Source organism: Pseudomonas sp. URMO17WK12:I12, from assembly GCF_000514395.1.
GTDB lineage: Bacteria > Pseudomonadota > Gammaproteobacteria > Pseudomonadales > Pseudomonadaceae > Aquipseudomonas > Aquipseudomonas mucoides.
Genome location: NZ_KI911392.1, coordinates 487992 through 600172 on the forward strand (window position 1 = coordinate 487992; position 112181 = coordinate 600172).

Consider the following 112181-nt stretch of genomic DNA (forward strand, 5'->3'; position numbering starts at 1 on the left):
CAGGCGGGCGAGGGCGTTCAAGTCTTTCCAGTCGCTGCTGGACAGGCTTGGCGCAGGCGTGGAATGCCCTTTGGCCAGGACGCCTTTGGGCTGCCAGTCGAGGTCGAAGATGTTCAGGTAGTCGGCACCCAATTGATCGCGCACGAACGTCAGCAACGGTTCGGTGCGAAACGCCGCGGCAAAGCTGTACGCCATGTAACCGGCGACGCTGATGCTGTCTTGCGCCGTGAACGGGCGTTTGTGGATGCCCAGCACGTCGAACTCGACAGGCGCTGCATGCGTGTCCTGATATTGATTGATACCGTCCAGATAAGCTTCCAGGGCCTTCCACGCCGGGGACTGCCGATCCAGCGCGGCGACGTAGCTGTCAGCCCGCTCGCGGATGCGCAGGCTGCGGAACAGCTTGTCAGTGTCGATCAGTTTCGGGCCGAAGATTTCGGCCAGTTCACCACGGGCCAGGCGGCGCATGGCTTCCATCTGGAACAAACGGTCCTGGGCCTGCACATAACCGAGGGTACGGTAGAGGTCGGTCTCGTTTTCCGCGCGGATATGCGGAACGCCGCGCTCGTCGTAGCGCACGCTCACCGAACCTTGCAGGTGCTGCAATTCCACTTGACCCTGGCGCGTCGGCTGCTTGCTGTACACATACCCGCCGACCCCGATGGCGAGCGCGACAATCAGCAAGGCAAGTACGGTCAGGACGCGTTTCATGGTGACTCCTTGTTCTTTTTGGATTGCCGCCCGTGTGGGCTGCCAACATGTAGCACAGACCTCCTGTGCCGGGCATCGCGGTCCTGCAAAAGTCAGTAATGCCTTATTTCACTTCAACGGGCCATGGGCAGTAACAACCGATGGCCAGCGTATGCGTTGCATTCACTGCGCGACCTTCGCTCAGCGCTTGCAGGATGGGTTCGATAAAGCTGTTGTTCGAATTGCAGGTCAGGCCTTCGCTGTACGGGCCGAAGTAAGCCAGTTTGCCGGCGCGGTCCCAGATCGCTACGGCCGGGCTGGCAGGTATCTGTTCAGAGCCGGGCAGGACGGTAATGGTTTTCAGGCTGCTCAATGTGGTGGGGAGCTGGCCGTGACTGCCGGGTTTTTGCACGGCATAAAACTCGACACCCTGTGGCACATAGCGCTCAACCAGTTCGCTCAGGTGTTGCTGATTGCCGACGTTGCACGGGCAGGCCGGGTCCCAGAAGTGCACCAGGCGAATGGCGCCCGGGCCGGCGAGGTCATCGGGCAGGCGCAGCGGGTCGCCGGAAAATACCGCGGTGTGTTCGCTGAACGCCCGCAAGTAACGTCCTTGAAACCAGTCATACGCGGCCCACAGGACACCGGCACACACGAGGGCGAGCAGGCTGGCAAGCAGTGTGGTGCGGTAGGCCGGGCGCATGGGTTTCATCCTCGAAGGCCGGCTAGCTTGCCATGCTTGCTGCGACAGATGAATATCGCAGGCCTATAAAGTCTGTTTAACGCTCTGGAATCTTTCATGTCAGCCACGTTTGCCCCCGATCATTTGCGCGCCAGCCTGCGGCCATTGGCTGAAGGGCAGGCGCTGTCCACCGAGGCCATGGCGTATCAGCACTTTTACGGGCTGGATTTTCCAGGACGTACACTGCGAAGCGGGCTAGGGTGTTTCGAGGTCGATGGCTATCAGTTGGTCAGTCAGTTCTGGTGGCCTGAGCGGGCGAAGGCGACGCTGTTCCTGTTCCACGGTTTCTACGATCACACCGGGCTCTACCGTCATGTGATCGAGTGGGCGCTGGATCAGGGTTTTGCCGTGATTGCCTGCGACTTGCCGGGGCACGGTCTGTCCAGCGGCGAGCGGGCGAGCATCAAGGAATTCGCCGAGTATCAGGACACGCTGCAAGGATTGTTCGCCGAGGCGTTGTCCATTGACCTGCCGCAGCCCTGGCACCTGTGCGGGCAGAGCACGGGCGGGGCGATCGTGATCGATCATGTGCTCAACCACGGCGCGAACAGCCCGGCTCAAGGTCAGGTAATCCTGTTGTCACCCCTGGTCCGGCCGCGTGCCTGGGGGTGGTCAAAGCTCAGCTATTACCTGCTCAAACCGTTCGTCAAAGCCATCGCCCGACGTTTCAGCGAGAACTCCAACGACCCTGATTTCCTGCCATTCCTGCAGGCCGATCCGTTGCAGCCGTTGCGTCTGCCCACGGCGTGGGTCGGGGCATTGGCGCGCTGGATCAAGCGGATCGAAGCCGCACCGAACAGCCCGCGCCGGCCGCTGATTGTGCAGGGGCAGGCGGACATGACGGTGGATTGGGAACATAACCTTGGGGTACTGAAGGCCAAGTTCGATCGGCCTCAGGTGTTGATGTTGCCGGAGGCGCGGCATCATCTGGCGAATGAAACGTTGGTGATGCGGGAGGAGTATTTCGGGTTTTTGAGCAAGCGGATCAAGGGCCGGAATCTATAGCGCCGGTGATGGCCTCATCGCGAGCAGGTTCACTCCTACAGTTGATCGCGTTCCCCCTGTAGGCGTGAGCCTGCTCGCGATAGCGATTTCCCAGACACCGAAGTTTACTGGGAAAGGTTCGAAGTGCTTTGCCCCACCGCCAACCCCGCCCGAATCGCCGCCAGCGCCGCCTGGTAATACGCCTGGCCTTCAGTGGACTCGGCAAACGTAGCGAACTCTTCCAGTTCGTTATCCGACAGGTCGCGATAGACATACAGCAGCGTGTTGTTCAGGTCGCTGCCGATCTGGTCCATCAAACGCAGGCGCTGACCGTTCAAGATCCCTTGCGACTGTCCACTGCCGAGCAACCCGGGGATCATCGAACTCAGGCTGTCAGCCGCGACACCGGCAATCGCCAGGCTGACCTCAGCACCCGCCTCGCGAGCGGGCAGGGCCTGGGCCAGGTGGCCGATGATCAGTTGACGGCTGTCGCTGGCCTGCATCTTCGGCAGGCCCTTGGCGTTTTTCGCCAGTTGGTCGCGACGGGTGGCCAGCAACTCGGCAGCCACGACTTTTTTGCCCAAGGGCGATTGGAAGAAGGTCAGTGCCGGTTTTGGGTCGGCCAGGCTTTTGCGTAATTGTGCTTCGGCGCGTTGATCGACCGACTGCGGAGCGAATCGCTGATTGCTGTTGTTGACCAGTGCCTGAAACACCGCCGGTGGCAGGCTGCTTTCGTAGCGTTGTTGCGCGGCTGTCAGGGCATCGTTGAAATGCGCACGTTGGTCTGGCCAGCCGGCGACTTTATACAACTGGTCGTGGCCGTCTGCCCAAGCGGGCAAAACACAGAGCATCAACAGTGAAAAAAGCAACCGGCGCATAGGGACTCCTGTCAGCAGGCGACTATTCTCCGTGTGGCATCCGTACTTGTCGAGAATTCGTATCAACCCGCTGCGTGGCTCTGTCGGATTTTCAGGCACAGGAATACTATGCGCGGCATGCAAATACCCTCTGATCACCCGCTGCTGTTACGTATCGTTGACGACCTGGCTGCAAACGGCTGGTCGCAACAGAACATTTTCCTGCCTGAGGATCTGACCCGGGCGCTGGCGGCTGAGTGCCGTAAACGTGCAGCCGAGGGTGAACTGGCCCCCGCAGCGGTAGGCCGAGGGCCGTCATCGGAGGTTCGCGAAGGGATTCGTGGCGACCATATCCAGTGGATCGATCCCGGTCAGGCGGAGGCGTGCGACAGCTATCTGGCCTTGATGGACAGCCTGCGCGAAGCGATGAATCGCGGTTTGTTTCTGGGCCTGGAGGATTTCGAAAGCCATTTCGCGCTGTACCCGCCGGGCGCGTTTTACCTCCGGCACGTCGACCGTTTCCGCGATGACGACCGGCGCATGGTCTCGGCCGTGGTGTACCTCAATGACGGTTGGCTGCCCGAGCACGGAGGACAGTTGCGCATGTATCTGGAGGAAGACCGGGCCTACGATGTGGAACCTGTCGGCGGATGCCTGGTGGTGTTTCTGTCCGGCGAAGTCCCCCACGAAGTCCTGCCCGCGACCCGGGATCGCCTGTCGTTGACCGGCTGGTTCCGACGCCGGGGTAACGAGCCGTTCTGATCATGCCAAAGATTCTGGTAAGCCGCTGCCTGCTGGGCCACCGCGTACGTTACGACGGCGGGGCGAGCGGGCCATTCGATCAGCTCCAGCAGTGGCTGGATGAAGGCCGGGTCATCCCGTTGTGCCCCGAAGTGGCTGGCGGTTTGCCGACACCGAGGGCGGCGGCGGAAATTCCTGGCGGGCAGGGCGCTGAAGTGCTGGATGGCCACGCCAGCGTGATCACCACCGACGGCGAGGATGTCAGTGCGCAGTTTCTGTCGGGGGCTTATCAGGCGCTGGAACTGGTGCAAAAGCACGGTATCCGCATTGCCGTGCTCAAGGCCAATAGCCCGTCATGCGGGAATTTGCTGACGTATGACGGAAGCTTCAGCGGCGTGAAGGTGGCGGGTGAGGGTGTGACCGCGGCGTTGCTCAAGCGCAATGGTGTGCAGGTTTTCAGTGAGTTGGAGTTGCCGCAAGCGGCTGCCGCCCTGAGCGCTCTCGACTGACACCACCCCCCTGTAGGAGTGAGCCTGCTCGCGATGGCGGACTAACATTCAACAACTCTGCTGACTGATCCAACGCTATCGCGAGCAGGCTCACTCCTACAGGGGTAGTCATTTGCCCTGAGTCAGGGTTTCGGCGCCACGCTCGAATCCGCCCCAAACCACTTCTTCTCCAGCGCCGCCATCCGGCCATCATCCTTGATCCGCTGCAGCGCACTCTCCAGGCTGGCATGAAACGCCGGGTTGCCCTTCTGAAACGGAATCGCCAAACCCACCGGCGGATTGGCCTTGGGCTTCTCTTCGGCAAACGACTGCGCCAGCAGCATCGAGCGCGGCTCTTCTTTCTTCGCGATCAATTGCGCATCGGTTTGAAGGTAAGGTTCGCTGAAATCGAAACGATCCTTCAGATCCGGGGTCATTGCTATGTGGTTGATGGCGACGTCGTACTTGCCGCTTTCTACGCCGGTCAACAGATCGTCCGAATCGGTGACGACGAAGTCGGAGCGGACATCGAGTTCGTCGGCCAGCAGTTGGCCCAGCTCGACTTCGAACCCGCTGAGCTTGCCTTCATCCTTGAAATTGAAAGGCGGTGTATTAGCCTCAAGAGCAATACGCAGTTCGCCACGGTCGTTGATGTCGTCAATCAGTTCGGCATGAGCCAAAGGGCTCAAAAGGGGTAGCAGGCAGATCAGGCCAGGCAAAAAGCGCATGGTCACTCCTTTGAATTCATTATCGCGATGCTCTGGGTCGGGCTCGCTTTGCTATGGTTGTCGAGTGCCTTCGACAACGATTGACCATGAAGTTGTCATGGTCACGCGGATTTTACGAAAAAACTGGAGAAGAGAATGAAAACGTTTATGTCTCGTGCTGCCTTGGCTGGCCTGCTGATGGGTGTCTCACTGCTGGCCAGTGCGGCCACGCCGGCGCCGGCGGGTGCTTCCGTGAGTATCGTTGAGCCTGGCAGTGGTGCCGTCGTGGGTACGAAATTCAAGGTCAAGTTTGAAGTAAAAGGTATTGCGCTGGCGCCGGCAGGCGACGCTACCGCGAACACTGGCCATCATCACCTGTTGGTCGACGCCAAGAGTACGATCCCTGCTGGCTCTTTGATTCCGGCAGATGCCAACCACATCCATTTCGGCAAGGCTCAGACCGAAACCGAGCTGGAGTTGACCCCGGGCAAGCACACTTTGCAGCTGGAGCTGGGTGACAAGAACCACATGGCTTTCGATCCTCCAATCGTTTCGGAAAAGATTACCGTGACAGTGAAATAACGTTTCCGCAGGCATGAAAAAGGAGACCCGAAGGTCTCCTTTTTTTGTCGCTCAAGTCGCTATCAGAACAACACGCGGCAACGAATGGTGCCGTTGATGTGCTGCAGTTTCTCCTGGGCGATTTCCGAGTAGTCGGCGTCGACGTCGATCACGACGTAGCCGACTTTCTCGTTGGTCTGCAGGAACTGACCGGAGATGTTGATGCCGTTTTCGGCGAACACCTTGTTGATCTCGCTCATCACACCCGGAATGTTCTCGTGGATGTGCAGCAGACGGTGCTTGCCAGGGTGAGCCGGCAGGGCCACTTCCGGGAAGTTCACCGACGATACGGACGTACCGTTGTCGCTGTACTTGACCAGTTTTTCTGCCACTTCCAGACCGATGTTGGCTTGCGCTTCAGCGGTGGAACCACCGATGTGCGGGGTCAGGATCACGTTGTCCAGGCCACGCAGCGGGCTTTCGAACTCTTCGTCGTTGGAGCGTGGCTCCACCGGGAACACGTCGATGGCCGCGCCGATCAGGTGCTTGTCCTTGATCGCGTCCGCCAGGGCGTCCAGTTCGACCACGGTGCCGCGAGCGGCGTTGATCAGGATGCCGCCCTTCTTGATGGCGCGGATTTCCTTCTCGCCGATCATCCACTGGGTGGCTGCGGTTTCCGGAACGTGCAGGGTGACGATGTCGGACATGCCCAGCAGCTCGTGCAGGTTGCCGACCTGGGTGGCGTTACCCAGTGGCAGCTTGGTCACGGTGTCGTAGAAGTACACCTGCATGCCCAGGCCTTCAGCCAGGACCGACAGTTGCGTACCGATCGAGCCGTAACCGACGATGCCCAGCTTCTTGCCGCGGATCTCGAAGGAGTTGGCCGCGCTTTTGATCCAGCCGCCACGGTGGCAGGAAGCGTTCTTCTCAGGGATGCCGCGCAGCAGCAGGATCGCTTCCGCCAACACCAGCTCGGCGACGGAACGGGTGTTGGAGTACGGTGCGTTGAACACCGCAATCCCGCGTTCGCGCGCTGCGTTCAGGTCGACCTGGTTGGTGCCGATGCAGAAACAGCCGACCGCGACCAGCTTCTTCGCGTGATCGAAGATCTCTTCGGTCAGTTGAGTGCGGGAGCGAATGCCGATGAAGTGCGCATCAGCGATCTTTTCCTTCAGCTGGGCTTCCGGCAGAGAACCGGTGAGGTACTCGATGCTGGTGTAGCCCGCCGACTTGAGAACGTCGACAGCCGATTGGTGGACGCCTTCGAGAAGAAGGAACTTGATCTTGCTCTTATCGAGAGAAGTCTTGCTCATCTGCGTAAACCTGTATCCCGGAGAAAAATGGCAGGAAATAGCCAGCAGACGCTGACCCGGACGGCAGGAAAGCCGTCGCCGCAGATTGGCCGTTGGGCACTATGCTGCGGGGTCGGTATGCTAGCATACGCACCCCGCTAAACACTCATTCCTGCGACGTGAAGCGTTCTCAGGATGACCATGAATTGTTCGAGAGTTCTGTCGATGACCAATCCTGCGCTGATTGATGAGCTGAAGACCCTGGTTGAGCCTGGCAAGGTCCTGACCGATGCCGACTCCCTGAATGCTTACGGTAAGGATTGGACCAAGCATTTTGCTCCGGCCCCGACCGCCATTGTGTTTCCCAAGACCACCGAACAGGTGCAGGCCATTGTCCGTTGGGCCAATGAACGCAAGGTGGCGCTGGTGCCGTCCGGTGGACGTACCGGGCTTTCCGCCGCAGCGGTGGCAGCCAATGGCGAAGTGGTTGTGTCGTTCGACTACATGAACCAGATTCTCGATGTGAACCTCACTGACCGCACTGCCGTTTGTCAGCCAGGCGTCGTGACCGAGCATTTGCAGAATGTCGCGGAAGAAAAAGGCCTGTACTACCCGGTGGATTTTGCTTCGGCAGGTTCCAGCCAGATTGGCGGCAATATCGGCACCAATGCCGGCGGGATCAAGGTCATTCGCTACGGCATGACCCGTAACTGGGTTGCCGGCATGAAAGTCGTGACCGGCAAGGGTGACCTGCTGGAACTGAACCGCGACCTGATCAAGAACGCCACCGGTTACGACCTGCGTCAGCTGTTCATCGGCGCCGAAGGCACCCTCGGGTTTGTGGTCGAAGCGACCATGCGTCTGGATCGTGCACCGAAAAACCTCACCGCGATGGTCCTCGGCACCACCGATTTCGACTCGATCATGCCGGTATTGCACGCGTTCCAGAGCAAACTCGACCTGACCGCCTTCGAATTCTTCTCCGACAAAGCCCTGGCCAAAGTCATGGCCCGTGGCGATGTTCCGGCACCTTTCGAAACCGATTGCCCGTTCTACGCATTGCTGGAATTCGAAGCGACCACCGAAGAAGTGGCCAACCACGCGCTGGAAACCTTCGAACACTGCGTCGAGCAAGGCTGGGTGCTGGACGGCGTGATGAGCCAGAGCGAAACCCAGCTGCAGAACCTCTGGAAGCTGCGCGAATACATCTCCGAAACCATTTCCCACTGGACGCCGTACAAGAACGACATTTCGGTCACCGTGTCGAAAGTGCCGGCGTTCCTCAAGGAAATCGACGCGATCGTCGGCGAACACTACCCGGATTTCGAAATCGTCTGGTTCGGCCACATCGGCGACGGCAACCTGCACTTGAACATCCTCAAGCCGGAGAACCTGAGCAAGGACGAGTTCTTCGCCAAGTGCGCGACCGTCAACAAGTGGGTGTTCGAAACCGTCGAGAAGTACAACGGTTCGATTTCCGCCGAGCACGGCGTGGGCATGACCAAACGTGATTACTTGACCTACAGCCGTTCGCCGGTCGAGATCGAGTACATGAAAGCGGTTAAAGCGGTGTTCGATCCGAACGGCATCATGAACCCGGGCAAGATCTTTGCTGTTTGATTTTCGAATGTTCAGAGCACGAATCAGGAGTCGGTAATGAGCTATCAGCACCAGTATGTCGACGGTACGCGTATTCATTTCCCGCTGGGGAAAGTGGTGTGCATCGGCCGTAACTACGCCGAACACGCCAAGGAACTGGACAACCCGGTGCCTACCGAGCCGCTGCTGTTCATCAAGCCGGGCAGTTGCGTCGTGCCGCTGGAAGGTGGTTTTGCCATTCCGACCGAGCGCGGTTCGGTGCACTACGAAGCGGAAATCGCTGTGTTGATCGGCAAGCCGTTGTCGACCAAGCCGAGCCGCGAAGAAGTGCTGGACGCCATCTCCGGTTTCGCTCCGGCACTGGACCTGACGCTGCGCGACAAGCAGGCGGAGCTGAAATCCAAGGGCCTGCCGTGGGAAATCGCCAAGTCGTTCGACGGCGCGGCGGTGATCGCGCCGTTCGTGTCTGGTAGCACCTTTGCCGACCTGACCGACATTGGCATTCGCCTGACCATCAACGGCGAAGTGCGCCAGGATGGCAACAGCAGCGCGATGCTCAACCCGATCGTGCCGATGATCCAGCACATGGCCGGCTGCTTCTCGCTGCAGGCCGGTGACGTGATCCTGACCGGCACGCCGGTGGGCGTTGGTCCGTTGAATGTCGGCGATGAGATTGTTCTGGAGTTGCCTGGTGCGAGTAGCTTCACCAGCAACGTGCGCTAACCCCAATACTGCAAAAACCCTGTGGGAGCGAGCAAGCTCGCTCCCACATTGGTATTTAGTGGTTTCAAGTCCTGCGACAGGTAGGGCAATCCCGCCATTTCCCGTTTTTTTCACATTTCGTCTGGATAATTCCGGGGCTTGCGGCGTCTGAGCCGGCCCCAATTGTGCTATTACCCCTAGCCTGAATTTCTGGAATGCATCCCTCAATGGCCACCCCACCGCTGTCGACTCTCAAAACAACCCGCCGCTCGCGCTTCGCGCTGCCTTGGTATGCCTGGCTGTTGCTGGTGGCGGTCATTGCGTACGGCGTTGCCTTTGCAATGCATTGGGATAATCGCGGCGTGCTCTGGGTGAAAGAGCAATTCAAGAGCCCGGCCGAGCGTCAGGCCAGTATCTGGCTTCCGGACTACCGGGCAGTGATCGATGCCAAGGTATTGCCGGGCATGGAAAAGGACGAAGCTTCGGACCTCGCTTACGATCCTCAGACCAAAACGCTGTTTTCGGTCATGGGCAAGAACCCGTTTCTGGTCGAGCTGAATCTTCAAGGCGATGTCCTGCGCAAAATGCCGCTGGTGGGCTGGAGCAACCCGGAAGGTGTCACGGTGCTGGGCAACGGCCTGCTGGCGATTGTCGATGAGCGCGAGCACTTGATCACCGTCGTCAAGGTCGATGCCAACACCCGTGAATTGAACATCGCCGACTTTACGAAGTACGACCTCGGGCCTTCGAAAGACCAGAACAAGGCCTTTGAAGGGGTTACCTGGGATTCGCAAAACCAGCAGCTGCTGCTGGGCGAAGAGCGTCCGCCGGCCTTGTTTGCCTGGAAAGGTGACGGCCGGGTCCTGACCGGTGACAAGCTGAAGCTGGCCAGTCATGCGCTGGACATGCGCAACCTGTCGGCGCTGGCCATTGATCCGCGCACGGGCCACATGCTGGTGCTGTCTGCCGACTCGCACTTGTTGATGGAGCTGGACAAAAAGGGTGAGCAAGTCAGTTTCATCACCCTGTTGCGCGGCTTCAACGGCCTGAAGAACACCATTCCCCGGGCCGAAGGCGTGACCATGGACGAAGCGGGCAACTTGTACATGGTCAGTGAACCCAACCTGTTCTACCGCTTCGAAAAGCAGAAATAGTCGCCACACACCCGCGGTTGTGGTCGCAAGCCACTGACCATTAAGCTTGAATTCATACGGGCGTGATATTTCATCCGCCCGTTTTGTTTTCGAGCTCGCCTGAATGCGCCGACTTGCCCGTCCCAAACCCCTCGTTTTGATCCTGTCAGTGATTGCGCTGATCGCGCTGGTTGCGGTCGGCCAATACATGCGCCTGTTCGAGCGTGCCTGGTTCAACCTGCATACGCTTTGGCAGCCGCAGAGCAGCGTATCCATTGGCCTGGATCAATATCGGGTCGACATCGAGGCACGGGTGATCGACGGGCTGGACGATAACGTCTCGGCGCTGACGTTCGATCCGGTGCGCAAAAGCCTGTTCACGGTCACCAATAAAGATTCCGAGCTGATCGAGCTGTCGCTTGAGGGCAAGATCCTGCGGCGCGTGGCCTTGATTGGTTTCGGTGATCCGGAGGCGGTGGAGTTCATCAGCGCCGACACCTACGTGATCACCGATGAGAGCCAGCAACGGCTGATCAAGATTCGCCTGGAACCGGATACGACGTTCCTTGACGGGGCGGATGCCGAGCAGATGGTTCTCGGCGTGCACATGGGCAGTAACAAGGGGTTTGAAGGGCTGGCTTACGATTCGGTGGGCAAACGGTTGTTCGTCGCCAAGGAGCGCGACCCAATGCTGATCTACGAAGTGCAGGGCTTCCCGCATTACAACCCGGAGAAATCCTACGCCGTGCACGTGGTGAACAACCCCAAGCGCGATGCCGGGATGTTTGTGCGAGACCTGTCGAGCCTGCAATACGACGAACGCAGCGGCCATTTGCTGGCGCTGTCCGACGAGTCGCGGCTGATTATTGAACTGGATGTGGACGGTCGACCGCTGAGTACAATGTCACTGAACAAGGGGCGCCAGGGCCTGCAAAAGACCGTGCCGCAAGCGGAAGGCATCGCCATGGACGACGACGGCACGATGTACCTCGTCAGTGAGCCGAACCTGTTCTACGCCTTCAAAAAACCCGCGCAACCCTAAAACCCCTCCCTAAAAAAGCACTGTGGGAGCCGGACTTGCCCGCGATGAGGTCGTGTCAGTCGATAAATATGTGACTGATATACCGCCATCGCGGGCAAGCCCGGCTCCCACAGGTTGGCGTTGCGGCGGGCTTACTCGGCGCGCAGGGTTTTCACGCCTTCACTGGTGCCCAGCAACAGCAGGTCCGCTGGACGCGCCGCGAACAGGCCGTTGGTGACCACGCCGACAATCGCGTTGATCTGGCGTTCCAGTTCAACCGGATTGGTGATCTGCATGTTGAACACGTCGAGGATGATGTTGCCGTTGTCGGTCAGCACGCCTTCGCGGTAAACCGGGTCGCCGCCCAGTTTCACCAGCTCGCGGGCCACGTGGCTGCGGGCCATCGGGATCACTTCGACCGGCAGCGGGAACTCACCGAGCACCGGCACCAGTTTGCTGGCGTCGGCGATGCAGATGAAAGTCTTGGCCACGGCCGCGACAATCTTCTCGCGGGTCAGGGCAGCGCCACCGCCCTTGATCAGGTTCAGGTGCGCGTCGCTTTCATCGGCGCCGTCGACGTAGAACTCCAGGTCGCTGACCGTGTTTAGCTCATACACCGGAATGCCATGGCCTTTAAGGCGGGCGGCAGTGGCTTCGGAGCTGGCGACCGCGCCGTCGAACGCGCCTTTGTGCTTGGCCAGGGCGTCGATGAAGCAGTTGGCAGTGGAGCCGGTGCCGACCCCGACGATGCTCTTGTCGTCGAGTTTCGGGAGGATGAAGTCGACGGCGGCCTGAGCCACTGCCTGTTTGAGTTGATCCTGGGTCATGCGGGCTCCGAAAGCGGGCAGGGGGAAACGGAAAGGCCGGCATTATAGCCCCATGCGGGGTTAAAACCTCTTGATTCGTGTGGTCGCCCGGCCGAAAGCCGGGTTAGACTCCGAGGGTCTGTTGACGTTTGGTGGTGGGCCGCGTTGTGCGCCAAATTGCGCGAGGCAAGGCGCGGGATGCCGCCCATGGTCGTTCCCTTGGCAAATCCCGCAACGCAGCCTCGCGCAATTTGGCGCACAACCCGAAGGGACGGTGCCAATTTTGCGCAGGGCTGCGTTGCTCGGAACTTATTTGGAACAACCAAACTGCGTTCCTCGCGCCTTGCCCTGCGCAAAATTGGCCTCCGTCGCGGCCCGCCACCAAACGTCAACAGACCCTAACCCTGCCCAACCCGCTCAGTGATGCTTTCCGATGCTCGAACAGTACGTCAAAAAGATCCTCACCTCGCGCGTTTATGACGTTGCCGTAGAAACCCCATTGCAGACTGCCCGCCAGCTCTCCGAGCGGCTGGGCAACAGTGTCTGGCTCAAGCGCGAAGACTTGCAGCCGGTGTTCTCGTTCAAGATTCGTGGCGCTTACAACAAGCTGACCCAGTTGACCGATGAAGAGCGTGCTCGCGGCGTGGTCACGGCGTCGGCGGGCAACCATGCGCAAGGCCTGGCCCTGGCGGCGAAAGTGTTGGGCGTGAAAGCCACCATCGTCATGCCCAAGACCACCCCGGAAATCAAAGTCGAAGGCGTGCGTTCGCGCGGCGGCAAAGTGGTGCTGCACGGGGATTCGTTCCCGGAAGCCCTGGCCTACTCGCTGAAACTGGTCGACGAAAAAGGCTACGTCTACATCCACCCGTACGACGATCCCCACACCATTGCCGGGCAGGGCACCGTGGCGATGGAGATTCTGCGCCAACACCCTGGCCGTCTCGACGCTATTTTCGTTCCGGTCGGTGGCGGCGGCCTGATCGCCGGCATCGCGGCGTACGTGAAATACCTGCGCCCGGAAATCAAGATCATCGGTGTCGAGCCAGACGACTCCAATTGCCTGCAAGCGGCGATGGCGGCCGGCGAGCGCGTGGTATTGCCGACCGTGGGCATCTTCGCCGACGGCGTGGCAGTGGCGCAGATCGGCCAGCACACTTTCGACATCTGCAAAGACTATGTCGATGACGTGATCACGGTCAGTACCGATGAGATCTGCGCGGCGATCAAGGATATCTACGACGATACCCGCTCGATCACCGAGCCGGCCGGCGCGTTGGGTGTGGCGGGAATCAAGAAATACGTCGAGCAGAACGGCGTCACCGGCCACACTTTCGTGGCCATCGACTCCGGCGCCAACGTCAACTTCGACCGTTTGCGCCACGTCGCCGAACGCGCCGAACTGGGCGAGGGCCGTGAAGCGATCATCGCCGTGACCATCCCCGAGAAACCGGGCAGCTTCAAGGCGTTCTGCGAAGCCATCGGCAAGCGCCAGATCACCGAATTCAACTACCGCTACAACACCGGCAGCGAAGCGCACATTTTCGTGGGCGTGCAGACGCACCCGGAAACCGATCCGCGCAGTGCGCTGCTGGCGAGCCTGACCGAGCAGGGCTTCCCGGTGCTGGACCTGACCGACAACGAACTGGCCAAGTTGCACATCCGTCACATGGTCGGTGGTCGTGCGGCGCAGGTGGTCGACGAAGTGATCCTGCGCTTCGAATTTCCGGAGCGTCCGGGTGCGCTGTTCAACTTCCTCAACAAGCTGGGCGGGCGCTGGAACATCTCGATGTTCCACTACCGCAACCACGGCGCGGCGGACGGTCGAGTGGTCGCGGGCCTGCAAGTACCGCACGACGAGCGTCATCTGGTACCGGCGGCGCTGGAAGAAATCGGTTACCCGTACTGGGACGAAAGCGATAACCCGGCCTATAAGCTGTTTCTGGGCTGAGCGGCTACGCTGATGGGCAGGTCATAAGGAAATCGGACAATGGAAACGTTAACTGCCCTGAAAGTGGCGCACATGGTTGCAACGGTGGTGTTGCTGATCAGTGCGCTGGGCTTGGGGATCTGGGTTTTTATCGCGCGACGCAAAGGTGACGCGACGGCCGGCAGCCGCACCCTGCAACGGCCACGGGTGTTCATCTGGTTGTTGATGGGCCTGGCGCTGTTGAGCATGCCGTTCACCGGCTGGGGGATGGTGCATCTGGTGGGCTGGCCGTTGGGGCAGACGTGGTTGTTGGCGTCGAGTGTGCTTTACACCGTGGCGGCGTTGGCGTGGTTTTGGCTGTTGGTGCGGCTTAACAAGCTGCGCAAGACGCCGGGAGGGGTGGGGAGATTTACCTTTGCCTTGGCGTTGTTCAGTTTTGTCTGCTTTGTCGCCATTGCGGGGTTGATGGGTGCCAAGCCTGTTTAAGGGTAGAGACTGAGTCGACCCAATCGCGGGCAAGCCCGCTCCCACAGGGTTCACTGCTGTAAATGCTTTCTATGTCACGCAGCAGAACCTTGTGGGAGCGGGCTTGCCCGCGATGGCGATTTCAATCGCGCAACGAAATCACCGGCCATCCACGCTTCTCGGCCTCGGCGCGCAAATTCGGATCCGGATCCACCGCGACCGGATTCGTTACCTGCTCCAGCAACGATAAATCATTCATCGAGTCGCTATAGAAATAGCTGTCTTCCAACGAATGCCCGGTTTCTTCCAGCCAACGAGTCAACCGCGTCACCTTGCCTTCGCGAAAGCACGGCACATCGGTGCTGCGCCCGGTATAACGGCCATCGACCATCTCGCACTCGGTGGCGATCAGGGTTTCAACCCCCAGGCGCTGGGCGATCGGCCCGGTCACGAAACGGTTGGTCGCGGTGATGATCACCAGTTTGTCCCCGGCCTCGCGGTGTCTGGCCAGCAATTCGATGGCCTGCGGCAACACGATCGGCTCGATGCAATCGCGCATGTAATCGAGGTGCCATTGATCCAGCGTGGCCATTTCGGTGCGCCCGAGCACTTCCAGGCAGAAGTTCAGGTAAGCGTCGTTATCCAGCTTGCCAGCCAGGTAATCCTGATAGAACTCGTCGTTGCGTGCCTTGTAGGCGACGGCGTCGAGAAAGCCGCGCTCGCACAGGTAATCGCCCCAGGCGTGGTCACTGTCGCCGCCCAGCAGGGTGTTGTCCAAGTCGAATAAAGCCAGACGCATTGCAGTTACTCGCTGAAAAGTCTGTAGAAAGGCGCCCAGAATACGGACTTTTCACAAGAGTGCACATAAGGTCGGTCGGCGCGTTGCTGCTTTCACAACCTTTGTGGAACAATGCGGCGACATGCGTTTGCGAGGTTGTTGCCGTGATCGACCCCGATGGTTTCCGCCCCAATGTCGGGATCATTCTCACGAATGATGCCGGACAGGTGCTATGGGCTCGCCGTATCAATCAAGATGCCTGGCAGTTTCCTCAGGGCGGGATCAACCCCCAGGAGACGCCGGAAGACGCCTTGTACCGCGAGTTGAACGAAGAAGTGGGTCTTGAGCGCGAAGATGTTGAAATTCTCGCCTGCACCCGGGGCTGGTTGCGCTATCGTTTGCCGCAACGTCTGGTCCGTACCCACAGCCAACCGCTGTGCATCGGCCAGAAACAGAAGTGGTTTCTCCTGCGCCTGATCTCCAACGAGCAGCGGGTGCGGATGGATTTGACCGGTAAACCGGAATTCGATGGCTGGCGCTGGGTCAGCTATTGGTATCCGTTGGGCCAGGTGGTGACATTCAAGCGCGAGGTGTATCGACGCGCTCTCAAAGAGCTTGCCCCGCGCCTTTTAACGCGCGACTGACGACGGAGTTCGACCCCGAGCCATGCTCAATACGCTGCGCAAGATCGTCCAGGAAGTTAACTCCGCCAAGGATCTCAAGGCGGCGTTGGGCATTATTGTATTGCGCGTCAAAGAGGCCATGGGCAGCCAGGTCTGCTCGGTCTATCTGCTTGACCCCGAGACCAACCGCTTCGTGCTGATGGCGACCGAGGGCTTGAACAAGCGCTCGATCGGCAAAGTCAGCATGGCGCCCAATGAAGGTCTGGTCGGCCTGGTCGGCACGCGTGAAGAACCGCTGAACCTCGAAAACGCCGCGGATCACCCGCGCTACCGCTACTTCGCCGAGACCGGTGAAGAGCGCTACGCCTCTTTCCTCGGGGCGCCGATCATTCACCACCGCCGCGTCGTCGGCGTGTTGGTCATCCAGCAAAAAGAACGCCGCCAGTTCGATGAAGGTGAAGAAGCCTTTCTCGTGACCATGAGCGCGCAGCTTGCCGGCGTTATTGCTCACGCCGAGGCCACCGGTTCGATCCGCGGCCTGGGCCGTCAGGGCAAAGGCATCCAGGAAGCCAAGTTCGTCGGTGTGCCGGGTTCACCGGGTGCAGCGGTCGGTACGGCGGTGGTTATGTTGCCTCCGGCCGATCTGGACGTGGTGCCGGACAAGACCATCACCGACATCGACGCTGAACTGGCGTTGTTCAAGACGGCCATCGAAGGCGTGCGCGCCGACATGCGCGCGTTGTCCGCCAAATTGGCCTCGCAACTGCGCCCCGAAGAACGGGCCTTGTTCGACGTCTACCTGATGATGCTCGCCGACGAGGCGCTGGGCAGCGAAGTGACCACGGTGATCAAGACCGGCCAGTGGGCCCAGGGTGCGTTGCGCCAAGTGGTCACTGAGCACGTCAACCGTTTCGAATTGATGGACGACGCCTACCTGCGTGAGCGCGCCTCGGACGTCAAGGACCTTGGCCGGCGTTTGCTGGCGTATCTGCAGGAAGAGCGTCAGCAGAATCTGGTCTACCCGGAAAAAACCATTCTGGTCAGCGAAGAACTGACGCCGGCGATGCTCGGCGAGGTGCCGGAAGGCACGCTGGTCGGTCTGGTCTCGGTCCTCGGTTCAGGCAACTCCCACGTCGCGATCCTGGCCCGGGCAATGGGCATCCCGACGGTGATGGGCCTGGTCGACCTGCCCTATGCCAAGGTCGACGGCATCGAATTGATCGTCGATGGTAATCGCGGCGAGGTCTACACCAACCCGAGCGACGTGCTACGCAAGCAGTTCGCCGAAGTGGTGGAAGAAGAGAAGCAGCTGGCACTCGGTCTCGACTCCCTGCGCGACTTGCCGTGCGTGACCCTCGACGGTCACCGCATGCCGCTGTGGGTCAACACCGGCCTGCTGGCGGACGTGGCGCGGGCGCAGAAGCGTGGCGCGGAAGGCGTGGGTCTGTACCGCACCGAAGTGCCGTTCATGATCAACCAGAGGTTTCCGAGCGAAAAGGAGCAGTTGGCGATCTACCGCGAGCAGCTCGCCGCGTTCCATCCGCAACCGGTCACCATGCGCAGCCTGGACATTGGCGGCGACAAGGCGTTGTCGTACTTCCCGATCAAGGAGGACAACCCGTTCCTCGGCTGGCGCGGGATTCGCGTCACCCTCGATCACCCGGAAATCTTCCTGGTGCAGACCCGCGCCATGCTCAAGGCCAGCGAAGGCTTGAACAACCTGCGGATTCTGCTGCCGATGATCTCCGGCACCCACGAACTCGAAGAAGCCCTGCACCTGATTCACCGGGCCTGGGGTGAAGTCCGCGACGAAGGCACCGACGTGCCGATGCCGCCGATTGGCGTGATGATCGAGATTCCGGCGGCGGTGTACCAGACCAAGGAACTGGCGCGGCAAGTGGACTTCCTGTCGGTCGGCTCCAACGACCTGACTCAGTACCTGCTGGCCGTGGACCGCAACAACCCACGGGTGGCCGACCTTTACGACTACCTGCACCCGGCGGTGCTTCAGGCGTTGCAGAACGTGGTGCGTGATGCCCATGCCGAAGGCAAGCCGGTAAGCATCTGTGGTGAGATGGCCGGTGATCCGGCAGCAGCGGTGCTGTTGATGGCGATGGGCTTCGACAGCCTGTCGATGAACGCCACCAACTTGCCGAAAGTGAAGTGGATGCTGCGTCAGATCAACCTGAGCAAGGCCAAGGATTTGCTCGCAGAGCTGATGACCATCGACAACCCGCAAGTTATCCACAGCTCCCTGCAACTGGCGCTGAAGAACCTTGGGTTGGCGAAAATGATCAATCCGGCTTCAGTGAAGACCCTCTAAAACTTGGCTGGCTCCATCGCGAGCAGGCTCACTCCTACATTGGAACTGTGACCGACGCACATCCAGTGTAGGAGTGAGCCTGCTCGCGATAGGGGCAGTCCTCACAACACACAACTAAAGCCTGATCTCCACTTCCCCCAGATGCCCCCCATACGGCCCGAAACTCCTTTCGACCATATGTCGCGTCCCATCCGCCTGAACAATCAACGCCGTACTCGCCCGCGTCCCATAACTCTGGCTGGCTATAAATACACTCGACAACAACGTCTCGGTCGCCAGCCCGACCCCGGTGTCCGGCAGTTCGGTAAACGGCGCCGTCTGCGCATCCCCCAACAATGCCAGCAACGCCTGGGGTTGCGGGTCTGCCAAGACTTCTTCCAGTGCCGCCCGGGCCTTGAGCAGTTTTGGCCATGGCGTATCGAGCCCGGCGTTCGACAATCCGTAAACACCCGGGGGCAGCATCACCGCCTCAGATTCCCGCGCATTGAAGTGCCACAGCTCGTTGGTATTGCCGATCAGCAGATTAAACCCGGCATATTCGATGTAACGTCGGACAACATCGCTCAAATAGTCATCAATCGAGCGGTCACCCAACAGAAACCCCGCCACCAGTTCACCGCGGGATTTACGCGATGGCGGCTGATGCGGATCACGAATATTGGTCAGTGCCGCAAAGCGCCCATTGGCGCCAATACCCAGCCAGGTGCCGCCGGCTTCCTGGTCACGGCCGGCGTAAACGTTGGGCGCTTCGGGCCATTGCGCCAGAGGCAGGCTCGGGCGGGCATAGAATTCGTCGCGGTTGGCCGCCACGATCAGCGGCTGGGCGTGGCCAGGCCGCCAGGCGAAGACAATCAGGCACATAAGGTGGTCCTTGTGTGTTTTTTGCTCACTCTACGCAGTCCTCGCCCGTCGTTCCATCGCCTTGCGCAGTGGAGCGTTGCCCCCTCCATCCGTTACCATGCCCCCCTTCTTCGGGGATGCATCCATGGAATTTCTGCTTTACCTGGCGCTGGGCGCCTGCGCAGGCGTGCTGGCCGGGCTGTTCGGGGTCGGCGGCGGGATCATCATCGTCCCCGTGTTGGTCTTCAGTTTCACCTTGCAGGGCTTTGACGCATCGATCCTGACCCACCTGGCGGTCGGCACGTCCCTGGCGACGATTATCTTTACCTCGGTCAACGCCGTACGCGAACACCATCGTCGTGGCGCGGTGCGTTGGCCGATTTTCGTCTGGATGACCGTCGGCATTCTGATGGGCGCCGGTTTCGGCGCGCTGACCGCCGAAGCGATCTCCGGCCCGAACCTGCAGAAGATCATCGGCGTGTTCGCCCTGGTCATCGCCGCGCAACTGGCGCTGGACGTCAAACCCAAGGCCAGCCGAACGGTGCCGGGCAAACTCGGTCTGACCCTGGCCGGTAGCGTGATTGGCTGGGCCTCAGCGATTTTCGGGATTGGCGGCGGCTCCTTGACCGTGCCGTTCCTGACCTGGCGCAGTGTACCGATGCAGCAAGCCGTGGCCACATCGTCGGCCTGTGGTCTGCCGATCGCCTTGGCCAGTGCATTAAGTTTCATGATTCTGGGGTGGCACGATCCATTGCTGCCGGCCCATAGTCTCGGTTTTGTGTACTTGCCGGCGCTGCTGGGGATCGCCCTGACCAGCATGGTGTTCGCCCGTATCGGCGCGCGACTGGCCCACAGGCTGTCGCCGAAGTTGCTGAAAAGACTGTTTGCCGCTTTGCTGTTCTGCGTGGGCCTGAGCTTTCTGCTCTGACACGTTTCGCAATCCTGGCTTAATCCTGAGGTGGCAGCGTCACCCGGGAATTTTGGTTTCAACTCTAACGAGGAGTCGCAATGCTGCCTTACCCGCAGATCGACCCGGTGGCCCTGGCCATCGGTCCGCTGAAAATCCACTGGTACGGCTTGATGTACCTGATCGGCATTGGCGGCGCCTGGCTGCTGGCGTCCCGCCGGTTGAACCGGTTCGACCCGACCTGGACCAAGGAGAAACTCTCCGACATGGTCTTCTGGATGTCGATGGGCGTCATTGTCGGCGGCCGTTTGGGGTATGTGCTGTTCTACGATCTGCACGCCTATCTGGCCAACCCGACGCTGATTTTCGAAGTGTGGAAGGGCGGCATGTCGTTCCATGGCGGTTTCATTGGCGTGATGCTGGCGGCGTTGTGGTTTGGCAAGAAGAACAACAAGTCGTTCTTCCAGCTGATGGACTTCGTTGCACCCATGGTGCCGATCGGCCTGGGCGCCGGGCGTATCGGCAACTTCATCAACGCGGAGTTGTGGGGCAAGCCGACCGACGTGCCATGGGCGATGATCTTCCCGCCGTTCAGCGATCCGTCGCAGTTGCCGCGCCATCCGTCGCAGCTGTACCAGTTCGCGCTGGAAGGCGTCGCGCTGTTCCTGATCCTGTGGCTGTTCTCGCGCAAGCCGCGGCCGACCATGGCGGTATCGGGGATGTTCGCGCTGTTCTACGGCATCTTCCGGTTCATCGTCGAATTCGTCCGCGTACCGGACGCGCAACTGGGCTATCTGGCCTGGAACTGGCTGACCATGGGTCAGGTGCTCTGCGTGCCGATGATCGTCGGTGGTCTGTTCCTGATCTGGTTGGCGTATCACCGCGCCCCGGCGACCCCGGCGACCCCAGCGGCAGCCGTATAAATTCGAACCCCGGGGGCGACGGCCTCCGGGTTCAAGGACACAGGTAACTCATGAAGCAATATCTCGAACTGGTCGCCCACGTCATCAAGAACGGCACCAAGCAAGCCAACCGTACGGGCGTGAACACCATCAGCTTTCCGGGCGCGATGCTGCGTTACGACCTGAAAGAAGGGTTCCCGGCGATCACCACGCGCAAGATGGCCTTCAAATCGGCCATCGGCGAGATGTGCGGTTTCCTGCGTGGCGTGAACAACGCCGCCGAATTCCGTGCACTGGGCTGCAAGGTCTGGGACCAGAACGCCAACGAAAACGCGCAGTGGCTGGCCAATCCGTTCCGCCAGGGCGACGACGACCTCGGCGAGATCTACGGCGTGCAATGGCGTAAATGGCCGGCGTACAAGCAGATCCCGGTCAGCAACCAGGCCGCCATCGAGCAGACTCTGAGTCAGGGCTACCGCCAGATCGCGGAGGGTGAAGAAGACGGCCAGGCCTACGTGGTGCTGTACAAGGCGATCGACCAGATCCGCCAGTGCGTCGACACCATCATCAAGGACCCGGGCAGCCGCCGCATCCTGTTCCACGGCTGGAACGTTGCCCAGCTCGATGAAATGGCCCTGCCGCCGTGCCACCTGTTGTACCAGTTCCACCCGAATGTCGAGACCAGGGAAATCTCCCTGACCCTCTACATCCGCTCCAACGACCTGGGCCTGGGCACACCGTTCAACCTCACCGAGGGCGCCGCGCTGCTGAGCCTGATCGGTCGCCTGACCGGGTATACGCCGCGCTGGTTCACCTATTTCATTGGTGATGCGCACGTCTACGAAAACCACCTGGACATGCTGAATGAACAGCTCAAGCGCGAGCCGTTCCCGATGCCGAAACTGGTGATCAGTGATCGTGTGCCGGAGTTCGCCAAGACCGGTGTTTATCAGCCGGAGTGGCTGGAGTTGATCGAGCCGGGCGATTTCTCGCTTGAGGGGTATCAGCACCACGCGCCAATGACCGCGCCAATGGCGGTCTAAGCCTTAACACATAACCCTGTGGGAGCGGGCTTGCCCGCGAAAGCGGTTTGTCAGTCACATCAACGTTGGATGTGCCGCCGTCATCGCGGGCAAGCCCGCTCCCACAGGTTTTAGGGGGGCTTTAATGCCCGTGGCTTCTCCCGACATGAGAATGCTCAACCTCCGTCGCCACAACCCCGCCACTCACTTCCAACCGCTGCAAAATCCCGCACTGATCAATCTCCGGCCCTTCGCCACAGCGTTGGCGCAGGTCGAGCAGTTGTGTCTGCAATGCCAATAACCCATCAATCCGCGCCTTGACGTGGTGAATGTGCTCATCGATCAGCGCATTCACGCTTTCACACTGATCCTGCGGGCTGTCGCGCAAGGCCAACAGGCTGCGGATCTCTTCGAGGGTCATGTCGAGGGTGCGGCAGTTGCGGATGAAGGTCAGGCGTTCGGCGTGGGCCTGGGTGTAGACGCGGTAGTTGCCGTCGCTGCGGGCCGGTTCCGGCAGCAGGTTTTCGCGCTCGTAATAGCGGATGGTTTCGACGGCGCAGTCGGTGAGTTTGGCCAGTTCTCCGATCTTCATGACGGCAATCTCCAAATGGGTGCTTGACCCTATAGTGGCTACAGGGTCTTTACTTGGCAACAGGCACCTTCATGGACGCGACCCGATGAGCGATTCCCGACACACCCACACACACGAGGCTGGGCACGATCACAGCCACAAACTGCAGCCTGTGCAGAAACATGAGCATGGCGGGCACGGTGATTCCTGCTGTTCCGCCAAAGTGGCGGCGCCATCGCTGATCAAGTTGAGCGAAACGCCAACCGCCGGTGCGCGGCTGAGCAGCTTCCGCATCGACGCCATGGACTGCCCGACCGAGCAGACGCTGATCCAGAACAAACTGGGCAAGCTTGCGGGTGTGCAACAGCTGGAATTCAACCTGATCAACCGCGTGTTGGGCGTGACCCACGACCTGCCGAGCACTGCGCCGATCATCGAGGCAATCAAGTCGCTGGGCATGGTGGCCGAACCGCTGGAGCAGGGTGTCGAAGCGCCAGCGCCGACCCCCGAGAAAAAGCACTGGTGGCCTCTGGCACTGTCCGGCGTGGGGGCGCTGGCGGCAGAAGTGATCCACTTCACTAGCGCCGCGCCGGACTGGGTGGTGGCGATCATCGCGCTGATTTCGATCCTCAGTGGCGGCCTCACCACTTACAAGAAAGGCTGGATCGCGCTCAAGAACCTCAACCTGAACATCAACGCGTTGATGAGCATCGCGGTCACCGGCGCGATCCTGATCGGGCAATGGCCGGAAGCGGCGATGGTGATGTTCCTGTTCACCGTGGCCGAGTTGATCGAAGCCAAATCGCTGGACCGGGCGCGTAACGCCATTGGCGGCTTGATGCAGATGACCCCGGAACAGGCGACGGTGCAGCAAGCCGACGGCAGCTGGGTCACGCAAGAGGTCAAAACCATCGAGCTCGGTGCGCGAGTGCGGGTGCGTCCCGGCGAGCGGATTGGCCTGGACGGCGAAGTCGTGTCGGGCAGTTCGACCATCGATCAGGCGCCGATCACGGGCGAAAGCCTGCCGGTGGAGAAGACCGTCGGCGACAAAGTTTTCGCCGGCACCATCAATCAGGCGGGGTCTCTGGAATATGCGGTGACCGCAGCGGCCAACAACTCGACGCTGGCGCGCATTATCCACGCCGTCGAACAGGCTCAGGGTGCCCGGGCGCCGACCCAGCGTTTCGTCGACCAGTTTTCCAAAATCTACACCCCGGCGGTCTTCATTCTTGCTCTGGCGGTCGCGGTCATTCCGCCGCTGTTCATGGGCGCCGTCTGGTTTGACTGGATCTATCGCGCGCTGGTGTTGCTGGTGGTGGCTTGCCCATGCGCGTTGGTGATTTCCACTCCGGTGACCATCGTCAGCGGCCTCGCGGCGGCGGCGCGCAAAGGGATTCTGGTCAAGGGCGGCGTCTATCTGGAGGGCGGTTACAAGCTCGATTACCTGGCCTTGGACAAGACCGGCACGATTACCCATGGCAAACCGGTGCAGACCGATTATTTGTCGCTTGATCCCACCGCAGACGCCACTGCCCCGGCGATTGCCGCAGCGCTGGCCGGTCGCTCGGATCACCCGGTGTCGCTGGCCATTGCCAACGCGGCTGCCGATAAACAATTTGCGCCGCTGATTGTGGATAACTTCGAAGCGCTGGCCGGTCGCGGTGTGAAGGGGCAAGTCAACGGCCAGACCTACCACTTGGGCAATCATCGTCTGGTCGAAGAGCTGGGCCTGTGCTCGCCGCAACTGGAAGAAAAACTGTTCGCGCTGGAGAAGCAGGGCAAGTCCGTGGTGCTGCTGCTCGACCCGTCCGGTCCGCTGGCGCTGTTCGCCGTGGCCGACACCGTTAAAGAGAGCAGCCGTGAAGCGATCCGCCAGTTGCATGAGCTGGGCGTGAAAACCCTGATGCTCACCGGCGATAACGTCCACACCGCGCAGGCGATTGCCGCACAAGTCGGTATCGACGAGGCCAAGGGCGACCTGCTGCCGACCGATAAACTGCAAGCCATCGAAGCCCTTTATGCACAGGGCCATAACGTCGGCATGGTCGGCGACGGCATCAACGACGCGCCGGCGCTGGCCCGGGCCGAGATCGGCTTTGCCATGGCGGCGGCCGGTACCGATACCGCCATCGAGACCGCTGATGTCGCCTTGATGGACGATGATTTGCGCAAGATTCCGGCGTTCATCCGCTTGTCGCGCCAGACCTCCAGCATCCTGAAACAGAACATCGCCCTCGCTTTGGTCATCAAGGCGATCTTTCTTGGGGTAACCTTCGCCGGGATCGCTACCATGTGGATGGCGGTGTTCGCCGACATGGGCGTGAGCCTGTTGGTGGTGTTCAATGGTTTGCGCCTGTTGCGCAAATAAGCGATGAGGAGCGGGTGTGCTGAGTGCCGAGCTGAAGGCGTTTTACATGGTGGCCCGCCTGGGCAGCATTACCCTGGCGGCGAAGAAGCTTGGCCTGAGCCAGCCCACGGTGACGACGCAGATCCGCCATCTGGAAAGTCAGTACTCGGTTGAACTGTTCTACCGTGGCGGCCGCCGCCTCAGCGTCAGCGAAGAAGGCGCGCGGCTGCTGCCGATGGTCAAGGCATTGTTGCAGCAGGAAGCCGACATCGAGTTTTTCCTGCGCAACAGCGGTCAGGTCCAGGGCACGTTGCGCATCGCGGCCACGGCGCCGTATTACATCCTTGATCTGGTGAAGGCCTTTCGCGAGCGCCTGCCGCAAGTGGAAGTGTCGGTGGAAATCGGCAATTCCCAACAAGTGCTCGAAGCGCTGGAGGACTACCGGGTGGATGTCGCGGCGTCCTCGCAATTGCTCGACGATGCGCGGTTGATTCGCCGGGTGCTGGGCAGCGATCCGTTGGTGTTGGCGGTGCATCGCAATCATCCGCTGGCGGTTCACGACCATGTGCCGCTGAGCGCATTGGCCGGGCATACGTTGTTGATGCGCGAATCGGGCTCGACCACTCGGCGTCTGACGGAAGAGTTACTGGCCAGCGCCGGGGTGAGTTTCGGGCCGCTGCTGGAGATTGGCAGCCGTGAATCGATCCGGGAGGCGGTGCTGCGCAACATCGGCATCAGCATCATTGCCCGGCAGGAAGTGCCGCACGATCCGCAACTGCGGGTGCTGACCATCGAGAATGCGCCGCAGATTCCCGAGTACCTGTATTGCCTCAAGGAGCGCAAAGGCGCGCGGCTGCCAGCGGCGTTTCTCGGGTTGGCGCAGGAAATGGCACCTGCCTGATGATCGTTTCCCACGCAGAGTGTGGGAACGATCGACGGTGAACCAAAATCCCTGAATACCACTATCAGCCATTTTTGCCTCACTGCCACATGACGGACGCATTGCATCCCTAGGATGGCCTTCATCTGCTTGATGAGGCCTGTCCATGAACCACTCGATCGCAACTGCCCTGACCAACCCCGGCGCCCCGATGAAGGTGCGCGGCGTACAGAAACGCTTCGGCGCCTTTACTGCGCTGGATAACGTTTCCCTCGACGTGGCGGCCGGCGAACTGGTGTGTCTGCTGGGCCCGTCGGGTTGTGGCAAAACCACCTTGCTGCGCTGCATCGCCGGCCTGGAAAAACAGGACAGCGGCGAGTTGTACCTCGGTGATCGCGACGTTTCCCACTTGGCCCCCCAGGCGCGGGACTACGGCATTCTGTTCCAGTCCTACGCACTGTTCCCCAATCTCACCGTCGAAGCGAACATTGCCTACGGCCTCGCCGGCAGCGGTCGCGACGAAGTGCGCAAGCGTGTCGGTCAGATGCTGGAACTGGTCGGCCTGATCGGCAGCGAGAAAAAGTACCCCGGCCAATTGTCCGGCGGCCAACAGCAACGCGTCGCCCTGGCTCGGGCCCTGGCGCCGGCGCCTTCGTTATTGCTGTTGGACGAACCGATGTCGGCACTCGACGCCCGGGTTCGCGAGCACCTGTGCACCGAACTGCGCCAATTGCAGCGCAACCTCGGCATCACCACCCTGATGGTCACGCACAATCAGGACGAAGCCATGCTGATGGCCGACCGCATCGCCGTGATGAACAACGGCAAGGTCGAGCAGTACGCCACGCCGCAGGAAATCTACGACCGTCCGGCCACGCCGTTTGTGGCGGAGTTCGTCGGCCAGGGTAACTGGCTGCCGTTTCGCCGCAGCAGTGACAGCCACGCCCAGGTCGGCGGGCTGAACATGCGCCTGGCCGATGGCAGCGCAAAAACTGCGTCGGGCCGTTTGTTCTGCCGCCCGGAGGCGATCAACGTCAACCCGCTGGTGCATGAAGAAAACCTGTTCCCGGCCAAGGTTCGCGAGATTACTTTCCTCGGCAACCGCTGCCGCATGAGCTTCGAACTCGACCAATTGCCGGGCCATCCGTTGCTCGCCGAACTGGCACCGGAAGCCATGCCGCGCCTCGGCGCCCAGCACATCATGGTTGCCTTGCCGCCGCGCAGCCTGCAGGTGTTTGCCTGATGAGCGCGAACATCGCGCTGCCGATACCGCACAAGCAGGTTCGGCAGACCTCCCGTGCCGAAATCGGCGACCGGGTGTTCGTGGTCGGCGGCAAAGTCCTGTTGCTGGTATTGCTCGGCGTCGCGGTGTTGATGCCGTTGCTGGCGATCTTCTGGCGCGGCTTCAGCTCCGAAGCCGGGCAGGGCGGTGGTCTGGTGGCCGCACGGGAGTTGGTCACCAGCGAAAATTTTCACTGGCTGTTGGGTAATAGCCTCAAGGTTTCCCTCAGCGTCGCGGCGATTGTCGTACCGCTGGCCTATCTGTTTGCCTACGCCCTGCAACGCACATTGATTCCCGGCAAAGGCATCTGGCGTGGGATTTCGCTGCTGCCGTTGATGGCGCCGTCGATGCTGCCTGGTATTGCACTGGTCTATCTGTTCGGCAACCAGGGCATGTTGCGTGGTTTGCTCTCGGACAACATCTACGGCTTCTGGGGCATTGTGCTCGGCGAGGTCATCTACACCTTCCCACACGCCTTGATGATCCTGCTGTCGGCGCTGTCCCTGGCGGATGCGCGACTGTTCGATGCTGCCTCCAGCATGGGTGCGAGTCCGGCAAAAGCTTTCCGCAGCATTACCTGGCCGGCGACGCGTCAGGCTGTGTTCGCCGCGTTCTGCCTGGTGTTTACGTTGACCATCACCGACTTCGGCGTGCCTGTGGTGGTCGGTGGCGACTACCAGGTGCTGGCGCTGGAAGCCTATAAAGCGGTGGTCGGCCAGCAGCAGTTCGGTCGCGGCGCGTTGATCGGCATGGTCCTGCTGTTGCCGGCGCTGTTCAGCTTCGGCGTCGATGCGTGGTTGCGTCGACGTCAGGGCGACGCCATGAGCGGGCGTGCGCAAGTCTTCAAACCCGCGCCATCGAAACTGCGCGACGGCTGCTACCTGGGCATCGTGTTGCTGATCAGCGCGGCGTTGCTGTTGGTGTTCGGCATGGCGATCTTCTCTTCGCTGGTCAAATTCTGGCCGTACAACCTGTCGCTCTCGCTCAACCACTACCAGTTCAACGACACGGCGGGTGGCGGCTGGCTGGCGTATAGCAACAGCGTGAAGATGGCGTTGTGCACGGCGTTGATCGGCAGCGTGCTGATCTTCACCGGCGCTTACCTGATGGAAAAAACCAAGGGCCAGCGCGGACTGAATCTCACCTTGCGCATGCTCAGTTTCGTACCGATGGCGGTGCCGGGACTGGTGCTGGGCCTGGGTTACGTCTTCTTCTTCAACCTCACCGGCAACCCGCTGCATGTGCTTTACGGGACCATGACCTTGCTGGTGGTCTGCACCATTGCTCACTATTTGACCACCGCGCAGATGACCGCCACCACCGCACTGCGTCAGCTCGACGCCGAGTTTGAAGCCGCCGCGCTGTCGCTCAAGGCGCCGCTGTATCGACACTACCTGCGCGTCACCGTGCCGATCTGCCTGCCGGCGCTGCTGGACATCGTGCGCTACCTGTTCGTCTCGGCCATGACCACTGTCTCGGCGGCGATCTTCCTCTACAGCCCTGACACCATCCTCGCGGCGGTGGCGGTGCTGAACATGGACGACGCCGGCAACGTCGGCGGCGCGGCGGCGATGTCGACCCTGATTCTGTTCACCTCGGCGGGTGTGTCCCTGCTGCTGGCCTGGGCCTCGCGCGGTTTGCTGCGCCGTTCCCAAGCCTGGCGGCAGACCGCGCCTGGCCACTGATTCTGCCCGTGACTCAACCCTCAAGCCTCAACTCAAAAAACAGGAAAACGATCATGTTCAAGCCCCTGGCCCTGGCCGCTGCTGTTCTCTCCGCTTTTAGCCTGAACGCCTTCGCGGCGAAAACCGAGTTGACGGTGTACACCGCCCTCGAAGCCGAGCAGTTGACCGCTTACAAGGCCGCTTTCGAAAAGACCAACCCGGACGTCGAGATCAAGTGGGTACGTGATTCCACCGGCATCATCACTGCCAAGTTGCTGGCCGAAAAAGCTCGCCCACAAGCCGACGCCGTCTGGGGCCTGGCCGCTTCGAGCCTGGCGATCCTCGACCAGCAAGGCATGCTGCAAAGCTACGCGCCGAAAGACCTGGGCAAAATCGGCGGCAACTACCGCGACGCCGCCAACCCACCCGCCTGGGTCGGCATGGATGTCTGGGCCGCGACCATTTGCTTCAACACCGTCGAAGCCGAGAAGCAGGGCCTGAGCAAACCCGTGAGCTGGCAAGACCTGACCAAGCCTGAGTACAAAGGCAAAATCGTGATGCCTAACCCGGCCTCGTCCGGCACCGGCTTCCTCGACGTCAGCGCCTGGCTGCAAACCTTCGGCGAGAAGCAGGGCTGGCAGTACATGGACGACCTGCACCAGAACATCGGCCAGTACGTTCACTCCGGCTCCAAGCCTTGCAAACTGGCGGCTGCCGGCGAATTCCCGATCGGTATTTCCTTTGAATATCCGGCCGTGCAGCTGAAGCGCCAAGGCGCACCGCTGGACATCATCCTGCCGAAAGAAGGCCTGGGCTGGGAGATCGAGGCAACGGCTGTGATCAAAGGCACGCCGCATGAAGAGGCGGCGAAGAAACTGGCTGACTTCTCGGCAAGCCCTGCGGCGATGGAGCTCTACAAAGAGAACTTCGCGGTACTGGCTCAGCCGGGTATCGCCAAGCCGCAGACTGAATTGCCGGCGGATTATGAGCAGCGTCTGATCAAGAACGACTTTGCCTGGGCTTCCAAGAACCGTGACGAGATCCTGACCGAATGGCGCAAGCGCTATGACGGCAAGTCCGAGAAAGTGGTTGCCAAGTAACCGACTCACATTCTGTGGCGAGGGAGCTTGCTCCCGTTGGACTGCGCAGCAGGCCCATTTTCAGGGCCGCTACGCGCCCCAGCGGGAGCAAGCTCCCTCGCCACAAAAAGCGGGATTACGCCATGACACACCACAACGACCTGCTGATCGTAGGCGCCGGCATCCTCGGCCTGTCCCACGCTTACGCCGCTGCCCGACGCGGTCTGAAAGTCACCGTTTTCGAACGCAGCGAAACGCCCTTGGGCGCCTCGGTGCGCAACTTCGGCCAGGCCCTCGTCACCGGCCAGCCGCCGGGCCCGATGCTTGAACTGGCCAAGGCCAGCCGCGAGATCTGGGGCCAATGGGCACAACTCGCCGGCCTGCAACTCAAGCGCAACGGCTCATACCTGTTCGCCCGCACCGAAGCCGAAGAACACCTGCTGGAAGCGTTCTGCGCCGGTCGCGCCGTGGAGCACAGCTACCGCGTCGAACTGCTGCGCGGCGCTGCCTTGCGTGATCTGTACCGCGGCCAGTTCACCCATCACCGCGCCGCGTTGCACGGGATGGACGATCAGCAGTTGTATTCCCGCGAAGCCATTCCGGCGCTGATCGACTACCTGCGCCGCGAACTCAGCGTGACCTTTCACTTTTCGACCCTGGTCCGCGACATCGAACCGGGCCGCTTGCACAGCACCGCCGGCACTTTCAGCGCCGAGCAGATCATCGTCTGTTCCGGCCACGATTATCAGACGTTGCTGGCCGAACAGATTGCAGCACTCAACCCGCAAATCTGTCGCCTGCAAATGCTTCGCGCCCGCCCGCAGATCAACCTCAACCTGCAACACGCGTTGCTCACCGGTTTGAGTTGCGTGCATTACGGCGCCTTTGCCGATCTGCCGGAAGCGGCGGCGGTGCAGGCGCAAATTCTGCGAGACGAGCCGCACCTGCATGACAACGGCATTCACCTGCTGATCAGCCCGACGCCGTACGGCGAATTGATCATCGGCGACTCCCACCATTACGGCAGCGATCCGTCGCCGTTCAACGCCGAGCAAGTGGACGACTGGATGATCGAACTGGCCGAACAGACGCTGGGCTGCAAGGTGCAAGTGGTCGAACGCTGGCAGGGTGTCTATGGTTCACGGGGGCCGGGGCCGTTTTCGTTCCTGCGTCCGGCACCGGGATTGAGCGTGGCGCTGATGCACACCGGCGTCGGTATGAGTGTCGGGCCCGCATTGGCTGAACGTAATGTGGCGACTTTGTTGGGAGAGCGTTGATGAGCAACCACGAACAGGTGATTGCCGACGTGTTCGGTCTGTACGAGCGTTTTGGCGACAGCGACTACATCGGCGAACCGGTGTCGCAGATCGAGCACATGTCTCAGGCCGCACAATTGGCGATGGCCGAAGGCTTCGATGATGAAGTGGTGTTGGCTGCTTTTTTTCACGACATCGGGCACATCTGCGCCGAAAGCGCCGAGAACATGGGCGGCTTTGGCGTGGTCAGCCACGAACGACTAGGTGCCGATTACCTGCGCCGTGCCGGTTTCGGCGAACGCATGGCGCGACTGGTGGAATACCACGTGCAGGCCAAGCGTTATCTGACGCTCAAAGAGCCGGGGTACTACGAGCGCTTGAGTGAGGCCAGCCGTCGCACGTTGGAGTATCAGGGTGGCGTGATGACACCGGCTGAGGCCGAAGCCTTCGAACAGGACCCTCTGTGCGAGGTCAGTTTGCGCATGCGTCAGTGGGATGAGTTGGCCAAGGGCATGGGCGTACCGGTGATGGATCTTCGTCTCTTGAAAGAAAAGGCGGCGCGACTGTTGGCGGAGTAGAGCCTCATGACCAGGTGGCTGCCATCGCGAGCAGGCTCACTCCTAGAGGGGGAACGCATTCCCATGTGGGCGCGAGCCTGCTCGCGAAGGGGCCGCCCAAACACCCCAGGCATCAAGGCTCACAACTGCTGCGCCAATACCTCTACCTGCTCCTGCCTTTGCGCCTGATTCAACTTCACCTGTGGATTCAGCGACGACCACTGCGGATGCGCCCGCGCCTTGTTCAGTGCCTCGGGTAACTTGCCTTCGCGCCAGGTCTTGTCCTGGGGCGTGGCGACCTGAATGCTGTCCATGGCCGCATGCCCGCGCGCGTTCAGCGCCTGCAACAACTGACGCTGACGCAACGCCAACAACCGCAATACGCTGTCATCGATGGTCAGTTCTCGCTGGCCTTTGATCTTGCCGATTAACCGGCTGCCATAGCTGCGCGCGGTTTGCAGTGCGCCACCGGCAATCGCGCCGGCCAATGCTGCCGCACCCAGGGTCAGGCCGCCCACCAGCAAGTCGACCCCGGCCCCGGCTGCCGCGCCAGCGGCGATCCCGCTGCCGACCCGTACACCCAGCTGTTTCAAGGTTTCCGGGTTAAACAAATCATCGCCCCAACGGCCATCGAGCAGCGGTAAATCACTGGCCGCCGCATCCTGTGGGCGAAAGGCGTAAAGCTTGAGCAGCGCTTCAACGCAGCGTTGTTCGCGCTGGCGCACGGCTTTGTGCAGTTCGCTGATGGCGTGCCGTTCCTGCTCTGCATCGCTGGCGACGCTGCGTCGGCAGGCGGCGCAATCAATCAACAATTCGGCAATCAACCGGACTGCACTCTGATGACGGGCGAGGCGCTGGGCCTGTTGATCGGCGATCAAGCGTTCAAGCTGTTCACGGGAATTTTCCAGCAGCAGCGCGAGGCTTTCATAGAGGCGACGTTCGCCATCCTCCGGCGGTGCGACGCTGTCGAAACGCACCAGTGCATGCAAGCCCAAACGCGCCAACGCTTCACGCCAATCCGGCTCGCGGTGGTTGGCGCTGCTGACAAAATTCAGCACCGGCAGCAGCGGCTTGCCACAACTGGCCAGCACTTCCAGTTCGTCGCGGTACTTGGCCAACACCGGTTCGCGAGCGTCGATCACGTAGAGGCCGGCGTCGCAGGTGAGCAGTTGCCGCAGCACTTTGGCTTCCTGCTCAAAGCGCTGCCGGGCTTCGCTGCCCTCAAGGAATCGCGCCAGGCGCGCCGGGCCGTCGAGGCGTTCGCCGGGACGCTCCAGGCGTTCGAGGTAGTCGAGCAGGGCGATGGCGTCTTCGAGGCCGGGGGTGTCGTAGAGGTCGAGCAGCGGCTCGCCCTCCACCGACAAGCGTGCGCCTTCGACGTGACGCGTGGTGCTGGGACGATGGGACACTTCGCCGAAGCCGACATCGCGGGTCAGGGTGCGCAGCAATGAGGTTTTGCCTACGTTGGTGTGGCCAACCACAGCGAGCTTCAACGGGGCCTTCCAGGCGTTACTCATGACCGGTCTCCAGCCAGTTCATCGGCGCACAATCGGCGAACGGCAACTCCAGTTGCTGCAATGCGACGTGCCAGTCACCCAGCCGTTCGGCGTCCAGCGCTTCGCCGGGTGGCGCTTGCAGCAGCCAGACGCGAGTGGCGGCAGCATTGCGCGCCAGTTCGGCGATCAGCGCCAGGCTGCCGCGGTCCGGCGAGCGCCGCGGGTCGCAAGCGATGAGCAGGCGTGCGGGCGGAAAGCGGCTCAATTGTTCGAGGAGTCGGTGGCGCGATTCACGGCTGTCGAGTATTCCGGCGTTGCCCACGGTCTTCGGCAATTGCGGTGGCCACGGGCGTTGGTCATCGAGTTCGATGGCGACCAGCAGGGCACCGTCGCTTTGCTGGTCGGTGACACCGCTTTCGACGCGATGCAGTTTCTCCGGTGCGGCGTCGCTGATGCCCAGGCGTTCGCTGGTGGGCATCAATCGCTCGCGCAACTGGGCGTAGCCGGGCAGGTTCAGGTCCAGATGCAGTTTTGCCTGGCCGGTTTTCCAGCGCCACCGACAAAACAGCATCAGCAGCAAACGCGGCAGCACACCGTAGATCAACAGGACGCCAACCAGCCAGGCGGCCCAGGCCTGTCGAGCACTTTCGATGTTCAGCGCGGCATCGCCGCTGGCGCGGATCATTTCCACGGTAGGCACGCTGAAGCCGAGCAGGGCCGGGAGCGCGCCGAGGGCCTGAGTCATGGCGACGAAGGTGTCGCCGCTCAGAATGGTGGTTTCCCAGACGAAGCCGTAGCGTCGGGTCGCCATCAGCGTCAGCAGAATCGCCAAGGCGCTGAGCATCGCCAGCAGCCACAAACCGTTGATTAGCGTACCGACCGCCCAGCGATTGAGTTTGTGCCGTTGCAATAACAGCAGGAGGGCCGGGGCCAGTTGCGCGGCTTTGGCGTCGCGGGCGAGTTTTTCGCTGAGCCACAACCATAAGCGCCCGAGGGTGGCGCCGTGTTCACCCGCGAACATCAGGCCCAGCGCCCAGCTCAGTAACAGAATCAGGTTCAGCCCGAGCAGACTGCCCAGGGCCCAGAACACATTCACCGGGGTTTGCCCGTCACCCATCGCGGCGAAAGCCAGACCGGCACCGCTCACCACGGCCAGCACCGCCATCACGATCAGCGCCAGTCGCGCACCTTGCAGCCAGTGTTGCAGGGCGTTGGCCAAACCATCGCGTTCGGCCAGCCACACGGCCCGCCGTTGAATCCGTGTCGGCAAGTCACCACCAGCACTTCGGGCCAGTCGGTTGGCTTCCGTGTCTTCCAGCGGGCCGGCGTGTTCTTCACGCAGGCGCACGGTTTCGGTCAGCCAGAGGTTGTTCAGCTCAGTCACGCGGCATCCCGTCGCTTAGATTGAGTCGTGAGCATAACCGCTGTGGCGCTGGTCGGGGTAAGTTGCGGGATGTTGAGCCTCTGGTATCCTCACTCGAATGAACAATACTCTTCCTTTATGTCTGATCGCGGCACTTGGCGAAAACCGAGTGATTGGCGTCAACAACAGCATGCCCTGGCACTTGCCGGGGGATTTCAAGTATTTCAAAACTACGACCCTCGGTAAGCCGATCATTATGGGGCGCAAGACTTGGGATTCCCTTGGTCGTCCATTACCCGGTCGATTAAACATTGTGGTTAGCCGGCAAGTAGATCTGCGGCTGGAAGGAGCGGAAGTTTATCCATCGCTTGAGGCTGCAGTGGCTCGTGCTGAAGAGTGGGCACTCGAACAAGGGGCGCAGGAACTGATGTTGATTGGTGGTGCGCAACTGTATGAGCAGGCGCTACCGCATGCAGATCGTCTGTATTTGACTCGCGTGGATCTAAATCCTGAAGGGGATGCTTGGTTTCCAGAGATTAGTCCTTACAACTGGGAACAAACTACCTTCGTTCAAAATCCAGCGGAAGGCGACAAGCCTGCTTACCGTTTCGAAGTCTGGGAAAAAGCCTAAAAGCATCACGGGCAAGCCCGGCTCCTACAGGGGTTTGAGGTGAAACACACAATGTGTGAGCACCGCTGATCCCTGTGGGAGCCGGGCTTGCCCGCGATGGGGCCGGTCCTGTTGATGAAGACTTAAGCGTGAGCCAACTCCGAATGCTCATCCGCATCCAGCAATTCTTTATCCGTCTGCTGCATGATCTGGCTGGTAATCGCCCCCGCCGTCATCGATCCACTGACGTTCAGCGCCGTGCGTCCCATGTCAATCAGCGGTTCGACCGAAATCAGCAACGCCACCAGTGACACCGGCAAGCCCATCGCCGGCAACACGATCAACGCGGCGAATGTCGCCCCGCCGCCCACACCCGCCACACCGGCCGAACTCAGCGTCACGATCGCTACCAACGTCGCGATCCATAGCGGGTCCAGCGGGTTGATGCCCACGGTCGGCGCGACCATCACCGCCAACATCGCCGGGTACAGACCGGCACAGCCGTTCTGGCCAATGGTCGCTCCGAACGACGCGGCGAAGCTGGCGATGGATTGCGGAATACCCAAACGGCGGGTCTGTGCTTCGATGCTCAACGGAATCGTCGCCGCGCTCGAGCGGCTGGTGAACGCAAACGTCAGCACCGGCCAGACTTTGCGGAAGAACCGCAACGGGTTGATCCCGGCCGCCGACACCAGCAGACCATGGACCACAAACATCAGACCCAGGCCGATGTAGGACACCACGACAAAACTGCCGAGCTTGATGATGTCTTGCAGGTTGGAACCGGCGACCACTTTGGTCATCAGCGCCAGCACGCCGTACGGGGTCAGTTTCATCACCAGGCGCACCAGACGCATCACCCAGGCTTGCAGGGTGTCGATGGCGTTGATCACTTTCTGACCTTTCTCGACGTCATCCTTGAGCAATTGCAAGGCGGCGACGCCGAGGAAAGCCGCAAAAATCACCACGCTGATGATCGAGGTCGGTTTGGCGCGCGCCAGATCGGCGAACGGGTTTTGCGGGATGAACGAGAGCAACAGCTGCGGCACGTTCAGCTCCGCTACCTTGCCGGCGTAGTCGGTCTGGATGGTTTGCAGGCGCGCCATTTCCTGGGTGCCGGCCACCAGGCCTTCGGCGGTCAGGCCAAACAGGTTGGTCAGACCGATGCCGATCAACGCCGCGATGGCGGTGGTGAACAGCAGCGTGCCAATGGTCAGGAAGCTGATCTTGCCCAATGACGACGCATTGTGCAGACGGGCCACGGCGCTGAGGATCGAGGCGAACACCAGCGGGATCACGATCATTTGCAGCAACTGCACGTAACCGTTACCCACCAGATCGAACCAGCCGATCGAGGCTTTCAGGACCGGATTGCCGGCGCCATAAACGGTGTGCAGCGCCACACCAAACACCACGCCCAACACCAGGGCGAGCAGGACTTTTTTTGCCAGGCTCCAGGTGGTGTGGCGGGTTTGTGCCAGGCCAAAAAGCAGGGCAAGGAACACCAGCAGATTGAGGATCAGCGGCAGATTCATAAAAACTCCGATCAGACATGTGCCAGCTACCTTCCGGGGCAGCCGCGAACCGGAAAGCCTAACAGCTTGATATCTAATGAATTAATACCAAAATCAGAGGTGAACTGTCGTTTTTGGAATAAGCCGGTGTCGCTGTCGGGGATGCAGCTGGCGCGATGGGTACGGTAACGGTCGCTGACAGACGAGGACTGTCACACTTATTTGTTAGCGTCGATGTCTTTCACATTCAGGGAGAGTCGTCGATGAAATTCATACCAAAAATGCTGGCTGCAGCCATTTGCCTGGGCCTTGCGGGCCAGGCATTCGCCACCGATTTGAAACACTGGCCAGCCGATCAGGCCAAGGCGCTGGATGCAATGATTGCCGCCAACGCCAACAAAGGTAACTACGCGGTGTTCGACATGGACAACACCAGTTACCGCTACGACCTCGAAGAGTCGTTGCTGCCCTATATGGAGAACAAGGGCCTGATCACCCGCGACAAACTCGACCCTTCCCTGAAACTGATTCCGTTCAAGGACACTGCTGACCACAAGGAAAGCCTGTTCAGCTACTACTACCGCCTCTGCGAAATTGACGACATGGTGTGCTACCCATGGGTTGCGCAAGTGTTCTCCGGCTTCACCCTTAAAGAACTCAAAGGTTATGTCGACGAGCTGATGGCGTCCGGCAAACCGGTGCCGGCTACTTACTACGACGGTGATGTGGTCAAGAAACTCGACGTCAACCCGCCGAAAGTCTTCACCGGCCAGGCTGAGCTGTACAACAAGCTGATGGAGAACGGCATCGAGGTCTATGTGATGACCGCCGCCTCCGAAGAGCTGGTGCGCATGGTCGCTTCCGATCCGAAGTACGGCTACAACGTCAAACCGCAGAACGTCATCGGCGTGAGCCTGCTGCTGAAGGATCCGAAGTCTGGCGAGCTGACCACCGCGCGCAAGCAGATCACCGCCGGCAAGTATGACGAGAAGGCTAACCTTGGCCTTGAACTGACCCCGTACCTGTGGACCCCTGCGACCTGGATGGCGGGTAAGCAAGCAGCGATCCTGACTTACATCGATGAGTGGAAAAAACCGGTCCTGGTTGGCGGCGACACCCCGAGCAGCGATGGTTACATGCTGTTCCACAGCGTCGACGTGGCCAAGGGTGGCATTCACTTGTGGGTTAACCGCAAGGACAAATACATGACCCAGATTAACGGCATGATGGCCAAGAATGCGGCGGCCCAGGCCAAGGAAGGGCTTGAGGTTACGGCGGACAAGAACTGGGTGATCGTGAAACCGGAAGAGATCCAGTAAAGGTAAACGCACGGTCCATGTGGGAGCTGGCTTGCCTGCGATAGTCTCGACGCGGTTAGTCAGATAGACCGAGTTGTCCGCATCGCAGGCAAGCCAGTTCCCACCGTTGATCTCCAGTGTTTGGGGGGATCGTGGTCAAAAAAATGCCCCGCACTTGGCGGGGCATTTTTATTTCTGCGATTGACGCTTACAGCCCGTCGAGCATCGCCTTGTTACGTACAGCACCCTTGTCGGCGCTGGTCGCCAGCAGGGCGTAGGCTTTCAGTGCGGTGGTCACCTTGCGTGGACGTTTTTCCACAGGCTTCCAGCCTTTCTGATCTTGCTCGGCACGACGCCCGGCCATTTCTTCGTCGCTGATCAACAGGTTGATCGAGCGGTTTGGAATGTCGATCAGCACTTTGTCGCCGTCCTGCACCAGGCCAATCGCACCGCCCGCTGCTGCTTCTGGCGAAGCGTGGCCGATGGACAGGCCCGAGGTGCCGCCGGAGAAGCGGCCGTCGGTGAGCAGGGCGCAGGCTTTGCCCAGGCCTTTGGATTTCAGGTAAGACGTCGGGTACAGCATTTCCTGCATGCCCGGGCCGCCTTTCGGGCCTTCGTAACGAATGATCACGATGTCGCCGGCCTTCACTTCGTCAGCGAGGATGCCGCGTACGGCGCTGTCCTGGCTTTCGAAGATCTTCGCGTTGCCTTCGAAGACGTGGATCGACTCGTCGACGCCCGCGGTTTTCACTACGCAGCCATCCAATGCGATGTTGCCGTAGAGGACGGCCAGGCCGCCTTCTTTCGAGTAAGCGTGCTCGACGCTGCGGATGCAGCCGTTTTCACGGTCGTCGTCGAGGGTTTCCCAACGGGTCGACTGACTGAACGCGGTTTGCGTCGGAATGCCTGCCGGGCCGGCCTTGAAGAAGTGATGCACCGCTTCGTCGTCAGTCTGGGTGATGTCCCACTTGGCAATGCCTTCGGCCAGGGTCTTGCTGTGCACGGTCGGCAGGTCGGTGTGCAACAGGCCGCCACGGGCCAGGGAGCCGAGGATGCTGAAGATCCCGCCGGCACGGTGCACGTCTTCCATGTGGTACTTCTGGATGTTCGGCGCGACTTTGCACAGTTGCGGCACGTGACGGGACAGGCGGTCGATGTCGCGCAGGTCGAAATCGATCTCGGCTTCCTGGGCCGCGGCCAGCAAGTGCAGGATGGTGTTGGTGGAACCGCCCATGGCGATGTCCAGCGTCATGGCATTTTCGAACGCCTTGAAGTTGGCGATGTTGCGCGGCAGTACCGACTCGTCGTTCTCGGTGTAATAACGCTTGCACAGCTCGACGATGGTGCGCCCGGCCTGCAGGAACAATTGCTCACGGTCGCTGTGGGTGGCCAGGGTCGAACCGTTGCCCGGCAACGCCAGGCCCAGGGCTTCGACCAGGCAGTTCATTGAGTTGGCGGTGAACATGCCGGAGCACGAACCGCACGTTGGGCAGGCGCTGCGCTCGTACTCAGCGACTTTCTCGTCAGAAGCGCTGGAGTCGGCGGCGATCACCATGGCGTCGACGAGGTCGAGACCGTGGCTGGCCAGTTTGGTCTTGCCGGCTTCCATCGGGCCGCCGGACACGAAGATCACCGGGATGTTCAGGCGCAGGGACGCCATCAACATGCCAGGGGTGATCTTGTCGCAGTTGGAGATGCAGACGATGGCGTCGGCGCAGTGGGCGTTGACCATGTACTCGACGGAGTCGGCGATGATCTCCCGGCTCGGCAGCGAATACAGCATGCCGTCGTGGCCCATGGCGATGCCGTCATCCACGGCGATGGTGTTGAATTCTTTGGCTACACCGCCGGCGCGTTCGATTTCGCGGGCGACCAGTTGGCCCAGGTCCTTGAGGTGGACGTGGCCCGGTACGAACTGGGTGAAGGAGTTGGCAATGGCGATGATCGGCTTTTTGAAGTCGTCATCTTTCATCCCCGTGGCGCGCCACAGTGCGCGGGCGCCGGCCATGTTGCGACCGTGGGTGGATGTTTTCGAGCGGTAATCAGGCATGAAGCACTCCGGGCGGTTAATCAGTTATCAAAAGGGAAGTGAGCTTCTATTGACGTCTGGAACACTCAGAAATGGCCGTGTGTCCGGAAGTTGCCGATAACTTTGCGGGATCGCCGCGCGCTTCAGCTTGAGCTCATAAACCCGCCGGGGGATGACTGGCGATGAATGTCGCGATTCTACACGGCTGGCGTCAGGAGGGAATGGCTGCCGCTTTGGAGATAGTGCTGACAAGACGTGTGGACAGGGTTGTCGGCATGTTGCCCTGATGCGCAGTTAGCGGCGACTGATCAGGGCGTTCAGGCCGATACCCACCGCACTCAAAATCAAAAAGCACACGGCCAGGGCCGTGGTCAGGTAGGCGCTGGCCAGGTTGATCACGGCGCTGATCAAGCCGCCACACATGAAAATCAGCAGGCTGCCGGCCGAGGTCGCGGTACCCGCGTATTGGGGGTAGAGGCTCATCGCCCTGGAGTTGGCGATGGGGCGGCAAATGGTGGTGCCGGCAGTACAGATCAGCATGGGAATCAGCACCGTGGCGGCGGACAGGCCAAACTGCCAGACCAGCCATGGCATCACCAGGCCCGAGAGGGCAATCAGGCCCAAGCCGATATTGATTTGCCTGTCGCCCTCCATATGGCGATGCAGGAGGCTGGCGATAATTCCGCCGACCACATACGCGACGCCGTACAGCAACAGCGCCCAGGCGAACTGATAGGCGGAAAGCTTCAGGTGCTCCATGAACAGGAGTGGGGAAATGACAATGAACGAGAAATGGCAGGCGAAGGCGAGACCGGATATCAGCCAGTAACCCGTAAAGCGGATGTCGCCAAGCAGCAGCCAATAAGCGCCGAAGATTCGCCGGGGCGATGGAACACTGCTACGGCTTTCTTTCAGCAGGAAGCAGGACCTCAACCAGACAATAATGGCCAGGCCGATGAACACATAAAAACTGCCCTGCCAGCCCACATGCAACTGTAGCCAAGTGCCGATCAGCGGCGAACTGGAAATGAATATCCCGCCGGCGGTTGCCATCCAGATTCGCAGTCGTTCCAGTTCGCGGCCGAAGAACAGGTCCTGGACCAGTGCCTGTGACAAAGCAAACGACCCGCAGCCCATCGCCTGTATAACGCGAAAGAACAGAAACCAGGCGTAATCGCTGACGAGCAGACAACCTGTTGCACCCAGGGCAGCCAGAGCAATTCCCCCTAGCAGCAGTTTTTTGCGGCCGAACCTGTCGGACAGCGGTCCGATCAGCAGCAGTGAAAACGCCAGGCCGATGGCAAAGAGGCTGACGGACAACGCTATATCGACAGGCGTAGTGCGGAAGTGGTCGGAGAGCGCGGGAAAGGAAGGAAGCACGACGTCGAGGGGGAAAACAGCAAGCAGCGTCATGGCCATCAACAGAATGACCATGGCCCGGCTTTCTTTGACCTGGGTTGCGTCGATAACACTATTCATCAAGAAGCCCGGCTTTGGTGAAGAGTTTCCGGTTGTAAGGCAGGTCGAAGAACCCGGCGTTTTTCAGGGCGCTCAGGGTCGCGCTGGCGCCCGAACGGGTCCGTTGCAGAGTGGCATGCGCATCGGACAGTCCTTCAGTGATTTCCAGGCAGACTGTCTCCCTGAGGCCGACACCGCGAAAGCTTGCCCTCAGCCAATGCTCATCGATCTCAAAGAAAACCCGAATGAGCTCCGGGAGCAGACCCGCGCAGAACAGGCGTTGGGCGCTGGTCAGGTGCAGCCACAGATAATGGAACACTTCGCAGAAATAGCGACTGTGTCGCGCCTCGTCGGCGAGGTGGTCCCTGAGCATTTCCTGAACGCCGTCCACCAACGCATCGCGACAGATGTCGAGCAGATCCTTGGCGATGATTGTCTCGGAGACGAAACCGGTGAGGAACCAGGCCAGCGGCTTGTGCTTGTCAGGTGTGCGCTCGAGCAGGGCGTGCAGCCGGGTGATTCGCTGCGGCATGACGGGCCGATCGAACATGCCGTAGAACGCGGCAATCTGCTCGGCGAGGCCATTGGAAAAGAGGGCGTGATAGCCCTCGTCGGTGTAGAGCTGCAGCGCAGCGTTTTTCATCCGCGGGGGAATGCTCACACCGAGTTCTTCATGGACGATGGTTTCGACAGATCGATTAACGATACGGTGTTCGAGCAAGGTGGTGTAGTCGAGGAAATACACCAGATGATTGGCCGACAGTCGATGAGTGATCGCCCGGCCCTCGTCTTTGACGGCCGGGTGGTTCAAATACGGCAGGAAGGCGGGCGGGAACCAATGCCGGGTTTCCAGTTGCTGTTCAATATCGGGCGGCAATAAATAGGTGTGTTTGCTGGTTCGCACCGCGGCGCGGTTATCCCAGTCGCCGAGGGTAAAGCGATCGGCCCAGCCAGTGGGAAGTGTTGCCTGTTCAAGGCGGGTGTCGGTCATGATTGCGGGGCCTTTCGGTTCAGCAACGTTTTCAGTTCCTTGCACAGCACGTCCCCGTCGCTGTTGCCGCAACCGACAAAAAACAAAGGCTGTTCTGCGCTGTCATTGAGGCCGAGCAGCGTCTCGACCTGATCATCGGTCAGGGCGCCGGTCAGCCAGGTGTTAAAGCCGAGCGAGGTGGCCACCAACTGAAAGGTCTGGGAAATATGCCCGGCTTCAACGTAGGCCATTCGATAGGCGCGTGAGTGTTCATATTTCCACCACAGTTTGTCGAATCGACTGGTGATGAACAGGCCCACCGGCAGGTTATTGATGAAGTGTTGCCCGCACAGCAGTTGCCCCAGCGGTCGACCTGGCAGCGGGTTGACGAAGCTCAACGCATGTTCGCTTGGATGGTAGGCATAGAGCCCAGGTTTCAGGCCGCTGACGTTTTGTACGAGCAGGAAGCCTTCACAGGCGTTTAGCCCACCCCCGGAGGGGCTGGTGCGGCGGGCGCCAAGTCCTTCGGCGATGCTTTCGTCGACGTCGTCCTCACGTTCTCGCAAGTAACCGAGGGACAAGTAGAGCAACGTGCTGACCGCTTCGAGTGAGAGGGGCTCGCCGGTGAAGGTTCGGCAGGTTTTTCGGTCAATCAGGGTATTTGCCAGAGTGCTTTGCGGCAGGCATCCAGGTTTCGGCAATGAAATCTTTTCGTCTGCCAGACGTTCCGCCAGACGGGTGTCCGGGGGCGGTGTGGCCAGTACTTCGCTGCAATGGTTCAGATATTCTCTGGACCATTCATGAATATCTTGTGGGGTATGTTGGCAAGGGATGTTCTTGGTGCCGATATGGAATATTTTCGACAGATCATCCCAGCCCCATTCAATATGAGTGGGGGGTGATGTTGTGAGTATTCCTGCTTCGAGAAGTTGGGTGTCTATACTGTTGTTGTGATTGAACTTGTTCGGGTTGTTGGTCAGTTCTGCCAGTCGGGTTGAATAGTCAAGATCCAGTTCGTACTGTTTGTGATTTTTATAATCCCATACTATTTGATCGGGCGTACGCGGAAGTATGAAGAGATAAGGGTTTATCTGCATGATGGGCGGTTCACTCTGGGGTTTTTCTTAGAGAACGCTGGGTAGCCGGCACTCCCCAGCGCTTCATTTACTTAGCGGGCTTTCGGCGCAACCAGAAAAGCCAGGTTGGCGATGGTGTTTGCTTCCAGAGTAATTGCTTTCATGTTTGTAACTCCTTGTCATTGATAATGAGCGTCACTTCAATGTGACAACTCAATCATAGTTGGTAATGAATTCTTATCAAGGAGAGATTGAGTAGGAATGTTCTAGTTATTCTGTCGGATCAATCGAAATGACACCTGAATTTTGTAAGGCATATTCTCCAAAGTGCAAAGCACAGAGAAATGTCCTGCAAGTCGCAAGGATTGCAAGTGTAGGAAGTTGTAGAAATTAATATCGAGTAATAGAACGGGGAGCCGATGGGCTCCCCGTCAAACCGGCGTGATCAGCTGTTTGGCAGCAGGCGGCAGGTGATGCTCTTGATGTAGCGGGTTTCAGCGATGGCCGGGTGAACCGGATGATCCGGGCCCTGAGCGCCGCGCTCCAGCAACTGGATGTTGCGGTCCAGGTGACGCGCGCTGGTCAGCAGGATGTTTTGCAGGTCATCTTCGGGCAGGTGCATCGAGCACGAAGCGCTCACCAGGATGCCGTCTTTGCTGAGCAGGCGCATGGCTTGCTCGTTCAGGCGACGGTAGGCGCCTTCGCCGTTCTTCATGTCTTTCTTGCGTTTGATGAACGCCGGCGGGTCGGCCACGATCACGTCGAAACGTTCTTCGCTGGCTTTCAGCTCTTTGAGGGCTTCGAACACGTCGCCTTCAATGCAGGTCATTTTGTCGGCGAAACCGTTCAGCGCGGCGTTACGCTCGACGCCGTCGAGGGCGAAGGCCGACGCGTCGACGCAGAACACTTCACTGGCGCCGAAGGCGGCCGCTTGTACACCCCAGCCACCGATGTAGCTGTACAGGTCCAGTACGCGTTTGCCTTTGGCATACGGGGCCAGGCGTGCACGGTTCATGCGGTGGTCGTAGAACCAGCCGGTTTTCTGGCCTTGCATGACCGGTGCTTCGAATTTCACGCCGTTTTCTTCCAGCGCTACCCACTCCGGCACCAGGCCGAACACGGTTTCGACGTAGCGGTTGAGGCCTTCGGCATCACGGGCGGCGGAGTCGTTCTTGAACAGAATGCCGCTTGGCTTGAGCACTTGGGTCAACGCGGCGATCACGTCTTCTTTATGGGCTTCCATGGTCGCCGAGGCGATCTGCACCACGAGGATGTCGCCAAAACGGTCGACCACCAGGCCTGGCAGCAGGTCGGAATCGCCGTAGACCAGGCGATAGAACGGCTTGTCAAACAGGCGATCGCGCAGCGACAGGGCGACGTTGATACGGTGGACGAGCAACGACTTGTCCAGCGGCAACTTGATGTCGCGCGACAGCAGGCGGGCGCAGATCAGGTTGTTCGGGCTCATGGCAACAATGCCCAGCGGTTTGCCGCCGGCGGCTTCGAGGATCGCCTGATCACCGGCCTTGAAGCCGTGCAATGGGGTGGCGGCGACATCGATTTCGTTGCTGTAGACCCACAAGTGGCCGTTTCGCAGGCGACGGTCGGCGTTGGCTTTGAGGCGCAGGCTAGGCAGGGACATGACGTCGCTCCGGAAAAAAGAGCGGGAGTATAGCGTGTTGCGCAAGGCCACGGTTTGGTGGATGGACATGCGGTGAAGGTCGCGCCAAAGATGAAACTTCAGCAGATGCGCCCTCCAAGGTGTCGGATCCAACTTTTAGAAGCTAGAATCTGCGCCTGGCCCAGAGTGTGTACTTATGTCCCAAGAGCTGACTACCGAACAGATCCAACAGTCCCTGCAAGGCATCAGCGTGCCCGCCCAGCCGCAAATCATGGTGGATTTGCAGATGGAGCAGTACATGCCCGACCCGGACCTGGAAGTGATCGCGAAGCTGATCTCCCAAGACCCGGGCCTTTCTGGCGCCTTGCTGAAGATCGTCAACTCGCCGTATTACGGCTTGAGCAACAAGATTGCTTCGATCCAGCGGGCGGTGAACCTGCTGGGCAGCCGTTCAATCATCAACCTGATCAACGCCCAGTCGATCAAGGGCGAGATGAATGACGACACCATCGTCACCTTGAACCGCTTCTGGGACACGGCTCAGGATGTGGCAATGACCTGCCTGACGCTGGCCAAGCGCATTGGTGCCCAGGCCGGCGACGAAGCGTACGCGCTGGGCCTGTTCCACGATTGCGGTGTGCCGCTGATGCTGCAGCGTTTCCCCAACTACATGACGGTTCTGGAAGAGGCATATGCCAACGCCAGCGCCGAATGCCGGGTGGTGGACACCGAGAACCGCGTGTTCAACACCAACCACGCCGTGGTCGGTTATTACACCGCCAAATCCTGGCGCCTGCCGGACCACGTAACCGCCGCAATCGCCAATCACCACAACGCGTTGGCGATTTTCAGCGATGAGTCGTCGCGCAATGCCCAGCTGAAGAACCTGCTGGCGATCCTCAAGATGGCCGAACACATTTGTGCGTCCTATCGAGTGCTGGGCAACCAGAACGAAGACCACGAATGGAACAGCATCGGGCCTCTGGTGCTCGACTATGTCGGCCTCTCGGATTACGACTTCGAGACGCTCAAGCAAACCATTCGCGACCTTGGCGCTCATCGCTGAGAGCCGGATAGCCTGATTCGAGTGCACCATGCCTGAACTGCCGGAAGTCGAAACCACCCGCCGCGGAATTGCGCCGCACCTGGAAGGCCAACGGGTCAGCCGGGTGATCGTGCGTGACCGGCGGCTGCGCTGGCCGATTCCCGAAGACCTTGATGTGCGGTTGTCCGGGCAGCGCATCGTGCTGGTGGAACGGCGCGCCAAGTACCTGTTGATCAATGCCGAAGTCGGCACGTTGATCAGCCATTTGGGCATGTCGGGGAATTTGCGGCTGGTGGAAGCCGGCCTGCCGGCGGCCAAGCACGAGCATGTGGACATCGAGCTGGAATCCGGCCTGGCACTGCGTTACACCGATCCGCGACGGTTTGGTGCGATGCTCTGGAGCCTTGACCCGCTCAACCACGAATTACTGATTCGCCTCGGGCCTGAGCCATTGACCGACCTGTTCGATGGCGAGCGCCTGTTCCAGCAGTCTCGCGGACGCTCCATGGCGGTCAAGCCGTTCATCATGGATAACGCCGTGGTGGTGGGCGTTGGCAATATCTATGCGACCGAAGCGCTGTTCGCCGCCGGCATTGATCCGCGCCGCGAAGCCAAGAGCATTTCCCGGGCGCGTTATTTGAAACTGGCGATCGAGATCAAACGCATCCTCGCCGCCGCCATCGAGCGCGGCGGCACCACGTTGCGCGACTTTATCGGCGGTGACGGCCAGCCGGGTTACTTCCAGCAGGAACTGTTCGTGTATGGCCGGGGCCATGAGCCCTGCAAGGTCTGCGGCACGGAGCTGCGGGATGTGAAGCTCGGGCAGCGCGCCAGCGTCTTTTGCCCTCGCTGTCAGAGCTGAAAACTCGCGCGGTCTATAGTCAGTGTTCTCACTGCCTCGCATAAGGACCGTGCCATGAACCTGTTTCGAATCCTTGTCGTTGTCTGCCTGCTGGGCGCCAATGCCGGCGCGTTTGCGGCAGAGAGCGGCAGCGGCGACCCGCTCTACACCCTCCAGAATCCCCCGGCGTACGCCATGATCGGTGATTTGCTGATTGCCCGACCGTTGCTGGTCGTGGCGACGGTGATCGGTGCTGGCGTGTTTGTGGTGTCGTTGCCGTTTACCGCGCTGGGTGGCGGCGTTGGCGATGCGGGGCAGGCGTTGGTGGTTGACCCGGCGAAAGCGGCGTTTGTGCGGTGTCTGGGGTGTGTCGGCGAGGGGGTTGAGCAGCGGAAGTGAAGGTTACGTCTTTGGTGTGGCTGATGGCCTCATCGCGGGCAAGCCCGCTCCACATTGGTTTTGTGTACGACACGAAACACGGTGGGAGCAGGCTTGCCCGCGATGAGGCCCGAACAGGCTCTACAAAACTATCTGACTCAAGCCTTGCCGGTAATCTTCCGGTACTTCTCCATCAACTCGTCTTCAGTCTCCGGATGCGCTTCGTCCAGCGGAATGCAATCCACCGGGCACACTTGCTGGCACTGAGGTTCATCGTAGTGGCCGACACACTGCGTGCACAGGTTCGGGTCGATGACGTAGATCTCTTCGCCTTGGGAAATGGCGGCGTTCGGGCACTCGGGTTCGCAGACGTCGCAGTTGATGCAATCGTCGGTGATGATCAGGGACATGCTAACTCCAGCCAGGGCGACAGGCCCGGGCGCAATAAACCAATGCGCGCAATTGTGCCGCATTGGCGCCCGCAGTGCACGCGGGCGCCGCTTGAGCGGTCTTTACTTCTTGAAGCGCTCGGTGAGAGCGTCCGCCACCGCAGGGTGGACGAACTTGGTGATATCACCGCCCAGCGCCGCGATTTCACGGACCAGCGTTGAGGAAATGAACGAATAACGCTCGGAAGGCGTAAGAAACAGGCTCTCCACATCCGGCGCCAGCTGACGGTTCATGTTGGCCAGCTGGAATTCGTATTCGAAATCCGAGACCGCACGCAAACCACGCAGGAACACGTTGGCGTTCTTCTCTTTGGCGAAATGCGCGAGCAGCGTCGAGAAACCGACGACTTCAACGTTCGGCAGATGTTTAGTGACCTCGCGGGCCAGCTCCACACGCTGTTCCAGAGGAAACAACGGATTTTTCTTGGGGCTGGCGGCGACGGCAATGATCACATGATCGAACAGGCGCGCGGCGCGTTCGACCAAGTCGCCATGGCCCTTGGTAATAGGGTCGAAGGTACCTGGGTACAACACTCGGTTCATCGCGTCGTCCTGGCGGGAGTCCGTTGGGGAGTCGGATGGTATCGCAGCCTTCCCGGTCGGCCAAGTCGCCTGTTGGGTAAGAAAGCACTAAAGACGATACGAATATTCTCCCTTTTCATGGGTTTTTCAAACGTTCGGCCAGGGCAGTGGCCAGTTGTGCTGTCAGCCCGTACACCGACAATTGCGGGTTTGCGCCAATGCTGGTGGGAAACAGCGAGCCGTCATGGATCGACAGATTGCTCAGCTGGTGATGACGGCCGAGGCTGTCGGTCACGGCGTTTTTCGGGTCTTCGCCCATCGCACAACCACCCATCACGTGGGCGCTGCCCAGGCGTGTGCGATACAACTCAAGGCTCAAGCCATCAATCAGCGTGCGCGCTTCAGCCAGGGTTTTCACGTAGCGGGCATCGGCGTGCATCGGCATCACTGCATTGGCCCCCCCGGCAAACTGGATTTCGGCCATGCTGTGGAAGGCTCGGCGCAAACCGTCCCACGCGTAGGGCGAGACCTGATAGTCGAGCACCGGCGTATTGTCGCCGCGCAGTTCGACGCTGCCGCCGGGGCTGTCCGGGTGGAAACCGTCGCGCAACAACGCGAGCATGGCGTGGGTATGGGGCAGGTGCTCCATGTGCTGGGCGTTTTCCTTGCCGAAGCCGCCCAGCAGGGTCGTCGCCAGCGCCGGGTGCAGCGGCGGGACTTCGAGTTTGTAGGCCATCTTGCCGGTGGTGCCGTCTTGCCATTGGAAATGGTCGGAATAGATCGACTGTGGCGCGCCGTAGAACGGGTTGATCACCTCGTCGAACAGCCCGGCGGACATGTTCACCAAATGCAGGAACGTGCGCTTGCCCAGACGTTTGTGCGGATCCGGCGCATCAGAACGCAGGAGCAACGCGGGGCTGTTGATCCCGCCGCCGGCCAGTACGTAATGGCGCGCCTTGACCGTGATCGTGCGCCCGGTCGGCGCGACGCAACGGTCGTCCATCGCCACGCATTGCAGGCCAGTGACTTTGCCATCCTTGATCGACAGTTTTTCGGCGCGAGCCAGGTACAGAAGCTCGCCACCTTTCTCCAGCGTCGCCGGAATGGTCGTGACCAGCATCGATTGCTTGGCGTTGGTCGGACAGCCCATGCCGCAGTAGCCGAGGTTCCAGCAGCCGCGCACGTTGCGCGGGATGACGTGCCAGCTGTAGCCGAGTTTTTCACAGCCTTTGCGGATCACGTCGTTGTTGGCGTTGGGCGGCACCCTCCACGGCGCCACGCCGAGGCGTTGTTCCATTTTCTCGAACCACGGTGCCATGTCGGCAGGCGAGTGACCTTTAACATCGTGTTCGCTGGCCCAGTGTTCGAGTGTCGGAGTAGGCGTGCGAAAGCTCGAAGTCCAGTTGATCAGCGTGGTGCCGCCTACTGCGCGGCCCTGGAGGATGGTGATTGCGCCATCCTTGCTCATGCGCCCGATGCCTTCCTGATAGAGGCTGGTGTAAGCCTGGTCTTCGAGCATCTTGAAGTCGCTGCTGGTCTTGAGCGGGCCTTCTTCGATCAGCAGCACTTTGTAGCCGGCCGCGCTGAGGATTTCCGCCGTGGTGCCGCCGCCGGCACCGCTGCCGATGATCGCGACGTCCGCTTCGAGGGTCAGGTCTTGGGTCAATTGCGCGCCGTTGTAGGTTTTCCAGCCACGGGACAGGCCTTCTCGGAACGGGTCGGGTACAGGCATTCTCAGGTTCTCTTGTTGTTTTTATTGGCGGTGATGAGGCGGCTGACGCCTTCGCGGGTAAGCCCGGCTCCCACAAGGTTTTGGGTTGTTCACAAAAGGATGGCTCGCCTCAAGCCCTGTGGGAGCGTGGCTTGCCCGCGATGGCGTCGACTCGGTCTCAAACCGTAGGCGGCCCGGGATACCCACAATGCACCCAAGACTCCGCCCGGGTGTACCACGCCATCATCACCAGTTGCTGCAGCGAGCTATGGCCCATGCGCAACAGGCTCAACGAACTGTTTTCCCAGCGATCGAGAAAGTGCCGGATCTCATCAGCACTGGCATTTTCCCAACTGCCCCAGATCCCGGTCAGCGGTCCGCGCGTCACGGCCATCCCCAGCACATCGAACAGTTGCTGGGTCAGCTTGAGCATTTCCGGCGACAGGTGATTCAGGCTGTTATCCAGGCTGTGCAAGGTCTGGTCGACCGATGCCGGCATTTTCTCGGCAGCGACCGCACCCTCGAGCATCACCGGAGTCAGTGCGCGCAAAAACAGCAGGTCGCCGCTGCGCAGGATCACGAAGCCGTTCGCTGCGGTGCTCGACGAGCAGCCGCTGAGGCTTGCGCCCAACCCGGCGGTGGCCAGGAAGGCGCTGGCGCCGAGGCTGAATTTCAGCAGGCCGCGCCGTGACAGCGCGGGTGTATCGGACAGGCTTGGGCTCATTATTGTTGTTACCCGGTGGTGGTGAGCGTTAGCGGATGAACAGCTTCTGGATCAGTTTCTGAATGGATTTTCCGTACGGCGGGTAGATCAGCTTCGCAGCATTGAAGCGCTGCTTGATCAACACCCCTTTGGCCTTGCTGAAGGTCAGGAAGCCTTCATGGCCGTGGTAATGGCCCATGCCCGACGCACCGATGCCACCGAATGGCATGTCGTCCTGAGCGACGTGCAGCAGCGTGTCGTTGAGGCAGACACCGCCGGAGTGGGTTTCGTGGAGCACGCGGTTCTGTTCGCGTTTGTCGTAGCCGAAGTAGTACAGCGCCAATGGGCGAGGGCGTTGGTTGATGTAGGCAAAGGCCTCATCCAGATGCTTGTACGGCACGATCGGCAGCAGCGGGCCGAAAATTTCGTCCTGCATCACGGTCATATCGTCGGTGACGTCAAGCAGCAGGCTGTGGCTCATGCGTCGGCCCTGACCCTGGTCGAACAGCGGAATCAACTGTGCCCCTTTGCTCGTGGCATCGCTGATGTAGCCGTTGAGACGCGCCAGTTGCCGCTCGTTGATGATGGCGGTGTAGTCAGGGTTGTCAGCCAGCGTCGGATAAAACCCGCGAACCACCTGACGATAGGCTTCGACGAAACCATCGATACGGTCTTCGGGCACCAACACGTAGTCCGGAGCCACGCAGGTTTGCCCGGCGTTCAGGGTTTTACCGAAGGCGATGCGTTCGGCGGCGTCTTTCAGCGGCACGTCATGGGACACGATGGCTGGGGACTTGCCGCCGAGTTCGAGGGTTACCGGGGTGAGGTTCTCGGCCGCCGCACGCATCACGTGTTTGCCGATGCTGGTGGCGCCGGTGAACAGCAAGTGATCGAAACGCAGGCGGGAGAACGCGACACCGACATCGGATTCGCCCAACACCACGCACACCAGGTCTTCAGGAAAGACCCGGGCGAGCAATTCCTTGAGCAGCAAACCGGTGGCCGGGGTCGATTCGCTGAGTTTGAGCATCACCCGATTGCCGGCCGACAGCGCGCCCACCAATGGACCGATGGCCAGGTACAGCGGGTAGTTCCAAGGCACGATCACGCCGACCACGCCCAACGGTTGGTAAACGACTTTGGCCGCCGCCGGTTGAAAAGCGATGCCCACCTTGCGCCGCGAGGCCTTCATCCAGCCTTTGAGGTGCTGGCTGGCGTAATGAATGCCGTGCAGGCTGGGCATCAGTTCGGCGAGCAGGGTTTCATCGGCGCTGCGGTGACTGAAGTCCTGGCTGATCGCCTCGATCAGTGCCTGGCGCTCGCTGCTCAATAGATCGCGCAAGGCTTTGAGCCATTGCTGGCGCTGGGCGGCCGGCGGCATCGGGTTGGCGGCGTAGGCGGCGCGTTGGGCGTCGAACAGGGCCTGCATTGCTTCCAGAGGCTGATTCAAGTTCTGAAGGTAGGCGATGTCAGCAGTCATTGTCGGCTCCGGATTTATTGTAATGAGTGACTTTTTAGAGTCTATGCTCTAGAAAGTCAAATGGCATCCTGGAACAGCTTTGTTTTATCCACTCGCGGATAGGTCGTAAGATGCCTGTCATCGCACTCTGAATTAAAGCTCAAGCCATGGCCCCTCGGATCAAAACCAGCGAGCGCATCGTGCAGAACAGCCTGGAGCTGTTCAATCAGCAGGGTGAGCGCAGCATCAGCACCAACCACATTGCTGCCCACATGGAAATTTCACCGGGCAACCTGTACTACCACTTCCCCAACAAGCAGGCGATCATCGCCGTGTTGTTCAGTGAGTACGAAAGCCTGGTGGACAGCTTCCTGCGCCCGCCTCAGGGGCGTGCGTCGACGGTGGACGACAAGCGCTTCTACCTTCAGGAGCTGCTGGCGGCGATGTGGCGCTACCGGTTTTTGCATCGCGATCTTGAGCACTTGCTCGACAGCGATCCGGAATTGGCTGCCCGTTACCGACGGTTTTCCCAGCGCTGCCTGATCCATGGCACGCACATCTACGCGGGTTTCGTCGAGGCCGGCATCCTGCAAATGGATAAGGTCCAGATCGAGTCCCTGACGCTGAACGCGTGGATCATCCTGACGTCCTGGGTGCGGTTCCTGTGCACCACGCGGGAAAACTCCAATCACCTGAGTGAACAAGCCATTAAACGAGGTGTGTATCAGGTGTTGGTGCTTGAAGCCGGTTTCGTCACGGATCAGGCGCGTGATGCGGTCAATGCGCTGTACGAAGAGTTTTACGTGCCGTTGGCCCAAGCCCTTGAAGAAGTGCAGTAGGATCGAACACCGACTTAGTCACAGGAGCCCGCTATGCCCATTGCGCAACTGATCAGCCCGCAAGCACTGGACCTGAAAAAGGACCAGCCGGGGTTGGTGATTCTCGATTGTCGTTTTGCCCTCGAAGACCCGGATTACGGCCAGCGTAGTTATGCCGAAGGGCACATCGCCGGTTCGAAGTTTGCCGATCTCGAGCGTGATTTGAGCGGGACGGTGGTCAAGGGCGTGACCGGGCGTCATCCGCTGCCTGAAGCGGATGACTTGATCGAGCGCTTGCAAGCCTGGGGCATCAACGCCGACAGCGAAGTGGTTTTGTACGATGACGGCCCCGGTGCTTTTGCGGCGCGGGCCTGGTGGTTGCTGGCATGGCTGGGCAAGCGTGACGGCGTGTTCATTCTGGATGGCGGGCTCAAGGCCTGGCATGCGGCGGGTTTGCCGCTGAGTCTGGATGCGTGCGACACCAAACGGGGCACCTTCAGCGGGACGCCGGATAACGCGTTGATCCTCAGTGCTGAACAGCTTCAGAAACGCCTCGGTCAACCCGCGCTGACGTTACTGGATGCTCGTGCCTTGCCGCGTTTCAAAGGTGAAGTGGAGCCGATTGATCCGATTGCCGGACACATTCCGGGGGCGCAATGTGCGGCGTTTACCGACAACCTCGGCGGCGATGGGCGATTTTTACCGGCTGATGAGCTCAAGCAGCGTTTTGCCGAGAAACTGGGGGATCGTTCGCCGACCGATCTGGTGGCGTACTGCGGTTCCGGGGTGACGGCTTGCCATAACCTGTTTGCACTGTGCCTGGCGGGTTATCCGTTGGGGGCGTTGTATGCCGGGTCGTGGAGCGAGTGGATCAACGATCCCGCACACGGCATCGCCATCGGCGAATAACCCCGAATCCCTGTGGGAGCAAGCTCGCTCCCACAGGGGTATCAGGCGATTCAAAACAGTCGGGCACTTCGATACGCCCCCGGTCCCACCCCGTAAACCTGCTTGAACTGCCGGCTCAGGTGACTCTGGTCGGCAAACCCCAATTGCGTGGCCACTTCCAGCGGCAAACAACCGTTCTGCAACAGCGCCCGGGCCTGGGCGATGCGTTGTTGCATCAGCCAGGTGTGCGGCGGCATGCCGGTGGCTCGGCGAAACACCCGGGCAAAGTGAAAAGGCGAAAGATTCACCGCCGCCGCCAGCTCTTCAAGAGACGGTGGCGCCGCCAATTGCGCATGCAGCAATTCCTTGGCCCGTGTCACGGCGCGGTGCTCCTTGCCGGGTTGGCCGGCAATCGGCACGGCCGCGTGTCGTTGCAGCAACGACAACATCATTTCCCGCCAGACCGTTTGCTGTTGCAGTGCCGTGGACGGACTTTCCAGCAAACGATGCAGTTGGCAAAAACCCTTCACCAGGTCCGGGTCGCGGTACAGCGTGGCGCCAAACATGGGCAAGTGATGGGTCGGCAATTCCAGTTCGGCCAGCAACGACAGTAACTGCCCGCTGTCGGGATAAAACGCCCGGTACAGCCAACCATCCTCGGTGCCTTTGTGGCCTGTATGCAGTTCATCCGGATTGATCAACACCAAGGTGCCGCTGCCAGCCAGGTGTTCGACGCCGCGATAGCGATAGCGCTGGGCACCGGCCATGATCATGCCGATCACATAACCATCGTGCACATGGGGTGCGAAGCGGTGTTCGATATAGCGCGCGGACAGTAACTCGACCCCGGCCAGCGGCGCGGTTTGCCAGAAGCGGATCGACTCGCCCTGATCGACGTCCATCGGCTACATGCGCCCCACGTCGGCCAGCCACTGCGGGATACGCCGTTCCAGGTAATAACCCGGTTGCCGGAACGAGCCATCGACGAAGCCGACATGCCCGCCCTTGGTTTGTAATTCCAGTTGCGTGCAGGCCGACAATTCGTCGGCCTGCGGCAGGCTGTGGGGGAAGACGAAGGGATCGTCGGCCGCCTGAATGATCAGGGTCGGTGTGCGAATCTCCCCAAGAAAATAACGGCTCGAGGCGCGACGGTAGTAATCCTCGGCATCGATAAAACCATTCAACGGCGCCGTGACCCGGCCATCGAAGTCCCAGAAGGTGCGCATGTTCTCCAGCGAACCCAGTGCCGCCAACGCCGCGAGGCCATCTTCGCGTCCGTCATGCTGGAACTGGCGTTGTTTGTTCTTGATGTAGGCGAGCATCTCGCGCATGAAATGCGCCTGATAGACCCTGGAAAAACCTTGGCCGATACGATCCGCGCACTGGTCGAGGCGAAACGGCACCGACACCGCCACCGCGCCGGTCACGCCGCTGTCACTGCCGGACTCGCCCAAGTGCTTGAGCAAGACGTTGCCGCCCAGGGAATAACCCACCACGTACAGCGGCGCCAACGGACGTTTGGCCCGTAGGTGCCGGATGGTTTCGGCGAGGTCTTCACTGGCGCCGGAATGGTAACTGCGCGCCAACAGATTCGGCTCGCCCGAACAGCCGCGCCAGTTCAACGCGACACTGGCCCAGCCTTGGGTGGCGAGGGCCTTTTGCACGCCGGCCACATACGGTGAATTCGACGAACCGGTCAGCCCGTGCAACACCAGCACCAGAGGCGCTGTCGCGCTGTGTGGGCCGTGCCAGTCGAGGTCGAGAAAGTCGCCGTCTTCGAGCCACAAGCGTTCGCGCTCGCGTTCGATGTGCGTGGTTTTGCGCCAAAGCGGTCCCCACAAGGTTTGCAAGTGCGGATTGCCCAGGCCCAAGGCGGGGGTGAAGCGGTCTGGCGGATGGGACACGATTGCTCTCGATGCAGCGGTGCGCAACGGGTGCGCATCTTTTCAGGCCGGTCGATTAACCGGCGATCTCTGCCATACGTTGCCACAACGCGTAGTAAACCCGCCCGGATTTCTGCTCACGGTGCAGGCGCCAGTTGCCTGGCAAACCAAGGGACGACGGCGCGTTTTCGCTTTCAGTGTAGATCCAGGCCTCGTCGGCCAGCCACTGACGCTCTTCCAGCAGCGTGCAGACGCCCGGCAGCAGGTTCTGGTTGAACGGTGGGTCGAGGAACACCAGGTCGTACGCCGTGGCGGTCTGAGTTTCCAGGTAGCGCAGGGCGTCGGCGGTCTGAATCTGGCCCGTGGTGCAACGCAGTGTGCCCAGATGCTCCTTGATGCTGGCGACCGCGATGTTGCTGGCATCCAGCGCTTGGCCCATGGCCGCGCCACGGGACAGGGCTTCGAGGAACAGTGCGCCGCTGCCGGCGAACGGGTCCAGCACCTTGGCGCCCGCGACATACGGCGCGAGCCAGTTGAACAGGGTTTCACGCACCCGGTCCGGGGTCGGGCGCAGGCCTGGGGCATCGGGGAAGCTCAGCTTTCGGCTGCCCCATTCGCCGCCGATGATGCGCAGTTGATTCACGCCGTTATGGACGTTGTGAACAGGTTTTTTAGGACGCGTGGCCATTAATGCTCCGGAACCCCGAGCGGCTGCTCGGCAGGTTTATCAGATGGGGCCGGTAACGGCTTTTGTGGCACGGTCGGGCCAGCGCTGACGATGACCATTTTGTCCGTGCTCAAGTGTTTGTTCAGTGCGGTCTTGACCTGGTCGACGGTCAGGCTCTGGGACTCACGCATGAAGTCATCCAGATAATTGAGCGGCAGGTTGTAAAAACCCATGGCGCCCAACTGGCCGACGATATCGGCGTTGCTGGCGGTGGACAGCGGGAAGCTGCCGGCCAGTTCACGCTTGGCGTCATCGAGTTCTTTCTGCGTTGGGCCGGTTTTAAGGTAGTCGGCCAGCACGTCCTGCACCAGTTTCAGCGTGCCTTCGCTCATCTCGGCGCGGGTCTGCAGGTTGATCATGAACGGGCCACGCGCCTGCATCGGGGTGAAGCCCGAGTACACGCCGTAGGCCAGGCCGCGTTTTTCCCGCACTTCGCTCATCAGACGGGTGCCGAAACCACCGCCGCCAAGGATCTGGTTGCCCATGGACAGTGCGGCGTAGTCCGGATCTTCACGGTCGATGCCCAGTTGGGCGAGCATCAGGTTGGTTTGCTTGGACGGAAACTCGATGTGGCCGACGCTGGCTTTCGGTTCCTGCGGCTGTGCAATTTTCGCCAGCGCCGGGCCTTTTGGCAGTGCACTGGAGACTTGCGCAGCAATCGCTTCGGCCTCGGCGCGGGACAAGTCGCCGACCAGCGCAATTACCACGTTGCCGGCGGCGTAGGCTTTCTCATGGAACGCTTTGAGCTGCGCCAAGGTGATCGCAGGAACGGTTTTCGCCGTGCCATCGCTGGAGTGCGCGTAAGGGTGATCGCCGTACAAACGGTTCATCAACTCCAGGCTCGCCAGTTTGCCGGGGTTCTGTTTCTGGTATTCGAAACCGGCGAGCATCTGGTTCTTGATGCGCGCGAAGGAGTCGGCGGGGAAGGTTGGTTTGCCGATCACTTCGGAAAACAGCTTCAGGGCGGGTTCGCGTTTGTCCTTGGCGCTGAGGCTGCGCAAGGAAGCCAGAGCCATGTCCTTGAACGCGCCGTTGCCGAAGTCAGCGCCCAGGCCTTCGAAGCCCTGAGCGATGGCGCCGACATCTTTGCCGGCCACGCCTTCGTTAAGCATCGCGTTGGTCAGCAAGGCCAGGCCCGGTGCATTGCCGTCCTGGCTGCTGCCGGCGGCGAAAATCAGGCGCATGTCGAACATCGGCAGCTCACGGGCTTCGACGAACATCACCTTGGCGCCTTCTGCGGTGTTCCAGGTCTGTACGTCGAGCGTGCGGTGGCTTGGCGCCTTGCCGTCGAGTTCAGTCAGCGATTGCAGTTTCTGGCTGGATTTGGCTTTGTCCAGAGCCTCGCTGGCGTTGGACTCATCGGTTCTGGACAAGTAGAAAGCCGCGGAGCCGATCAGGGCGACAGTGATCAGACCGATCAGGGCCAGGCGTGGTTTTTTACGCTCACTCATGAGTCGTCTCCAGTGGCAGGACATGGGCGACGCTGAGACGTTCGCGGGTGAAATACAGCTTGGCGGCGTTCTGGATGTCTTGCGGGGTCACGCTTTCCAGGTCGCTGAGTTCGGTGTCCATCAGCTTCCAGGACAGGCCGACGGTTTCGAGTTGGCCGATGGACGTGGCCTGGCTGGTGATCGAATCACGCTCAAAGACCAGACCGGCAATCACTTGAGCTCGCACGCGCTCCAGCTCTTCGGCCGACGGCGCAGTGGTTTTCAGTTGTTCAAGCAGCTTCCACAGGCCGGCTTCGGCCTGGGCCATGGTTTTCTTTTTCTGCGTGTTCGGTGTGGCCGACAAGGTGAACAGGCTGTCGCCGCGGGTATAGGCGTCGTAACTCGACGAACCGCCGGACACCAGCTCTTCGCCGCGTTCCAGCTGCGCCGGAATGCGACCGCTGTAGCCGCCGTCGAGCAGGGCCGAGATCAGGCGCAAGGCATTTACCGAGCGTTTGTCTTCGGCGGTCGCGATGCTGGGCACGTTGAAGCCCAGCATCAGACTCGGCAATTGGGTTTGCACGTGCAGGGTGATCTGGCGCTCGCCTGGCTCGGCCAGTTCCAGCGGGATTTTCGCCGGGGGCACGTCGCGCTTGGCGATAGGACCGAAGTAACGCTGGGCCAGGGCTTTGACCTCGTCCGGGGTTACGTCACCGACCACCACCAGCGTGGCATTGTTCGGCACGTACCAGGATTGGTACCAGTGACGCAGCTCTTCGACTTTCATGCGGTCCAGGTCGGCCATCCAGCCGATGGTCGGCGTGTGGTATCCGCTGGCCGGGTAAGCCATCGCCTTGAAGCGTTCGTAGGCCTTGGACATCGGTTTGTCGTCGGTGCGCAGGCGACGTTCTTCCTTGATGACTTCGATCTCGCGAGTGAACTCGTCAGCCGGCAGGCGCAGGCTGGCCATGCGGTCGGCTTCCAGTTCGAAGGCCACGCCCAGGCGGTCGCGGGCCAGCACCTGGTAGTAGGCGGTGAAATCGTCGCTGGTGAACGCGTTCTCTTCGGCGCCGAGGTCACGCAGGATCAGCGAGGCTTCGCCGGGGCCGACTTTCTCACTGCCCTTGAACATCATGTGTTCCAGCGCATGGGAAAGACCGGTCTGCCCCGGTGTTTCGTAGCTGGAGCCGACCTTGTACCAGACCTGGGACACCACCACCGGCGCACGATGGTCTTCGCGCACGATAACTTTCAAGCCGTTATCGAGGGTGAATTCGTGGGTGGGTTGTGGATCGGCAGCCAAGGCTGACAGTGGCAGACAAACTGTGCTGAGCAGCAGGCCTGCAGCGCGGCGGGCTAGAGCATTCATTCGTTTTTTAAACCTGTTGGGCTGCCCGCTTGGTCTTAGCGTCAGCGGGCGAGAGGGTGCTAGGATAACGGTCCGTTTTACTGGCGGCCACGCCTATCAGGCCTTTGATCGGTTTGCAGGTTGTTTGGGTTCGCGGCGCAAGCTATGAGTTTGACAGCTAAACTCTGCGTTTTCGCCGACGATGCCGTTCCAGTCCTTCGTATTAGTCGACCTTTGGGGTGCGGTTTGCACCTCGACAAAATGTTGCGCGTGAACAAGCTGGATCAATCGCAGTCTGTTCTGCATCGAATATTTATTTGCCGAGGCGCCCTTTGGCGCGTCGCTACCGTGAGATAGCCGTCCTCCATGTTTGGTTCCAACGACGACAAGAAAGCCCCAGCTGCGGCTGGCGAGAAGAAAAGCCTGTTCGGATGGCTGCGCAAAAAGCCGCAGGAACCCGCCGTCGAACAGCCACAGCCACTTTCTGAGCCCACGCCGGCGCCGGTAATAGAAGAAGAGCTCGCGCCGATTGTCTTGCCGATCGCCGAGCCGGTGTTGCAACCGGTGGTCGAGCCGGATCACGTTGCCGAAGCCGTTGCACAACCCACCCAGACCCCGATTGCCGAGCCCTGGCTGACGCTGCCGGTGGCCGAAGAGCCGGTTGCCCTCGTTGAAGACGAGTTGGCACCGCACGTTACGCCGCCGATTCCAGCCCCGACCGCGTTTGTGCCTGAGCCAGTTCAGGCTCCGGTGGTTGAACCGGTTGTGGCGCCAGTGGTTGTGGCCGAGCCTGAACCGGTGGTTGCAGAGCCTGTGGTTCCTGCTTTCGTTGCTCCGGTTGCTCCGGTTGCTCCGGTTGCTCCGGTTGCTCAAGCACCTGCACCCGTCGTCGCGCCCGTCGAAACGTCCGTCGAGCCGCCGCGTACTGAAGAATCCAAAGCCGGTTTCTTCGCCCGCCTCAAGCAAGGCCTGTCCAAGACCAGCGCCAGCATCGGCGAAGGGATGGCCAGCTTGTTTCTGGGCAGAAAGGCCATCGATGACGAACTGCTCGAAGACCTCGAAACCCGCCTGCTGACCGCCGACGTTGGCGTTGAGGCCACCTCGGTGATCATCCAGCGCCTGACCCAAAAGGTCGCGCGCAAGGAACTGGCCGATTCCGATGCCCTGTATAAATCTCTGCAAGCCGAACTGGCCGCCATGCTCAAGCCGGTCGAGCAACCGCTGAAAATCACCTCGCAGAACAAGCCGTTCGTGATTCTGGTGGTGGGCGTCAACGGCGCCGGCAAGACCACCACCATCGGCAAACTGGCGAAGAAACTGCAGCTCGAAGGCAAGAAAGTCATGCTCGCGGCCGGTGACACCTTCCGTGCTGCAGCGGTCGAGCAATTGCAGGTCTGGGGTGAGCGCAACAAGATTCCGGTCATCGCCCAGCACACGGGCGCCGACTCGGCTTCGGTTATCTTCGATGCCGTGCAAGCCGCCAAGGCCCGTGGCATTGATGTGCTGATCGCCGACACCGCCGGTCGTCTGCACACCAAAGACAATTTGATGGAAGAACTGAAGAAGGTTCGCCGGGTGATCAGCAAGCTCGACGCCGATGCGCCGCACGAAGTGCTGTTGGTGCTCGATGCCGGCACCGGCCAGAACGCGATCAGCCAGGCCAAGCAATTCAACCAGACCGTCGAACTGACCGGCCTGGCGCTGACCAAGCTCGACGGCACCGCCAAGGGTGGGGTGATTTTTGCCCTGGCCAAGCAGTTTGGCCTGCCGATTCGCTACATCGGCGTCGGGGAAGGCATCGACGATTTGCGTACTTTTGAAGCAGAACCCTTTGTCCAGGCACTGTTTGCCGAGCGGGAGCGTTCATGATTCGTTTCGAACAGGTCGGTAAACGCTACCCGAACGGTCACGTCGGCTTGCATGAGCTGAGCTTTCGAGTCCGTCGGGGCGAATTCTTGTTTGTGACCGGCCACTCTGGCGCCGGTAAAAGCACCTTGTTGCGCCTGCTGCTGGCGATGGAACGTCCGACCACCGGCAAATTGCTGCTGGCCGGCCAGGACCTCGCCACCATCAGCAACGCGCAGATTCCTTACCTGCGCCGGCAGATCGGCGTGGTGTTCCAGAATCACCAGCTGCTGTTCGATCGGACGGTGTTCAACAACGTCGCGCTGCCCTTGCAGATCCTGGGTCTGTCGAAGGCCGAGATCGTCAAGCGCGTGGATTCGGCCCTGGAGCGCGTGGCGCTCTCGGACAAAACCGATTTGTACCCGGGCGACTTGTCCACCGGTCAGCAACAGCGCGTCGGCATCGCCCGCGCCATCGTTCACCGCCCGGCCTTGCTGCTGGCGGACGAACCGACCGGTAACCTCGACCCGCGACTGGCCGCCGAAATCATGGGCGTGTTCGAAGACATCAATCGCTTGGGCACCAGTGTGCTGATCGCCAGTCACGACCTGGCGCTGATCGCCCGTATGCGTCACCGCATGTTGACGCTGCAGCGTGGCCGATTGATCGGCGACGGGGAGGCGGGCGAATGAGTGCGACACGCAGCCCCAAAGTTTCCGAACGGGTAGCCCCGAAGGCCGCCGATCCGCAACCGCAGAAGAAAAAACGCGACGATGACGACGGTCCGGACTTTGCAACGTTGTTCCGTGCCTGGGTTGAAAGTCACCGCGCGAGCCTGCTCGACAGTTTGCGTCGCTTGGGCAAACAGCCGATTGGCAGCTTTTTCACCTGCATGGTGATGGCCGTTGCGCTGAGTTTGCCGATGGGCCTGTCACTTTTGCTAAGTAACGTCGAGCGTCTGGGCGGATCCTGGCAGCGTGCTGCGCAGATTTCCCTGTACCTGCAACTGGAAGCCAGTCCAGAACAGGGTGAGGCGCTGCGTGACCAGATCAAAGGCATGCCGGGCGTAGCTGATGCTGAATATGTCGGTCGTGACCAGGCGCTGGAGGAGTTTCAGCAGCAGTCCGGTTTGGGCGAAGCGCTGAAGGAATTGCCGGAAAACCCGCTGCCGGGCGTGGTCCTGGTGACGCCGAACGAAGTCGACAAGCCCGCGCTTGAAGCATTAAGACAAAAACTATCCGAGCTGCCGAAGGTACAACAGGCGCAACTTGATCTAGTCTGGGTCGAGCGTCTGGCAGCGATCCTCAAGCTGGGCGACCGTTTTGTCTTCGGTCTGACCGTGCTTCTGGTTTCTGCATTACTTTTGGTGATAGGCAATACCATTCGTCTTCATATTGAAAACCGCCGCACAGAGATAGAAGTGATTAAACTCGTCGGTGGCACTGACAGCTATGTGCGCAGGCCCTTTCTCTATATGGGCGCGTTGTATGGCTTCGGTGCGGGGATGCTGTCTTGGGGCGTGCTGGCGTTTGGCCTGAACTGGCTGAACGACGCTGTGGTTGGACTGGCCGGTTTGTACGGCAGTGATTTCGCGCTGGCCGGAGTGCCAGTTGCCGACGGTCTGTCTCTCTTGCTTGGTGCAGTGCTGTTGGGGTATATCGGTGCATGGATTGCAGTCGCACGCCACCTGAGGGAGCTTGCGCCTAAGTAGTATCATTTTGCTCGTATTGACCTTTCAGCGTTTATGGGAACTTGTCTTTCGGTTTCCGGTCAATTTTCGCAGTGCTGAACTGCACGAGTTTGTAAGTCGGAGGTTTTGTCGTATGACCAATTCTTTGCAACCTGCATATGCTCTGGTCCCGGGTGCGAACCTGGAGGCCTATGTGCACACCGTGAACAGCATTCCATTGCTGACGCCGGAGCAGGAGCGTGAACTGGCCGAGAGTCTCTATTATGAGCAGGATTTGGGGGCGGCTCGGCAGATGGTGCTCGCCCACCTGCGTTTTGTCGTACATATCGCCCGTAGCTATTCCGGCTACGGTCTGGCTCAGGCTGACCTGATCCAGGAAGGCAACGTCGGCCTGATGAAGGCCGTGAAGCGCTTCAACCCGGAAATGGGTGTGCGTCTGGTGTCGTTCGCCGTGCACTGGATCAAGGCGGAAATCCACGAGTTCATCCTGCGCAACTGGCGTATTGTGAAAGTCGCGACCACCAAGGCCCAGCGCAAACTGTTCTTCAACCTGCGCAGCCAGAAGAAACGCCTGGCGTGGCTGAACAACGAGGAAGTCCACCGTGTGGCGGAAAGCCTTGGTGTAGAGCCTCGGGAAGTGCGCGAGATGGAAAGTCGCCTGACCGGCCACGACATGGCCTTCGACCCGGCCGCAGAAGCGGACGACGACAGTGCTTTCCAGTCGCCAGCCAACTATCTGGAAGACCACCGGTATGACCCGGCCCGTCAACTGGAAGACGCCGACTGGAGCGACAACTCCAACCACAACCTGCACGAAGCGCTGGAAGTGCTGGACGACCGCAGCCGTGACATCCTTTATCAGCGCTGGTTGGCTGAAGAGAAAGCCACGCTGCACGACCTGGCGCAGAAGTACAACGTGTCGGCCGAGCGCATCCGTCAGCTTGAGAAAAGCGCGATGAACAAGCTCAAGCTGTCGATCGCGGCATAACCTGCGAACCGGCAATAAAAAACGCCCCGATCATTGATCGGGGCGTTTTTGTTTGGGTCCGGTTTTCTGCTTCACCTCAGCCTCCTACAGAAGAGGGCTTTGAGTGTTCAGAAGAATGTGTTCGGCTACTGGGCCCAAGGCGCCCGCCGTGAATCATTGAGGCCCAACAGATAACTGTCACCCCCCAACTGACTCATCTGCTGCCGAATCCACCCGGCCCGTCGTGCGACGTAGTTGGTCGGATGGCTCGCACTCCACACTCTTGGGTTGGGCAACACGGCAGCCAACAAGCTCGATTGCTGGCGGCTCAGGCTTTTAGCGCTCACGCCAAAGTGATGCCGTGCCGCAGCCTCTGCTCCAAACACCCCGTCATCCCACTCGACGCTGTTGAGGTACACCTCAAGAATCCGCTGCTTGGGCCAGAACACCTCAATCAATCCGGTGAACCAGGCTTCCAGACCCTTACGCAGCCAACTGCGCCCCGACCATAAAAAAAGGTTCTTCGACACCTGCTGGCTCAGGGTGCTGGCGCCGCGAATCGAGCCGCCCAACTCGTTATGAGCCAGTGCCGCCTGAATCGCCCCGAAGTCAAAACCCCAGTGCTCCGGGAATTTCTGATCCTCACCAGCAATCACCGCGACTTTCAGGTCGTCGGAGATTTCATCCCACGGCTTCCAGGTCCGTTGCAGGTCGATCGGCTCGCCGTCGAACCAGGATTCGATCTTGCGTTCGACCATCAGCGCGGTTCCCGGCGGCGGCACCACGCGAAAGATCAGCACCAGCAAGACGCTGCCGCCCGCGAACCAGAGCACGGCCTTAGTGAATCGTCGTAAAAATATACGCAGCATAGAGATGGCTTGGCCGAACCCGTTGAGCGGGCCATTATACAGACCCTGTTGATCGAGTCTGACTGGAGTTCTTCATGCTGCGTGGCTTTTTGATGCTGGCCGCTTTCTTTGGCTTCACGGGCGTTGCCCTCGGCGCGTTCGCCGCGCATGGCCTGAAAAACCGTCTGACCCCCGAGTATCTGGCGATTTTCCATACCGGCGTCACCTATCAACTGGTGCACACCCTGGCGTTGCTGGGCGTAGCGCTGCTGGCCACGCAGATTCCCGGGCGTTTGGTTACGTGGGCCGGGGCCTCGTTTGTCATCGGCATCCTGCTGTTTTCCGGCAGCCTGTACCTGCTGACCCTGACCGGTATCAGCAAGCTCGGAATCATTACGCCGTTCGGCGGGCTCGCATTCCTGGTGGGCTGGGCGTGCCTGGGGCTTGCCGCCTGGCGGTTGAGCTGACCGGGTGGTCCATTTCATGACGAATGGCTTGGGTCGCCAAGACTGATCGGGCTAGAATGCCAGCCCCTAAAAATGATGGCGGCTTCCGGCATGCGCATTCAGTTGAACGGCGAATCCCTTGAACTGCCCGACGGTGAAACCGTTGCGGCCCTGCTGACCCGTCTGGAACTGACCGGACGTCGGGTGGCGGTCGAACTCAATCTGGATATCGTCCCGCGCAGTCAGCACGCTGAAACCACACTGAACGACGGCGATTCCGTCGAAGTGGTTCATGCCATCGGCGGCGGCTAGCCGCCCGGCCCGCAAGGGCACAGAATTCTGCAAGAACCTCACCCCAACAGAGGATTTCCCATGAGCATCGTTCGTAGCGACAAGCCCTTCGTCCTGGCCGGTCGTACTTACCAGTCGCGTTTGCTGGTAGGCACCGGCAAGTACCGCGACATGGAAGAAACCCGCCTGGCCATCGAAGCCTCGGGCGCCGAGATCGTCACCTTCGCCGTGCGCCGTACCAACCTCGGCCAGAACCCGGGCGAACCGAACCTGCTCGAAGTCCTGTCGCCGGATCGCTACACCTTCCTGCCGAACACTGCGGGTTGCTTCGACGCTACCGAGGCCGTGCGCACCTGTCGCCTGGCCCGTGAGTTGCTCGGCGGCCACAACCTGGTGAAGCTGGAAGTGCTGGCCGACCAGAAAACCCTGTTCCCCAACGTGATCGAAACCCTCAAGGCCGCCGAAGTGCTGGTCAAGGAAGGTTTCGACGTGATGGTCTACACCAGCGATGACCCGATCATTGCCCGTCAACTGGCGGAAATCGGCGTTATCGCAGTGATGCCGCTGGCCGGTCTGATCGGCACGGGCCTGGGGATCTGCAATCCGTACAACCTGCAGATCATCCTCGAAGAAGCCAAGATTCCTGTGCTGGTGGATGCGGGTGTCGGCACCGCGTCCGACGCCACCATCGCCATGGAACTGGGTTGCGAAGCGGTGCTGATGAACTCGGCCATCGCCCACGCCCAGCAACCGGTCATGATGGCTGAAGCCATGAAACACGCCATCGTTGCAGGTCGCCTGGCCTACCTCGCCGGCCGCATGCCGAAAAAACTCTATGCCAGCGCCTCCTCGCCGCTGGATGGTCTGATCAAGTAAGAGCCATTGATGACTGAATCAAACGAAACGCCTGTCCAGCCGGAAGAAGGCGAAGAGCGCCAACACCGCCGCATCAAGAGCTTTGTGATGCGCGCCGGGCGCATGACCGAAGGCCAGCAAAAAGGTCTGGAGCAGGGCACGCCACTGTTCGTCCTGCCTTTGGCTGACTCGCCGGTGGACTTCGATAAGGTGTTCGGCCGTTCGGCGCCGCGCTCGCTGGAAATCGGTTTTGGCATGGGCCATTCGCTGCTGGAAATGGCCGCGGCCTCGCCGGAACAGGATTTCATTGGTGTGGAAGTTCACCGTCCGGGTGTTGGCGCGCTGCTCAATGGCGTTCTGACGCAGGGCCTGACCAACCTGCGGGTCTACGATTGCGACGCGATTGAAGTGCTCAACCGTTGCATCGCCGACAACAGCCTCGACCGTCTGATGCTGTTTTTCCCAGACCCGTGGCACAAGAGCCGTCACCACAAGCGCCGTATCGTTCAGGCATCGTTCGCTGAACTGGTGCGCAGCAAGTTGAAGGTCGGCGGTGTGCTGCACATGGCCACCGACTGGGAACCGTACGCCGAGTACATGCTGGAAGTGATGAGCGTCGCGCCGGGTTATCGCAACCTCGCCGAAGACGGCAAGTGCGTACCGCGCCCGACCGAACGCCCAATCACCAAGTTCGAACGCCGCGGCGAACGGCTTGGACATGGCGTGTGGGACCTGAAGTTCGAAAAACAGTCCTGAACTGTAAAACTGTAGGAGCCAAGCTTGCTCGCGATGAGGCCCTGACATTCAACATTTATGCTGACTGTTAAACCGCCATCGCGAGCAAGCTCGGCTCCTACAGTTGTTTTGGGTGTGACCAAAGATCAGCGGCGGTCGGCGACTACACCGATCAGCACCAGCACCACCAACAACACCGGCGCCAGGCTGTAGTTGTTGAACTGGCTCAGGCCGCGCACGACCCACGGCGTGGCGTAGATCAGCGCGGCGCCGCTGCCGATCATGCACAACAGGGCCATCAGCGGGACGCGCAAGGCACCGGCGATGCTACCCAGGCGTTGCTCGACCCAGGTTTTGAAATCCGAACCGAACAGCACCAGCAAGCAGCCCACCAAGGCCAGGGCAATTTCCGACAGGTTACTGCGGCTCCAGCGGGACACGGTGGCGAGCAGGTCGAGTATCAAATCCATTCGTTTTCCCTTAAGGCTGAAATCAGCTCAGAAATGTCTGCAGCAAGTCATTGAGAAACAGCTGTCCGCGCTCGGTGGCCGCCAGACGTGACGGTTCGACCTGCAACAAGCCACTTTGTTCGGCGACCCGGCGGCCTTCGGCGAGGCTTTCCAGGGACATCCCGGTGCGCTCCGGATACAGCCGCGATTCGACGCCCTCGGTCAGGCGCAGCGCGTTCATCAGGAACTCGAACGGCATCTCATCATGGGTCAGCGCTTTCTCGCCGGCCTTGAAGCTTTTCGCCGGGTTGAGGTAATCCTTGGGCAGGCGGGTCTTCCAGGTGCGCACGATGCGCCCGTCCGGATGACTGAGCTTGCCGTGGGCGCCAGCGCCGATGCCGATGAAGTCGCCGAAACTCCAGTAATTGAGGTTATGCCGCGCCGGGCGACCCGGTTGCGCATAGGCCGAGACTTCGTATTGCGCGTAACCGTGTTCAGCAAGCAGCGCCTGACCCGCTTCCTGAATGTCCCACAACGTGTCGTCTTCGGGCAGCGTCGGCGGCTGATTCCAGAACACCGTGTTCGGCTCCAGCGTCAGCTGATACCAGGACAGATGAGTCGGTTTCAGGGCGATGGCTGTACGCAGGTCGTTCAGGGCATCTTCCAGCGACTGATCGGGCAAACCGTGCATCAAGTCCAGGTTGAAGTTATCAAACCCGGCCTGACGGGCCATGCCGGCGGCACGCACCGCTTCGTCACCGTTGTGAATCCGCCCCAGCGCCTTGAGTTTCTCTTCCTGAAAGCTCTGGATGCCGATCGACAGGCGATTGATGCCCAGTGCGCGGTAGGCGACGAATTTCTCTTGCTCGAACGTCCCCGGATTGGCTTCCAGGGTGATTTCGATGTCACTGGCAAACGGAATCCGTTGCTCGACGCCTTTGAGCAAGCGGCCCAAGGCCTCGGCGCTGAACAGGCTAGGCGTGCCACCGCCAAAGAAGATCGAGCTCAGCTCACGGCCGTATACCGCGTGCAGGTCCTGATCGAGGTCAGTGAGCAAGGCGTCGACGTACTCTTCTTCCGGCAGCACCGGGCTGGCGGTGTGGGAGTTGAAGTCGCAATAAGGGCATTTGCGCACACACCACGGGATGTGGATGTACAGCGCCAGAGGCGGCAGCACGGGCAGCGCTGCCCGTGGCGATTGGGCGTCGCCGCCGAAGATCAGCGGTGACGCGGATGAGTCGTGGGTCATTTCAGTCCCAGACGCTGGCGCAGCAGATCCATTGCACGGGCGCGGTGGCTGATCCGGTTCTTGTCGCTCGGGCTCAGTTCGGCGCTGGAGCAATCGCGCTCCGGGACCCAGAACAGCGGGTCGTAACCAAACCCGTGCTCGCCACTGGCGGCCGTCAGGATCCGCCCGTGCCACAGGCCTTCGCAGAGGATCGGCAATGGATCATCGGCGTGGCGAACCAGCGCGAGGACGCAGACGAACTGCGCGCCGCGTTCGGCTTGCGGCACGTCTTTCAAGGCGTCGAGCAGTTTGGCGTTGTTCGCCGCATCGCCCTTGCCGTCAGCATAACGAGCCGAATAGATACCCGGCGCACCGCCTAGGAAATCCACCGCCAGCCCGGAATCGTCAGCCAGCGCCGGCAAACCGGAAATGCGTGCGGCGTTGCGGGCCTTGAGAATGGCGTTCTCGACGAACGACAGGCCGGTTTCTTCAGGCTCGACGCTGCTGAACTCGCCGATCGAGCGCAATTGCACCGAGTCGCCGAGCATGGCCTGGAGTTCCTTGAGTTTGCCGGCGTTATGGCTGGCCAGTACGAGTTGCGTGAAATTGATCATTCGCCGGGGAAAAGCTCTTGGTTGAAATTGATGGTGTTGATTTTGTCGCCGTTCTGCACCTTGATCTCGAAGGTGCGGATTTCCTGCTGGTCCACCGGGTATTGGGCGATGTAGTAGATCGCGCCCTGTTCGGTGATCTGTTTGAAGTTCAACGGCACGCTCTGGCTGGTCAGGTCTTTGACCGAGCCGGTCACTGAAGCTACCAGCGGCTTGCCGTCCTTGATCACGGACACATTGATCACGCCCTGATTCTTGCTGCGAACCAGCTCCGCCGCTTTGGCGATGTCCGGGGTGAGGTACGTGGAGTTGAAGGTGTTGTAGTGCACCGTCACGTCGCCGAAGGTTTCCTGGCGTTCGCCCTTGATGACGTCAGCGGCCATGGCAGTGATACTCAGGCAGGCAGTAAGTACAAACAGCGCTAGACGACCCATGTTCTTTCTCCTTGGAATGTCGTGGTTCAGACCGCGACCTTGTGATCCTGCAGCCCGGGGCTGCTGACGCGGTAAATACCGATCTCACCTAACAGATTAGGCCATAGCTTACTGGCCCACCCGTGCCGATGCTGTTGATCCACGGCAAGCCGATCAATGACCTTGGCTTCACGTTCGCGACACAACGCCTCAAAGTCTTCAAAAGTGCAGAAGTGGATGTTCGGCGTGTTGTACCAGGTGTACGGCAGAAACTCGGAAACCGGCATCCGGCCCTTGCTCGCCAGGTACCAGCGGCAGCGCCAGTGACCGAAGTTGGGGAAGGTGATGATGCACTGGCGGCCGACCCGCAGCATTTCGTCGAGGATCTTGTCCGGGTAATGCACAGCTTGCAGCGCCTGGGTCATGACCACGATGTCGAAGCTGTTGCTGGCAAAGTTGCCAAGGCCCTTGTCCAGGTCCTGCTCGATGACGTTGATGCCCTTGGCCACGCACTCGGCGATGTTGTCCGGGTCGTTTTCCAGGCCGTAACCGGTGACTTGCTTGTTGTCGCGCAGCCAGGTCAGCAGTTCGCCATCACCGCAGCCGAGGTCGAGCACGCGACTGCCAGCGGGGATCCATTCCTGGATGATTTCCAGATCAGCTCTCATGGCTTTCTCACAACTTGATTCGGTTCATGTAGTTGCTGAACGCCTGCAAATAACGCGGGATCGGAATCAGGAAGGCGTCGTGGCCTTGCGGAGCGTCGATCTCGAGGTAGCAGACGTCTTTCTTGGCCGCCATCAGCGCATCCACCAGTTCCCGCGAGCGGGCAGGGGAGAAGCGCCAGTCCGTGGTGAAGGACATCACGCAGAACTTGGCCTGGGCGTTGGCGAAAGTTTTCGCCAGGTCATCGTCGAAGTTCGCTGCCGGGTCGAAGTAGTCCAGCGCCTTGGTCATCAGCAGGTAGGTGTTGGCGTCGAAACGCCCGGAGAACTCTTCACCCTGATAACGCAGGTAGCTTTCGACCTGGAACTCGACGCTGTGGAAGTCATAGTTGAGCTTCTCACTCTTGAGGCCACGACCGAATTTTTCACCCATGGAATCGTCGGACAGGTAAGTGATGTGCCCGACCATCCGCGCCAGCATCAAGCCGCGCTTGGGGATCACGCCCGCTTCCTGAAACGAGCCGCCGTGGAAATCGGGGTCGGTGAGGATGGCCTGGCGTGCCACTTCATTGAAGGCGATGTTCTGCGCCGACAGCTTGGGTGCCGAGGCGATGGCCAGGCAGTGGCGAATGCGTTCCGGGTAGGTAATGCTCCATTGCATCGCCTGCATGCCGCCGAGGCTGCCGCCAATCACCGCCGCCCATTGGCTGATGCCGATACGGTCGGCCAGTCGCGCCTGGCTGTGCACCCAGTCTTCCACGGTCAGCACCGGGAAATCGGCGCCAAACGGCTTGCCGGTTTCCGGATTGATGCTGCTCGGGCCCGTGGAACCGTTGCAACCGCCGAGGTTGTTCAGGCTGACCACGAAGAATTTGGTGGTGTCGATCGGCTTGCCGGGACCGATGCAGCTGTCCCACCAACCGGGTTTACGGTCGTCGGCGCTGTGAAAACCGGCAGCGTGATGGTGACCGGACAACGCATGGCAAATCAGCACGGCGTTGCTCGCCGTGGCATTCAGCGTGCCGTAGGTTTCGTAGATCAGGTCATAGGCTGGAAGCGAACGCCCGCAGGCCAGGGCCAGGGGGTCGCTGAAGTGCGCCACTTGCGGCGTCACCAGACCAACAGAATCGGGGGGAAAGGCAGTTGGCATCGACCCTGCTCTCGTTGAAATGAGGCGTAAGTCTAAAGACCGGTGGGGTTAGCGGCAAGCAAAGGGCTGAGCTGATTTTCCCTGTCAGACCGAGGCACGGCCATCGCGGGCAAGCCACGCTCCCACAATGGAATGCGATCCCCTGTGGGAGCGTGGCTTGCCCGCGATGAACGATGACGCGGTCAGTCCGCCGGACGCACCAGATCAGGCAACTCCGGCAGTTTCTTCGGCGAACAAATCCGCACCCGTTTCTGCCGGTTCAACTCACCGCTGATCAAACTGACCTGGCTCTTGGACACACCAAACGCCTTGGCCAAAAACGCCATCAGATACGCATTGGCCTTGCCTTCAACCGGCGGCGCGGTCAGGCGGATCTTCAGGCGATCGCCGTGCAGCCCGCAGAAATCATCGCTGCGGGCCGCCGGTTGCAGGTGACACTCCAGAATCAGGTCGTCACCTTCCCAGCGAAAGTAGCTCATCAGATCAGGCCGAGCAGCCCCTGCGGCATGAAGGCAAAGTACGCCAGGCGCGGGATCAGCCAGCTTTGCAGCAGTTGGATCACGATGAAGGCGAAGATCGGCGAGATGTCGAGACCGCCCAGGTTCGGGATGATCCGGCGGAACGGCGCGAGCACCGGTTCAGTAATCTGCGCGACCAGCTCGGCGCCAGGGTTATGGCTGCCCGGGGCGACCCAGGACAGGATGACGCTGATGATCATGGCGTAGAACAGTATGTTCAAAAACAGCGAGAACAGCGCAATCAGGGCCCATGGCACCAACAGCAGCCAGTCGACCATGAAGCCTTTGAGCGCGAGGATGACGGCGATCAGCAGCATCTGGATGATCAGCGCCAGCACCAGCGACGACATATCGAGCCCGAACATGCTCGGGATCACCCGACGCAGCGGCTTGAGCAGCGGTTGCGTGGCCTTGACGATGAACTGGCAGAGCGGGTTGTAGAAGTTCGCCCGAACCAGTTGCAGGATGAAACGCATCAGTACGATCAGCAGGTACAGGCTGCCAAGGGTTTTAATGATGAAAATGGCAGCGTCATTGAGTCCGAGCATCGTTGATTCCTTTGTAAGAGCTGATTAGCGACCGAGCTGCTCAGCCATCTCGGCCGAGCGATGCGCGGCGGCGCCGAGTGCTGTTTCGACCAGGGCTTCAAAGCCACCGGCCTGGAACGACTTGATCGCAGCTTCCGTGGTGCCCGCAGGCGACGTGACACGACGACGCAGTTCGGCGGCATCGACATCGCTGGCAACCGCCATGTGCGCGGCGCCCAGCGCGGTTTGCAGGGTCAGTTGTGCGGCGATGTCTGCTGGCAGGCCAAGTTTCACGCCGGCGGCGGTCATGGCTTCGATCAGCAGGAAGAAGTACGCCGGGCCGGAACCGGACACCGCGGTGACTGCGTCCAGTTGCTGCTCTTCGTTCAGCCACAGGGCGATGCCCACGGCCGAGAGCAGTTCTTGAGCTTGCTGGCGTTGATCGGCGTTCACTTCGGCGGTGGCATACAAACCGCTCACGCCCTGACGCAGCAGCGCCGGGGTGTTGGGCATGCAGCGTACGATCGGCTGGGCGCCGAGCCAGTTGTTCATGCTGGCGCAGGTGATGCCTGCGGCAATCGATACCACCAGTTGATTCGGCTTGAGGCTCGGGCGAATCGCTTCGCACACGGCTTTCATCGCCTGAGGTTTGACCGCCAATACGACGACATCGGCGTCCTGGATGGCGTCAGCGTTGTCAGCGAAGACTTCGATGCCGTGTTCGGCGGCCACCTTGGCGCGGGTTTCTGCACCCGGATCGCTGGCGCGGATTTGCGAGGCGTCCAGACCTTTGGCGCGCAGGCCGCCGATCAGGCTGGCGGCCATGTTGCCGGCACCGATAAAGGCAATACGGGTTTTGCTCATGTCAGGTCCTTATAAATAGAAGAGTCGGCCATTGTTCATGGTTGACCGTAGTCGCGGGCGCCAAACAGGGCCGTACCGATGCGGACCCATGTGGCGCCCATGGCGATGGCCGACTCGAGGTCATGGCTCATGCCCATGGAAAGTGTGTCCAGCGGCAGATCCAGGCTGGCTTGCAGGCGTTGTACGGCAGCAAAAGCGGCATCCTGTTCGGCACGATCATCCGTCGGCTCGGGAATCGCCATCAGCCCGCGCAAATTGAGGCGCGGCAATTCGCTGATGGCCTTGGCCAGGGCCGGCAGGTCGGCCGGGGTGCAGCCGGATTTGCTGGCTTCACCGCTGACGTTGACCTGGATGCAGATGTTCAGGGGCGGCAGATCGGCAGGACGTTGTTCGGACAGGCGTTGTGCGATTTTCAATCGATCCACGGAATGCACCCAGGCGAAGTGCTCGGCGATAGCGCGAGTCTTGTTCGATTGAATGGGGCCGATGAAGTGCCAGATCAAGGGCAGGTCGGCCAGTTCGAGCTGTTTGCCCAAAGCCTCCTGCAGGTAGTTCTCGCCAAAGTCACGCAGGCCGGCGGCGTACGCTTCGCGCAGGGCTTGGGCGGGTTTGGTCTTGCTCACGGCCAGGAGCTGAACGCTGTGCTCATCGCGCTGGGCGGCCAGGGCGGCGGCACGGATGCGTGAACTAACCTGAGCAATGTTGTCTGCTATCGTGGACATTCAATGTGCGCCAGCGGTCTGAAGGTTCGCGGCATTCTACTGGAATTGAGGGGCGCTATGGATATCACTGAACTGCTGGCTTTCAGCGCTAAACAGGGCGCATCCGACCTGCACTTGTCCGCCGGCCTGCCACCGATGATCCGTGTCGATGGCGACGTGCGACGCATCAACCTGCCGGCCCTCGACCATAAACAGGTGCAGGCGCTGATCTACGACATCATGAACGACACCCAGCGGGTGGACTTCGAGAAACACCTGGAAACCGATTTTTCCTTTGAAGTGCCCGGCGTGGCGCGTTTTCGGGTTAACGCCTTTAACCAGAATCGTGGCGCAGGCGCAGTGTTCCGGACCATTCCGTCAAAAGTCCTGAGCATGGACGACCTCGGCATGGGTGAGGTATTTCGCAAAATCACCGACGCGCCACGCGGGCTGGTGCTGGTGACGGGGCCGACCGGCTCCGGCAAGTCCACTACGTTGGCGGCGATGATCGATTACCTGAACAACCATCGCCATCACCACATCCTCACCATCGAAGACCCGATCGAGTTCGTCCACGAATCGCGCAAATGCCTGATCAACCAGCGCGAAGTGCATCGCGATACGCGCAGTTTCGCCACGGCGCTACGCTCGGCGCTGCGGGAGGACCCGGACGTGATTCTGGTGGGGGAGATGCGGGACCTGGAGACCATTCGCCTGGCGCTGACCGCCGCCGAGACAGGGCATCTGGTGTTTGGCACGCTGCACACCACCTCAGCGGCGAAAACCATCGACCGGGTGGTGGATGTGTTTCCGGGGGATGAGAAATCGATGGTGCGCTCGATGCTGTCAGAGTCGTTGCTGGCGGTGGTGTCGCAGTCGCTGGTGAAGAAGATCGGCGGCGGGCGAATTGCGGCGCACGAGATCATGCTCGGCACGTCGGCGATTCGTAACCTTATCCGCGAAGACAAGGTTGCACAGATGTACTCGTCGATTCAGACCGGCGGGAACCTGGGGATGCAGACGCTGGATATGTGCTTGAAGGACTTGGTGACCAAAGGCTTGATCAGCCGCGAGCAGGCGCGGGAGAAGGCGCGGTCACCGGATAACTTTTGAGGGGTGAACGCGGACCTGTGGCGAGGGAGCTTGCTCCCGCTGGGCTGCGAAGCAGACCTAAAAACGGGGAGCGCTGCGCACTCCAGCGGGAGCAAGCTCCCTCGCCACAAAAGCCGCGAAGGCGTCAGCAGATCAGCGCTGAACAACCTGAAGTGTGTTCTTCTCTTTCGGCAGGACCCGCTTGGCAACCACGTAGTGGCTTTCCCAGTACGGTTTTTTCAGCGTGTCGATGGTCACCGACTTGCCACGGCGTGGCGCGTGGATGAAGCGGTCGTTGCCCAGGTAGATGGCAACGTGATTGACCCGACGACTCTTGATGTTGAAGAAAATCAGGTCGCCCGGCTTCAAATCGCTGCGATCGACTTTCTCGCCGTGACCACTGGCCATGGCGTTAGAGGTGCGCGGCAGGTCAAACGTGGCGTCGTTAAACGCGTATTTCACCAGGCCACTGCAGTCGAACCCTTTACTTGGGCTGCTGCCGCCCCAACGGTAAGGAGTACCTAGGACGTTTACAGCGCGGCTCAGCACGTTGCTGCTGGTCTTGCTCGCCATCGGCGGAACAAGCTTGCTGTTGTCGCTCAGCTGGGCCGAGTGTTTTGTATTTTGTTTGTTTTTGCTCGAAGGAGCAGAAACATGGGATTTTGGGGTGTAACCATTAACGTTTGGAAGACGTTGCTCACGATTGGTGGCGTGGGCGGCCAGTGGCATCAAAAGGCAAATGGTTAGCCATGTCTTGAAAAATGGACGCATTAGGCAGGGCTCGAATAGGTGAACGCGCAACTTTATAACAGCTTTTTTTGTCCTTCCGAGGCCGTTGGTCGATTCAACCTGGGGGTCAATGGAACCAAACAAGCGGCAAATAGACGCAATTGTCGGACAGAAGTCAGGTGCTATAAGGCTTTGACGGACATCACGGTACCATTTGCCATACGTCGGCAACCTGTAAAAAAGTCACAAAGATTTAAAGAATATTTATCTATCGTGTGAATCGAGGTGCTCCATGAACAGCTATCAACAGTCCGCCGCGCATCAAGATACGCACAGCAAAGTGATCGGATATCTGCTGTGGATTTTCGGTTTTACCGGCGCTCACCGCTTCTATTACGGCAAGCCGGTGACCGGGACGATCTGGTTCTTCACCCTTGGCTTGCTGGGAATTGGCTGGCTGATCGACGTTTTTCTGATTCCGGCAATGGACCGTGAAGCAGACCTTCGGTTCACCGCGGGACCGATCGAATACAACGTGGCGTGGATTCTGCTGACGTTTCTCGGGGTGTTCGGCGTACACCGGATGTATCAGGGGAAGTGGATCAGCGGGTTGCTGTACCTGGTGACGGGCGGGTTGTTCTTTGTCGGGGTGCTGTATGACTTCTGGACGCTCAATGACCAGGTTTCGGTGCGTAACGCCCAGAACAGAGGCGCTTTCCAGTAAGCCATCGCTGGCAAGCCATGCTCCTACAGGGTGTTCATACACAATCCCGTAGGAGCAAAGCCTGCTCACGATTGCAGCGACGCGGTATTACGCCTGGTGGCTAATCCGCCCATCCACCAAGGTGTAACGCACCACACCCGGCAGGCTATGCCCAATGAACGGGCAGTTCTCACCCTTGGACAGCCAGGTTTCACCCGCCACGGTCGACGCTGCAGGGTCGAACAGCACGATATCCGCCGGCCCACCCACTGCCAGCTTACCGGCCGGCAAACGTAGCGCTTCGGCAGGCCCGGCACTCAACCGCGCCAGCAACGTCGGCAGGTCCAGCAAACCATCCTCCACCAGCGTCATTGCCAGCGGCAGCAGCAACTCAACACTGCTGATGCCCGGCTCTGTCGCGCCGAACGGCGCCAGTTTGGCGTCGCGCTCATGCGGTTGGTGGTGGCTGGAGATGGCCGAGATCACCCCCGATTTCACCGCCGCACGCAGGCCGTCGCGGTCGGCGCGGGTGCGCAGCGGCGGCTGGACGTGGTAGAGGCTGCTGAAGTCGATCAAGGCTTCATCGGTCAGGATCAGCTGATACAGCGCCACGTCGGCGGTCACCGGCAGCCCACGGGCCTGGGCCTGGGCGATCAGGGCCACACCGCGAGCGCTGGTGAGCTGGCTGAAGTGCGCACGTACGCCGCTTTGCTCGACCAGCAACAGGTCACGGGCCAGGGCCACGGTTTCAGCGGTTTCCGGAATGCCCGGCAAACCGAGGAAACTCGCGGTCGGACCTTCATGGGCCAGGCCACCTTCGGCCAGGTCGTGGTCCTGCGAGTTGAAAATCACCGTCAGGTCGAACGTCGCTGCGTATTCCAGCGCCCGGCACAGGGTGCGGGTGTTGCGGAAACTGTCCAGGCCGTTGCCGAAGGCCACGCAACCGGCATCGCGCAGGGCAACGAGCTCGGCCAGTTGCTCGCCGTCCAGGCCTTTGCTCAGGGCGCCAATCGGGAAGACTTTGGTGTTGCCGGCTTCACGGGCGCGGTCGAGGATCAGTTCGGCTACGGCCGAGGTGTCCAGCACCGGTTTGGTTTTCGGCGGGCAGCACAGGCTGGTCACGCCACCCGCGGCCGCGGCGCGGGTTTCGCTGATGATCGAGCCTTTGCGGCTGTAGCCCGGCTCGCGCAGGGCGACGTTCAGGTCAACCAGCCCGGGGGCGGCCACCAGGCCTTGGGCGTCAAGGGTGTCGACCGCGACAAAACCGGCTGGCGCGGCGCCCAGGCCGACGATCTTGCAGGCTTCAATGTGGATGTCAGTCACTTTATCCAGGCCAGAGGCTGGATCAATCACGCGTGCGCCGAGAATGCTGAGCTTCACTGGGCGTTCTCCTGCTCGAATTGGCCTTGCTCGAATTGACGTTGCGCAGTCTGCCCGCTCATGGCCATCGACAGCACGGCCATACGAATCGCAATACCGTAGGTGACCTGGTTGAGGATCACCGAGTGCGGACCGTCGGCCACCGCCGACTCAATTTCCACGCCACGGTTGATCGGCCCCGGGTGCATGACGATGCAATCCGGCTTGGCCCCGGCCAGGCGTGCGGTGGTCAGGCCGAACAGGCGGTAGAACTCGCCTTCGCTCGGCAACAGGCCGCCGGCCATGCGCTCGCGTTGCAGGCGCAGCATGATCACCACGTCGACGTCTTTCAGGCCTTCGGTCATGTCGGTGTAGACCTTCACGCCGTATTGCTCGATACCGATCGGCAGCAGGGTTTTCGGCGCGATCACGCGAATGTCCGGGCAACCGAGGGTTTTCAGCGCGAGCATGTTCGAACGTGCCACCCGCGAATGCAGGATGTCGCCGACGATGGCCACCGAGAGGTTTTCGAAGCCGCCCTTGTGGCGACGGATGGTCAGCATGTCGAGCATGCCCTGCGTCGGGTGCGCGTGCCGGCCGTCGCCGCCGTTGATGATCGCCACTTGCGGGCAGACGTGCTCGGCGATGAAGTGCGCCGCGCCGGAGTCACCGTGACGCACGACAAACATGTCGGCGGCCATGGCTTCCAGGTTGCGCAGGGTGTCGAGCAGGGTTTCGCCCTTGCTGGCTGACGAGGTCGACACGTTCAGGGTGATCACGTCCGCCGACAGCCGCTGGGCCGCCAGTTCGAAGGTGGTGCGGGTGCGGGTGGAGTTTTCGAAGAACACGTTGCACACGGTCTTGCCGCGCAGCAACGGGACTTTCTTCACCGCCCGGGCACCGACTTCAAGGAACGAGTCGGCGGTGTCGAGGATTTCCGTCAGCAACTCGCGGCGCAAACCGTCGAGCGAGAGGAAGTGGCGCAGCTGGCCCTGATCATTGAGCTGCAGCGGGCGCTTGGTATCTAGAGGCGTCATCGCGAGGGGGACTCTCAATAGGGCGGATTAAAGGGCGAGGTCTTGCAGTTCAAGCTTGAGCTCGGGACCGGACAGCTTGACCCGTTCGTGAGCGGCCAGCGAAAGCGTCGCGCCAACCACATCCGGACTGATCGGCAACTCGCCGGCGTCGAGGTCCAGCAGGCAAACCAGCGTTACGCTGGCCGGGCGGCCGTAGTCGAACAGTTCGTTCATGGCGGCGCGGATGGTCCGGCCGCTCATGAGCACGTCGTCGATCAGCACCAGGTGCTGGCCTTCGATCTCGAACGGCAGCGCCGACGGGCGAACTTGTGGGTGCAGGCCGTTCTGGCTGAAGTCGTCACGGTAGAAGGACACGTCCAGGGTGCCGAGCGGCGAGTCGCTGCCCAGTTCTTCGAGCAACGCCTGGGCGACCCAGACGCCGCCGGTACGGATACCGATGTAACGCGGTTCGCTGATGCCACGGTGTTCCAGGTGGGCCTTGAGACGGATCGCCATCTGGCTGATCAGTTCGGCGGGATTGGGCAGGCTCATGGTTGCTCCTTCTTGGGCCCGAGCCGGGTGCTGCTTGATGGGTGGCTCGGGGTGTCGCTATAGAGAGTCGCCTGCGGCGGCTCTTGAGGATTCATTGCTTCAGGATTCGAACAGCGCGCTGTTCTCGTCGAGCCAGCCTTGCAGCAGCAGGGCGGCGGCGATGGCGTCGACCGGGTTGTCGCGGTAACTGCCTTTTTGCCCGCCGCGATCACGTCGCTCGCCTTTGGCTTCAAACGTGGTCAGGCGTTCATCGTGGGTATAGAAGGGCAGGTTGTAGCGGCCATTCAGGCGGCGGGCGAATTTTTCCGCGCGCAGGCACATGTCGCTCGGGGTGCCGTCCATGTTCAAAGGCAGGCCGACCACCACTGCGTCGGGTTTCCACTCCTTGATCAGGGCTTCGACCTGATTCCAGTCGGGAACGCCGTTCTGCGCCTTCAAGGTGCACAGCTCGCGGGCCTGGCCGGTAATCACCTGGCCGACCGCGACGCCGATCTGTTTGGTGCCGTAGTCAAAACCCAAGATCAGGCGCAGGGCCATCAGGCGTGCCCCGCCTGACTGGTCAGCAGGCTGAGATTGACGCCCAAATGTTTGGCCGCCGCTTCCAGGCGCAGTTCGCTGCTGGTGTTGAACAGGATGTCGGCGTCGTACGGGCAGGTCAGCCAGGCGTTCTGCGCCAGTTCGGCATCCAGTTGCCCGGCTTCCCAGCCGGCGTAACCGAGGGCGATCAGGCTTTTCGCCGGACCCACGCCGTCGGCAATGGCGAACAGCACGTCCTGGGAAGTGGACAGGGACAGATCGTCTTCCAGATCAACGGTCGCCTGATAGCCCTGCCCCTTGGGATGCAGGACAAAACCACGATCGGTCTGCACCGGTCCGCCGATGAAAATCGGCACATGCCGGCACAGCGCTGGCGGCTCGATGTCCGGGCGCAGTTGCTCGAGGATCTCGGCCAGGTTCAGGTCTTGCGGGCGGTTGATCACCAACCCCATGGCACCATTGGCGGTGTGCTCGACGATGTAGGTCAAGGTGTGCGCAAAGTTCGGGTCGGCCATGTGAGGCATGGCGATCAGGAAGTGATGCTTGAGGTAGCTGGGGCTGACGTTCTTCATGAGCGCTAGTGTGGCGTTGGAGGGGCAAACTGACAAGCTGGGGATGCATAGGAAATGCCGCAAAAAACCGCTAACAACACAGATTCCTGTGGGAGCGGGCGTGTCAGTTACTGGACAGTCTGTCCCCACGCGCAAACTTCCACGTGCGGATGATTTCCAGGCGGTCGATGTCCGAAAGGTCCCCGGTAAACGGCGCAAACGGCGCGGCGAGCCTGACGATCCGCTGCGCCGCCTGATCCAGCAACGGCTGCCCGGACGACTCCAGCACCAACACTTCATACAGCGAGCCATCGCGGTTGATCGAGACCATTAAGCGCAAATTGCCGTAAATCTGTTGGCGGCGAGCTTCATCGGGGTAGTTGAGGTTGCCGATGCGCTCGACCTTCTTGCGCCATTCATCCTTATACCAGGCACCTTTGTCGCGCATGGTCGAGGCCGCGCTCAAGCGGTGGATGCGCGGGCGTTTGGCATACAGCTGTTGTTCGTTGGCCAGTTCCGCTTCGAGGCTGGCGATGTCGCTGGACAGCTGGGAACTGTCAAACGTCGGCGCGGCCACTTCCGCTTTGGTCTGAGGTTTGACCTCTTCGTTCTTGGCCGGGGCTTTTTTCGGCTTCGGTGCGATGGTCGTCACGGCAGCCTTGGGCGGCGCTTCCTGCACTTCAGGCTTGGCGGCGGGCGGTGGCGTGACTTTTTGTACCTTGTTGTCCTGGAACGGCGCGACCTCGGTGGTCTTGGGGATGGCCTTTTTATCCAGGGTGCCGCTGCCTTGCTGATTTTCCTGGGCGAGGAAATCAGCTTTCTCGGGCTTTTTTTCGCTTTTGAAGGTGGCGAGGGTGATTTCCAGGGTTTTGCTGATCTGTTTGGGCTCGACCATCGTAAAGCCGACGCCCAACAGCAAGGCCAGGTGAATCAACGCTGCAAGAAACAGGGTAAAACCGAGGCGATCGGCCGGGCGCACGCCACGATGGGCGAGTTCAGCGGGCAGATCGGACGGGAGTGTCATGGCAGAAAAACCAACATCGCGTTTTTACGGGCTCGGCATGATAACGCAATGTTGGTTTTTAGCTTCAAGCTTCAAGCAGTAAGCGACAAGCTGCCGGCGTGCGTTTCAAACTTGAGGCTTGCGGCTCGCAACTTGAAGCTGCTTCTGTATCGCATCCATCAGCAGACCACCAATGTCGGTGCCGAACGCATTATCAATCTCGCGAATGCACGTCGGGCTGGTGACGTTGATTTCGGTCAAATGTTCGCCGATCACGTCCAGACCCACGAACAGCAGGCCTTTCTCGCGCAGGGTCGGGCCCACTTGTGCGGCGATCCAGCGGTCCTTGTCGGTCAATGGGCGAGCTTCGCCACGACCGCCGGCCGCCAGGTTGCCACGGGTTTCGCCAGCGGCAGGAATGCGCGCCAGGCAATAATCCACGGGCTCGCCGTCGATCATCAGGATGCGCTTGTCGCCATCGACGATGGCCGGCAGATAACCCTGGATCATGATTTGCTGCTTGCCATGCAGGGTCAGGGTTTCGAGGATCACCGACAGGTTCGGGTGGCCGGCGGTGTGACGGAAAATCGAGGAACCGCCCATGCCGTCCAGCGGTTTGAGAATCACATCGCCATGATGGTCGGCGAATTCGCGCAGCACATCAGGGCGACGGCTGACGATGGTCGGCGGCGTGCACTGCGGGAACAGCGTGGCGAACAGCTTTTCGTTGCAGTCACGCAGGCTCTGCGGTTTGTTGACCACCAGCACGCCATCGCGCTCGGCCTGCTCCAGCAGGTAGGTGGAGTACACAAACTCCATGTCGAACGGCGGATCCTTGCGCATGAGGATCACGTCCAGATCGCTCAGCAGCGCATCGGTCTCGGCTTCCAGTTCGAACCACTTTTGCGGGTTGGCGAAGACTTTCAGCGGTCGCATCCGCGCTCGCGCCTGGCCTTCAGCCTGGTACAAATCACCCTGTTCCATATAGAACAGTTCCCAGCCGCGCTTCTGCGCGGCCAGCAGCATGGCCAGCGAGCTATCCTTTTTATAGGAAATGCTGGCAATAGGATCCATGACAATCCCGACGCGAACGCTCATGGGTTTTTCCTCGAAAATGGATGGTCCGAACGGACATGAAAAAGTGGCGTCAGAGTGGCGCTGAGTGTGTTCCCGGTCAAGGAAAAACCACCGCAAAGACCGGCCGATAGATTGCATTTGGAGACTGTGCTAAAAAGGCTGCCATGCCGTGCTGGCCCTTGAGCATCAAGGGTTTCCAGCCACCAAACGGACAATTTGTTTCGCAAAGGCGACGGTAGAGCATTTATGGATCAGCATTCCAGCGCCTTGAAGGTCATGGTGATCGACGATTCGAAGACGATTCGTCGCACCGCCGAAACGCTGTTGAAGAATGTGGGTTGTGAAGTCATTACGGCCATCGACGGTTTCGATGCGCTGGCCAAGATTGCCGATAATCATCCCGGCATCATCTTTGTCGACATCATGATGCCGCGTCTGGATGGCTATCAGACCTGCGCTTTAATCAAGAACAACAGTGCGTTCAAGTCCACGCCAGTGATTATGCTGTCGTCCAAGGACGGGCTGTTCGACAAGGCCAAGGGGCGCATCGTCGGCTCCGACCAGTTTTTGACCAAGCCTTTCAGCAAGGAAGAACTGCTGAACGCGATCCAGGCCCATGTTCCGGGCTTCGCCGCCGTTTTGCCGCAGTAGGACACGCACAGTGACGCTCGGCCAGCGGGCCCGGCGTCGACAAGAATGGGGAAGACCATGGCACGTATTCTGATCGTCGATGATTCGCCGACCGAAATGTACAAACTGACCGGCATGCTGGAAAAGCACGGTCACGAAGTGTTGAAAGCCGAGAACGGCGCCGACGGCGTGGCCCTGGCCCGTCAGGAAAAACCTGACGCCGTGCTGATGGACATCGTCATGCCTGGCCTCAACGGTTTCCAGGCGACCCGCCAGCTGACCAAAGACCCGGACACAGGGCACATCCCGGTGATTATCATCACCACCAAGGATCAGGAAACCGACAAGGTCTGGGGCACGCGCCAGGGCGCCAAGGACTACCTGACCAAACCCGTCGACGAAGAGACCCTGATCAAAACCCTCAACAACGTACTGGCCGGTTGATCGTCCGGCCATGACCGAGTCGCTGACGGCTTTCGAACTGCTGCTGCAGATCGACCAGCGCTGTCGTCTGCTGGCGGCGGACCTGCCGTCGCAACCGACCCGCCAGGACAGTTGGAGCGGCATCGGTTTTCGCATGGGCGAGGATTGGTACGTCGCGCCGATGGGCGAAGTCAGCGAAGTCCTGCATGAACCGCGTTTCACTCAGTTGCCGGGCGTCAAATCCTGGGTCAAAGGGGTCGCCAACCTGCGTGGGCGATTGCTGCCGGTCATGGATTTGTGCGGTTTCTTTGGCCACGAAGTCTCGGCGCCGCGCAAGCAGCGGCGGGTACTGGTGGTGGACCATAACGAGGTGTTTGCCGGGTTGCTGGTCGACGAAGTCTTCGGCTTGCAACACTTTGCCCAGGACAGCCTGGAGCCGGCAGATCAGGCGAGCGGGCCGATGTCGGCGTTCGTCAAAGGCCGGTTCCAGCGCGAGCAGGCCTGGCAAGTGTTCAGTCCGTTTGCGCTGGCGCAGTCGCCAGGTTTTATGCATGTGGCGCTGTAAACCCCATCCCCTGCTCCTACAGGGTTTTCGGCAAGCATTAAAGGGTGTTGGTTAACAGGCGAGGACTGATGATAAAAACAAAAACAGGCAAGCCAGAAGGATCGCGCAGTCGCTCGCAGATCATCGTGCTGTTTATCGCGCTGATCGTGTTCATCATGCTGCTGTTCGCCAATTTCGCTTACCTCAACACCCAGGCCACGTACGACAAACAGTACATCGGCCACGCCGGTGAACTGCGCGTGCTGTCCCAGCGCATCGCCAAAAATGCAACCGAAGCCGCCGCCGGCAAAGCGGCGGCGTTCAAGCTGCTCAGCGATGCGCGCAACGACTTCGCCCAGCGCTGGGGCTACCTGAAGAAGGGCGACCCGGCCACCGGCCTGCCACCCGCGCCGTCCACCGTGCGCCCGGAAATGCGCGCCGTGCAGCTCGATTGGGAACGCCTGCTGAAAAACACCGACGCCATTCTCTCCAGCGAGCAGACCGTGCTGTCCCTGCATCAAGTCGCCGCAACCCTGGCCGAAACCGTGCCGCAGTTGCAGGTCGAGTACGAGAAAGTCGTCGAGATCCTCCTGCAACGTGGCGCCCCGGCAGCGCAGGTAGCGATGGCCCAGCGTCAATCGCTGCTGGCCGAGCGCATTTTGGGCGCGGTGAACACTGTGCTGTCCGGCGACGAAAACTCGCAGCAAGCCGCGGATGCCTTCGGTCGCGACGCCGCGCGTTTTGGCCAGGTGCTCAACGGCATGCTTCAGGGCAACGTGGCGCTGCGCATCAGCCAGGTCGAGGACCGCGATGCGCGCGCCCGTTTGACCGAGATCTCCGAACTGTTCGAATTCGTCTCCGGTTCGGTGGATGAAATCCTCGAAACCTCGCCGGAACTGTTCAAGGTCCGCGAGTCGGCCTCCAACATTTTTACCCTGTCGCAAACCCTGCTCGACGAAGCCTCGCACCTGGCCACCGGTTTCGAAAACCTCGCCGGCGGGCGCAATACCGACACCATCGGCGGCTACGTGCTGGGGTTGCTGGCGCTGACGTCGATCATCCTGATCGGCCTGGTGATGGTTCGCGAAACCAACCGCCAGCTTCAGGAAACCGCCGAGAAGAACGAACGCAACCAGAACGCGATCATGCGCCTGCTGGACGAAATCGAAGACCTGGCCGACGGCGACTTGACCGTCACGGCCTCGGTGACCGAAGACTTCACCGGGACCATCGCCGATTCGATCAACTATTCCGTCGACCAATTGCGTGACCTGGTGGCGACCATCAACCTCACCGCCGGCCAGGTCGCCGCCGCCGTGCAGGAAACCCAGGCCACCGCCATGCACCTGGCGCAGGCCTCGGAGCATCAGGCGCAGCAGATTTCCGAAGCCTCCACGGCTATTAATGACATGGCCCAGTCCATCGATCAGGTCTCGGCCAACGCCGCCGAATCGTCGGCGGTGGCCGAGCGCTCCGTGGAAATTGCCAACAAGGGCAACGAGGTGGTGCACAACACCATCCACGGCATGGACAACATTCGCGAACAGATTCAGGACACCGCCAAACGCATCAAGCGTCTGGGGGAGTCTTCCCAGGAAATTGGCGACATCGTCAGCCTGATCGATGACATTGCCGACCAGACCAACATCCTCGCGCTCAACGCGGCGATTCAGGCGTCGATGGCCGGTGACGCCGGGCGTGGTTTTGCGGTGGTCGCCGATGAGGTGCAGCGCCTGGCCGAGCGCTCGTCCGCCGCCACCCGACAAATTGAAACCCTGGTGCGGGCGATCCAGACGGACACCAACGAAGCGGTGATTTCCATGGAGCAGACCACCACCGAAGTGGTGCGTGGCGCGCGGCTGGCGCAGGATGCCGGTGTGGCCCTGGAAGAAATCGAAGGGGTATCGAAGACCCTCGCCGCGTTGATCCAGAGTATTTCCAACGCGGCGCAGCAACAAACCTCTTCGGCCGGGCAGATTTCCCTGACGATGAACGTGATTCAACAGATCACTTCGCAGACCTCGTCCGGCTCCACCGCCACCGCCGAGAGCATCGGCAACCTGGCGAAAATGGCGAGTCAGCTGCGGCGTTCGGTGTCCGGCTTCACCTTGCCGGCCGCCAAGGCGCAGGCGGCAGACAAAGCGTGAACCGTCCACAGGCGTATGATTTTTGATTGGCGTAGGGACTGGAGTGGTTATGGGTGATCGGCACGACTATGTGGCCCTTGAGTGGGTCAAAGGCGAGATTGCCGAAACGCTGAAGCTGGCTCATCAAGCCATCGAAACCCTGCTTGATGACCCACAGGCGTTGTACGCCTTGAACGATTGCCTGGCGTATATCCATCAGGTTCACGGCAGTTTGCAGATGGTCGAATTCTACGGCGCAGCGTTACTCGCCGAAGAGATGGAACAGTTGACCAGCGCCTTGCAGCAGGACCGCGTCAGCCATCGTGACGAGGCGCTGCACCTGTTGCTGCAAGCCCTCGGGCAACTGCCGATTTACCTCGACCGGGTGCAAAGTGCGCGCCGGGACTTGCCCTTGGTGGTGTTGCCACTGCTCAACGATTTGCGCAGTGCCCGAGGTGAAACCCTGCTCTCGGAAACCAGCCTGTTCAGCCCGCAACTGGCGGATCTGCCGCCGTTGGACGAAGCTTCACTGACACGGCTGGAACCCGCGGACTTCGCCAACGTGTTGCGTAAATTACGGCAGATGCTGCAGGTGGCGCTGGTCGGGTTGCTGCGCGAACAGGATGACCAGACCCACCTCGATTATCTGGCGAGGGTTTTTTCGCGCCTCGAAGGGCTGTGCGCAGGGGCGCCCCTGAGCCCGCTGTGGCAAGTCGCCTCGGCGCTGGTCGAAGGCATGCGCGCCGGTGTGATCGCCAACAGTCCGGCGTTGCGCAGCCTGTTCAAGGAAGCCGACCATGAGCTCAAGCGTCTGCTGGAGCAAGGCTTCCACGGCATCAATCAACCGGCACCGCCGGAGCTGCTCAAGAGTTTGCTGTTCTACATTGCCAAGGCCGACCATCCCACCGGGCAGATGCTGACCATGAAAGATCGCTACTCACTGGACGATGCGTTGCCCGACAGCGCGATGGTCGATGAAGAACGGGCACGGCTGGCCGGCCCCGACCGCGATGCCATGCGTTCGGTGCTGGCTGCGCTTTGTGAAGAACTGGTGCGGGTCAAGGAGCGCCTCGACCTGTTCGTGCGCAGCGACCGCCAGCACACCTCGGACCTCGACAGCCTGCTGGCGCCGCTGCGGCAGATCGCCGACACCCTGGCGGTGCTGGGGTTTGGTCAGCCGCGCAAAGTCATCATCGATCAGCTGGCAGTGGTGCTGAGCCTGGTTCAGGGCCAGCGCGAACCCAACGACGCGATCCTCATGGACGTTGCGGGCGCCTTGCTCTATGTCGAAGCCACCCTGGCCGGCATGGTCGGCACCGTGGAGCCCGAGAGCCGGGAAGAAAGCCGCCTGCCGACCACCGACCTGACGCAGATTCACCAGATCGTCATCCGCGAAGCGCGCATCTGCCTGCAAGAAGCCAAGGACATGATCGTCGACTACATCGACGCCGACTGGGATCGTCAGCATCTGCAGGCATTGCCGGCCTTGCTGACGCAGGTGCGCGGCGCGTTGGCGATGATCCCGTTGAGCCGGGCGGCGAGCCTGATCGAAACCTGCAATCACTTTATCCGCGAGCATCTGCTGCTGGAGCCGGACCAGCCCGGTTGGCAGGAACTGGACAGCCTCGCCGACGTGATTTCCAGCATCGAGTATTACCTGGAACGCCTGAGTGACGACCCCGAATCCCCGGGCGAAAAGCTCCTTGATGTCGCCGAAAAAAGCCTGGCATCGCTCGGGTTTTTCCCCAGCGAAACGCATGTGCCGATGCTCGATGAGGTGCTCAGCCCAAGTGAAGCGCAGGTCATGCAGGACCAGCAGGGGCTCGATGACCCCGAGACCGTGCAGTCGCTGGCCGATGTGCTGGCCAGTCCCGTGTCTTCGGTCAATCCGCCGGCCCTGACCACGCCAGGCAGCCTGTTACCGCCCCCCGTCGGTGAAGAGCCGGTCGACGATGAGCTGCGCGAAGTCTTTCTCGAAGAGACCGATGAGGTCCTCGATATCCTCCAGGAATTCTTGCCGCGCTGGGCCGCCAACCCCGACGACAAGCCTGCCCTGAGTGAGCTGCGCCGCGCCTTTCACACGTTGAAAGGCAGTGGCCGGATGGTTCGGGCGCTGGTCTTGGGCGAGCTGGCATGGGCGGTGGAAAACCTGCTCAACCGCGTGCTGGAAGACAGTGTCGCGCCAGGTGCCGCCGTGCAACAACTGCTCACCGATGTACTGAATTTACTGCCGGAGCTGGTGGCCGAGTTCGCCGGAAATACCCAGCGGCAACGCAACGATGTCGACCAATTGGCGGTGCGAGCGCACGCCCTCGCCAAGGGCGATGCGCCGGCCAGCGATGAAGACACGCAGGACGTCGCGGCCCTCGATCCGCTGTTGCTGGAGATCTTCCGCAAAGAAGCCGAAACCCATCTGGCCAGCCTCAACCGCTTTCTCGATCAGGCCGCCGAGCATGTGCCGCTGCAGGCCAGCGATGAGTTGCAGCGCGCCTTGCACACGCTCAAGGGCAGCGCCTCGATGGCCGGTGTGTTGCCGATTGCCGAACTGGCGACGCCGCTGGATCAACTGGCTCGCGAATACAAGGCGCACCTGATTGCGCTGGACCTCGACGAAGTTGAGCTGTTGCTGGAAGCCGAAGGGCTGTTTCGGCTCGGCTTGCGCCAGCTCAAGACCGATCCGCTGGCCGGGATTCGCGGTGCCCGCTCATTGATCGAACGCACTCAGGCGTTGCTCGCTGAACGTCTGCAATCGCTGTTGAGCACACCCAATACCGCACTGCGAACCAAGCGTGATCCGCAGTTGATCAACAACTTCCTGGCCCAGGGCATGGACATCCTGCTGGACGCCGAAAGCCTGTTGCAGCGCTGGCAGCAGCACCCCGGCGAACGTCAGGAACTGACCGCGCTGCTTGATGAACTGACCACCCTCGGCGAAGGCGCGCACCTCGCCGACTTGCATCCGGTGGACGCGCTCTGCGAAGCCTTGCTCGACCTGTACGGCGCAGTGGAAGAGAGCAGCCTGGCGGTCAGCGAACGGTTTTTCCATGAGGCGCAAAGTGCTCACGAAGCGCTGATCAACATGCTCGACGAACTGGCCGCCGGCCAGGAGGTCAGCCCGCAGCCGGAACGCATCCGGGCCTTGCGCGGGTTGCTCGATGAAAGTCTGGATCCGTCCTCCATGGGCCTGATCCGCAGTGATGGCAGCCGGACCCTGAGCATTCGGGAACTGAGCAGCGCCACCGCCGAACTGGAGCAGGCCGCAACCCAGGTGGATCTGGACGATGAAATCGTTTCGATCTTCCTCGAAGAAGCCGTGGATATTCTCGAAAGCGCCGGCCAGGCCCTGCAACGCTGGTTGAGTGACCCGGACAACGCCGCGCCGCTGTCGTCCTTGCAGCGCGATTTGCACACGCTCAAGGGCGGGGCGCGGATGGCTGAAGTCGAGCCGGTCGGCGACCTCGCACATGAATTGGAAAGCCTGTACGAAGGCTTGGTGGACCGCCGTTACACCTACAGCGAAACCCTGGCGCAGTTACTGCAAAAGAGCCATGACCGGCTCGCGGTGCTGCTGGAGCAGTTGCAGAATCAGCAATCGCTGGGCAACCCGGGCGAGCTGATCGAGGCGATTCGCGCGTTTCGTCAGGGCAATACGAACACCGCCGAAGTGCCGGAGCCAGCGCCAGCGCCAGCCAAGGATTCGCCGGGGCATGATCCAGAGTTGCTGGAAATCTTCCTTGAGGAAGGTTTCGACATCATCGAAAACTCCGGCGCTGCGCTTGTGCGCTGGCAAGCCGAACCGTCGAACCGGCAGGAAGTAGAAACCCTGCTGCGTGATCTGCACACGCTCAAGGGCGGTGCACGCATGGTCGAAATCGCCCCGATTGGCGATCTGGCCCATGAGCTGGAATTTCTCTACGAAAGCCTCTCGGCGGGCACCCTGCAACCGAGCGCGGCGTTGTTCACCTTGTTGCAAAGCAGTCACGACCGCTTGGCGCAGATGCTCGATGCGACCCGCGCCGACCAGCCATTGCCGCCGGCCGACCGACTGATCGATGCGATCAGGAATTTCAGCCACCCGGCCGTGCTTCAGCCGGCCGCTGTAACGCCTGTTGTCGCCAAGCCCGAGGCGCCCGCGCTGCAAGCCGACGCGGGCGCCGACATGGTCAAGGTCTCGGCGGAGCTGCTCGACGATCTGGTCAATCTGGCCGGTGAAACCTCGATCTTCCGCGGCCGTATCGAACAACAGGTCAACGATGCGCGGGTCACCCTGAGCGAGATGGAAACCACCATCGAGCGGATGCGCGACCAATTGCGCCGGCTCGATACCGAAACCCAGGGGCGGATTCTCAGCCGCCAGCAAGTCGACGCCGAACGCCTGGGCTACGAAGAATTCGACCCGCTGGAAATGGACCGCCACTCGCAATTGCAGCAACTGTCGCGGGCGCTGTTCGAGTCGGCCTCTGACTTGCTCGACCTCAAGGAAACCCTCGACCGGCGCAACCAGGATGCGGAGAACCTGTTGCAACAGCAGGGCCGCATCAATACCGAGTTGCAAGAAGGCCTGATGCGTACGCGCATGGTGCCGTTCGAACGGATGCTGCCGCGCTTGAAACGCATCGTTCGCCAGGTCTCCAGCGAGTTGGGCAAGGACGTGGAATTCATTGTCGGCAACGCCGAAGGCGAGATGGACCGCAACGTCCTCGAGCGCATGGCACCGCCGCTGGAGCACATGCTGCGCAACGCCGTGGACCATGGGCTGGAATCGGCCGAGGTGCGCATCGCTGCCGGCAAACCGGCCAAGGGACGGATCACCCTCGATCTGTCCCGGGAGGGCGGCGACATGATTTTCGACATCCGCGACGACGGTGCCGGCGTGCCGCTGGACGCAGTGCGGCGCAAGGCAATCAAGCGCGGTTTGCTGGCTGCGGACGCTGAGATCAGCGACCGCGACGTGTTGCAGTTCATCCTGCAACCGGGGTTCTCCACGGCCGAGAAGATCACCCAGATTTCCGGACGTGGCGTGGGCATGGACGTGGTTCATGAAGAAGTTCGCCAGCTCGGCGGCACGATGGTCATCGACTCGGTGCCGGGGCAGGGCGTGCATTTTCGCATTCGCCTGCCGTTCACCGTGTCGGTCAACCGCGCGCTGATGGTGCAGTGTTTTGATGATCAATACGCGATCCCGTTGAACACCATCGACGGCATCGTCCGCGTGCTGCCCAACGAGCTGGAAGGGCATTACCGCCTCGATCCTCCGCGGTACAAATACGCCGGGCAGGATTACGAACTTTGCTACCTCGGCGAGCTGCTGAAAACCAGCACCCGCCCGAAACTGTTGGGCCAAAGCCTGCCGTTGCCGGTGTTGCTGGTGCAATGCAACGAGCGGCACATTGCAGTTCAAGTCGACTCCATGGCCGGTACCCGCGAGATCGTGGTGAAAAGCCTCGGCCCGCAGTTCGCCGCGGTGCAGGGATTGTCCGGGGCGACGATTCTGGGCGATGGCCGGGTGGTGCTGATTCTTGATTTGCTGGCGCCGATCCGCGCCATGCAGGTGCCTGCGCCGCAACAGGTGCAGACCCAGGACACCGAAGTCGAGCCACACAAGCCCTTGCTGGTGCTGGTGGTCGATGACTCGGTGACCGTGCGCAAGGTCACCAGTCGTTTGCTCGAACGCCACGGCATGAACGTGCTGACCGCCAAGGACGGAGTCGACGCCATGTTGCTGCTCGCAGAACACATGCCGGACGTGATGCTGCTGGACATCGAAATGCCGCGCATGGACGGCTTCGAAGTCGCGACCCAGGTGCGCGCAGACGAGCGTTTGCAGCACCTGCCGATCATCATGATCACCTCACGCACGGGCCAGAAACACCGCGACCGCGCGATGGCCATCGGCGTCAACGACTACCTCGGCAAGCCGTACCAGGAATCGGTGCTGCTCGAAAGCATCGCCCTGTGGAGCAAATCCCATGCTTGAGCATCGCGCCAGCAACCTCACGGGCCTGTTGCTGCCCTTGGCCGACCGCAACCTGATCGTGCCCAATGTCGCGGTGGCGGAGCTGATCGACTATCAACCGGGGGCGTTCGACCTCGATACACCGCCGTGGTATCTGGGCTTGGTGAAGTGGCGGGACCGGCAGATTCCGTTGCTGAGTTTTGAGTCAGCGTGCGGCCAGAAAATCGTCATCGGCGAGCGGGCGCGGATCGTGATTCTCAATGCCCTCGGTGGACGACCGGAGCTGAAATTCATCGCGCTGCTGGTGCAGGGGATTCCACGCTCCTACAAACTCGACAGCCAGTTGAGCTATGTGGATGTGCCGTTGTGTCCGCTGGAACAGGCGGCGGTGCAGGTGGGGGAGCAAGTGGCCAAGGTGCCGGACTTGCTGGCGCTGGAGGAGTTGCTTGTGAGTGCAGGGTTGATCAATTGATCCTGGATTACTGATCGTTCCCACGCTCTGCGTGGGAATGCCTCTACGGACGCTCTGCGTTCGGCTCTGGATGGGACGCAGAGCGTCCCGGGCTGCATTCCCACGCAGAGCGTGGGAACGATCATGACAAAAAACCCGATCGGCCGGCGAAAGTTGGAGAGTCCCAAAAAGGGACCGATCGGTCCTTTTTTGGGACTGATCGAACATTGCACTCTGGCATTGAACATTGCGGTGATTGTTAGGGCCTCATCGCGGGCAAGCCCGCTCCCACAGGTAGTGTGGATGCCTCAGACAGTGGGCTCAGCACGGACACTGTGGGAGCGAGCTTGCCCGCGATGACGTCAGCCCAGTCAACCATTACTCCAAGCGTAACGATCCGTCTCTGTGCTTGATTGATGCCGCCGACCCAACACTCCTAAGGTGACTCCCACGACAGCGAACCCGTGGAGTGGTCATGACAACAACAATATCCCCCGACTCGCGATGGACGCGGCGGCGCAGCGAAAAGCAGCGGCGTCTGGCGTTGGTCAAGGATCTTGCCGACGGTGTGGTACTGCCCACCGACAACATCGTCGCGGCGCTGGAAGCCTTGATCCTGCCCGGCGACCGTGTGGTGCTGGAGGGCAATAACCAGAAGCAGGCGGATTTCCTCTCCCGCTCCCTGGTCAAGGCCGATCCCGCCAAGCTCCACGACTTGCACATGATCATGCCCAGTGTCGGCCGCGCCGAGCATCTGGACCTGTTCGAACGCGGCATCGCCCGTAAGCTCGACTTCTCCTTCGCGGGTACGCAAAGCCTGCGCATCAGCCAGTTGCTGGAAGACGGTTTGCTGGAAATCGGCGCAATCCACACCTACATCGAGCTCTATGCGCGGCTGGTGGTCGACCTGATTCCCAACGTGGTGCTCTCGGCCGGTTTCATGGCCGACCGCGCCGGCAACATTTACACCGGGCCGAGCACCGAAGACACCCCTGCATTGATCGAACCGGCGGCGTTCAGCGATGGCATCGTCATCGTTCAGGTCAACCAGTTGGTCGACGATGTCAGCGACTTGCCCCGCGTCGACATCCCCGCCTCGTGGGTCGATTTCGTGGTGGTGGCCGACAAGCCGTTCTACATCGAACCGCTGTTCACCCGCGACCCACGGCACATCAAGCCTGTGCACATCTTGATGGCGATGATGGCGATCCGTGGCATCTACGAAAAACACAACGTGCAGTCGCTCAATCACGGCATCGGTTTCAACACCGCGGCCATCGAATTGATCCTGCCGACCTACGGCGAATCCCTCGGCCTCAAAGGCAAGATCTGCCGCAACTGGACGCTCAATCCGCACCCGACCTTGATCCCGGCCATCGAAAGCGGCTGGGTCGAAAGCGTGCATTGCTTCGGCACCGAACTGGGCATGGAAAACTATATTGCCGCACGGCCGGACGTGTTCTTCACCGGGCGAGACGGCTCGCTACGTTCCAACCGGATGTTCAGCCAGCTCGCCGGGCAATACGCGGTGGACCTGTTCATCGGCGCGACCCTGCAAGTCGATGGCGACGGTCATTCCTCCACCGTGACCCGCGGACGCCTCGCCGGTTTTGGCGGTGCGCCGAACATGGGCCACGACCCGCGCGGTCGCCGTCACGGCACGCCCGCCTGGCTCGACATGCGCCACACCGACGTGGCCGAACCGATGCTCGAGCGCGGCAAAAAACTCGTGGTGCAAATGGTCGAGACCTTCCAGGAGGGCGGCAAACCGACCTTCGTCGAAACCCTCGACGCGATTGATGTGGCGAAGAAAAGCGGCATGCCGTTGGCGCCGATCATGGTCTACGGCGACGACGTCACCCACCTGCTGACCGAAGAAGGCATCGCCTATTTGTACAAGGCGCGTTCGCTGGAAGAACGCCAGGCGATGATCGCCGCCGTCGCCGGGGTGACCGCCATCGGCCTGCGCCACAACCCGAAAGACACCGCACGCATGCGCCGCGAAGGTCTGATTGCCTTGCCCGAAGACCTCGGCATTCGCCGCACCGACGCCACCCGCGAACTGCTCGCCGCGAAAAGCGTGGCCGATCTGGTCGAGTGGTCCGGTGGCCTCTACAACCCGCCCGCCAAGTTCAGGAGCTGGTAATGCACGCACTCAACCTGCAACCGAAAACCCTGACCCTCGCGGAACGGCTGGCCGATTGGGCGGTGGACGCGCTGATCGACGAAGCCGACCTGTCGCCGAAACCGGCACTGGTCGACCGCCGCGGCAACGGCGCGCACACCGACTTGCACCTGGGGCTGATGCACGCTTCGGCGTTGTCACTCTGGTCTGCGTTCAAGGAAATGGCCGAGGCCGCTATCGAGCTTGGCGAAATCGGCTTGCCGCTGCGCGAAGCGGTGGGGCGGATTGGCCGGGAAGGGGAGCAAGCGATGCTCGCTACCACGGAAGGGGTGAATACCCATCGCGGGGCGATCTGGGCCTTGGGCCTGTTGGTCACGGCTGCCGCGCTTGAGCCCGAGTCCAGCGCCGCCGGTTCCATCACTCTGCGCGCCGCACGCCTGGCGTTGCTCGACGACCGTTATGCACCACGACCTTTCAGCCACGGCGCCCAAGTCGCCCAGCGTTTCGGCGCCCGTGGTGCCCGTGAAGAAGCGCAGCTGGGTTTTCCTTCAGTGGTGCAACGGGCATTGCCGCAACTCAAACACAGCCGCGCCGCCGGCCACGGTGAACAGAACGCCCGGCTCGATGCCTTGCTGGCGATCATGACCCGACTGGCCGACACCTGCGTGCTCTACCGCGCTGGCGAAGCAGGCCTGCAGACCATGCAACTCGGCGCACAAGCCGTGCTCGACGCGGGCGGCAGCGCCAGCCTTGCCGGTCGCCGCCGTTTGCATGAGTTGGATGAACAATTAATCGCGTTGAATGCCTCGCCCGGCGGCGCCGCCGACTTGCTCGCCGCCTGCCTGTTTATCGACCGCCTCGAGTCCGGAGCTTTCTGATGGAAACCTTATCCTTTGAATTCCCCGCCGGGCAGCCGCCACGCGGTCGCACGCTGGTGGGTTGTGTCGGCTCGGGCGATCTGGAAGTGCTGATCGAACCGGGTCAGGCCGGCAAGCTGACCATCAACGTACAGACCTCGGTCAATGGCGCGCAGCAGCGCTGGCAGCATTTGTTCTCGCGGATGTTCGACGGTCAGACACCGCCGGCGATGGACATCGCCATCCACGATTTCGGCGCGACACCGGGCGTGGTGCGCTTGCGTCTGGAACAAGGCTTTGAGGAGATCGGTCATGACTGATAACGCAGAACTCCTCCACAAACACAGCTTCATCGAACTCGGTGCCCGGCAACGCGCGAAAGCCTTGCTCGACCCCGGCACCTTCCGCGAATTGCTCGACCCGTTTCAACGCATCATGTCGCCATGGCTTGAGCGCCAGGGCGTGGTGCCGCAAGCCGATGACGGCGTGGTGATCGCCAAGGGCAGCCTCGGTGGTTTGCCGGTGGTGATCGCGGCCATCGAAGGGGCCTTCCAGGGCGGCAGCCTTGGTGAAGTCGGCGGGGCGAAGATGGCGGGTGCGCTGGAACTGGCCGCCGAGGACAACCGCAACGGCATTCCAACCCGCGCCGTGCTGCTGTTGGAAACCGGCGGCGTGCGCTTGCAGGAAGCCAACCTCGGGTTGGCGGCGATTGCCGATATTCACGCAGCGATTGTCGACCTGCGCCAATACCAGCCGGTGATTGGTGTGGTGGCCGGCAGCGTCGGCTGCTTTGGCGGGATGTCGATTGCGGCTGGGTTGTGCAGTTATTTAGTGGTCACCCAGGAAGCGCGTCTGGGCCTGAACGGCCCGCAAGTCATCGAACAGGAAGCCGGGCTTGAGGAATACGACTCCCGTGACCGTCCTTTCATCTGGAGCCTGACCGGTGGCGAGCAGCGTTTTGCCAGCGGTCTGGTGGATCGTTATGCCGCCGATGATGTGGCGCAGATTCAACAAAAAGTCAGTGAATTGCTGCAGCAAGGTTTGCCAGCGCACCAACGCAGTTGCCAGGCCGATCTGTACCTGCAACGGCTGGCCCGTCTGGACGCCGCGCCGCAAATCGAAGCGGCGACGGTTCGTGATCTGTATCAAGGAGCGCGCTCATGAACAGCTATTCGCTGAGAGGTTTGAACTGGTTCAACGCGTTGAGCGCCGGGGCGAAACCGGTCGAAGGCTTGCCGGCATCATTGAAGGTGGCCGATGGCGTGCTGGGTGATCAGCCTGTCCGTTTTATCGCGGTGGTGGCGGATCCAGGCAACCGTTTTGTCCGTGCGCGCAACGGTGAAGTCGGTTTGCTGGAAGGTTGGGGGTTGGCCAAGGCGGTGGATGAAGTGATCGCCGCGGATGTGGATAAACCGCACAAGCGCGCCGTGATCGCCCTCGTCGATGTGCCGAGCCAGGCCTATGGTCGACGCGAAGAAGCCCTCGGCATCCATCAGGCATTGGCCGGCGCGGCGGACAGTTATGCCCGCGCCCGGTTGGCGGGCCACGCGGTGATTGGTTTGCTGGTGGGCAAGGCGATGTCCGGCGCGTTTCTGGCCCACGGGTATCAGGCCAATCGGCTGATTGCCCTGCGTGATCCGGGAGTGATGGTGCATGCGATGGGCAAGGCGTCGGCGGCGCGGGTGACCTTGCGTAGCGTTGAAGAACTTGAGGCGTTGGCCGCCAGCGTGCCGCCGATGGCCTATGACATCGACAGCTACGCCAGCCTCGGTTTGCTGTGGGAAACCCTGTCGGTGGAACAGATTGAACAGCCGACGGCGGCCGATCTGACGCGGGTGACTGAATGCCTGAATCAGGCGATTGGCGATGTGGCGGCCAGCGGTCGCGACCTGAGCAGCCGCTTGGGTGCGAGCAACCGTGCCGCCTCGAGCAAGGTTCGCCAACTGCTGAGAGCGCAGTGGTGAATACGTTTATGGCCCACGATCTGCTCTGGGGCATGACCCCGGAGCTGTTGCCTGCGGACGCGCCTGCGTGGGTGACCGAATCCTTGAGCGCGGGCCAGCCCGTGGTGGTTCGGCGTGCGGTGAGTGCGCCGGGTCTGGTCGCGGTTGGTGTGCGTGGACGTTTGCGTGAACAGCGTTTTGCGACGGTGATGCCGGTCGATGGCATTCAGCGTCGGGTCAAGCCGGAAGACCTTTGCCAAGTCTCGATTGGTCGGAATTTGCCGGCCGTGCGTGCCCTCAATCAACTGCGGCCGCTACTCGATGACTGTGGTTGGGTGTGGGGTGTCAGCGGCAGTGCCGGGTTTGAATTGGCCAGCGGGTTTGCAGCGTTGCACGAGAGCAGTGATCTCGACTTGATCCTGCGTACCCCGCATGCGCTGGGCCGTTCTCAAGCGCAGGATCTGGTGAAGATTCTGGAGGCTGCCGAATGCTTGGTGGACATGCAGTTGCAGACACCGTTCGGCGCTGTGGCCCTGCGCGAATGGGCCGGTTCGGCTCGTCGTGTGTTGCTGAAAAATGCCCGTGAAGCCTGTCTGGTGATCGATCCTTGGAACCCACAGGAGCAAGCTGCGTGAGCAGTCTGTTGGTGTTTCCGGGCCAGGGCGCGCAGCAGCCGGGCATGCTCCAGCGTTTGCCTCGCGAAACGCTGAACGAGGCGAGTGAAGTGCTGGGTGAAGTCGTTTTACGGCTCGATTCGGCAGAGGCGTTGAAGTCGACTCGTGCGGTTCAGCTTTGCCTGTTGATCGCCGGAGTCGCGGCTTCTCGTCAATTAACCCTGGCGCCGGATTACGTGGCCGGATTGTCCATCGGCGCTTACCCGGCGGCGGTGGTCGCCGGTGCCTTGAGCTTTAGCGATGCGCTGCATCTGGTCAGCCTGCGCGGTGAGTTGATGCAGCAGGCTTATCCACAGGGCTACGGCATGACCGCGATCATCGGTCTGGAGTTGTCCACAGTGGAAAGTTTGTTGGCGCAGGTCCACAGCCTCGATGCGCCGGTTTACCTGGCCAACATCAACGCCGATAACCAGGTGGTGATTGCCGGCAGCGACGAGGCCATGAAAGCGGTGGCGGCGATGGCGAAAGGTCACGGTGCAGGCTTGGCCAAACGGCTGGCGGTCAGCGTGCCTTCGCACTGCCCGTTGCTGGAGGGTCCGGCAAAAATTCTGGCGGAAGCATTCGCCAAGGTGTCACTGAAAACGCCGACTTTGGGTTACCTGAGCGGCAGCCGCGCCCGCCTTATCATCAATGCCGACGCCTTGCGCGATGACCTCGCGTTCAACATGTGCCGCATCGTTGACTGGCGCGGCACGGTGCAAAGCGCTTATGAGCGCGGCGTAAGACTTCAGATTGAACTGCCGCCCGGTGCGGTGTTGACCGGGCTGGCGCGCCGGGTATTCGAGCAGGGCACCGTGATTGCATTCGACGGTGCGCGGCTCGACACCTTGCAGGCGCTGTTGCGTGAGGAGGGAAGCCGCCAACTCTAGACCCGGACTCAGGCCTTCGAACAACAAAAACAACATTCGACGATGCACTTTGAGGACTACAACAATGATTATTTACGGTGTGGCGCTGTTGGCGATCTGTACGCTGGCAGGGGTGATCATGGGCGATGCGCTTGGCGTGTTGCTGGGCGTCAAATCCAACGTCGGCGGGGTCGGGATCGCGATGATCCTGCTGATTTGCGCGCGGTTGTGGATGCAAAAACGCGGCGGCATGACCAAGGATTGCGAGATGGGCGTCGGCTTCTGGGGCGCCATGTACATTCCGGTGGTGGTCGCAATGGCCGCGCAACAGAACGTCGTCACCGCACTGCACGGCGGCCCGGTGGCGGTGCTCGCGGCGATTGGTTCAGTGGTGATCTGCGGCTGCACGATTGCCTTGATCAGCCGGACCCACAAAGGCGAACCCTTGCCCGATGAACCGGTGGAAGTCACCCCGGTCGGCACACCGGTAGGAGGTCGCTGATATGTGGGAACTCATTGATAAAGGCTTGACCGCTAATGGCCTGGTCACCGCGTTCGCGTTCGTTGGCGTGATCATGTGGGTGTCGGTGGTGTTGTCCAAGCGCCTGACCTACGGGCGGATTCACGGCTCGGCGATTGCCATCGTCATTGGCCTGGTATTGGCTTGGGTCGGCGGCACCATGACTGGCGGGCAGAAAGGCCTGGCGGACCTGACATTATTCTCGGGCATCGGGTTGATGGGCGGCGCGATGCTGCGGGACTTTGCCATCGTTGCCACGGCATTCGAAGTGCAAGCCACGGAAGCGAAAAAGGCCGGGCTGATTGGCGTGATCGCGTTGCTGCTGGGCACGATCCTGCCGTTCATTGTCGGCGCGAGCATGGCCTGGGCGTTTGGTTACCGCGATGCGATCAGCATGACCACGATTGGCGCGGGCGCGGTGACGTACATCGTCGGGCCGGTGACCGGGGCGGCGATTGGTGCCAGTTCCGATGTGGTGGCGCTGTCGATTGCCACCGGGTTGATCAAGGCGATTCTGGTGATGGTCGGCACGCCGATGGCGGCGCGCTGGATGGGCCTGGATAACCCGCGTTCGGCGATGGTGTTCGGCGGGTTGGCCGGGACGGTCAGCGGCGTGACTGCCGGGCTGGCGGCGACGGATCGGCGATTGGTGCCTTATGGCGCGTTGACGGCGACGTTTCACACCGGGCTTGGGTGCTTGCTGGGGCCTTCGCTGCTGTACTTCATTGTTCGCGGGATTGTGGGCTAGACCGCGGGATCCTGGCTGACTGTACCGACGTCATCGCGGGCAAGCCACGCTCCCACAGGGACAGCGCAGTTCCTGTGGGAGCGTGGCTTGCCCGCGATGCAGGCGACGCGGTCTTAAGCCTGGCGATTGGCGTACATCCGGCACTCAGCCAGCAGCGCCAGCAAATTCGGATCACGCTCTTTGGCCTTCAGGAACACCACGCCAATGTGCTGCTGCAACCGATAGCGCTCCTGCAACGGAATCAGCTTCACCCGGTTCTCATACACCGCCGCAATCCTTCCTGGCAGCAAGGCATAACCCACCCCTGAGCTGACCATGCTCAGCAGGGTGAAGATGTCGTTGACTTGCATCGCCACCTTCGGCTCGAACCCCGCCTGCTTGAACACCCGATTACCGTCCTGGTGCGTGGCAAAGCCTTGGGTCAGGGTAATGAACGTCTCGTCGCGCACTTCAGCCAGGTCGACCTCCGTGCGTTGGGCAAACTTCGAATCCGCTGGCGTCGCAAGAAAGATGTCGTCGGAAAACAGCGGGATCTGCTCGCAGTCCGGGTCGTTGACGCTCTCGTCCAGCGACACCAGGATCGCGTCGACTTCCATGTTCTTGAGCTTGTACAGCAAGTCGAAATTGGAACCGAGGATCAAATCGATATTGAGTTCGCTGCGGCGGATCTTCAGGCCCATGATCAACTGCGGCACGGTCTTCACCGTCAGTGAATACAGTGAGCCCAGCTTGAAGCGTTCCGCAGAAAAACCGGCGGCTTCGCGGGTCAGACGCACGGTTTCGACCACGTCCTGAATCAGCTTCTGCGCCCGTTCTTCAAGTACGTAAGCGCTCTCCAGCGGTGTGAGGTTGCGGCCCTCATGTTTGAACAACGGGCAACGCAAGGCGCTTTCCAGGGAGTGGATGGCGCGGTGCACGCTGACGTTGCTGGTCTGCAACTCGGCGGCGGCGCGGGCCAGGTTGCCGGTGCGCATGAAGGCCAGGAACACCTCGAGTTTTTTCAGGGTCAATTCTTCGTCGATCAGCATGGCCCGGACTCTTATTCGAATGGCTCGATTGTGCACGCATGCGACCTTTTGTAGCAGCCGCCGAGTGAAACGAGGCTGCGTTTTTTTTTAGATCAAAAGGTCACTGAGGTAGTCTTGCGCGATGTTGCAACGAATGTTGAGGTGAGCGACGCATGTATCACGGGGAACGATTGAACGCCTGGACGCATTTGGTCGGGGCGGTGGCGGCAATGGTCGGGGTGGTGTGGATGCTGGTGATCGCCAGCATGGACGGCAGCCCATGGAAGATCGTCAGCGTAGCGATTTACGGTTTCACCTTGATGGTGTTGTACAGCGCCTCGACCGTTTACCACAGCGTGCGCGGGCGCAAGAAAGCGATCATGCAGAAGGTGGATCACTTTTCGATCTATCTGCTGATTGCCGGCAGCTACACGCCGTTCTGCCTGGTGACCCTGCGCGGGCCGTGGGGCTGGACGCTGTTCGGGATTGTCTGGGGACTGGCACTGATCGGCATCCTGCAAGAGATCAAGCCGCGTTCGGAAGCGCGGATTCTGTCGATTGTGATTTACGCGGTGATGGGCTGGATCGTGCTGGTCGCGGTCAAACCGCTACTGGCGGCGTTGGGCACTGCGGGGTTTGCGTGGCTGGCGGCGGGCGGGATTTTGTACACCGTGGGGATTATCTTTTTCGCCCTCGATCATCGGCTGCGCCATGCCCACGGAATCTGGCATTTGTTCGTGATTGCCGGGAGCTTGCTGCACTTCGTGGCAATTTTCTTCTACGTCCTTTAAACCACCCCAATCCCCTGTAGGAGTGAGCGGGCTCACTCCTACATTTAAGGTTGCGCAGGGATCAAGCGATCCAGTTGTTCCTGGGCCCTGCGACTGAACACCTGCAACAAGTCATTCAACGTGTGGGGCGGCGGTTCGGTGGCGCGGGTTACCGCGTACAGCGTGATGGGCAGCGGCGGGGTCAACGGGCGAATCGCCGTCGCGGCGGGGGAGGCGCCGAGGGCCGTGAACGGGTCGATCACCGCCAGCCCAGCGCCGGATTCCACCATCGCCCGGGCCAGTGAATAGGTCTGCACCGCGATGCGCACCCGAGGCGGAGGCTCCACCGCTTCGAGGTAACTGTCGAGTCGGGCGGCCAACGGGTCGGCGCTGGACAAACCAATCAGCGGGGCATCTGCCAGCGCCATCAACGGCAACGGTGTGCCAACCTCTGCCGCCGACCAGTAACCGGTAGGCGCCAGCGCCACCAGCACGCCGGACGCCAGCGCCTGGGCCTTGAGCCCAGGATGATCCGGGCGTTGCAGGGTCAGGGCGACATCCACTTCACGCATCAGCAGGTTCTGCACCAGTTCGCGGCTATGGGCGCTGGACAGTTCGCAAGCGATGTCCGGGTAGCGCTCGGTCCACTCGTGAATGGCCGGCGGCAGCAATGACAGGGCTAGCGCCGGAGTGGCGCCAATGCGCAGGCTATGGCCGGGCTCGCGCCGCAAGCTCTGGGCCAGGCGCCGCACCCCTTGCAGGCTTTCGGTGACCTTGTCGACTTCACGCTCCAGTTCCAGCGCTTCCGGCGTTGCCTGCAATTTGCCGCGCACTCGCAGGAACAATGGAAAACCCAATTGCTGTTCGGCGTGCTGTAACACCTTGGTCACCGCCGGCTGGGAGACGTGGAGCAATTGCGCGGCCGCACTGATCGAACCGGTCTGGCGAATGGCCTGGAATATCTCGATATGACGAAGACGCATGGCAAGTCCATAACCTTTGTTTATGGGTTCGGCATCTTTATTCATTGTTCGCCGCCTGTCACCTGGCTCTAACCTCGGCCTCGCCTTCACAACGGTTTTAGGGACGGACATGGTTCAGCGTGTGTGCATCATCGGCGGTGGCGTGATTGGCCTGGCAACGGCGTATGCGCTGGTGCGCGACGGCATTGAGGTGACGGTGGTCGAGGCCCGGAATTCGCTGGGCAGCGAAACCAGTTTCGCCAACGGCGGCCAGTTGTCCTATCGCTACGTGGCGCCACTGGCGGACGCCGGTGTGCCGTTGCAGGCCATTGGCTGGATGTTGCGCGGCGACTCGCCGTTGAAGCTGCGTCCGCGTCTCGATCCGGTGCAATGGCGCTGGATGGCGTCGTTCCTCGCCGCGTGCCGCCGCTCGGTCAACCGTGAAAACGCCGCGCACCTGCTGCGCCTGGCGCTGTTCAGCCAGAGCACACTGAAAGCCTGGCGCGAAGTCGATGGGCTGAACGATTTCCAATGGCGGCGCAATGGCAAACTGGTGACCTTCCGCAACCCGGCCAGCTTCGGGAAAGCGCGCCAAGGCCTGGCCGATCCGCAGCAACAGCAGGTGTTGTCTGCCGCCGAGTGCATGCGGCTGGAACCAGCGCTGGCGGGTGCGCCTTTTGTCGGCGCGATCTATACGCCGGACGAAGAGGTCGGCGATTGCCATGGTTTTTGCCAGCAACTGGTGGCGCGACTGAAGGCGTCCGGCCGTTGTGAATTTCGCCTCGGCCACGCGGTAACCGCGATTCAACACAGCAATGGCACAGTCACCGGCATTGAATTGGGCGCAGAGGCATTGCCCGTCGAGCAACTGGTGATCGCCGCCGGCCATCGCAGTCCGTTGCTGGCGCTGCCCCGTCTGCGGCTGCCGCTCTATCCCCTGAAGGGTTACAGCCTGACGCTGCCGATTGGTGTCGAACACCGGGCGCCTGAGCTGAGCATCACCGACTACGACCGCAAGATCGTGTACGCGCGCATCGGCGAGCAATTGCGCGTGGCGGCGATGGTCGACATTGTCGGCTTCGACCCGGCCGTCGATCCAGAACGCTTGAACCTGATCAAGCGCCAGGCCCGCGACACGTTTCCGAATGCCGGCGATTACGACGCCGCCGTGGAGTGGGCCGGCATGCGTCCGGCGACCCCCAGCGGTGTGCCGCTGCTGGGCGCTACGGCCTACCGCAATCTGTGGCTGAACCTCGGTCATGGTGCGCTGGGTTTTACCCTGGCCTGTGGCAGTGGCCAGTTGCTCAGTGAGTTGATCAGTCAGCGCCAGACGTCCATTGACCTGCTGGGTTTCAGCCACCCTGGCGCTTGAATTTCCCTCTTGGAAAAGGACCCCGTCATGACCATTAAACGTTTTCACAGCAACCCACGCCTGTCAGGCGCCGTGACCTTCGGCGATCTGGTGTTTCTCTCCGGTCAGGTGCCGGGCGATGCCCTGGATGCGGGCGGTCAGACCCGGGAAGTGCTGGCGAAAATCGACGCTCTGCTGGCCGAGGCCGGCAGCGACAAAGATCATGTGCTCAGCGCGACGATTTATCTGAAAGACATCAATGCCGATTTCGCGGCAATGAATGAAGTCTGGTCAGCCTGGCTGTCACCGGGGCCAGCGCCGAGCCGCACCACGGTGCAGGCCGATCTGGCGCGGCCGCAGGTGCTGGTGGAAATCACCGTCACCGCCGCCCGCATCTGAATCCATCAGGACCCAATACCCACAACGGAGAATAACAATGCAAAAAATCACGTTGCTCGGCTGCACCCTCGGGCTGTTACTGGGCGGTCAGGTTCACGCCAATGAAGCGCAGCTGACCGGCACACTGGACAAGGTTGCCAATGCCAAGAGCATCACGCTGGGCTACCGCGATGCGTCGGTGCCGTTTTCCTACGTGGGTGATCACACGGGTCAGCCGATGGGTTATTCCGTGGATCTGGCGAGCAAGATAGTCGAGCGCATCCGTCAGCAATTGAAGCTGCCTGAGCTGAAAGTGAAATACACCCTGGTGACCTCGCAGACGCGGATTCCACTGGTGCAGAACGGCACCGTCGACCTCGAATGCGGCTCCACTGGAGTAACCGCCGAACGACAGAAGCAAGTGGCGTTTTCCTACGGCTTCATCTACGTCAAAGGCCAGTTGCTGACCGCCAGGGACAGCGGGATCAAGAGCTTCGCCGATCTGCGTGGCAAGAACGTGGTGACCACCGCCGGCACCACCAACGAACGCTTTCTGAAGAGCTACAACGTCGACAACAAGATCGACATGTTCGTGATCAGCGCCAAGGACCACGGCGAAGCGTTCCAGATGCTGCAGTCAGGTCGGGCGGCGGCGTTCTACATGGATGACGCACTGCTCTATGGCGAACGCGCCAAGGCGCATGACCCGCATAAATGGGTGGTGGTCGGGGAGGAGCAATCGCGGGAAATCTACAGCTGCATGGTGCGCAAGGATGATCCGCAATTCCTTGCCCTGGTGAATGGCGCGTTGGCCGATCTGTACAGCTCGGGCGAGATCAACGGCATCTACCAGCGCTGGTTTGAACAGCCGATCCCGCCGAAAGGGTTGAACCTTGAGTTCCCGATGACCAGCGAACTCAAGGCCATCATCGCCCACCCGGTGAGCGATCCAGTTCAGTAGCCGCCAGATCGGTCGCTAGACTGTGTCGCGGCCATTCGCGAGCAGGCTCGCTCCCACCTTGGAATGCATTTCCTGTGGGAGCGAGCCTGCTCGCGAAAGGGCCCTAGAAGTCACCCCATAATTGCTGGGCAACCGCCAACGCCACCACCGGCGCAGTCTCTGTGCGCAGCACGCGCGGGCCGAGGCGGGCGGCGTGGAAACCGGCGGCTTTGGCCTGCTCGACTTCAGCGTCGCAGAGCCCGCCCTCCGGGCCGATCAGGAATGCCAGGCTTGAAGGTTTGGCGTGACTGACCAACGGCTCGGCCACCGGGTGCAGCACCAACTTCAGCTCGGCTTCAGTCTGCTTCAACCAATCCGCCAATAGCAGCGGCGGATGAATCACCGGTACCCGCGAACGCCCGCATTGTTCACAGGCGCTGATCGCCACTTGGCGCCAATGCATCAGGCGTTTGTCGGCGCGCTCGTCCTTGAGGCGGACTTCGCAACGGTCGCTGAAGATCGGGGTGATTTCGGTGACGCCCAGTTCGGTGGCTTTCTGAATCGCCCAATCCATGCGCTCGCCACGGGACAGGCCCTGACCGAGATGGATCGCCAGCGGCGACTCGACTTGCCCGGCAAAGCTTTCATCGATCTGCACCACGACGCGCTTCTTCCCAACCTCCACCAGCGTGGCGCGAAACTCGTGGCCCGAGCCGTCGAACAGCTGCAACGCATCGCCCTCGGCCATGCGCAGCACGCGGCTGATGTAATGGGCCTGGGCTTCGGGCAACTCGTGTTCGCCGGTGCTCAGGGGGGCGTCGATAAAGAAGCGGGACAGTCTCATGCGGGTTCTCTTTAATTTGATCGTTCCCACGCTCTGCGTGGGAATGCCTCATCGGACGCTCCGCGTCCGCTTTTGGGACGCGGAGCGTCCCCGGCTGCATTCCCACGCAGAGCGTGGGGACGAGCAGTGCTAGCCCGGATCACGGAAACCGGGGTGGAAGTCCTTCGGCACCGCCACGCTGACGCTGTTACGCGTCGCGATGTCGATCCCTTCGCTGGCCACTTCGGCCAGAAAGTCGATCTGCTCCGGCGTGATCACGTACGGCGGCAGGAAATACACCACGCTGCCCAACGGACGAAGTAAAGCACCCCGGTCCAGTGCGTGCTGGAACACCTTCAAGCCGCGACGTTCCTGCCACGGATAGGCTTCCTTGCTGGCCTTGTCCTTGACCATCTCGATGGCCAGCACCATGCCGGTCTGGCGTACTTCCGAGACGTTCGGATGGTCAGCCAGGTGCGCAGTAGAGGACGCCATGCGCTCGGCCAGGGCCTTGTTGTTCTCGATGACGTTGTCTTCTTCGAAGATATCCAGTGTTGCCAATGCCGCCGCGCACGCCAGCGGGTTGCCGGTGTAGCTGTGCGAATGCAGGAAGGCGCGCAGGGTCGGGTAGTCGTCGTAGAAGGCGCTGTAGACGTCTTCGGTCGTCACACAAGCCGCCAGCGGCAGGTAACCGCCGGTCAGGGCCTTGGACAGGCAGAGGAAGTCCGGGCGGATGCCGGCCTGTTCGCAGGCGAACATCGTGCCGGTGCGGCCGAAGCCGACGGCGATTTCGTCGTGGATAAGGTGCACGCCATAACGGTCGCAGGCATCGCGCAGCAGTTTGAGGTACACCGGGTGGTACATGCGCATGCCGCCAGCACCCTGGATCAGCGGCTCGACGATGACTGCCGCGACAGTGTCATGATGCTCTGCCAGGGTCTGTTCCATGGCCGCGAACATGTTGCGCGAATGTTCTTCCCAGCTCATGCCATCCGGGCGCAGGTAGCAATCCGGGCTCGGCACCTTGATGGTGTCCAGCAGCAGGGCCTTGTAGGTTTCGGTGAACAGCGGCACGTCGCCGACCGACATCGCCGCCATGGTTTCGCCGTGGTAGCTGTTGGTCAGGGTGACAAAGCGCTTCTTGTTCGGCTGGCCGCGGTTGAGCCAGTAGTGAAAGCTCATTTTCAGCGCGACTTCGATGCAGGATGAACCGTTATCGGCGTAGAAGCACCGGGTCAAGCCTTCCGGGGTCATCTTCACCAGGCGCTCGGACAGCTCGATCACCGGCTGGTGGCTGAAACCGGCGAGGATCACGTGCTCCAGCTGATCGACCTGGTCCTTGATGCGCTGGTTGATGCGCGGGTTGGCATGGCCAAACACGTTGACCCACCAGGAGCTGACAGCGTCGAGGTAGCGCTTGCCTTCGAAGTCTTCCAGCCACACGCCTTCACCACGCTTGATCGGGATCAGCGGCAGTTGTTCGTGATCTTTCATCTGGGTGCAGGGATGCCATAACACCGCGAGATCGCGTTCCATCCACTGTTTATTCAGGCCCATTTTATGTCTCCTCGAGGCTACCCGTGACGTAGGCGGGTAAACAATCGCGCAAGCCTATGCAATGCGTCGCGCCGGGACAACCCATTGTGACGATTGAGCTACTTTGTATGGGGCGATAGACGTTGCTGGCGGGCGTCTGAAGCCTGACGTATCCTTCGCGGTTCCTGGAGTCGCCTGACTCGTAAAAACTGCTATTTCCTCATGTATTTCCGGAGTTCGCTGAATGTCTGTCGGTTGGCTGCGCGCCTGTGCGCTGGTGATGTTGGGGCTGTTCAGCGTGTCTGCGCTGGCCAAGGATAAAACCGCGATCGTGATCGGCGGCGGGCTGTCTGGCCTGACGGCGGCTTACGAGCTGCAGAACAAAGGCTGGCAGGTCACCCTGCTGGAAGCCAAACCGAGCCTGGGCGGTCGCTCCGGCATGGCCACCAGTGAGTGGATCGGCAACGACAAGACCCAGCCGGTGCTGAACAAATACGTATCGACCTTCAAGCTGAGCACTGCGCCGGCCCCGGAATTCGTGCGTACCCCAAGTTATCTGATCGACGGTGAGTACTTCTCCGCGGCAGATCTGGCGACCAAGCAACCGGCCACCGCCGACGCGCTCAAGCGCTTCGAAAAAACCCAGGATGATCTGGCGCGCTCGATTGACGATCCGCAGAACCCGCTCGCCACCAGCACTTTGCAAACGCTGGATCAGATCAACGTATCCAACTGGCTCGACAAGCAGAACCTGCCTGCCACTGCGCGTCAGCTGATCAACCAGCAGATTCGTACCCGCTACGACGAACCTTCGCGCCTGTCGCTGCTGTATTACGCGCAGCAAAGCCGTGTTTACCGTGGCACATCCGATCGTGACCTGCGTGCTTCGCGACTGGTGGGCGGCAGTACAGTGCTGGCCCAGGCGTTTGTTAAACAGCTGAAAACCATCAAGACCAACTCCCCGGTCTCGTCGATTACCCAGGACAAGGACGGCGTGACCGTCAAAGTCGGCTCGGTCGGTTATCAGGCAGACTACGTAGTGTTGGCGGTGCCGCTGCGCGCACTGAACAAGATCCAGATGATCCCGTCGCTGGATGCCCAGCACATGGGCGCTATCAAAGGCACCAACTACGGTTGGCGCGACCAGATCATGCTGAAGTTCAAGACGCCGGTATGGGAACCCAAGGCGCGCATGTCCGGCGAGATTTTCAGCAACACCGGCCTCGGCATGTTGTGGATCGAGCCGGCGTTGAAGGGTGGCGCCAATGTGGTGATCAACCTGTCCGGCGACAATGCTCGTGTGATGCAGGCGTTCGGCGACAAGCAGATGGTCGATCAGGTGCTGATTCGCCTGCACGCCTTTTATCCACAGGCGCGCGGTTCGTTCACCGGTTATGAAATCCGCCGCTATAGCACCGATCCTTCGATGGGCGGCGCCTACCTGGCCTTCGGCCCGGGCCAGATCAGCAAGTACTGGCGCCTGTGGGAACGCCCGATCCAGCGCGTAGCCTTTGCTGGCGAACACACCGACACCTTGTACCCAGGCACCCTGGAAGGCGCATTGCGCACCGGCCAGCGTGCGGCCAGTCAGGTAGAAGACCTGGCGGCGGGCAAGTCGTTTGAACCGGCGAAAGTGGTGCCGGCAGCAGCGGCCGGTGCAGTGGCGGCGAAGAAAGGTAACTTCTTCAGCAACCTGTTCGGTGGTTCGGATGACGACAAGAAGGCAGAGCCGGTCAAGGCTCCTGCGCCTTACACGCCACCGGCGCCGGATCCAGCCCCGGTTGTTGCACCAGCGCCGGTCGAAGCACCGAAGCCTGCAACACCAGTGAAAGCCGAGCCTGCCAAAAAGGCACCGGCTAAAAAGCCTGCCGCCAAAACCGATACCAAAAAGGCTCCAGCCAAGGCCCCGGTGAAGAAAACCGAACCGGCGAAAAAACCAGCCGCCAAACCGGCTGCAACCCCGGCAACGGAGACCAAGGCGCAGTAAGCGTCTGGACTAAAAAACGCGGCAGAGATGCCGCGTTTTTTTATGCCTGAAGAAAAGCCGGTACTAAGAATCGAATAAAACCAGGGGCGAGGGTGTTCTTTAGTTGGGCTTCATCTTTTCTTACGCATGGGTCTTTAATCTTTCCTTAACACGCCTATTTCAAGCTCTTGATCGTATTTCTCGATATTTCAAAGCGAAATTTTCCGCTTTAATTCGATAGATAACTCGATAGTCTTGGGCCAGCACTTACAGGGACTCGGCAATGCAACTACGAAACTCTACCTCTCGCTACGGCTGGGTCAGCATCTTCATGCACTGGGGCGTAGCGCTGGCAGTGTTCGGTTTGTTCGGTCTGGGTCTGTGGATGGTCGGTCTCGGCTACTACGACCCTTGGCGCAAGGCAGGACCTGACCTGCACAAGAGCATCGGTCTGATCCTGCTGGCTGTCATGGTGTTACGCGTGGTGTGGCGCTTCATCAGCCCACCGCCGCCAACGCTGACCAGCTACAGCCGCATGACGCGTCTTGGCGCCAAGTTCGGGCATGCTTTTCTGTATCTCTGTTTGTTCGCTGTGATGATTGCCGGTTACCTGATTTCCACCGCAGAGGGTGTCGGGATTCCGGTGTTTGACTGGTTTGAAGTGCCTGCACTGGTTTCCGGGCTACCGGACCAGGCAGATAACGCAGGTGCGATTCATCTCTACCTGGCATGGGCATTGGTAATTTTTTCCGGTCTCCATGCGTTGGCAGCATTGAAGCACCACTTTATCGACCGTGATGTGACCCTGAAACGAATGCTGGGTCGCAAAGCCTGACGTTCAACTTAGCCCTCAAGGAATACAAGACATGTTGAAAAAGACTCTCGCCGCTCTGGCAATCGGTTCTGCCCTGTTGTCCGCCAACGTAATGGCTGCTGACTACGTCGTCGACAAAACTGGCCAGCACGCCTTCGTCGACTTCAAGATCAGCCACCTGGGTTACAGCTACATCACCGGCACTTTCAAGGACATCGACGGCAAGTTCAGCTTTGATGCTGCCAAGCCAGAAGACAGCAAGATCGAGTTCAACGTGAACACGGCGAGCGTTTTCACCAACAACGCTGAGCGTGACAAGCACATCTCCAGCAAAGACTTCCTGAAAGTGGCTGATTTCCCTAAAGCCACCTTCGTGTCCACCAGCGTTAAAACCACCGGCAAAAACGCCGACGGTAAAGTCACTGCCGACGTGGCCGGCGACCTGACCATTGCGGGTGTCACCAAACCAGTTGTGGTCAAGGCCACTTTCCTGGGTGAAGGCAAGGATCCATGGGGCGGCTACCGTGCCGGCTTCGAAGGCACCACCAGCATCAAGCGTTCTGATTTCGGCAAGATGATGGACCTGGGTCCACAGTCCGACGCGGTTGATCTGTACGTCACCTTTGAAGGTGTGAAAGCGAAGTAATTTTCGCCGCAGACACAAGAACGCCCCCGGCCTCACGGTCGGGGGCGTTTTTTATTGCCCACCAAAACCTGTTCAGACAATGCGAAACATTGTGGGAGCGGGCTTGCCCGCGATTACGGTGGATCAGGCAACATAGGTGTTGGCTGGACTGACGCCATCGCGGGCAAGCCCGCTCTCACAGGGTTTTTCATCAGGCTAAAAAAATGCCCCGGATCGTGAGATCAGGGGCATTTTTCATTGCGGCGATAACTTAGCGATTGCGGGTCAGCAACGCTGGTTTTTCGCCACGCGGACGGCCTGGCAGTTGATCAAGTTGCTCGGGAGTCGGGAAACGATCA

112 protein-coding genes (2 of these 112 cut by a window edge) are annotated in these 112181 nt (G+C 60.7%); 61 read left to right on the plus strand and 51 right to left on the minus strand.

The genetic code is table 11. From position 1 onward, the window contains the following. Positions 1 to 711, minus strand: partial view of a penicillin acylase family protein gene (locus D882_RS0129200; RefSeq protein ID WP_027926494.1) — the start only. It extends 1701 nt beyond the left edge of the window; the window shows 711 of its 2412 coding nt (coding positions 1-711); it begins with the start codon at positions 709 to 711; the stop codon falls past the left edge of the window. 103 nt (positions 712 to 814) lie between these two features. After that, positions 815 to 1393, minus strand: a complete 579-nt coding sequence (locus tag D882_RS0129205) for a DUF6436 domain-containing protein (protein ID WP_027926495.1) — start codon at positions 1391 to 1393, stop codon at positions 815 to 817. Positions 1394 to 1489: 96 nt separating this feature from the next. Here D882_RS0129205 and D882_RS0129210 point away from each other — a divergent pair, with 96 nt between their 5' ends. Beyond that, positions 1490 to 2437 (plus strand): alpha/beta hydrolase, encoded by a 948-nt coding sequence (locus D882_RS0129210; protein ID WP_027926496.1) that lies wholly within the window; start codon positions 1490 to 1492, stop codon positions 2435 to 2437. Between the two features lie 104 nt (positions 2438 to 2541). Here D882_RS0129210 and D882_RS0129215 read toward each other — a convergent pair whose 3' ends face one another. Beyond that, entirely contained in the window at positions 2542 to 3294 is a 753-nt protein-coding gene (locus D882_RS0129215) for a DUF2059 domain-containing protein (protein ID WP_027926497.1), read from the minus strand. A gap of 108 nt (positions 3295 to 3402) precedes the next feature. Here D882_RS0129215 and D882_RS0129220 point away from each other — a divergent pair, with 108 nt between their 5' ends. Together D882_RS0129220 and D882_RS0129225 are read left to right on the plus strand one after the other, a co-directional pair. Next, the gene (locus D882_RS0129220; protein ID WP_027926498.1) at positions 3403 to 4035 is read left to right on the plus strand and encodes a 2OG-Fe(II) oxygenase; all 633 of its coding nucleotides are present in this window, start codon (positions 3403 to 3405) and stop codon (positions 4033 to 4035) included. 2 nt (positions 4036 to 4037) lie between these two features. Continuing rightward, positions 4038 to 4523, plus strand: coding sequence for a DUF523 domain-containing protein (locus D882_RS0129225; protein ID WP_027926499.1), 486 nt, complete (start codon positions 4038 to 4040; stop codon positions 4521 to 4523). Positions 4524 to 4645: 122 nt separating this feature from the next. Here the strand turns inward: D882_RS0129225 and D882_RS0129230 are convergent, their stop codons facing one another. Then, on the minus strand, positions 4646 to 5230 hold the full coding sequence (locus D882_RS0129230; RefSeq protein ID WP_027926500.1) for a transporter substrate-binding domain-containing protein: 585 nt from the start codon (positions 5228 to 5230) through the stop codon (positions 4646 to 4648). A gap of 135 nt (positions 5231 to 5365) precedes the next feature. On the opposite strand from D882_RS0129230, the gene D882_RS0129235 reads away from it, so the two are divergent. After that, complete coding sequence (locus D882_RS0129235) at positions 5366 to 5791, plus strand: DUF4399 domain-containing protein (protein ID WP_027926501.1); 426 nt, start codon at positions 5366 to 5368, stop codon at positions 5789 to 5791. Between the two features lie 62 nt (positions 5792 to 5853). On the opposite strand, the gene serA is transcribed toward D882_RS0129235, so the two are convergent. Then, positions 5854 to 7083 carry a phosphoglycerate dehydrogenase gene (serA, locus tag D882_RS0129240; RefSeq protein ID WP_027926502.1) on the minus strand — a complete coding sequence of 410 codons (1230 nt, stop codon included), beginning with the start codon at positions 7081 to 7083 and terminating at the stop codon, positions 5854 to 5856. A 204-nt stretch (positions 7084 to 7287) separates the two neighbouring features. On the opposite strand from serA, the gene D882_RS0129245 reads away from it, so the two are divergent. From D882_RS0129245 to D882_RS0129260, 4 genes are all read left to right on the plus strand, one after another. After that, positions 7288 to 8682, plus strand: coding sequence for an FAD-binding oxidoreductase (locus tag D882_RS0129245; RefSeq protein WP_027926503.1), 1395 nt, complete (start codon positions 7288 to 7290; stop codon positions 8680 to 8682). 36 nt (positions 8683 to 8718) lie between these two features. After that, positions 8719 to 9384, plus strand: coding sequence for a fumarylacetoacetate hydrolase family protein (locus D882_RS0129250; protein ID WP_027926504.1), 666 nt, complete (start codon positions 8719 to 8721; stop codon positions 9382 to 9384). Between the two features lie 206 nt (positions 9385 to 9590). Continuing rightward, the gene (locus D882_RS0129255; RefSeq protein WP_027926505.1) at positions 9591 to 10517 is read left to right on the plus strand and encodes an SdiA-regulated domain-containing protein; all 927 of its coding nucleotides are present in this window, start codon (positions 9591 to 9593) and stop codon (positions 10515 to 10517) included. Positions 10518 to 10620: 103 nt separating this feature from the next. Continuing rightward, positions 10621 to 11538: an SdiA-regulated domain-containing protein gene (locus tag D882_RS0129260; protein WP_027926506.1), complete on the plus strand. Its 918-nt coding sequence runs from the start codon at positions 10621 to 10623 to the stop codon at positions 11536 to 11538. A 131-nt stretch (positions 11539 to 11669) separates the two neighbouring features. On the opposite strand, the gene rpiA is transcribed toward D882_RS0129260, so the two are convergent. Then, positions 11670 to 12344, minus strand: coding sequence for a ribose-5-phosphate isomerase RpiA (gene rpiA / locus D882_RS0129265; protein ID WP_027926507.1), 675 nt, complete (start codon positions 12342 to 12344; stop codon positions 11670 to 11672). Positions 12345 to 12756: 412 nt separating this feature from the next. On the opposite strand from rpiA, the gene ilvA reads away from it, so the two are divergent. Both ilvA and D882_RS0129275 read left to right on the plus strand, forming a co-directional pair. Continuing rightward, positions 12757 to 14271 carry a threonine ammonia-lyase, biosynthetic gene (gene ilvA, locus D882_RS0129270; RefSeq protein WP_027926508.1) on the plus strand — a complete coding sequence of 505 codons (1515 nt, stop codon included), beginning with the start codon at positions 12757 to 12759 and terminating at the stop codon, positions 14269 to 14271. 39 nt (positions 14272 to 14310) lie between these two features. Continuing rightward, entirely contained in the window at positions 14311 to 14736 is a 426-nt protein-coding gene (locus D882_RS0129275) for a DUF2269 domain-containing protein (protein WP_027926509.1), read from the plus strand. Positions 14737 to 14857: 121 nt separating this feature from the next. On the opposite strand, the gene D882_RS0129280 is transcribed toward D882_RS0129275, so the two are convergent. After that, a complete protein-coding gene (locus D882_RS0129280) occupies positions 14858 to 15514 on the minus strand; it encodes an HAD family phosphatase (protein ID WP_027926510.1) in 657 nt (218 codons plus the stop codon). A 143-nt stretch (positions 15515 to 15657) separates the two neighbouring features. Between D882_RS0129280 and D882_RS0129285 the strand changes: the two genes are divergently transcribed. Both D882_RS0129285 and ptsP read left to right on the plus strand, forming a co-directional pair. Then, positions 15658 to 16137, plus strand: a complete 480-nt coding sequence (locus D882_RS0129285; RefSeq protein WP_007945562.1) for an RNA pyrophosphohydrolase — start codon at positions 15658 to 15660, stop codon at positions 16135 to 16137. 22 nt (positions 16138 to 16159) lie between these two features. Further along, positions 16160 to 18439, plus strand: a complete 2280-nt coding sequence (gene ptsP / locus D882_RS0129290; RefSeq protein ID WP_027926511.1) for a phosphoenolpyruvate--protein phosphotransferase — start codon at positions 16160 to 16162, stop codon at positions 18437 to 18439. 114 nt (positions 18440 to 18553) lie between these two features. Here the strand turns inward: ptsP and D882_RS0129295 are convergent, their stop codons facing one another. Then, positions 18554 to 19300 (minus strand): NRDE family protein, encoded by a 747-nt coding sequence (locus D882_RS0129295; protein WP_027926512.1) that lies wholly within the window; start codon positions 19298 to 19300, stop codon positions 18554 to 18556. 124 nt (positions 19301 to 19424) lie between these two features. Here D882_RS0129295 and D882_RS0129300 point away from each other — a divergent pair, with 124 nt between their 5' ends. From D882_RS0129300 to D882_RS0129310, 3 genes are all read left to right on the plus strand, one after another. Continuing rightward, complete coding sequence (locus tag D882_RS0129300; RefSeq protein ID WP_027926513.1) at positions 19425 to 20207, plus strand: sulfite exporter TauE/SafE family protein; 783 nt, start codon at positions 19425 to 19427, stop codon at positions 20205 to 20207. Positions 20208 to 20287: 80 nt separating this feature from the next. Further along, positions 20288 to 21109 (plus strand): prolipoprotein diacylglyceryl transferase, encoded by an 822-nt coding sequence (gene lgt, locus D882_RS0129305; RefSeq protein WP_027926514.1) that lies wholly within the window; start codon positions 20288 to 20290, stop codon positions 21107 to 21109. A 50-nt stretch (positions 21110 to 21159) separates the two neighbouring features. Continuing rightward, positions 21160 to 22131, plus strand: coding sequence for a thymidylate synthase (locus tag D882_RS0129310; RefSeq protein ID WP_027926515.1), 972 nt, complete (start codon positions 21160 to 21162; stop codon positions 22129 to 22131). 121 nt (positions 22132 to 22252) lie between these two features. Here D882_RS0129310 and cadR read toward each other — a convergent pair whose 3' ends face one another. After that, entirely contained in the window at positions 22253 to 22702 is a 450-nt protein-coding gene (gene cadR / locus D882_RS0129315) for a Cd(II)/Pb(II)-responsive transcriptional regulator (RefSeq protein WP_027926516.1), read from the minus strand. Between the two features lie 85 nt (positions 22703 to 22787). Between cadR and D882_RS0129320 the strand changes: the two genes are divergently transcribed. The 7 genes from D882_RS0129320 to D882_RS0129350 all read left to right on the plus strand — a co-directional run bounded on the left by D882_RS0129320 (position 22788) and on the right by D882_RS0129350 (position 31767). Then, the gene (locus D882_RS0129320; protein ID WP_027926517.1) at positions 22788 to 25049 is read left to right on the plus strand and encodes a heavy metal translocating P-type ATPase; all 2262 of its coding nucleotides are present in this window, start codon (positions 22788 to 22790) and stop codon (positions 25047 to 25049) included. A gap of 16 nt (positions 25050 to 25065) precedes the next feature. Beyond that, positions 25066 to 25929, plus strand: coding sequence for a LysR family transcriptional regulator (locus D882_RS0129325; protein WP_027926518.1), 864 nt, complete (start codon positions 25066 to 25068; stop codon positions 25927 to 25929). A 145-nt stretch (positions 25930 to 26074) separates the two neighbouring features. Beyond that, positions 26075 to 27151 carry a putative 2-aminoethylphosphonate ABC transporter ATP-binding protein gene (locus tag D882_RS0129330; RefSeq protein WP_027926519.1) on the plus strand — a complete coding sequence of 359 codons (1077 nt, stop codon included), beginning with the start codon at positions 26075 to 26077 and terminating at the stop codon, positions 27149 to 27151. Further along, a complete protein-coding gene (locus D882_RS0129335) occupies positions 27151 to 28875 on the plus strand; it encodes a putative 2-aminoethylphosphonate ABC transporter permease subunit (RefSeq protein WP_027926520.1) in 1725 nt (574 codons plus the stop codon). Before D882_RS0129330 ends, D882_RS0129335 begins: the two co-directional genes overlap by 1 nt. Positions 28876 to 28928: 53 nt before the next feature. Continuing rightward, positions 28929 to 29954 (plus strand): putative 2-aminoethylphosphonate ABC transporter substrate-binding protein, encoded by a 1026-nt coding sequence (locus tag D882_RS0129340; RefSeq protein WP_027926521.1) that lies wholly within the window; start codon positions 28929 to 28931, stop codon positions 29952 to 29954. A gap of 122 nt (positions 29955 to 30076) precedes the next feature. After that, on the plus strand, positions 30077 to 31210 hold the full coding sequence (locus D882_RS0129345) for a TIGR03364 family FAD-dependent oxidoreductase (RefSeq protein WP_027926522.1): 1134 nt from the start codon (positions 30077 to 30079) through the stop codon (positions 31208 to 31210). Next, a complete protein-coding gene (locus D882_RS0129350) occupies positions 31210 to 31767 on the plus strand; it encodes a phosphonate degradation HD-domain oxygenase (protein WP_027926523.1) in 558 nt (185 codons plus the stop codon). The genes D882_RS0129345 and D882_RS0129350 overlap by 1 nt, the downstream gene beginning before the upstream one ends. 119 nt (positions 31768 to 31886) lie before the next feature. Here the strand turns inward: D882_RS0129350 and D882_RS0129355 are convergent, their stop codons facing one another. Then, positions 31887 to 33263: a GTPase/DUF3482 domain-containing protein gene (locus D882_RS0129355; RefSeq protein WP_027926524.1), complete on the minus strand. Its 1377-nt coding sequence runs from the start codon at positions 33261 to 33263 to the stop codon at positions 31887 to 31889. Then, complete coding sequence (locus D882_RS0129360; protein ID WP_027926525.1) at positions 33256 to 34626, minus strand: DUF2868 domain-containing protein; 1371 nt, start codon at positions 34624 to 34626, stop codon at positions 33256 to 33258. The genes D882_RS0129355 and D882_RS0129360 overlap by 8 nt, the downstream gene beginning before the upstream one ends. 97 nt (positions 34627 to 34723) lie before the next feature. Here D882_RS0129360 and D882_RS0129365 point away from each other — a divergent pair, with 97 nt between their 5' ends. After that, the gene (locus D882_RS0129365; RefSeq protein ID WP_027926526.1) at positions 34724 to 35236 is read left to right on the plus strand and encodes a dihydrofolate reductase; all 513 of its coding nucleotides are present in this window, start codon (positions 34724 to 34726) and stop codon (positions 35234 to 35236) included. Between the two features lie 122 nt (positions 35237 to 35358). Here D882_RS0129365 and D882_RS0129370 read toward each other — a convergent pair whose 3' ends face one another. After that, positions 35359 to 36750, minus strand: coding sequence for an L-cystine transporter (locus D882_RS0129370; protein ID WP_027926527.1), 1392 nt, complete (start codon positions 36748 to 36750; stop codon positions 35359 to 35361). Positions 36751 to 36992: 242 nt separating this feature from the next. Here D882_RS0129370 and D882_RS0129375 point away from each other — a divergent pair, with 242 nt between their 5' ends. After that, complete coding sequence (locus tag D882_RS0129375; protein WP_027926528.1) at positions 36993 to 38048, plus strand: phosphorylcholine phosphatase; 1056 nt, start codon at positions 36993 to 36995, stop codon at positions 38046 to 38048. Positions 38049 to 38235: 187 nt separating this feature from the next. On the opposite strand, the gene ilvD is transcribed toward D882_RS0129375, so the two are convergent. The 5 genes from ilvD to D882_RS0129400 form a co-directional block, all read right to left on the minus strand. Further along, positions 38236 to 40077, minus strand: coding sequence for a dihydroxy-acid dehydratase (gene ilvD, locus D882_RS0129380; RefSeq protein ID WP_027926529.1), 1842 nt, complete (start codon positions 40075 to 40077; stop codon positions 38236 to 38238). Positions 40078 to 40350: 273 nt separating this feature from the next. After that, positions 40351 to 41535 (minus strand): MFS transporter, encoded by a 1185-nt coding sequence (locus tag D882_RS0129385; RefSeq protein WP_050590261.1) that lies wholly within the window; start codon positions 41533 to 41535, stop codon positions 40351 to 40353. Beyond that, positions 41528 to 42505, minus strand: a complete 978-nt coding sequence (locus D882_RS0129390; protein ID WP_027926531.1) for a diiron oxygenase — start codon at positions 42503 to 42505, stop codon at positions 41528 to 41530. Before D882_RS0129390 ends, D882_RS0129385 begins: the two co-directional genes overlap by 8 nt. Continuing rightward, complete coding sequence (locus D882_RS0129395) at positions 42502 to 43581, minus strand: SagB family peptide dehydrogenase (protein ID WP_027926532.1); 1080 nt, start codon at positions 43579 to 43581, stop codon at positions 42502 to 42504. The genes D882_RS0129390 and D882_RS0129395 overlap by 4 nt, the downstream gene beginning before the upstream one ends. 424 nt (positions 43582 to 44005) lie before the next feature. Beyond that, positions 44006 to 45202 carry a class I SAM-dependent rRNA methyltransferase gene (locus tag D882_RS0129400; protein WP_007945535.1) on the minus strand — a complete coding sequence of 399 codons (1197 nt, stop codon included), beginning with the start codon at positions 45200 to 45202 and terminating at the stop codon, positions 44006 to 44008. A gap of 229 nt (positions 45203 to 45431) precedes the next feature. Between D882_RS0129400 and D882_RS0129405 the strand changes: the two genes are divergently transcribed. From D882_RS0129405 to D882_RS0129415, 3 genes are read left to right on the plus strand one after another with little or no spacing between them, the layout of a single operon-like run. Next, positions 45432 to 46247 (plus strand): HDOD domain-containing protein, encoded by an 816-nt coding sequence (locus D882_RS0129405; protein WP_172825965.1) that lies wholly within the window; start codon positions 45432 to 45434, stop codon positions 46245 to 46247. A 28-nt stretch (positions 46248 to 46275) separates the two neighbouring features. Next, positions 46276 to 47088 (plus strand): bifunctional DNA-formamidopyrimidine glycosylase/DNA-(apurinic or apyrimidinic site) lyase, encoded by an 813-nt coding sequence (gene mutM / locus D882_RS0129410; protein WP_027926534.1) that lies wholly within the window; start codon positions 46276 to 46278, stop codon positions 47086 to 47088. 54 nt (positions 47089 to 47142) lie between these two features. Continuing rightward, positions 47143 to 47466: a hypothetical protein gene (locus tag D882_RS0129415; protein ID WP_027926535.1), complete on the plus strand. Its 324-nt coding sequence runs from the start codon at positions 47143 to 47145 to the stop codon at positions 47464 to 47466. 137 nt (positions 47467 to 47603) lie between these two features. Here the strand turns inward: D882_RS0129415 and D882_RS0129420 are convergent, their stop codons facing one another. The 5 genes from D882_RS0129420 to D882_RS0129440 all read right to left on the minus strand — a co-directional run bounded on the left by D882_RS0129420 (position 47604) and on the right by D882_RS0129440 (position 52310). Continuing rightward, complete coding sequence (locus D882_RS0129420; protein WP_007945532.1) at positions 47604 to 47855, minus strand: YfhL family 4Fe-4S dicluster ferredoxin; 252 nt, start codon at positions 47853 to 47855, stop codon at positions 47604 to 47606. Between the two features lie 102 nt (positions 47856 to 47957). Next, on the minus strand, positions 47958 to 48437 hold the full coding sequence (gene coaD / locus D882_RS0129425; protein ID WP_007945531.1) for a pantetheine-phosphate adenylyltransferase: 480 nt from the start codon (positions 48435 to 48437) through the stop codon (positions 47958 to 47960). Positions 48438 to 48552: 115 nt separating this feature from the next. Next, complete coding sequence (locus D882_RS0129430) at positions 48553 to 50148, minus strand: GMC family oxidoreductase (RefSeq protein WP_027926536.1); 1596 nt, start codon at positions 50146 to 50148, stop codon at positions 48553 to 48555. A 157-nt stretch (positions 50149 to 50305) separates the two neighbouring features. Continuing rightward, positions 50306 to 50851, minus strand: a complete 546-nt coding sequence (locus D882_RS0129435; protein WP_027926537.1) for a hypothetical protein — start codon at positions 50849 to 50851, stop codon at positions 50306 to 50308. A 28-nt stretch (positions 50852 to 50879) separates the two neighbouring features. Beyond that, the gene (locus tag D882_RS0129440) at positions 50880 to 52310 is read right to left on the minus strand and encodes a coniferyl aldehyde dehydrogenase (protein ID WP_027926538.1); all 1431 of its coding nucleotides are present in this window, start codon (positions 52308 to 52310) and stop codon (positions 50880 to 50882) included. Between the two features lie 146 nt (positions 52311 to 52456). Here D882_RS0129440 and D882_RS0129445 point away from each other — a divergent pair, with 146 nt between their 5' ends. After that, complete coding sequence (locus D882_RS0129445) at positions 52457 to 53128, plus strand: TetR/AcrR family transcriptional regulator (protein ID WP_027926539.1); 672 nt, start codon at positions 52457 to 52459, stop codon at positions 53126 to 53128. A gap of 33 nt (positions 53129 to 53161) precedes the next feature. Beyond that, positions 53162 to 54016 carry a sulfurtransferase gene (locus D882_RS0129450; protein WP_027926540.1) on the plus strand — a complete coding sequence of 285 codons (855 nt, stop codon included), beginning with the start codon at positions 53162 to 53164 and terminating at the stop codon, positions 54014 to 54016. 50 nt (positions 54017 to 54066) lie between these two features. On the opposite strand, the gene D882_RS0129455 is transcribed toward D882_RS0129450, so the two are convergent. Genes D882_RS0129455 through D882_RS0129475 form a run of 5 tightly spaced genes read right to left on the minus strand, consistent with a single transcriptional unit; the run spans position 54067 to position 59404 of the window. After that, positions 54067 to 54897, minus strand: a complete 831-nt coding sequence (locus D882_RS0129455; protein ID WP_027926541.1) for an AraC family transcriptional regulator — start codon at positions 54895 to 54897, stop codon at positions 54067 to 54069. A gap of 3 nt (positions 54898 to 54900) precedes the next feature. After that, on the minus strand, positions 54901 to 55899 hold the full coding sequence (locus tag D882_RS0129460) for a hydrolase (protein ID WP_027926542.1): 999 nt from the start codon (positions 55897 to 55899) through the stop codon (positions 54901 to 54903). A gap of 55 nt (positions 55900 to 55954) precedes the next feature. After that, the gene (rsmD, locus tag D882_RS0129465; protein WP_027926543.1) at positions 55955 to 56566 is read right to left on the minus strand and encodes a 16S rRNA (guanine(966)-N(2))-methyltransferase RsmD; all 612 of its coding nucleotides are present in this window, start codon (positions 56564 to 56566) and stop codon (positions 55955 to 55957) included. Further along, the gene (locus D882_RS0129470) at positions 56566 to 58056 is read right to left on the minus strand and encodes a pitrilysin family protein (protein ID WP_027926544.1); all 1491 of its coding nucleotides are present in this window, start codon (positions 58054 to 58056) and stop codon (positions 56566 to 56568) included. The genes rsmD and D882_RS0129470 overlap by 1 nt, the downstream gene beginning before the upstream one ends. Beyond that, complete coding sequence (locus tag D882_RS0129475; protein ID WP_027926545.1) at positions 58049 to 59404, minus strand: pitrilysin family protein; 1356 nt, start codon at positions 59402 to 59404, stop codon at positions 58049 to 58051. Before D882_RS0129475 ends, D882_RS0129470 begins: the two co-directional genes overlap by 8 nt. Positions 59405 to 59749: 345 nt before the next feature. On the opposite strand from D882_RS0129475, the gene ftsY reads away from it, so the two are divergent. The 4 genes from ftsY to rpoH all read left to right on the plus strand — a co-directional run bounded on the left by ftsY (position 59750) and on the right by rpoH (position 63906). After that, the gene (ftsY, locus tag D882_RS0129480) at positions 59750 to 61252 is read left to right on the plus strand and encodes a signal recognition particle-docking protein FtsY (protein WP_027926546.1); all 1503 of its coding nucleotides are present in this window, start codon (positions 59750 to 59752) and stop codon (positions 61250 to 61252) included. Continuing rightward, on the plus strand, positions 61249 to 61920 hold the full coding sequence (gene ftsE, locus D882_RS0129485; protein ID WP_027926547.1) for a cell division ATP-binding protein FtsE: 672 nt from the start codon (positions 61249 to 61251) through the stop codon (positions 61918 to 61920). The genes ftsY and ftsE overlap by 4 nt, the downstream gene beginning before the upstream one ends. Continuing rightward, positions 61917 to 62939 carry a permease-like cell division protein FtsX gene (gene ftsX / locus D882_RS0129490; protein ID WP_027926548.1) on the plus strand — a complete coding sequence of 341 codons (1023 nt, stop codon included), beginning with the start codon at positions 61917 to 61919 and terminating at the stop codon, positions 62937 to 62939. The genes ftsE and ftsX overlap by 4 nt, the downstream gene beginning before the upstream one ends. Before the next feature lie 112 nt (positions 62940 to 63051). Further along, complete coding sequence (rpoH, locus tag D882_RS0129495; RefSeq protein ID WP_007897890.1) at positions 63052 to 63906, plus strand: RNA polymerase sigma factor RpoH; 855 nt, start codon at positions 63052 to 63054, stop codon at positions 63904 to 63906. A gap of 125 nt (positions 63907 to 64031) precedes the next feature. On the opposite strand, the gene mtgA is transcribed toward rpoH, so the two are convergent. Continuing rightward, positions 64032 to 64754, minus strand: coding sequence for a monofunctional biosynthetic peptidoglycan transglycosylase (gene mtgA, locus D882_RS0129500; RefSeq protein WP_027926549.1), 723 nt, complete (start codon positions 64752 to 64754; stop codon positions 64032 to 64034). A 74-nt stretch (positions 64755 to 64828) separates the two neighbouring features. On the opposite strand from mtgA, the gene D882_RS0129505 reads away from it, so the two are divergent. From D882_RS0129505 to trmB, 4 genes are all read left to right on the plus strand, one after another. Continuing rightward, positions 64829 to 65200 carry a DUF423 domain-containing protein gene (locus D882_RS0129505; RefSeq protein ID WP_027926550.1) on the plus strand — a complete coding sequence of 124 codons (372 nt, stop codon included), beginning with the start codon at positions 64829 to 64831 and terminating at the stop codon, positions 65198 to 65200. A gap of 90 nt (positions 65201 to 65290) precedes the next feature. Continuing rightward, complete coding sequence (gene thiS, locus D882_RS0129510) at positions 65291 to 65491, plus strand: sulfur carrier protein ThiS (RefSeq protein ID WP_007897898.1); 201 nt, start codon at positions 65291 to 65293, stop codon at positions 65489 to 65491. 60 nt (positions 65492 to 65551) lie between these two features. Further along, the gene (locus tag D882_RS0129515) at positions 65552 to 66346 is read left to right on the plus strand and encodes a thiazole synthase (RefSeq protein WP_027926552.1); all 795 of its coding nucleotides are present in this window, start codon (positions 65552 to 65554) and stop codon (positions 66344 to 66346) included. Positions 66347 to 66355: 9 nt separating this feature from the next. Beyond that, positions 66356 to 67081 carry a tRNA (guanosine(46)-N7)-methyltransferase TrmB gene (trmB, locus tag D882_RS0129520; protein WP_027926553.1) on the plus strand — a complete coding sequence of 242 codons (726 nt, stop codon included), beginning with the start codon at positions 66356 to 66358 and terminating at the stop codon, positions 67079 to 67081. A gap of 125 nt (positions 67082 to 67206) precedes the next feature. Here trmB and D882_RS0129525 read toward each other — a convergent pair whose 3' ends face one another. From D882_RS0129525 to D882_RS0129570, 10 genes are all read right to left on the minus strand, one after another. Beyond that, a complete protein-coding gene (locus D882_RS0129525; protein WP_027926554.1) occupies positions 67207 to 67530 on the minus strand; it encodes a DUF3392 domain-containing protein in 324 nt (107 codons plus the stop codon). 22 nt (positions 67531 to 67552) lie between these two features. After that, entirely contained in the window at positions 67553 to 68758 is a 1206-nt protein-coding gene (hemW, locus tag D882_RS0129530) for a radical SAM family heme chaperone HemW (RefSeq protein WP_027926555.1), read from the minus strand. Beyond that, positions 68755 to 69351, minus strand: a complete 597-nt coding sequence (gene rdgB / locus D882_RS0129535; RefSeq protein WP_027926556.1) for an RdgB/HAM1 family non-canonical purine NTP pyrophosphatase — start codon at positions 69349 to 69351, stop codon at positions 68755 to 68757. Before rdgB ends, hemW begins: the two co-directional genes overlap by 4 nt. Further along, complete coding sequence (locus tag D882_RS0129540; protein ID WP_027926557.1) at positions 69348 to 69782, minus strand: DUF4426 domain-containing protein; 435 nt, start codon at positions 69780 to 69782, stop codon at positions 69348 to 69350. The genes rdgB and D882_RS0129540 overlap by 4 nt, the downstream gene beginning before the upstream one ends. 26 nt (positions 69783 to 69808) lie before the next feature. Continuing rightward, positions 69809 to 70429 (minus strand): methionine biosynthesis protein MetW, encoded by a 621-nt coding sequence (metW, locus tag D882_RS0129545; protein WP_027926558.1) that lies wholly within the window; start codon positions 70427 to 70429, stop codon positions 69809 to 69811. Between the two features lie 7 nt (positions 70430 to 70436). Further along, positions 70437 to 71576 carry a homoserine O-acetyltransferase gene (locus D882_RS0129550; protein WP_027926559.1) on the minus strand — a complete coding sequence of 380 codons (1140 nt, stop codon included), beginning with the start codon at positions 71574 to 71576 and terminating at the stop codon, positions 70437 to 70439. Positions 71577 to 71758: 182 nt separating this feature from the next. After that, the gene (locus D882_RS0129555; RefSeq protein ID WP_027926560.1) at positions 71759 to 72055 is read right to left on the minus strand and encodes a DUF167 domain-containing protein; all 297 of its coding nucleotides are present in this window, start codon (positions 72053 to 72055) and stop codon (positions 71759 to 71761) included. Continuing rightward, positions 72055 to 72642: a YggT family protein gene (locus tag D882_RS0129560; RefSeq protein ID WP_027926561.1), complete on the minus strand. Its 588-nt coding sequence runs from the start codon at positions 72640 to 72642 to the stop codon at positions 72055 to 72057. The genes D882_RS0129555 and D882_RS0129560 overlap by 1 nt, the downstream gene beginning before the upstream one ends. Positions 72643 to 72666: 24 nt before the next feature. Beyond that, positions 72667 to 73485 carry a pyrroline-5-carboxylate reductase gene (gene proC / locus D882_RS0129565; protein WP_027926562.1) on the minus strand — a complete coding sequence of 273 codons (819 nt, stop codon included), beginning with the start codon at positions 73483 to 73485 and terminating at the stop codon, positions 72667 to 72669. 35 nt (positions 73486 to 73520) lie between these two features. Continuing rightward, positions 73521 to 74207 carry a YggS family pyridoxal phosphate-dependent enzyme gene (locus D882_RS0129570; RefSeq protein WP_027926563.1) on the minus strand — a complete coding sequence of 229 codons (687 nt, stop codon included), beginning with the start codon at positions 74205 to 74207 and terminating at the stop codon, positions 73521 to 73523. Between the two features lie 57 nt (positions 74208 to 74264). Here D882_RS0129570 and D882_RS0129575 point away from each other — a divergent pair, with 57 nt between their 5' ends. Then, a complete protein-coding gene (locus D882_RS0129575; RefSeq protein WP_027926564.1) occupies positions 74265 to 75299 on the plus strand; it encodes a type IV pilus twitching motility protein PilT in 1035 nt (344 codons plus the stop codon). Between the two features lie 132 nt (positions 75300 to 75431). On the opposite strand, the gene D882_RS0129580 is transcribed toward D882_RS0129575, so the two are convergent. Beyond that, positions 75432 to 76049 (minus strand): C40 family peptidase, encoded by a 618-nt coding sequence (locus D882_RS0129580; protein ID WP_027926565.1) that lies wholly within the window; start codon positions 76047 to 76049, stop codon positions 75432 to 75434. Positions 76050 to 76299: 250 nt separating this feature from the next. Here D882_RS0129580 and D882_RS0129585 point away from each other — a divergent pair, with 250 nt between their 5' ends. After that, on the plus strand, positions 76300 to 76731 hold the full coding sequence (locus D882_RS0129585) for a TM2 domain-containing protein (RefSeq protein WP_027926566.1): 432 nt from the start codon (positions 76300 to 76302) through the stop codon (positions 76729 to 76731). 87 nt (positions 76732 to 76818) lie between these two features. Here D882_RS0129585 and D882_RS0129590 read toward each other — a convergent pair whose 3' ends face one another. The 7 genes from D882_RS0129590 to gshB all read right to left on the minus strand — a co-directional run bounded on the left by D882_RS0129590 (position 76819) and on the right by gshB (position 82826). After that, the gene (locus D882_RS0129590; RefSeq protein ID WP_027926567.1) at positions 76819 to 78090 is read right to left on the minus strand and encodes a dihydroorotase; all 1272 of its coding nucleotides are present in this window, start codon (positions 78088 to 78090) and stop codon (positions 76819 to 76821) included. Further along, positions 78087 to 79106: an aspartate carbamoyltransferase catalytic subunit gene (locus D882_RS0129595; protein ID WP_027926568.1), complete on the minus strand. Its 1020-nt coding sequence runs from the start codon at positions 79104 to 79106 to the stop codon at positions 78087 to 78089. The genes D882_RS0129590 and D882_RS0129595 overlap by 4 nt, the downstream gene beginning before the upstream one ends. Before the next feature lie 27 nt (positions 79107 to 79133). Beyond that, positions 79134 to 79637, minus strand: coding sequence for a bifunctional pyr operon transcriptional regulator/uracil phosphoribosyltransferase PyrR (gene pyrR / locus D882_RS0129600; protein WP_027926569.1), 504 nt, complete (start codon positions 79635 to 79637; stop codon positions 79134 to 79136). A gap of 99 nt (positions 79638 to 79736) precedes the next feature. Further along, entirely contained in the window at positions 79737 to 80174 is a 438-nt protein-coding gene (gene ruvX, locus D882_RS0129605) for a Holliday junction resolvase RuvX (protein ID WP_007945492.1), read from the minus strand. Further along, positions 80174 to 80746 (minus strand): YqgE/AlgH family protein, encoded by a 573-nt coding sequence (locus D882_RS0129610; protein ID WP_027926570.1) that lies wholly within the window; start codon positions 80744 to 80746, stop codon positions 80174 to 80176. The genes ruvX and D882_RS0129610 overlap by 1 nt, the downstream gene beginning before the upstream one ends. Positions 80747 to 80849: 103 nt before the next feature. After that, positions 80850 to 81749, minus strand: a complete 900-nt coding sequence (locus tag D882_RS0129615) for an energy transducer TonB (protein ID WP_027926571.1) — start codon at positions 81747 to 81749, stop codon at positions 80850 to 80852. Between the two features lie 105 nt (positions 81750 to 81854). Next, on the minus strand, positions 81855 to 82826 hold the full coding sequence (gshB, locus tag D882_RS0129620; protein ID WP_027926572.1) for a glutathione synthase: 972 nt from the start codon (positions 82824 to 82826) through the stop codon (positions 81855 to 81857). Between the two features lie 225 nt (positions 82827 to 83051). On the opposite strand from gshB, the gene pilG reads away from it, so the two are divergent. The 15 genes from pilG to madM all read left to right on the plus strand — a co-directional run bounded on the left by pilG (position 83052) and on the right by madM (position 100650). After that, a complete protein-coding gene (pilG, locus tag D882_RS0129625) occupies positions 83052 to 83456 on the plus strand; it encodes a twitching motility response regulator PilG (RefSeq protein ID WP_027926573.1) in 405 nt (134 codons plus the stop codon). A gap of 57 nt (positions 83457 to 83513) precedes the next feature. Further along, positions 83514 to 83879 carry a twitching motility response regulator PilH gene (pilH, locus tag D882_RS0129630; RefSeq protein ID WP_027926574.1) on the plus strand — a complete coding sequence of 122 codons (366 nt, stop codon included), beginning with the start codon at positions 83514 to 83516 and terminating at the stop codon, positions 83877 to 83879. Between the two features lie 10 nt (positions 83880 to 83889). Beyond that, positions 83890 to 84423: a chemotaxis protein CheW gene (locus D882_RS0129635; protein WP_027926575.1), complete on the plus strand. Its 534-nt coding sequence runs from the start codon at positions 83890 to 83892 to the stop codon at positions 84421 to 84423. A gap of 68 nt (positions 84424 to 84491) precedes the next feature. Further along, positions 84492 to 86549 (plus strand): methyl-accepting chemotaxis protein, encoded by a 2058-nt coding sequence (locus D882_RS0129640; protein ID WP_027926576.1) that lies wholly within the window; start codon positions 84492 to 84494, stop codon positions 86547 to 86549. Positions 86550 to 86598: 49 nt separating this feature from the next. Further along, on the plus strand, positions 86599 to 92505 hold the full coding sequence (locus D882_RS0129645) for an Hpt domain-containing protein (RefSeq protein ID WP_027926577.1): 5907 nt from the start codon (positions 86599 to 86601) through the stop codon (positions 92503 to 92505). Then, entirely contained in the window at positions 92498 to 92956 is a 459-nt protein-coding gene (locus D882_RS0129650; protein ID WP_027926578.1) for a chemotaxis protein CheW, read from the plus strand. Before D882_RS0129645 ends, D882_RS0129650 begins: the two co-directional genes overlap by 8 nt. 454 nt (positions 92957 to 93410) lie before the next feature. Further along, positions 93411 to 95081 carry a malonate decarboxylase subunit alpha gene (mdcA, locus tag D882_RS0129655; protein ID WP_027926579.1) on the plus strand — a complete coding sequence of 557 codons (1671 nt, stop codon included), beginning with the start codon at positions 93411 to 93413 and terminating at the stop codon, positions 95079 to 95081. Beyond that, positions 95081 to 95938 (plus strand): triphosphoribosyl-dephospho-CoA synthase, encoded by an 858-nt coding sequence (locus D882_RS0129660; protein ID WP_027926580.1) that lies wholly within the window; start codon positions 95081 to 95083, stop codon positions 95936 to 95938. The genes mdcA and D882_RS0129660 overlap by 1 nt, the downstream gene beginning before the upstream one ends. Next, the gene (locus tag D882_RS0129665) at positions 95938 to 96237 is read left to right on the plus strand and encodes a malonate decarboxylase subunit delta (protein WP_027926581.1); all 300 of its coding nucleotides are present in this window, start codon (positions 95938 to 95940) and stop codon (positions 96235 to 96237) included. Before D882_RS0129660 ends, D882_RS0129665 begins: the two co-directional genes overlap by 1 nt. Continuing rightward, on the plus strand, positions 96230 to 97081 hold the full coding sequence (locus D882_RS0129670; protein ID WP_027926582.1) for a biotin-independent malonate decarboxylase subunit beta: 852 nt from the start codon (positions 96230 to 96232) through the stop codon (positions 97079 to 97081). The genes D882_RS0129665 and D882_RS0129670 overlap by 8 nt, the downstream gene beginning before the upstream one ends. Further along, positions 97078 to 97881 (plus strand): biotin-independent malonate decarboxylase subunit gamma, encoded by an 804-nt coding sequence (gene mdcE / locus D882_RS0129675; protein WP_027926583.1) that lies wholly within the window; start codon positions 97078 to 97080, stop codon positions 97879 to 97881. The genes D882_RS0129670 and mdcE overlap by 4 nt, the downstream gene beginning before the upstream one ends. Continuing rightward, a complete protein-coding gene (locus tag D882_RS0129680; RefSeq protein WP_027926584.1) occupies positions 97875 to 98495 on the plus strand; it encodes a malonate decarboxylase holo-ACP synthase in 621 nt (206 codons plus the stop codon). The genes mdcE and D882_RS0129680 overlap by 7 nt, the downstream gene beginning before the upstream one ends. Then, complete coding sequence (gene mdcH, locus D882_RS0129685; RefSeq protein WP_027926585.1) at positions 98492 to 99403, plus strand: malonate decarboxylase subunit epsilon; 912 nt, start codon at positions 98492 to 98494, stop codon at positions 99401 to 99403. The genes D882_RS0129680 and mdcH overlap by 4 nt, the downstream gene beginning before the upstream one ends. Positions 99404 to 99467: 64 nt before the next feature. Beyond that, positions 99468 to 99884, plus strand: a complete 417-nt coding sequence (madL, locus tag D882_RS0129690; protein ID WP_027926586.1) for a malonate transporter subunit MadL — start codon at positions 99468 to 99470, stop codon at positions 99882 to 99884. 1 nt (position 99885) lies between these two features. Beyond that, complete coding sequence (gene madM / locus D882_RS0129695; protein ID WP_027926587.1) at positions 99886 to 100650, plus strand: malonate transporter subunit MadM; 765 nt, start codon at positions 99886 to 99888, stop codon at positions 100648 to 100650. A 113-nt stretch (positions 100651 to 100763) separates the two neighbouring features. Here madM and D882_RS0129700 read toward each other — a convergent pair whose 3' ends face one another. Continuing rightward, entirely contained in the window at positions 100764 to 101678 is a 915-nt protein-coding gene (locus D882_RS0129700) for a LysR substrate-binding domain-containing protein (protein WP_027926588.1), read from the minus strand. A 152-nt stretch (positions 101679 to 101830) separates the two neighbouring features. On the opposite strand from D882_RS0129700, the gene D882_RS0129705 reads away from it, so the two are divergent. Continuing rightward, on the plus strand, positions 101831 to 102448 hold the full coding sequence (locus D882_RS0129705; RefSeq protein ID WP_027926589.1) for a hemolysin III family protein: 618 nt from the start codon (positions 101831 to 101833) through the stop codon (positions 102446 to 102448). Between the two features lie 44 nt (positions 102449 to 102492). On the opposite strand, the gene D882_RS0129710 is transcribed toward D882_RS0129705, so the two are convergent. Then, complete coding sequence (locus D882_RS0129710; protein ID WP_027926590.1) at positions 102493 to 103410, minus strand: LysR family transcriptional regulator; 918 nt, start codon at positions 103408 to 103410, stop codon at positions 102493 to 102495. A gap of 109 nt (positions 103411 to 103519) precedes the next feature. Between D882_RS0129710 and D882_RS0129715 the strand changes: the two genes are divergently transcribed. The 3 genes from D882_RS0129715 to D882_RS0129725 are packed head-to-tail and all read left to right on the plus strand — an operon-like array spanning position 103520 to position 106079. After that, positions 103520 to 104761, plus strand: a complete 1242-nt coding sequence (locus D882_RS0129715) for a D-amino acid dehydrogenase (RefSeq protein WP_027926591.1) — start codon at positions 103520 to 103522, stop codon at positions 104759 to 104761. 27 nt (positions 104762 to 104788) lie between these two features. Further along, entirely contained in the window at positions 104789 to 105139 is a 351-nt protein-coding gene (locus D882_RS0129720; RefSeq protein ID WP_027926592.1) for a RidA family protein, read from the plus strand. Positions 105140 to 105176: 37 nt separating this feature from the next. Next, the gene (locus D882_RS0129725; protein WP_027926593.1) at positions 105177 to 106079 is read left to right on the plus strand and encodes a transporter substrate-binding domain-containing protein; all 903 of its coding nucleotides are present in this window, start codon (positions 105177 to 105179) and stop codon (positions 106077 to 106079) included. A gap of 103 nt (positions 106080 to 106182) precedes the next feature. Here D882_RS0129725 and D882_RS0129730 read toward each other — a convergent pair whose 3' ends face one another. Continuing rightward, complete coding sequence (locus tag D882_RS0129730) at positions 106183 to 106902, minus strand: 16S rRNA (uracil(1498)-N(3))-methyltransferase (RefSeq protein WP_027926594.1); 720 nt, start codon at positions 106900 to 106902, stop codon at positions 106183 to 106185. 129 nt (positions 106903 to 107031) lie between these two features. Next, positions 107032 to 108438 carry an adenosylmethionine--8-amino-7-oxononanoate transaminase gene (locus tag D882_RS0129735; RefSeq protein WP_027926595.1) on the minus strand — a complete coding sequence of 469 codons (1407 nt, stop codon included), beginning with the start codon at positions 108436 to 108438 and terminating at the stop codon, positions 107032 to 107034. A gap of 223 nt (positions 108439 to 108661) precedes the next feature. Here D882_RS0129735 and D882_RS0129740 point away from each other — a divergent pair, with 223 nt between their 5' ends. The 3 genes from D882_RS0129740 (at position 108662) to D882_RS0129750 (ending at position 111843) form a co-directional block, all read left to right on the plus strand. Next, on the plus strand, positions 108662 to 110404 hold the full coding sequence (locus D882_RS0129740; RefSeq protein WP_027926596.1) for a flavin monoamine oxidase family protein: 1743 nt from the start codon (positions 108662 to 108664) through the stop codon (positions 110402 to 110404). Between the two features lie 262 nt (positions 110405 to 110666). Next, positions 110667 to 111218 carry a cytochrome b gene (locus D882_RS0129745; protein WP_027926597.1) on the plus strand — a complete coding sequence of 184 codons (552 nt, stop codon included), beginning with the start codon at positions 110667 to 110669 and terminating at the stop codon, positions 111216 to 111218. A 31-nt stretch (positions 111219 to 111249) separates the two neighbouring features. Next, positions 111250 to 111843: a YceI family protein gene (locus D882_RS0129750; protein ID WP_027926598.1), complete on the plus strand. Its 594-nt coding sequence runs from the start codon at positions 111250 to 111252 to the stop codon at positions 111841 to 111843. A 250-nt stretch (positions 111844 to 112093) separates the two neighbouring features. Here D882_RS0129750 and D882_RS0129755 read toward each other — a convergent pair whose 3' ends face one another. After that, positions 112094 to 112181 carry the end of a DEAD/DEAH box helicase gene (locus D882_RS0129755; protein ID WP_027926599.1) on the minus strand. 1790 nt of this gene lie beyond the right edge of the window, so the window shows 88 of its 1878 coding nt (coding positions 1791-1878); its start codon lies off the right edge, out of view; the stop codon is at positions 112094 to 112096.

Coding starts and splice junctions, on each gene's coding strand:
- D882_RS0129205 (WP_027926495.1), bottom strand. CDS start 1,393: ATGCGCCCGGCCTACCGCACCACACTGCTTGCCAGCCTGCTCGCCCTC.
- D882_RS0129210 (WP_027926496.1), top strand. CDS start 1,490: ATGTCAGCCACGTTTGCCCCCGATCATTTGCGCGCCAGCCTGCGGCCA.
- D882_RS0129215 (WP_027926497.1), bottom strand. CDS start 3,294: ATGCGCCGGTTGCTTTTTTCACTGTTGATGCTCTGTGTTTTGCCCGCT.
- D882_RS0129220 (WP_027926498.1), top strand. CDS start 3,403: ATGCGCGGCATGCAAATACCCTCTGATCACCCGCTGCTGTTACGTATC.
- D882_RS0129225 (WP_027926499.1), top strand. CDS start 4,038: ATGCCAAAGATTCTGGTAAGCCGCTGCCTGCTGGGCCACCGCGTACGT.
- D882_RS0129230 (WP_027926500.1), bottom strand. CDS start 5,230: ATGCGCTTTTTGCCTGGCCTGATCTGCCTGCTACCCCTTTTGAGCCCT.
- D882_RS0129235 (WP_027926501.1), top strand. CDS start 5,366: ATGAAAACGTTTATGTCTCGTGCTGCCTTGGCTGGCCTGCTGATGGGT.
- serA (WP_027926502.1), bottom strand. CDS start 7,083: ATGAGCAAGACTTCTCTCGATAAGAGCAAGATCAAGTTCCTTCTTCTC.
- D882_RS0129245 (WP_027926503.1), top strand. CDS start 7,288: ATGACCAATCCTGCGCTGATTGATGAGCTGAAGACCCTGGTTGAGCCT.
- D882_RS0129250 (WP_027926504.1), top strand. CDS start 8,719: ATGAGCTATCAGCACCAGTATGTCGACGGTACGCGTATTCATTTCCCG.
- D882_RS0129255 (WP_027926505.1), top strand. CDS start 9,591: ATGGCCACCCCACCGCTGTCGACTCTCAAAACAACCCGCCGCTCGCGC.
- D882_RS0129260 (WP_027926506.1), top strand. CDS start 10,621: ATGCGCCGACTTGCCCGTCCCAAACCCCTCGTTTTGATCCTGTCAGTG.
- rpiA (WP_027926507.1), bottom strand. CDS start 12,344: ATGACCCAGGATCAACTCAAACAGGCAGTGGCTCAGGCCGCCGTCGAC.
- ilvA (WP_027926508.1), top strand. CDS start 12,757: ATGCTCGAACAGTACGTCAAAAAGATCCTCACCTCGCGCGTTTATGAC.
- D882_RS0129275 (WP_027926509.1), top strand. CDS start 14,311: ATGGAAACGTTAACTGCCCTGAAAGTGGCGCACATGGTTGCAACGGTG.
- D882_RS0129280 (WP_027926510.1), bottom strand. CDS start 15,514: ATGCGTCTGGCTTTATTCGACTTGGACAACACCCTGCTGGGCGGCGAC.
- ptsP (WP_027926511.1), top strand. CDS start 16,160: ATGCTCAATACGCTGCGCAAGATCGTCCAGGAAGTTAACTCCGCCAAG.
- D882_RS0129295 (WP_027926512.1), bottom strand. CDS start 19,300: ATGTGCCTGATTGTCTTCGCCTGGCGGCCTGGCCACGCCCAGCCGCTG.
- D882_RS0129300 (WP_027926513.1), top strand. CDS start 19,425: ATGGAATTTCTGCTTTACCTGGCGCTGGGCGCCTGCGCAGGCGTGCTG.
- lgt (WP_027926514.1), top strand. CDS start 20,288: ATGCTGCCTTACCCGCAGATCGACCCGGTGGCCCTGGCCATCGGTCCG.
- D882_RS0129310 (WP_027926515.1), top strand. CDS start 21,160: ATGAAGCAATATCTCGAACTGGTCGCCCACGTCATCAAGAACGGCACC.
- cadR (WP_027926516.1), bottom strand. CDS start 22,702: ATGAAGATCGGAGAACTGGCCAAACTCACCGACTGCGCCGTCGAAACC.
- D882_RS0129320 (WP_027926517.1), top strand. CDS start 22,788: ATGAGCGATTCCCGACACACCCACACACACGAGGCTGGGCACGATCAC.
- D882_RS0129330 (WP_027926519.1), top strand. CDS start 26,075: ATGAACCACTCGATCGCAACTGCCCTGACCAACCCCGGCGCCCCGATG.
- D882_RS0129335 (WP_027926520.1), top strand. CDS start 27,151: ATGAGCGCGAACATCGCGCTGCCGATACCGCACAAGCAGGTTCGGCAG.
- D882_RS0129340 (WP_027926521.1), top strand. CDS start 28,929: ATGTTCAAGCCCCTGGCCCTGGCCGCTGCTGTTCTCTCCGCTTTTAGC.
- D882_RS0129345 (WP_027926522.1), top strand. CDS start 30,077: ATGACACACCACAACGACCTGCTGATCGTAGGCGCCGGCATCCTCGGC.
- D882_RS0129350 (WP_027926523.1), top strand. CDS start 31,210: ATGAGCAACCACGAACAGGTGATTGCCGACGTGTTCGGTCTGTACGAG.
- D882_RS0129355 (WP_027926524.1), bottom strand. CDS start 33,263: ATGAGTAACGCCTGGAAGGCCCCGTTGAAGCTCGCTGTGGTTGGCCAC.
- D882_RS0129365 (WP_027926526.1), top strand. CDS start 34,724: ATGAACAATACTCTTCCTTTATGTCTGATCGCGGCACTTGGCGAAAAC.
- D882_RS0129370 (WP_027926527.1), bottom strand. CDS start 36,750: ATGAATCTGCCGCTGATCCTCAATCTGCTGGTGTTCCTTGCCCTGCTT.
- D882_RS0129375 (WP_027926528.1), top strand. CDS start 36,993: ATGAAATTCATACCAAAAATGCTGGCTGCAGCCATTTGCCTGGGCCTT.
- ilvD (WP_027926529.1), bottom strand. CDS start 40,077: ATGCCTGATTACCGCTCGAAAACATCCACCCACGGTCGCAACATGGCC.
- D882_RS0129385 (WP_050590261.1), bottom strand. CDS start 41,535: ATGAATAGTGTTATCGACGCAACCCAGGTCAAAGAAAGCCGGGCCATG.
- D882_RS0129390 (WP_027926531.1), bottom strand. CDS start 42,505: ATGACCGACACCCGCCTTGAACAGGCAACACTTCCCACTGGCTGGGCC.
- D882_RS0129395 (WP_027926532.1), bottom strand. CDS start 43,581: ATGCAGATAAACCCTTATCTCTTCATACTTCCGCGTACGCCCGATCAA.
- D882_RS0129400 (WP_007945535.1), bottom strand. CDS start 45,202: ATGTCCCTGCCTAGCCTGCGCCTCAAAGCCAACGCCGACCGTCGCCTG.
- mutM (WP_027926534.1), top strand. CDS start 46,276: ATGCCTGAACTGCCGGAAGTCGAAACCACCCGCCGCGGAATTGCGCCG.
- D882_RS0129415 (WP_027926535.1), top strand. CDS start 47,143: ATGAACCTGTTTCGAATCCTTGTCGTTGTCTGCCTGCTGGGCGCCAAT.
- D882_RS0129420 (WP_007945532.1), bottom strand. CDS start 47,855: ATGTCCCTGATCATCACCGACGATTGCATCAACTGCGACGTCTGCGAA.
- coaD (WP_007945531.1), bottom strand. CDS start 48,437: ATGAACCGAGTGTTGTACCCAGGTACCTTCGACCCTATTACCAAGGGC.
- D882_RS0129430 (WP_027926536.1), bottom strand. CDS start 50,148: ATGCCTGTACCCGACCCGTTCCGAGAAGGCCTGTCCCGTGGCTGGAAA.
- D882_RS0129435 (WP_027926537.1), bottom strand. CDS start 50,851: ATGAGCCCAAGCCTGTCCGATACACCCGCGCTGTCACGGCGCGGCCTG.
- D882_RS0129440 (WP_027926538.1), bottom strand. CDS start 52,310: ATGACTGCTGACATCGCCTACCTTCAGAACTTGAATCAGCCTCTGGAA.
- D882_RS0129445 (WP_027926539.1), top strand. CDS start 52,457: ATGGCCCCTCGGATCAAAACCAGCGAGCGCATCGTGCAGAACAGCCTG.
- D882_RS0129450 (WP_027926540.1), top strand. CDS start 53,162: ATGCCCATTGCGCAACTGATCAGCCCGCAAGCACTGGACCTGAAAAAG.
- D882_RS0129455 (WP_027926541.1), bottom strand. CDS start 54,897: ATGGACGTCGATCAGGGCGAGTCGATCCGCTTCTGGCAAACCGCGCCG.
- rsmD (WP_027926543.1), bottom strand. CDS start 56,566: ATGGCCACGCGTCCTAAAAAACCTGTTCACAACGTCCATAACGGCGTG.
- D882_RS0129470 (WP_027926544.1), bottom strand. CDS start 58,056: ATGAGTGAGCGTAAAAAACCACGCCTGGCCCTGATCGGTCTGATCACT.
- D882_RS0129475 (WP_027926545.1), bottom strand. CDS start 59,404: ATGAATGCTCTAGCCCGCCGCGCTGCAGGCCTGCTGCTCAGCACAGTT.
- ftsY (WP_027926546.1), top strand. CDS start 59,750: ATGTTTGGTTCCAACGACGACAAGAAAGCCCCAGCTGCGGCTGGCGAG.
- ftsE (WP_027926547.1), top strand. CDS start 61,249: ATGATTCGTTTCGAACAGGTCGGTAAACGCTACCCGAACGGTCACGTC.
- ftsX (WP_027926548.1), top strand. CDS start 61,917: ATGAGTGCGACACGCAGCCCCAAAGTTTCCGAACGGGTAGCCCCGAAG.
- rpoH (WP_007897890.1), top strand. CDS start 63,052: ATGACCAATTCTTTGCAACCTGCATATGCTCTGGTCCCGGGTGCGAAC.
- mtgA (WP_027926549.1), bottom strand. CDS start 64,754: ATGCTGCGTATATTTTTACGACGATTCACTAAGGCCGTGCTCTGGTTC.
- D882_RS0129505 (WP_027926550.1), top strand. CDS start 64,829: ATGCTGCGTGGCTTTTTGATGCTGGCCGCTTTCTTTGGCTTCACGGGC.
- thiS (WP_007897898.1), top strand. CDS start 65,291: ATGCGCATTCAGTTGAACGGCGAATCCCTTGAACTGCCCGACGGTGAA.
- D882_RS0129515 (WP_027926552.1), top strand. CDS start 65,552: ATGAGCATCGTTCGTAGCGACAAGCCCTTCGTCCTGGCCGGTCGTACT.
- trmB (WP_027926553.1), top strand. CDS start 66,356: ATGACTGAATCAAACGAAACGCCTGTCCAGCCGGAAGAAGGCGAAGAG.
- D882_RS0129525 (WP_027926554.1), bottom strand. CDS start 67,530: ATGGATTTGATACTCGACCTGCTCGCCACCGTGTCCCGCTGGAGCCGC.
- hemW (WP_027926555.1), bottom strand. CDS start 68,758: ATGACCCACGACTCATCCGCGTCACCGCTGATCTTCGGCGGCGACGCC.
- rdgB (WP_027926556.1), bottom strand. CDS start 69,351: ATGATCAATTTCACGCAACTCGTACTGGCCAGCCATAACGCCGGCAAA.
- D882_RS0129540 (WP_027926557.1), bottom strand. CDS start 69,782: ATGGGTCGTCTAGCGCTGTTTGTACTTACTGCCTGCCTGAGTATCACT.
- metW (WP_027926558.1), bottom strand. CDS start 70,429: ATGAGAGCTGATCTGGAAATCATCCAGGAATGGATCCCCGCTGGCAGT.
- D882_RS0129550 (WP_027926559.1), bottom strand. CDS start 71,576: ATGCCAACTGCCTTTCCCCCCGATTCTGTTGGTCTGGTGACGCCGCAA.
- D882_RS0129555 (WP_027926560.1), bottom strand. CDS start 72,055: ATGAGCTACTTTCGCTGGGAAGGTGACGACCTGATTCTGGAGTGTCAC.
- D882_RS0129560 (WP_027926561.1), bottom strand. CDS start 72,642: ATGCTCGGACTCAATGACGCTGCCATTTTCATCATTAAAACCCTTGGC.
- proC (WP_027926562.1), bottom strand. CDS start 73,485: ATGAGCAAAACCCGTATTGCCTTTATCGGTGCCGGCAACATGGCCGCC.
- D882_RS0129570 (WP_027926563.1), bottom strand. CDS start 74,207: ATGTCCACGATAGCAGACAACATTGCTCAGGTTAGTTCACGCATCCGT.
- D882_RS0129575 (WP_027926564.1), top strand. CDS start 74,265: ATGGATATCACTGAACTGCTGGCTTTCAGCGCTAAACAGGGCGCATCC.
- D882_RS0129580 (WP_027926565.1), bottom strand. CDS start 76,049: ATGCGTCCATTTTTCAAGACATGGCTAACCATTTGCCTTTTGATGCCA.
- D882_RS0129585 (WP_027926566.1), top strand. CDS start 76,300: ATGAACAGCTATCAACAGTCCGCCGCGCATCAAGATACGCACAGCAAA.
- D882_RS0129595 (WP_027926568.1), bottom strand. CDS start 79,106: ATGACGCCTCTAGATACCAAGCGCCCGCTGCAGCTCAATGATCAGGGC.
- pyrR (WP_027926569.1), bottom strand. CDS start 79,637: ATGAGCCTGCCCAATCCCGCCGAACTGATCAGCCAGATGGCGATCCGT.
- ruvX (WP_007945492.1), bottom strand. CDS start 80,174: ATGGCCCTGCGCCTGATCTTGGGTTTTGACTACGGCACCAAACAGATC.
- D882_RS0129610 (WP_027926570.1), bottom strand. CDS start 80,746: ATGAAGAACGTCAGCCCCAGCTACCTCAAGCATCACTTCCTGATCGCC.
- D882_RS0129615 (WP_027926571.1), bottom strand. CDS start 81,749: ATGACACTCCCGTCCGATCTGCCCGCTGAACTCGCCCATCGTGGCGTG.
- gshB (WP_027926572.1), bottom strand. CDS start 82,826: ATGAGCGTTCGCGTCGGGATTGTCATGGATCCTATTGCCAGCATTTCC.
- pilG (WP_027926573.1), top strand. CDS start 83,052: ATGGATCAGCATTCCAGCGCCTTGAAGGTCATGGTGATCGACGATTCG.
- pilH (WP_027926574.1), top strand. CDS start 83,514: ATGGCACGTATTCTGATCGTCGATGATTCGCCGACCGAAATGTACAAA.
- D882_RS0129635 (WP_027926575.1), top strand. CDS start 83,890: ATGACCGAGTCGCTGACGGCTTTCGAACTGCTGCTGCAGATCGACCAG.
- D882_RS0129640 (WP_027926576.1), top strand. CDS start 84,492: ATGATAAAAACAAAAACAGGCAAGCCAGAAGGATCGCGCAGTCGCTCG.
- D882_RS0129645 (WP_027926577.1), top strand. CDS start 86,599: ATGGGTGATCGGCACGACTATGTGGCCCTTGAGTGGGTCAAAGGCGAG.
- D882_RS0129650 (WP_027926578.1), top strand. CDS start 92,498: ATGCTTGAGCATCGCGCCAGCAACCTCACGGGCCTGTTGCTGCCCTTG.
- mdcA (WP_027926579.1), top strand. CDS start 93,411: ATGACAACAACAATATCCCCCGACTCGCGATGGACGCGGCGGCGCAGC.
- D882_RS0129660 (WP_027926580.1), top strand. CDS start 95,081: ATGCACGCACTCAACCTGCAACCGAAAACCCTGACCCTCGCGGAACGG.
- D882_RS0129665 (WP_027926581.1), top strand. CDS start 95,938: ATGGAAACCTTATCCTTTGAATTCCCCGCCGGGCAGCCGCCACGCGGT.
- D882_RS0129670 (WP_027926582.1), top strand. CDS start 96,230: ATGACTGATAACGCAGAACTCCTCCACAAACACAGCTTCATCGAACTC.
- mdcE (WP_027926583.1), top strand. CDS start 97,078: ATGAACAGCTATTCGCTGAGAGGTTTGAACTGGTTCAACGCGTTGAGC.
- madL (WP_027926586.1), top strand. CDS start 99,468: ATGATTATTTACGGTGTGGCGCTGTTGGCGATCTGTACGCTGGCAGGG.
- madM (WP_027926587.1), top strand. CDS start 99,886: ATGTGGGAACTCATTGATAAAGGCTTGACCGCTAATGGCCTGGTCACC.
- D882_RS0129700 (WP_027926588.1), bottom strand. CDS start 101,678: ATGCTGATCGACGAAGAATTGACCCTGAAAAAACTCGAGGTGTTCCTG.
- D882_RS0129705 (WP_027926589.1), top strand. CDS start 101,831: ATGTATCACGGGGAACGATTGAACGCCTGGACGCATTTGGTCGGGGCG.
- D882_RS0129710 (WP_027926590.1), bottom strand. CDS start 103,410: ATGCGTCTTCGTCATATCGAGATATTCCAGGCCATTCGCCAGACCGGT.
- D882_RS0129715 (WP_027926591.1), top strand. CDS start 103,520: ATGGTTCAGCGTGTGTGCATCATCGGCGGTGGCGTGATTGGCCTGGCA.
- D882_RS0129720 (WP_027926592.1), top strand. CDS start 104,789: ATGACCATTAAACGTTTTCACAGCAACCCACGCCTGTCAGGCGCCGTG.
- D882_RS0129725 (WP_027926593.1), top strand. CDS start 105,177: ATGCAAAAAATCACGTTGCTCGGCTGCACCCTCGGGCTGTTACTGGGC.
- D882_RS0129730 (WP_027926594.1), bottom strand. CDS start 106,902: ATGAGACTGTCCCGCTTCTTTATCGACGCCCCCCTGAGCACCGGCGAA.
- D882_RS0129735 (WP_027926595.1), bottom strand. CDS start 108,438: ATGGGCCTGAATAAACAGTGGATGGAACGCGATCTCGCGGTGTTATGG.
- D882_RS0129740 (WP_027926596.1), top strand. CDS start 108,662: ATGTCTGTCGGTTGGCTGCGCGCCTGTGCGCTGGTGATGTTGGGGCTG.
- D882_RS0129745 (WP_027926597.1), top strand. CDS start 110,667: ATGCAACTACGAAACTCTACCTCTCGCTACGGCTGGGTCAGCATCTTC.
- D882_RS0129750 (WP_027926598.1), top strand. CDS start 111,250: ATGTTGAAAAAGACTCTCGCCGCTCTGGCAATCGGTTCTGCCCTGTTG.